Source organism: Escherichia sp. E.sYA108 (assembly GCF_011754335.1).
In the GTDB taxonomy this organism is placed as follows: Bacteria; Pseudomonadota; Gammaproteobacteria; order Enterobacterales; family Enterobacteriaceae; genus Escherichia; species Escherichia coli.
Window position 1 is genome coordinate 4,136,008 of the sequence record NZ_JAAQVZ010000001.1, and the last position, 115,343, is coordinate 4,251,350.

The following is a 115,343-nucleotide window of genomic DNA, read 5'->3' on the forward strand; positions in this document are numbered from 1 at the left end:
ACAGCGACTAACCGCGAAACCCTTGAGCAACGTTACCGTCACGGGATCTCCAACCTCAAGCTGAAGCACATCAATCACAAATAAATTCGCCATGCCGGATGCAACACATCCGGCAACTTCACACTTACTCGTCCAGCAGAATCACTTTGCCGATATACGGCAGATGACGGTAACGCTGTGCGTAATCAATGCCGTAACCCACCACAAACTCATCCGGGATCGAGAAACCGATAAATTCTACCGGGACGTTCACTTCACGACGGGACGGTTTATCCAGCAGCGTACAAATCGCCAACGACTTCGGTTCGCGCAGGCTTAAGATCTCACGCACTTTCGACAGTGTATTCCCCGAGTCGATGATATCTTCAACAATCAGCACGTCCTTGCCACGGATATCTTCATCCAGATCTTTGAGGATTTTCACATCACGGGTGGTGGACATGCCGCTACCGTAGCTGGAGGCGGTCATAAAGTCGACTTCATGAGATACCTGAACTTCACGGCACAGGTCCGCCATAAACATAAATGAGCCACGCAGCAGACCCACCAGCACCATATCGCTGCCGCTGTCTTTGTAACGCTCAGTAATCTGACGACCCAGTTCGGCGATACGCGCTTTAATCTCCGCTTCGGGGATCATTACTTCTACAGTATGTTTCATATCTATAACCATATGATTTAAAAACAAATCACTTCGCACGGGCAGGTTTCAGCACCGCAACAAAGCGCAAGACACGCAGTATACCAGTAAAACTATTCATTCGCGGAATCTGTTAATAAAGCTCGAATTGTGATGACGATCACACATGTTAAAACCTATAATTAATTGCTACTAAAATATTAATGAATTGAAATGGTGTCTCTTTATGGCAATTAACAATACCGGCTCGCGGCGATTACTCGTCACGCTAACAGCCCTTTTTGCAGCGCTTTGCGGGCTGTATCTACTCATTGGCGGAGGCTGGCTGGTCGCGATTGGCGGCTCCTGGTACTACCCTATCGCTGGCCTTGTGATGCTCGGCGTCGCCTGGATGCTGTGGCGCAGTAAACGCGCCGCGCTTTGGCTGTACGCAGCCCTGCTGCTCGGCACTATGATTTGGGGCGTCTGGGAAGTTGGTTTCGACTTCTGGGCGCTGACTCCGCGCAGCGACATTCTGGTCTTCTTCGGCATCTGGCTGATCCTGCCGTTTGTCTGGCGTCGCCTGGTCATTCCTGCCAGCGGCGCAGTTGCCGCACTGGTGGTCGCACTGCTGATTAGCGGTGGTATCCTGACCTGGGCCGGATTTAACGATCCGCAGGAAATCAGCGGCACCTTAAGCGCCGATACCACGCCAGCAGAAGCCATCTCCCCCGTTGCCGATCAGGACTGGCCTGCCTATGGTCGCAATCAGGAAGGTCAACGCTTTTCACCACTGAAGCAAATTAACGCTGATAACGTCCACAAGCTGAAAGAAGCCTGGGTGTTCCGTACTGGCGATGTGAAGCAGCCGAACGATCCGGGCGAAATCACCAATGAAGTGACGCCAATTAAAGTGGGCGACACCCTTTACCTGTGTACCGCGCATCAACGTCTGTTTGCGCTGGATGCCGCCAGCGGTAAAGAGAAATGGCATTACGATCCTGAGCTGAAAACCAACGAGTCCTTCCAGCATGTAACCTGCCGTGGCGTCTCTTATCATGAAGCCAAAGCAGAAACTGCTTCGCCGGAAGTGATGGCGGATTGCCCGCGTCGTATCATTCTTCCGGTCAATGATGGTCGTCTGATTGCAATTAACGCTGAAAACGGCAAGCTGTGCGAAACCTTCGCCAATAAAGGCGTGCTCAATCTGCAAAGCAATATGCCGGACACCAAACCGGGTCTGTATGAACCGACTTCGCCGCCGATTATCACCGATAAAACCATCGTGATGGCCGGTTCAGTCACCGACAACTTCTCAACCCGCGAAACGTCTGGCGTGATCCGTGGTTTTGATGTCAACACCGGGGAGCTGCTGTGGGCTTTTGATCCGGGCGCGAAAGATCCGAATGCGATCCCGTCTGACGAACACACCTTTACCTTTAACTCACCAAACTCGTGGGCACCAGCGGCCTATGACGCGAAGCTGGATCTGGTCTATCTGCCGATGGGCGTCACCACGCCAGATATCTGGGGTGGTAACCGCACACCGGAACAGGAACGTTATGCCAGCTCGATTCTGGCGCTGAATGCCACTACCGGGAAACTGGCGTGGAGCTATCAGACCGTTCACCACGACCTGTGGGATATGGATCTTCCGGCACAGCCGACGCTGGCGGACATCACCGTTAATGGTCAGAAAGTGCCGGTTATTTACGCTCCGGCGAAAACCGGCAACATTTTTGTGCTCGATCGTCGTAATGGTGAACTGGTGGTTCCTGCCCCGGAAAAACCGGTTCCCCAAGGTGCTGCTAAAGGCGATTACGTGACCCCTACTCAACCCTTCTCGGAACTGAGCTTCCGTCCGACGAAAGATTTGAGCGGTGCGGATATGTGGGGAGCCACCATGTTTGACCAGTTGGTGTGCCGCGTGATGTTCCACCAGATGCGCTATGAAGGCATTTTCACGCCGCCATCTGAACAGGGTACGCTGGTCTTCCCGGGTAACCTGGGGATGTTCGAATGGGGCGGGATTTCCGTTGATCCGAATCGTGAAGTGGCGATTGCCAACCCAATGGCACTGCCGTTTGTTTCGAAACTGATCCCACGCGGTCCTGGTAACCCGATGGAACAGCCGAAAGATGCCAAAGGCACGGGTACGGAATCCGGCATCCAGCCGCAGTACGGTGTACCGTATGGCGTCACGCTCAACCCGTTCCTCTCACCGTTTGGTCTGCCATGTAAACAGCCAGCATGGGGCTATATCTCGGCATTGGATCTGAAAACCAATGAAGTGGTGTGGAAGAAACGTATTGGTACGCCGCAGGACAGTATGCCATTCCCGATGCCTGTACCGGTGCCGTTCAATATGGGTATGCCGATGCTTGGCGGGCCAATCTCCACGGCGGGTAACGTGCTGTTTATCGCCGCTACGGCAGATAACTACCTGCGCGCTTACAACATGAGCAACGGTGAAAAACTGTGGCAGGGTCGTTTACCAGCGGGTGGTCAGGCTACGCCAATGACCTATGAAGTGAATGGCAAGCAGTATGTGGTGATCTCCGCAGGCGGTCACGGTTCATTTGGTACGAAGATGGGCGACTATATTGTGGCTTATGCGCTGCCGGATGATGTGAAGTAAGGCTTGCTCAGATTGCTGACAACGTGCGATTTGTTCATGCCCGGAGAGATCCGGGCATATTTCCGAATACGGTCTTTTTATACCGTAAACCCTAACATCATCCCCGTATCTTCATGCTCCAGCAGATGGCAGTGCGCCATATAAGCATGTTCTTTCGGTGCATCGTGATTAAACTTCACCAGCACTTCGCTGACATTACCTTCTACCTTAACGGTATCTTTCCAGCCTGCGCGATGCGTCGCTGGCGGTTTGCCATTTTCTGACAAGATACGGAACTGCGTACCGTGGATATGGAACGGATGCAGCATCATGTCGCCCACGCCAGAGATAACCCAACGTTCGTACTGCCCTTTCGCCGCCGCAAACATCGGCTTATTCATATCAAACGCCTGACCGTTGATTTTGTTGGCATGGTGGAAATCGAACTTCCCGCTGTGGTTCATATGATTCATATTGCCGTGCCCCATATGGCCCATCATCTGGCTGTGATCCATCCCGGCCATCGCCTGATCGCCATATTTCTCCATCAGCATCTGCATCCCCATCATATCGAGCATTGGGTCCATAGAAAGTTGCAGCTTGCGTACCGTCAGCCCTTCCAGCGAAGGTAACGCAGGCAGGCTACTTAATGTGTCTGGCAAAGCACCAGAGGCACTAATGGCAATCGGCTGAATCCGCATTACCGGATGCGGCTTGTCAAACGGCGCAATCGCCATCCCCATCTGGCTGACCGGCAGCGTCACCAGGTCAAAGGGTTTGTTGTCGTTAACCTCCACCAGCACTTCAAAACGCTCGCCCATCAGCACTGGCAGCTCGTTCACCTTCACCGGTTCAGGTAGCAGACCGCCGTCGCTGGCAATCACATAAAGCGGGCGATTGTCGCTGGTGGCGAAATTGAGCGAGCGGGCATTACAGCCATTGAGCAAACGCAGGCGCAGCCAGCCACGCGGGGCAGCGTGTTGCGGGTAGATTGCACCGTTGGTCAGCAACGTATCGCCAAACCAACCCACAGCGGCGGTCATCACATCCAGTTGATAATCAATCTGCCCGTCAGCGTTAAATTTTTTATCCTGAACAATCACCGGGACATCATCAATACCCCACTGTTTTGGCAGCATTAATTTCAGGATCTCGTCATCTTCAATCACAACCAAACCAGCCAGCCCCATCGCCACCTGTCGCCCGGTCTTGCCATGTTGATGTGGATGGAACCAGCAGGTAGCGGCAGGTTGATCAACGTTCAACGTCACCGAGCGCTTGCCACCTGACGGAATAATTCCCTGCGGGCCGCCGTCCACTTCACCCGGTACTTCCAGCCCGTGCCAGTGCAACGTCGTCTCTTCCGTCAGTTGGTTGTAGATATCAACCGTTACCGCTTTGCCACGCTGTAATTTCACCGCCGGCCCCAGCAGATTGCCGTTATAGCCCCAGGTAGTTGCGGTTTTCCCGCCAAAGGTGGACTGACCTGCGCCAATAGTTAACTGAATGCGATTACGGGCATCGGTCGTGAGCAAATCAGGGATCGGTAACGTTGGGCGTTCCGCCGCAAATACTGCGCGGCTCCACAGCGGCAAGGCTGAAGCCACACCCAGCGCGACGGAATATTTCAAGAAATCACGACGTTGCATAGTTATTTCCTTATTCTTAAGCAGGCGAAACAAAATCAAACGTTGAGCATAGTCCTTCCCCTTACGGGAAGGTCAAGCCGCAGACACAATTTAATCGACAATAATGGTCGTCGCCTCGCTCGCAGTGTGCTAACGTTTATCTTCTTTAAGCCCCTGGTAGAAGCAATGAAGACGTTTTTCAGAACAGTGTTATTCGGCAGCCTGATGGCCGTTTGCGCAAACAGTTACGCGCTCAGCGAGTCTGAAGCCGAAGATATGGCCGATTTAACGGCAGTTTTTGTTTTTCTGAAGAACGATTGTGGTTACCAGAACTTACCTAACGGGCAAATTCGTCGCGCGCTGGTCTTTTTCGCCCAGCAAAACCAGTGGGATCTCAGTAATTACGACACCTTCGACATGAAAGCCCTCGGTGAAGACAGCTACCGCGATCTCAGCGGCATTGGCATTCCCGTCGCTAAAAAGTGCAAAGCCCTGGCCCGCGATTCCTTAAGCCTGCTTGCCTACGTCAAATAATCCCTGATACCTTTTTGTAGAAATATTGACCGTGCATCCGCGGTCAATGTTAGCTATTATGTTGCGCCATTTTTTTACGGGTGTTAACAAAGGAGGTATCAACCCATGGCCGAAAAAAAACAGTGGCATGAAACGCTACACGACCAGTTTGGGCAGTACTTTGCGGTAGATAACGTTCTGTATCATGAAAAGACCGATCACCAGGATCTGATCATTTTTGAGAACGCCGCATTTGGTCGCGTAATGGCGCTGGATGGTGTAGTACAAACCACCGAGCGTGACGAGTTTATCTATCATGAGATGATGACCCATGTTCCGCTACTGGCCCACGGCCACGCGAAACATGTGCTGATTATCGGCGGCGGCGACGGTGCCATGCTGCGTGAAGTAACCCGACATAAAAACGTTGAGTCAATCACGATGGTGGAAATCGATGCGGGTGTCGTGTCGTTCTGCCGTCAGTATCTTCCCAACCATAACGCCGGTAGTTACGACGATCCGCGCTTTAAACTGGTGATCGACGATGGTGTCAATTTCGTTAATCAAACCAGCCAGACCTTTGATGTCATTATCTCCGACTGCACCGATCCTATCGGTCCCGGCGAAAGTCTGTTTACTTCTGCATTTTATGAAGGCTGCAAACGTTGCCTGAATCCTGGCGGTATCTTCGTCGCACAAAACGGCGTCTGCTTTTTACAGCAGGAAGAGGCCATCGACAGCCATCGCAAACTCAGCCATTACTTCAGCGATGTTGGCTTTTATCAGGCGGCGATCCCGACCTATTACGGCGGCATCATGACCTTTGCATGGGCGACAGATAACGACGCCTTACGCCATCTCTCAACCGAAATTATTCAGGCGCGTTTTCTCGCTTCTGGCCTGAAATGCCGTTATTACAATCCGGCAGTCCATACGGCAGCTTTTGCCTTACCCCAGTATCTGCAAGATGCACTGGCTTCACAGCCGTCCTAAGGAGAAGATAAGAAATTGAAAAAACTGAAACTGCATGGCTTTAATAATCTGACCAAAAGTCTGAGTTTTTGTATTTACGATATCTGCTACGCCAAAACTACCGAAGAGCGCGACGGTTATATTGCTTATATCGATGAACTCTATAATGCCAACCGTCTGACCGAAATCCTGTCAGAAACCTGTTCCATTATCGGGGCCAATATTCTTAACATCGCCCGCCAGGATTACGAGCCACAAGGTGCCAGCGTCACTATTCTGGTGAGTGAAGAACCGGTCGACCCGAAACTTATCGACAAAACAGAACACCCCGGCCCACTGCCAGAAACGGTCGTTGCCCATCTCGATAAAAGTCATATTTGCGTACATACCTACCCGGAAAGTCATCCTGAAGGCGGTTTATGTACCTTCCGCGCCGATATTGAAGTCTCTACCTGCGGCGTGATTTCTCCGCTGAAGGCGCTGAATTACCTGATCCACCAGCTTGAGTCCGATATTGTGACTATTGATTATCGCGTGCGCGGTTTTACCCGCGACATTAACGGTATGAAGCACTTTATCGACCATGAGATTAATTCGATTCAGAACTTTATGTCCGAAGATATGAAGGCGCTGTATGACATGGTGGATGTAAACGTCTATCAGGAGAATATCTTCCATACCAAGATGTTGCTTAAAGAGTTCGACCTTAAGCACTACATGTTCCACACCAAACCGGAAGATTTAACCGACAGCGAGCGCCAGGAAATTACCGCTGCGCTGTGGAAAGAAATGCGCGAGATTTATTACGGGCGCAATATGCCCGCTGTTTAACGTCTCAGGCGGAGCACGGAGGCTCCGCCTGATTTACTTACTTCTGCTGCACGAAATTACGGTAAGCCGCAACCACCTGAAGAAAATCCTCAACGCCGCACAGCGACAAGCTCTCTTCATCGTAGTAGTTCATCCCCTCTTCCATTTCATCGCCAGCGAATTCCAGTTGATTGGCGCGAACCATCACCTCTTCACCGTCCATCCACAGAGTGTATTCATGCCCTGCCCGCTGCCAGGATCGTTCGCTGCCTTTGAGCGTGCGCGCTGCGTCTTCCACTTCATCAAGCAAGGCCAGGTTTTCTTTCACCTCTTCATTAAACCAGTGCCCGACCACTTCATGCCCCATGGACATGCGCACCTTTACCACTCCGGTAATATCGCGCAGAAATTCGTAATCCATAGTGTGTTCCTCTGCTCCCGGCAATGCGCCGAAATCGCATTGCGCCATTGATGTAATTATCGCAGCCTTACCGGAGAAAAACAGCGGAACGGCGATGGTTTAGAAATAAAAAATGCCCGGGAATCTCATTCACCGGGCATTGTGTCGTTTATGCGCAGCGCGTGCGCTTACTTATTAAACCGCAGTCTGGAAAATCACCCCGTCCGCTTTTTCGGTGTACTGAGAAAGCTGGTCGAAGTTCAGATAACGGTAAGTATCAACGGCTGTTTTATCTACCTGCGCCACGTAGGTCTGGTACTCTTCCGGCGTCGGCAGTTTGCCAATCAGCGCCGCAACAGCAGCCAGTTCCGCAGAAGCCAGGAAGACATTCGCGCCAGTACCCAAACGGTTCGGGAAGTTACGGGTAGAGGTGGAAACCACCGTCGCACCGTCTGCTACACGCGCCTGGTTACCCATACACAGGGAACAGCCAGGGATCTCGATACGAGCACCACTCTTACCGAAGACGCTGTAGTAGCCTTCTTCGGTCAGCTGCGCAGCGTCCATACGCGTTGGCGGTGCCACCCACAGGCGGGTCGGCAACTGACCTTTGTGCGCATCCAGCAGTTTACCAGCGGCACGGAAGTGACCGATGTTAGTCATGCAAGAACCGATAAATACTTCGTCAATCTTCTCGCCCTGTACCGCAGACAGCGGACGTGCGTCGTCCGGGTCATTCGGTGCACAGAGGATTGGCTCTTTGATATCCGCCAGATCGATGTCGATCACTGCCGCGTATTCCGCATCTGCATCGGCTTCCAGCAGCTCAGGATTCGCCAGCCATTTTTCCATGCCCTGAATACGACGCTCCAGGGTACGACGATCGCCGTAACCTTCCGCGATCATCCACTTCAGCAGGACGATGTTAGAGTTCAGGTATTCAATGATCGGTTCTTTGTTCAGCTTGATGGTACAACCGGCAGCAGAACGCTCGGCAGACGCATCTGTCAGCTCAAATGCCTGCTCAACTTTCAGATCCGGCAGACCTTCAATTTCCAGAATGCGGCCAGAGAAGATGTTTTTCTTACCTTTCTTCTCAACGGTCAGCAGACCTTGTTTGATTGCATACAGCGGAATGGCGTGTACCAGATCGCGCAGGGTGATACCCGGCTGCATTTTGCCTTTGAAGCGTACCAGAACGGATTCCGGCATATCCAGCGGCATTACGCCTGTTGCGGCTGCAAATGCCACCAGACCAGAACCCGCCGGGAAAGAGATACCGATCGGGAAACGGGTATGGGAGTCACCACCGGTACCGACGGTATCCGGCAGCAGCATACGGTTCAGCCAGGAGTGAATGACGCCGTCCCCCGGACGCAGCGACACACCGCCACGGTTCATAATGAAGTCCGGCAGCGTGTGGTGCGTGTTCACGTCAACTGGCTTCGGATATGCCGCGGTGTGGCAGAAAGACTGCATCACCAGGTCAGCCGAGAAGCCCAGGCACGCCAGGTCTTTCAGTTCATCACGGGTCATCGGGCCGGTGGTGTCCTGGGAACCTACAGAAGTCATTTTCGGTTCACAGTACGCGCCCGGACGAATGCCTTTCACGCCACAGGCACGGCCTACCATTTTCTGCGCCAGCGAGAAGCCGCGATCGCTCTCAGCGACATCTTTCGCCTGACGGAACACATCGCTGTGCGGCAGGCCAAGTGCTTCACGCGCTTTGGTGGTCAGGCCACGCCCGATAATCAGCGGAATACGGCCGCCAGCACGCACTTCATCAATCAGCACGTCGGTTTTCAGTTCGAAGGTTGCCAGCAGTTCGCCGGTTTCGTGGTTACGCACTTCACCTTTGTACGGGTAAACGTCAATTACGTCGCCCATGTTCAGGTTAGAGACGTCGACTTCGATTGGCAGTGCACCCGCGTCTTCCATCGTGTTAAAAAAGATTGGTGCAATTTTACCGCCGAGGCACAAACCACCGCCGCGTTTGTTCGGCACATGTGGAATATCATCGCCCATAAACCACAGAACGGAGTTCGTGGCGGATTTACGCGATGAACCCGTACCCACAACGTCACCGACGTACGCCAGCGGGAAACCTTTCTGTTGCAGAGCTTCAATCTGTTTGATCGGGCCAACAACACCAGGCTGATCTGGCTCAATACCTTCACGGGCGTTTTTCAGCATCGCCAGCGCGTGCAGTGGGATATCCGGGCGTGACCACGCATCTGGTGCCGGAGAGAGGTCATCGGTGTTGGTTTCGCCAGTGACTTTGAAGACGGTAACGGTCAGTTTTTCAGCCAGCGCCGGGCGATTCAGGAACCATTCGGCATCCGCCCAGGACTGCATTACCTGCTTCGCATATTCGTTGCCTGCTTTGGCTTTCTCTTCTACGTCATAGAAGTTATCGAACATCAGCAGCGTGTGAGAAAGTGCTTTGGCAGCGATCGGTGCCAGTTTGGCATCATCCAGCGCGTCGATCAGCGGATGAATGTTGTAACCACCCTGCATAGTGCCCAGCAGTTCAATGGCTTTTTCCGGAGTCAGCAGCGGGGATTTAGCTTCGCCTTTGGCGACAGCAGCCAGGAAGCCTGCTTTGACATAGGCGGCTTCATCGACGCCAGGGGGAACACGGTTGGTTAACAGATCTAACAGGAATTCTTCTTCGCCCGCGGGCGGGTTTTTCAGCAGCTCTACAAGTGCGGCCATTTGGTTTGCATCCAGGGGTTTGGGCGCAATCCCCTCAGCGGCACGCTCAGCTACGTGCTTACGGTATTCTTCTAGCACGACGGTTCTCCTCGCTCTCATTGTCATAGTGCGGCAGGCGATTCTCTTCACGCTCCTGTGAGACAGCAGTTTGTAGGGTAAATGCCCAGTACCGCAACGGGCAGAATAGCAGGATTTTGACGATGTGTTAATCTGTTTACAAAAAAGCAACATAAAAAAGTGGCTGAATCGTTAAGGATGGTCTAGAGATTGTTTCCCTCCGTAAAAACTTCGTTAATTCGCATGGTGATAATCACCTTCCTCAACGAATCCCAAGATTAGTCAAAATTTAAACTACCGCCTCTTTATACTCGGATTCACAGCACCTGCGGGTGGCAGTTCGCCGACCATTGCGATTTCCTTGAGATCCGAATTATGAAAATGACTTTGCCGTTTAAACCCCATGTGCTGGCGCTAATTTGCAGTGCCGGGCTTTGTGCCGCCTCTGCCGGGCTATATATAAAAAGCCGCACAGTGGAAGCGCCTGTGGAAGCGCAATCGACACAACAGACTGCGCCTGACATCTCCGCAGTTACGCTTCCTGCAACGGTTTCCGTGCCTCCTGTAACACCTGCCGTCGTCAAATCCGCATTCAGCACTGCTCAAATAGATCAATGGGTTGCACCTGTCGCGCTATACCCCGACGCCCTACTTTCGCAGGTGCTGATGGCATCAACCTATCCGACAAACGTTGCGCAAGCAGTACAATGGTCGCACGATAACCCACTTAAACAAGGCGATGCTGCTATTCAGGCGGTATCTGACCAGCCGTGGGACGCCAGCGTTAAATCACTGGTGGCCTTTCCACAATTGATGGCATTGATGGGCGAAAACCCGCAATGGGTGCAAAACCTGGGCGATGCTTTTCTGGCGCAGCCGCAAGACGTGATGGACTCGGTACAGCGATTGCGGCAACTGGCGCAACAAACCGGCTCGCTGAAGTCATCAACGGAACAAAAGATCATCACGACAACGAAAAAAGTCGTACCGGTAAATCAGCCCGCCAACGCCCCTGCCACACAATCAAATACCGTTTCTACGTCCAGCCCCGTCGTCGCAGAACCTGCACCGACAGTAATAGCCATTGAGCCAGCCAATCCGGATGTGGTTTATATTCCGAACTACAACCCAAACGTGGTTTACGGCAGTTGGGCCAATACCGCTTATCCGCCAGTTTATCTGCCGCCGCCAGCCGGAGAACCGTTTGTTGACAGCTTTGTGCGCGGATTCGGCTATAGCATGGGCGTTGCTACCACATACGCACTATTCAGCAGCATCGACTGGGACGACGACGATCATGACCATCATCATCATGACGATCATGACCATCATCATCATGACGATGATGATTATCATCACCACGATGGCGGTCATCGTGACGGTAATGACTGGCAACACAACGGCGACAACATCAATATCGACGTCAACAATTTCAACCGTATCACCGGTGAGCATCTTACTGATAAGAATATGGCATGGCGGCACAATCCGAATTACCGCGATGGTATGCCTTATCATGATCAGGATATGGCAAAGCGGTTTCACCAAACCGATGTTAAAGGCGGAATGAGCGCCACGCCGCTACCTGCTCCAACACGCGACAGCCAGCGTCAGGCGGCAGCAAGCCAGTTTCAGCAACGAACACACGCCGCCCCCGTCATTACGCGAGATACCCAACGTCAGGCAGCGGCACAGCGGTTTAATGAAGCTGAACACTATGGGAGCTATGACGACTTCCGCGACTTCAGCCGTCGCCAGCCACTGACCCAGCAACAAAAGGACGCCGCTCGTCAGCGTTATCAGTCGGCTTCTCCTGAGCAGCGCCAGGCGGCTCGCGAGAAAATGCAGACTAACCCACAGAACCAGCAGCGAAGAGAGGCGGCACGTCAGCGTATTCAGTCCGCGTCGCCTGAGCAGCGCCAGGCGGTTCGCGAGAAAATGCAGACTAACCCGCAGAATCAACAGCAAAGAGATGCAGCACGTCAGCGTATCCAGTCTGCCTCGCCTGAGCAGCGTCAGGTTTTTCGAGAGAAAGTTCAGGAGAGCCGCCCGCAGCGTCTAAACGACAGTAACCATACTGCCCGATTGAATAATGAGCAACGGTCAGCGGTACGCGAACGGTTGTCTGAGCGTGGAGCAAGGAGACTGGAAAGGTAAATTGCAGGCGTAAAAAAGCGGCGTTGTTAGCCGCTTAAGACTGATGACAAACATCGAATCGCCCGATGCGCAAGCTTATCGGGCCTACACAAGCCATGCAATATATTGAATTTGCATGATTTTGTAGGTCGGATAAGGCGTTTACGCCGCATCCGGCATCAACCACGAGCACTTTATCAACAATCTGAAGCGGCCAGAATAGCCGCTTCTTAATTTGCCGGATGTTCCGGCAAACGAAAAATTACTTCTTCTTCGCTTTCGGGTTCGGCAGGTCGGTAATGCTACCTTCGAACACTTCTGCCGCCAGGCCCACAGACTCGTGCAGAGTCGGGTGCGCATGGATGGTCAGTGCGATGTCTTCAGCGTCACAACCCATTTCGATTGCCAGGCCGATTTCACCCAGCAGCTCACCACCGTTAGTACCGACAATTGCACCACCGATCACACGGTGAGATTCTTTGTCGAAAATCAGCTTGGTCATACCGTCTGCGCAGTCGGAAGCGATAGCACGACCAGAAGCAGCCCACGGGAAGGTGGCGGTTTCATAGCTGATGCCTTTCTCTTTCGCTTCTTTCTCAGTCAGACCTACCCATGCAACTTCTGGTTCGGTATAGGCGATGGACGGGATAACTTTCGGATCGAAGTAGTGTTTCTTACCGGCGATAACTTCAGCGGCAACGTGACCTTCGTGAACACCTTTGTGTGCCAGCATCGGCTGACCGACGATATCGCCGATAGCAAAGATGTGCGGTACGTTGGTACGCAGCTGTTTGTCAACGCGGATGAAACCACGGTCGTCAACTTCCACGCCAGCTTTGCCTGCGTCGAGGTTTTTACCGTTCGGCACACGACCAATCGCTACCAGCACGGCGTCGTAACGCTGCGGTTCAGCGGGTGCTTTTTTGCCTTCCATCGTCACATAAATGCCGTCTTCTTTCGCTTCAACGGCGGTAACTTTGGTTTCCAGCATCAGGTTGAATTTCTTGCTGATACGCTTGGTAAAGACTTTAACGATGTCTTTATCAGCTGCCGGGATGACCTGGTCGAACATTTCAACCACGTCAATCTGTGAACCCAGCGCGTGGTATACGGTGCCCATTTCCAGACCGATGATACCGCCACCCATTACCAGCAGGCGTTCTGGTACTTCTTTCAGTTCCAGCGCGTCAGTGGAGTCCCAGATACGCGGATCTTCATGCGGAATAAACGGCAGTTGAATCGGGCGAGAACCCGCTGCAATGATCGCGTTGTCGAAGTTGATCACGGTTTTACCGTTCTCACCTTCAACTTCCAGGGTGTTAGCCCCGGTAAATTTACCCAGACCGTTGACCACTTTGACTTTGCGGCCTTTCGCCATACCAGCCAGACCACCGGTCAGCTGATTGATTACTTTCTCTTTCCAGGTACGAATCTTGTCGATATCGGTTTTCGGTTCGCCGAAGACGATACCGTGTTCAGCCAGCGCTTTGGCTTCTTCGATAACTTTTGCTACGTGCAGCAGTGCTTTAGAAGGGATACAGCCGACGTTCAGGCAAACACCGCCAAGAGTGTTGTAACGTTCTACGATTACGGTTTCCAGACCTAAATCAGCGCAACGGAAGGCAGCGGAGTAACCTGCGGGGCCTGCCCCAAGTACCACGACCTGAGTTTTGATTTCAGTACTCATCATGACCTCTATATATTTATCTCCGGCGGGTCTGACGTTTTTTTTATGACGCCCATTATCCACCGGGTCGTTCTATCCGTCGGTATTTTACAAAATTGTTAACAACTTTTAAACAACAAACGGCAACCGATTTGTCTATTCGCTAATAATCTCAATACATTCATGAGATTACCAGAAAAAAGCCGGCCGTTGGGCCGGCTCTTTTATTTACATCACCAGACGGCGAATGTCAGACAGCGTGTTGTTAATGATGGTAATGAAACGGGCACCATCAGCACCGTCGATCACGCGGTGGTCGAAGGAGAGAGAAATCGGCAGCATCAGACGCGGCACGAACTCTTTACCATTCCACACCGGCTCCATCGCGGACTTGGAAACGCCGAGGATAGCCACTTCCGGCGCGTTCACAATCGGCGCGAAGTGGGTAGTACCCAGGCCGCCGATGCTGGAGATGGTGAAGCAACCGCCCTGCATTTCGCCCGCTGTCAGCTTACCGTCACGCGCTTTCTTAGAAATAGTCATCAGCTCGCGAGACAGCTCGATGATGCCTTTCTTGTTGACGTCTTTGAATACCGGGACAACCAGACCGTTCGGGGTATCCACCGCCACACCGATGTTGATGTATTTCTTCAGGGTCAGACGCTGACCGTCTTCCGACAGCGAACTGTTGAAGCGAGGCATCTGCTCAAGAGCTGCAGCAACGGCTTTCATGATGAAGACAACCGGGGTGATCTTCACATCCAGCTTACGTTTCGCCGCTTCTTCGTTCTGCTGTTTACGGAACGCTTCCAGCTCGGTGATATCGGTTTTGTCGAAGTGAGTAACATGCGGGATCATCACCCAGTTACGGCTCAGGTTCGCACCAGAGATTTTCTGGATGCGGCCCAGTTCCACTTCTTCGATTTCACCAAACTTGCTGAAGTCCACCTTCGGCCACGGCAGCATGCCAGGGATACCACCGCCAGTTGCCGCCGGAGCTGCTTCTGCACGTTTGATAGCTTCTTTCACGTAAGCCTGAACGTCTTCGCGCAGGATACGACCTTTACGGCCGGTGCCCTTCACTTTCGCCAGGTTAACGCCAAACTCGCGTGCCAGACGGCGGATCAGCGGAGTCGCGTGAACGTAAGCGTCATTTTCAGCAAATTCAGATTTGCCTTCGGCTTTTGCAGCCGGAGCTGCTGCCGGGGCTTCAGCTTTTGCTGCCGGAGCCGGCGCTGCCGCTTCCTGTTTCGCAGGAGCTGCCGCAGGCGCTGCGCCTTCAACTTCGAAGATCATAATCAGCGAACCAGTTTTCACTTTATCGCCAACGTTGACTTTCAGTTCCTTCACGACGCCTGCAAACGGAGCCGGAACTTCCATAGAAGCTTTATCGCCTTCTACGGTGATCAGTGACTGTTCAGCGGCAACTTTGTCGCCCACTTTCACCATCACTTCGGTCACTTCAACTTCGTCACCACCGATATCCGGAACGTTAACTTCTTTCACGCCAGCCGCTGATGCAGGGGCCGCTGCCGGAGCCGCTTCCTGTTTAGCCGCCGGAGCTGCCGCGCCAGCTTCACCCGCGACTTCGAAGATCATAATCAGCGAGCCGGTAGACACTTTGTCACCCACGTTCACTTTGATCTCTTTCACGGTGCCAGCAAACGGTGCCGGAACTTCCATAGAAGCCTTGTCGCCTTCTACGGTGATCAGCGACTGTTCAGCTTCAACTTTATCGCCAACTTTCACCAGGATTTCGGTCACTTCAACTTCGTCGCTGCCGATATCCGGAACGTTAACGTCTTTTGCCGCTGCAGCCGCGGGTGCTGCTGCCGGAGCGGCTTCTTTCTTCTCTTCTGCCTGAGCAGGTGCAGCGTCTGCTGCACCATCGGCGGAATCGAAAATCATAATCAGTGCGCCGGTCTGGGTTTTATCGCCAACAGAGACTTTGATCTCTTTAACGATACCCGCCTGCGGAGATGGTACTTCCATAGAGGCTTTGTCGCCTTCTACGGTGATCAGCGACTGTTCGGCTTCAACTTTGTCGCCCACTTTGACCAGGATCTCGGTGATTTCAACTTCATCAGCCCCGATGTCCGGTACTTTGATTTCGATAGCCATTATTCTTTTACCTCTTACGCCAGACGCGGGTTAACTTTATCTGCATCGATGTTGAATTTGGCGATTGCGTCAGCAACCACTTTCTTATCGATTTCGCCACGTTTAGCCAGTTCGCCCAGCGCCGCAACCACGACATAAGAAGCATCAACTTCAAAGTGGTGACGCAGGTTCTCACGGCTGTCGGAACGACCGAAGCCATCAGTACCCAGTACGCGGTAGTCGTCAGCCGGTACGTAAGTACGGACCTGCTCAGCGAACAGTTTCATATAGTCGGTAGATGCCACTGCCGGAGCGTCGTTCATCACCTGAGCGATATACGGAACGCGCGGAGTTTCCAGCGGGTGCAGCATGTTCCAGCGTTCACAATCCTGACCATCACGCGCCAGTTCGGTGAAGGAAGTCACGCTATAAACGTCAGAACCTACGCCGTAATCTTTCGCCAGGATCTCTGCCGCTTCACGGACGTGACGCAGGATAGAACCGGAGCCCAGCAGCTGAACTTTACCTTTGCTACCTTCAAGGGTTTCGAGTTTGTAGATACCTTTACGGATACCTTCCTCAGCACCTTCCGGCATTGCCGGCATATGGTAGTTTTCGTTCAGCGTAGTGATGTAGTAGTAAACGTTCTCTTGTTTTTCACCGTACATACGCTCCAGACCGTCATGCATGATGACAGCAACTTCGTAAGCGTAAGCCGGGTCGTAAGAGATACAGTTCGGGATAGTCAGCGACTGAATATGGCTGTGACCATCTTCGTGCTGCAGACCTTCGCCGTTCAGGGTGGTACGACCGGAAGTACCGCCGATCAGGAAGCCACGCGCTTGCTGGTCGCCAGCCGCCCAGCACAGATCGCCGATACGCTGGAAACCGAACATCGAGTAATAGATGTAGAACGGGATCATCGGCAGATTGTTGGTGCTGTAAGAGGTCGCCGCTGCCAGCCAGGAACAACCTGCGCCCAGCTCGTTGATCCCTTCCTGCAGAATCTGACCTTTCTCGTCTTCTTTATAGTAAGCAACCTGCTCGCGGTCCTGCGGGGTGTACTGCTGACCGTTCGGGCTGTAAATACCAATCTGACGGAACAGACCTTCCATACCGAAAGTACGCGCTTCGTCGGCGATGATCGGTACCAGCCTGTCTTTGATCGACTTGTTCTTCAGCATTACGTTCAGGGCACGAACGAAAGCGATAGTGGTAGAGATCTCTTTGCTCTGCTCTTCCAGCAGCGCGCCGAAGTCTTGCAGGCTCGGCAGCTCAAGCTTCTCGGTGAAGTTCGGCTGACGGCTTGGCAGATAACCGTGCAGTTTCTGACGCTGAGCGTGCAGATAGGTATGCTCTTCAGAACCTTCCGGGAAGGTGATGTACGGCAGTTTTTCGATATCTGCATCAGACACCGGCACATTGAAACGGTCGCGGATATGACGCACGCCGTCCATGTTCATTTTCTTAACCTGGTGCGCGATGTTTTTACCTTCAGCCGCGTCGCCCATGCCATAACCTTTAATGGTATGAGCAAGGATTACCGTCGCTTTGCCTTTGGTTTCCTGCGCTTTCTTGAATGCAGCGTAGATTTTCTTCGGATCGTGACCACCACGGTTCAGTGCCCAGATCTGCTCGTCAGTCCAGTCTGCAACCAGTGCTGCGGTTTCAGGATATTTACCGAAGAAGTGTTCGCGAACATACGCACCATCTTTCGATTTGAAGGTCTGGTAATCGCCGTCAACGGTTTCGTTCATCAGCTGGATCAGTTTACCGCTGGTATCTTTACGCAGCAGTTCGTCCCAACGGCTACCCCACATCACTTTGATCACGTTCCAGCCAGCACCTTCGAAGATGCCTTCCAGTTCGTTGATGATCTTGCCGTTACCGGTGACCGGGCCGTCAAGACGCTGCAGGTTACAGTTGATAACGAAGACCAGATTATCCAGTTTTTCACGGGTAGCGATGGTGATCGCACCTTTGGATTCCGGTTCGTCCATTTCACCGTCGCCGAGGAACGCGTAAACGGTTTGTTTAGAGGTATCTTTCAGGCCACGGTGTTCCAGATATTTCAGGAATTTAGCCTGGTAAATAGCACCAATCGGACCCAGACCCATAGATACGGTCGGGAACTGCCAGAATTCCGGCATCAGTTTCGGGTGCGGATAGGAAGAGAGGCCATTGCCGTGAACTTCCTGACGGAAGTTATCCAGCTGCTCCTGAGTCAGACGACCTTCCAGGAAAGCACGAGCGTACACGCCCGGGGAGATGTGGCCCTGGAAGTAAACCAGGTCGCCGCCATCCTGCTCGTTGCGTGCACGGAAGAAGTGGTTAAAGCACACATCATAAATGGTTGCGGAAGACTGGAAGGACGCCATGTGGCCGCCCAGTTCGAGGTCTTTTTTCGACGCACGCAGCACCGTCATGATGGCGTTCCAGCGGATAGCTGAACGAATACGGCGTTCCAGTTCCAGATTACCCGGATACTCCGGTTGTTCTTCAACGGGGATGGTGTTGATGTAGTTGCTGATACCGGTGCCTGCAGCTACGTTGACTCCGCCTTTGCGGGCTTCAGCAAGCAGTTGGTCGATCAGATACTGAGCACGCTCAACACCTTCTTCACGGATGACCGATTCGATCGCCTGGAGCCAGTCGCGAGTTTCGATCGGATCCACGTCATTTGGGAAACGTTCTGACATGGGTTATTCCTTATCTATCTAATAACGTTGAGTTTTCTGGAACCTGTCCCATTGAACTCTCGCCGGAAAGCTCAATAAGACAGGTTCTACGTTTAGTTGCCGCGCTTTTATATGCGCTTGATTTACAACATCTTCTGGATAATTTTTACCAGAAAAATCACTAATTCTTTCGTTGCTCCAGACGACGCAGAGAACGCTCACGGCGGCTCTCTTCACGGCTTCTGTCGAGCAAAATTTCTTCGATAAAGGCCAGATGGCGATGCGATGCTTCGCGCGCTTCTTCCGGCTTACCGGCCATAATCGCTTCAAATATGCGGGTGCGGTGACTACTCACCAGCGGCAGCATCTCGCGACGCGAATAGAGCAATTCGAAGTTCTGGCGGACATTCTGAGCCAACATCGGCTCCATACACCTTAGCAGATGAAGCAGAACCACATTGTGGGCCGCTTCGGTGACGGCAATCTGATACTGGAGTACGGCATTTGATTCCGCGTCCAGATCGCCAGACTGCTGCGCCAGCTCTATGGCGTGGTGGAGTTCACGGATGCGTTCCTTGTCTTCATCGGTACTACGCAGCGCGGCGTAATAAGCGGCGATACCTTCCAGGGCGTGTCGTGTTTCGAGCAAGTCATACTGTGATTCAGGATGGTCGGAGAGCAGCTCCACCAGCGGATCGCTGAAGCTTTGCCATAGGCTGCTCTGGACAAAAGTGCCGCCACCCTGGCGACGAAGCAACAAGCCCTTCGCTTCGAGACGTTGAATCGCCTCACGCAATGAGGGACGGGAGACGTCAAACTGTTTTGCCAGTTCGCGTTCCGGTGGGAGTTTTTCGCCCGGGCGGAGAGTGCCTTCGAGGATCAAAAACTCCAGTTGCTGCTCAATCACATCGGAGAGTTTTGGTTGGCGGATTTTGCTGTAGGCCATGAGTTCCTGTCTTAAGCCACTTGCCGAAGTCAATTGGTCTTACCAATTTCATGTCTGTGACGCTAAAGTAACAAAGTATTCACCTTATGTCCATACAGGTTTTGATTGAAATCATGAAACTGTGCACATTTTAACAACTTGACATATATAACGTTTCAAAGCTGTAACTATGCACAAATGTTAAATTTACCCACCAAGGGGTGACCTTAACAGAATTGAAACGAAAAAATATTTCCTCTGAACCGATTCACCAAGCAACAAAACGCATAACAATTCAATTATGTGAATTAATATGTAAAATGAATGTTCAGGGAAGGAGAGAAAGGTAGTATTTACCTATGTTTTCTTTTTACATTGCTTATTATCACTGCAATCGCCACCGTAACCTTCTCGTAGCGAAAATCATCACTTAACCAGAACGTGATGATTTTCAGGTGACAGATTCTGTTTAGAGTTCATTCTGAATCTTTGAACAAAGGCAATCCTTGCGAACGCCGCCATTCTTTGACGATTTTCAGGATGTTTTCAGGTTTATCATCTCCCTTCTTTGCAGGATAGTAGATAAGATCGCTCATCAACGGATGTTGTGTAATTCTGGTAAGATGTTCTTCTAGATCATCCCAATATTTGTCAAGCTCTTCCCCTTTTAATTGAGCGTTATCCCCGGTTGGATTTGTAAACTCGCCAAGCAACTCAATGAATTCCCGCTCTGTGTAATCTTCTATTTTATCTTTAAAATTATACATTTAACTATCTCCTGTAATAAATTTCATCATGCAAATGAGGTGTGCCCTCCTTAAATTATCAATATCGTAAATTTCGCCACTATATTCAATCGCAACACAATGATACATGTGGAATTTTTTAACGATTTCTTTAGGGCCATAATGCCAACCTTCAAGAGGTGCTTTTGCGATTAATCCTTGTTTTATACGTGTTTGATTACCACTTGAAAACTGCGCTATCAACTCCGGATACTGACTCACCTCCAGCCAAAGGGTATCGGTGAAAGCGGGAAATTGATAAAATAACCTAATGAGATTTCAGTATTTTACCTGTTTTTTAAGAGCACCCACATTATTATTTTATGTTATTAACATCATCGCATTAGCCAGACGCGATGATGTTCCATATAGTTTTATTATCTACTTTGTTTAGAGTCTTTAAACAAGGGTAGCCCCTGTGAACGCCGCCATTCTTTGACAATTTTCAGGATGTTTTCAGGCTTATCATCTCCTTGACTTTTAGGGTAGAAAATTAGATCGCTCCCTGACGGATGCTGTGTAATTTCAATAAAATGATCTACTAATGAATCCCAGTACATTTCTAGCTCCTTACCTTTTAAGGGCTTTCCATCTTTCATAGTTGATCTCAATCCGCCTAAAAAATTAAGAAATTCCTCCTCGGTATAATCTTCGAGCTTTTCTTTAAACATATTTATCTCCTGTAGTGAATCTCATCGTGTAGTCTGGGGGTAACAATTCGTAAATTATCAATATCGTATACGCTGCCGCCATATTCAATTGCAACACGATGATGTATCTGGAATTTTTTAACGATTTCTTTAGGGCCATAATGCCAACCTTCAAGAGGTGCTTTTGCGGTTAATCCTTGTTTTATACGTGTTTGGTTACCACTTGAAAACTGCGCTATCAACTCCGGATACTGACTCACCTCCAGCCAAAGGGTATCGGTGAACGCGAGAAATTGATAAAATGATTTCAGTATTTTTTACCTGTTTTTTAAGAGCAACCACATTATTATTTTATGTTATTAACATCATCGCATTAGCCAGACGCGATGATGTTTCATATATAGTTTTATTATCTACTTTATTTAGAGTCTTTAAACAAGGGTAGCCCCTGTGAACGCCGCCATTCTTTGACGATTTTCAGGATGTTTTCAGGTTCACCATCTTCTTGGGAATTAGGATAGAAAATGAGATCTCCCTTTTTAGGATGTTCAGTAATTTTAATGAAATGATCCACTAAGGTATCGAGATATTTTTCTAATTTTTTCCCTTTTAGGGATTTATCTTTGCTAGTTGCATTTACTATCTCCTCAAGCATTTCAAGAAATTCACCTTCTGTGTAAAAATATATTTTATCTTTTAAATCACGCATATACATTATCTCCTGTAGTGAATTTCATCATGTAGTCGGGGCGTAACAATCTTAAAATTATCAATATCATACACTCCACCACCATGTTCTATAGCAACTACATGATGTATCTGGAATTTCTTAACTATCTCATTTGGTCCGTAATAATACCCCTCCTCAGGGACATAGGGGGAATATCCTTGACTAACGTTATTCTGATTACTTTTTATAAACTGCGCCAATAACACTGAGTCTTTACTCACCTCCAGCCACAGCGCCTCGCGAAACTCATCAAAGGTTTTAAACTCCCGTCCGCGCAATTTATCAGCAATATGCGCCGGGATTGGTGCGCCGTTGCCGTTATTGGATACCGACATATCCAGCCAGCGAGTTCCTGGTGAAAGCAGGACGCCGCGCCCTGTTACAACACCAGGCAGCTTTCGCGGATCCTCCTTCAGGTAAACATAGATGGGCTTAATACCGGATCCCGCCGGAAAAACCAGAATATAATCGTTGAATTCTTTCGGATCAGGAACCGGGAATGGCGGCGTGGTATAGGTATCGGTGCCGTCCGGAATCGGCGTCACCAGAATGGTGGGCTGATCCAGCGGCGGCCTGTCGTTACCGGTATGGCCCGGAACATTCCCATGTTCCGGATTTTCCGGCGTCCAGGTAATCAGGGGGCCATCGACATCGTGAGCGGGGGTAAATTCATAACGCTGCCTCTCCTCGTTCCACAGCATGTTCGCCACGCGGACGTTTTCATACGGCGTACCTTCACCCGTATGAACACCATATACCTGGGGCTTGCTGTGAATGTCAGTTCCCCAGAAAAAACGCACCCGGGTAGTGGCGGTACTGCCTGCAAGCGCTTTCTGGCGCAGTTCTTCCTCATACCAGAACTCATCACGTCCAGGCACACGAGCACTGCCCTCGCCCGCAGAGGGAATATACAAAGCAGATGCCAACGCACCGATGTAAGAGCCGCGGGTTGCACTGAGTATGCCACTGAGCGACCATTTTCCCCATATTTGAGCCGCCAACACACTACCCGGAAACAGTAGCATGGTTTGAGCTTCTGCGGGTTGCCCAACATCGTTAGCCTCCGGATGGTGGTATCCACAGCAGTCATCAACCACTGGCAGAGCAAAAATCGCTACTTGCCCGAAGTTTTCAGCGGGTTCTTCTGCCGTTCCGGCATCTGTACATCCCTTCTCCTTCAGACAGGATTTGGCATAGACCGGTTTAACCGCTGGTGGAGAGAGTGGAAGGTTAACAACTGGTAGCGGCTCAGGGTTAAGATTACTGGCAGGTGGGTTTTTAGGTGGAATAAATAAGCTATTATAGCCAGCAGGAAAGGCCAACCAGTCAAATTCCGTATTGGCTATTAGATGTTTGCATAATATGTAGTCATAATTAACATTTACACATTCGGTAGGAAGATTATTGTCAGAAATGTTTACATGAATAGCAGTTAATGAAGCATTTCTTAGCTGAATATAATAATACCGTTCCCAGCGCCCGCTTTTATTTATACGATACAAATCGATTTCAATAAATAACCGCTCATTCTGATTGATGGCATTAGACAGTAGCGGTGAGCTTTTATCAATGAGTTTGCAAAATTGTAGCCCCTGTAGATTAACGCCTTTACCAGTACTGGTAATGGCGTTGGTGAGTGCAAAGGCAAAAATTTCATCTTCATGGCCAACCTGCCAGCGATTACCAACCGACGCATACGTCCCACAGCCTGAAGAAATATCGCCCTGCTTCTCACCGATTATTCTCAGGTAAACAATATCGCCCACTTTATTTCATTCCCGTTTATCCTTAACTTTTTTGCATTAAATAGAAAACTTATTTCTCGATCAATAAGAAACGCTTTTAATGAAAAATTATTTCAATTACTTAACGTTTTCACTTAGCTCGCAATATTATATTTAAATACTCGCGTTACAACCCCATTGTATTATTAACATCTATTTATTCTTATATGACCTTTTGTAAGATTATTGTGCTGGTGGCTAAGGCATGGTGTTCAGCAGGCAGACAAATCCGACATATAGCTAGTTAAAACAGTATGTTATCAGACTTAAAGTATCTATTAAATGTGATGAAAAACTTACAATTGCTTTTTTTTTATCCAGAAAATCAACACATCTACATAAAGCAGGTGCATTCTCGCGCATATACCATTATCTTGTGATAGTTGAAAGTACTATCATCATAATTCAGTTACATAAAATGTAAAGAAACCAATACAACAAACGGAATTACAAAATTACACACGCATTGCTGCGTAGTTCAAAAAAACAACACAACACGAGGTTTCATAATGGAAGGTCAACAGCACGGCGAGCAGCTAAAGCGCGGCCTTAAAAACCGCCATATTCAGCTTATCGCGCTGGGTGGCGCGATAGGGACAGGGCTATTCCTGGGTAGCGCCTCCGTAATACAATCCGCAGGGCCAGGGATTATCCTGGGTTACGCCATTGCTGGTTTTATCGCCTTTCTGATCATGCGTCAGCTAGGTGAAATGGTGGTCGAAGAACCTGTCGCAGGCTCCTTTAGCCACTTTGCTTATAAATACTGGGGCAGTTTTGCCGGTTTCGCCTCTGGCTGGAACTACTGGGTACTGTACGTTTTAGTTGCCATGGCAGAGCTGACTGCCGTGGGTAAATACATTCAGTTCTGGTATCCGGAAATCCCAACCTGGGTTTCTGCCGCCGTGTTCTTTGTGGTGATCAACGCCATCAACCTGACAAACGTAAAAGTGTTTGGCGAGATGGAGTTCTGGTTTGCCATTATCAAAGTTATCGCGGTGGTAGCGATGATCATCTTCGGCGCCTGGCTGCTATTCAGCGGCAACGGCGGCCCGCAGGCGAGCGTTAGCAACCTGTGGGATCAGGGTGGTTTCCTGCCACACGGCTTCACCGGTCTGGTGATGATGATGGCGATTATCATGTTCTCTTTCGGTGGTCTGGAACTGGTGGGGATCACCGCAGCAGAAGCTGATAACCCGGAGCAAAGTATCCCGAAAGCAACTAACCAGGTTATCTACCGCATCCTGATTTTCTATATTGGCTCGTTAGCCGTTCTGCTCTCACTAATGCCGTGGACCCGCGTTACCGCCGATACCAGTCCGTTTGTGCTGATCTTCCACGAGTTAGGCGATACCTTTGTAGCGAATGCGCTGAATATCGTGGTACTGACCGCTGCGCTCTCCGTGTACAACAGCTGCGTATATTGCAACAGCCGTATGCTGTTCGGTCTGGCACAACAAGGGAACGCGCCAAAAGCGCTGGCGTCTGTCGATAAACGCGGCGTACCGGTTAACACTATTCTGGTGTCTGCGCTGGTTACGGCATTGTGCGTACTGATTAACTACCTTGCCCCAGAGTCCGCTTTCGGACTGTTAATGGCGCTGGTGGTATCTGCACTGGTCATCAACTGGGCGATGATCAGTCTGGCGCATATGAAATTCCGTCGTGCCAAACAAGAACAAGGCGTGGTAACTCGCTTCCCTGCCCTGCTTTATCCGCTGGGTAACTGGATCTGCCTGCTGTTTATGGCGGCGGTACTGGTGATTATGCTGATGACCCCAGGAATGGCGATTTCGGTATACCTGATCCCGGTATGGCTGATCGTGTTAGGTATAGGCTATCTGTTTAAAGAGAAAACCGCCAAAGCCGTAAAAGCGCATTAATCTCTCTACGCCCTCACCCGTGCAGGGTGAGGGCAATAATCTTTACACCAACGCCCCGTAAATCGTCAGTAGCGCAATAACCACCACGACCACGAACGAGGTTTTCTTCGCCATTGAAACCGCTGCCTTTGGCGTCTCCACCTTATCGACATGCGGTTCACGCGCCAGAGAGAACTGTGCCAGACGCGTTAATACCTGATATTGCGAAGTATGGAAATCACCCAGCGAAGCAAACCAGGCCGGTAACGCTTTCTCACCATGACCGATCAAGGCATATACCACACCCGCAAGACGAACCGGCACCCAATCCAGTACATGAAGCACGGCATCAATGCCGGACTGTAAACGATGATGCGGCGTCTGGTATCGCGCCAGCCAGTATTGCCATGCACGCAAAAACGCATACCCCATCAGCGTAACGGGTCCCCAGGTTCCCCCCACAATCAGCCAGAACAGCGGAGCAAGATAAAAACGAAAGTTAATCCACAGCAATGCATTTTGCAGCTCACGCAAATACTCACGTTTATCGCAGCCTGCCGGGACGCCGTGAATCATGGTGAGTTCGCCAGCCATCGTGGCACGGGCATGGCTATCATTACGTGAAGCAGCTGTCAGATAAGCATGATAATGAAGACGAACTTTACCTGCGCCAATACACAGCAAACCAATCAGCAGCCACACCAGCAGCGTGGGAACGTTGAACAATACTCCCTGCAATGCGCGTAACAGTAAAAAAGTCACGCCCATCGCAATAATGGTCATGCCTAATGTGCGCCCGAGAGAAAAATGTTTCACCCGCCGAAAGAACGCTTCAAGACGATGATCAAGCTGCCAGTGCTCGCCCAACTTAAACAGGCGCTCGAAAATTAACACCAGTAAGGTTGTAAATAGCGTCATGTTGTCTCCTTGCTGACCAGTGCACGAAACCGTGCCCAATCAAATGCAGGGCCGGGATCGGTTTTCCGATCCGGCGCAATATCACAATGGCCCGTCATGTTATTAGCGATATCTGGATAGCGATCAATCAGTGCCCGCGTAACCGCCGCAAGCTGTTGATACTGCGCATCGGTATACGCCAGCGTATCGGTGCCTTCCAGCTCAATCCCAATAGAAAAATCATTGCAGCGTTCACGCCCCTGATACTGAGAGACTCCCGCATGCCAGGCACGTTTATCGAAAGGAACATACTGGACTATTTCACCATCACGGCGAATCAAACAGTGAGCGGAGACGCGCAAATGGGCGATCTCAGCAAAGAAAGGATGCGCCTGCGGATCAATAGTTCCAGTGAATAATGCGTCGATCCACGGACCGCCAAACTCGCCTGGCGGCAGGCTAATATTGTGCACCACCAGCAGGGTGGGTGTTTCGTCATCCGGGCGGCAATCGTAATGTGGTGAGGGAACGCGGCGCGCGCCAACCAGCCACCCCTGTTCTAACAACATGCAGGATCTCCTTATATGTGGTGCTAATACCCGGTTCAGAGTAGCATGTTTCTACCTTATGATTCGTTAGCTATCTGGAGTTTTAACATGCCGCCTCGCCGCTATAACCCTGACACCCGACGTGACGAGCTGCTGGAACGCATTAATCTCGATATCCCCGGCGCGGTGGCCCAGGCGCTACGGGAAGATTTAGGCGGAACAGTCGATGCCAACAATGACATTACGGCAAAACTTTTACCGGAAAACTCTCGCTCTCATGCCACAGTGATCACCCGCGAGAATGGCGTATTTTGCGGCAAACGCTGGGTTGAAGAGGTGTTTATTCAACTGGCAGGCGACGATGTCACCATTATCTGGCATGTGGATGACGGCGATGTCATCAACGCCAATCAACCCTTGTTCGAACTTGAAGGCCCATCTCGCGTGCTGTTAACGGGCGAACGCACTGCGCTTAATTTTGTGCAAACCCTTTCAGGAGTTGCCAGTAAGGTACGCCACTATGTCGAATTACTGGAAGGCACCAACACGCAGCTGTTGGATACGCGCAAAACCTTACCCGGCCTGCGTTCAGCTCTGAAATACGCGGTACTTTGCGGCGGCGGAGCGAATCACCGTCTGGGGCTTTCTGATGCCTTCCTGATCAAAGAAAACCATATTATTGCCTCCGGCTCAGTGCGCCAGGCGGTCGAAAAAGCGTCCTGGTTGCACCCGGATGCGCCAGTAGAAGTCGAAGTAGAGAATCTGGAAGAACTTGATGAAGCTCTGAAAGCAGGTGCCGATATCATCATGCTGGATAACTTCGAAACAGAACAGATGCGCGAAGCCGTCAAACGCACCAACGGCAAGGCGCTACTGGAAGTGTCTGGCAACGTCACTGACAAAACACTGCGCGAATTTGCCGAAACGGGCGTGGACTTTATCTCCGTTGGTGCGCTAACTAAACACGTACAGGCACTCGACCTTTCAATGCGTTTTCGCTAATTGCTGACAGATTTATCCGCTCCATCGCGGGCGGATAAATCTCCCCTTCCCCAACTTTCTTCGTAACGCCTCGCAAATTTCTTGTCTTTCGCTGCAACGAAATAAAAAACCTCGGAAGCTGCTTTCCCGTTTCGTTTTTTGCCCCTCGCTTGTGCTGATGGCGTTTGCCAAAGTAGCGCCAACCCAATCAAGGAGCGAAACAGATGGACAAGCAACGCGGTTTTACACTTATCGAACTGATGGTGGTTATTGGCATCATTGCCATTTTAAGCGCCATTGGTATTCCCGCTTATCAAAACTACCTGCGCAAAGCCGCACTCACCGACATGCTACAAACCTTTGTGCCTTACCGTACCGCCGTAGAGTTGTGCGCGCTGGAACATGGTGGATTAAATACCTGCGACGGTGGCAGCAATGGCATTCCTTCGCCTACCACCACCCGCTATGTTTCAGCCATGAGTGTGGCAAAGGGCGTGGTGTCGCTGACCGGGCAAGAAAGTCTCAATGGGCTAAGCGTCGTCATGACACCGGGTTGGGATAACGCAAACGGCGTCACCGGCTGGACGCGTAACTGCACTATTCAAAGTGACAGCGCATTGCAGCAAGCCTGCGAAGATGTCTTCCGCTTTGATGACGCCAACTAAGGAGCGGCAATGAATATTCCACAGCTCACCGCCCTGTGTCTGCGTTATCAGGGAGTCTTGCTGGATGCCAGCGAAGAGGTGGTTCATGTTGCGGTAGTCGATGCACCTTCGCATGAGCTACTGGACGCATTGCATTTCGCTACCACCAAACGTATTGAGATCACCTGCTGGACGCGCCAACAAATGGAAGGTCACGCCAGTCGCACACAACAGACATTGCCCGTAGCTGTTCAGGAGAAGCATCAGCCCAAAGCAGAGTTGCTGACTCGAACGTTACAATCTGCGCTAGAACAACGCGCGTCTGATATTCATATCGAACCAGCGGACAATGCCTACCGCATCCGCTTGCGTATCGACGGCGTATTGCATCCTTTACCGGACGTTTCACCGGATGCCGGAGTCGCATTAACCGCCAGATTAAAAGTGCTGGGAAACCTGGATATTGCGGAACATCGCCTGCCGCAGGACGGGCAATTCACTGTCGAACTGGCAGGAAACGCCGTCTCATTTCGTATTGCGACCTTAGCATGTCGGGGTGGTGAAAAGGTGGTATTAAGGTTGTTACAGCAGGTGAACCAGGCACTGGATGTTAACACGCTTGGAATGCAGCCGTCACAACTGGTGGACTTTGCTCATGCCTTGCAACAACCACAGGGACTGGTGCTGGTAACTGGCCCTACAGGCAGCGGCAAAACGGTCACGCTTTATAGTGCCCTGCAAACGCTGAATACCGCTGACATTAATATTTGTAGCGTCGAAGATCCGGTTGAGATCCCCATAGCCGGACTAAACCAGACGCAAATCCATTCGCGTGCCGGACTCACCTTTCAGGGCGTTTTGCGTGCGTTATTGCGCCAGGATCCTGACGTCATCATGATCGGAGAGATCCGCGATGGCGAAACGGCAGAAATTGCCATTAAAGCCGCGCAAACCGGTCACCTGGTGTTGTCTACCCTACACACTAATTCCACCTGCGAAACGCTGGTACGTTTACAGCAAATGGGAGTCGCCCGCTGGATGCTATCATCGGCGCTTACGCTGGTAATAGCCCAGCGTCTGGTACGCAAACTTTGCCCGCATTGTCGCCGGCAGCAAGGGGAGCCCATCCATATTCCAGACAATGTATGGCCATCGCCGCTGCCCCACTGGCAGGCACCCGGTTGTGTACATTGCTACCACGGTTTTTATGGTCGCACGGCCTTATTTGAAGTTCTGCCCATAACACCGGTCATACGTCAGCTTATTTCCGCTAATACCGACGTTGAATCGCTGGAAACGCACGCCCGACAGGCGGGTATGCGAACGCTTTTTGAAAACGGCTGCCTGGCCGTGGAGCAAGGCTTAACCACCTTTGAAGAGTTAATCCGCGTATTGGGGATGCCGCATGGCGAGTAAGCAACTCTGGCGCTGGCATGGCATAACCGGCGACGGCAATGCGCAAGATGGGATGCTATGGGCAGAGAGCCGTGCTTTGCTGCTCATGGCACTACAGCAACAGATGGTTACCCCACTAAGCCTGAAGCGAATCGCCATCAATTCTGCGCAGTGGCGAGGAGATAAAAGCGCGGAAGTCATTCATCAACTGGCGACGCTACTCAAAGCCGGGTTAACGCTTTCTGAAGGGCTGGCTCTGCTGGCGGAACAGCATCCCAGTAAGCAGTGGCAAGCGTTGCTGCAATCACTGGCGCACGATCTTGAACAGGGCGTTGCCTTTTCCAATGCCTTATTACCCTGGTCAGAGGTATTTCCGCCGCTCTATCAGGCGATGATCCGCACGGGTGAACTGACCGGTAAGCTGGATGAATGCTGCTTTGAACTGGCGCGTCAGCAAAAAGCCCAGCGTCAGTTGACCGACAAAGTGAAATCAGCGTTACGTTATCCCATTATCATTTTAGCGATGGCAATCATGGTGGTTGTGGCAATGCTGCATTTTGTACTGCCGGAGTTTGCCGCTATCTATAAGACCTTTAACACTCCGCTACCGGCGCTAACGCAGGGGATCATGACGCTGGCAAGTTTTAGTGGCGAATGGGGTTGGTTGCTGGTGCTATTCGGCTTTCTGCTGGCGATAGCCAATAAGCTGCTGATGCGCCACCCAACCAGGCTTATCGCACGGCAGAAATTGCTGTTACGCATCCCGATTATGGGTTCACTGATGCGGGGACAAAAACTCACGCAGATCTTTACGATTCTGACACTGACACAAAGTGCAGGCATTTCTTTTTTACAGGGCGTTGAGAGCGTCAGAGAAACAATGCGCTGCCCGTACTGGGTGCAACTTCTGACACAAATCCAGCACGATATCAGTAACGGTCACCCCATCTGGCTGGCGCTAAAAAATGCCGGTGAGTTTAGCCCGCTCTGTTTGCAATTAGTGAGAACAGGAGAGGCATCCGGCTCGCTGGATCTCATGTTAGACAACCTCGCCCATCATCATCGGGATAACACAATGGCACTGGCGGATAACCTCGCAGCCTTACTGGAACCGGCGTTGCTGATCATAACGGGAGGAATTATCGGTACGCTGGTGGTGGCAATGTATCTGCCAATTTTCCATTTAGGCGATGCGATGAGTGGAATGGGATAACGCTGGCGTGTTGCTCCACGCCAGCGTTGGTATATTACAGGTTGTTGAAGATGCGGTTTTCTTGTTCCTGCACACGGATAAACGTGGTGCGCTTGGTCAGTTCTTTCAGGCGTGAAGCCCCAACGTATGTACAAGCTGAACGCAGGCCGCCCAAAATATCACGCGCGGTATTTTCAACCGGGCCTCGCAGCGGCAGCTTAACGGTTTTACCTTCTGCTGCGCGATATTCCGCAACGCCGCCAACGTGACGTTTCATCGCAGACTCTGAGCTCATGCCGTAGAACAGCATAAATTTCTCGCCGTTCTCCTCAACGATGCGACCGCCGCTCTCTTCGTGGCCCGCCAGCATGCCGCCAAGCATTACGAAATCGGCACCGCCGCCAAAGGCTTTCGCGACATCGCCCGGCGTGGTGCAGCCGCCATCGCTGACGATCATTCCGCCCAGACCGTGCGCAGCATCGGCGCATTCGATCACCGCAGAAAGTTGCGGATAACCGACGCCTGTTTTGACGCGAGTTGTACAAACAGAACCTGGGCCAATGCCAACTTTAACGATATCGGCACCGGAGAGGATAAGCTCCTCACACATTTCACCAGTCACTACGTTGCCTGCACAAATGGTTTTGGTCGGCCACGCTTCACGCGCTTTCGCAACGAACTGCACAAAGTGTTCGGAATAACCATTCGCCACGTCAATACAAACAAAATTTAATGCCGGGTTCAGGTCGAGAATCTGTTTAGTTTTTTCGAAATCCGCATCAGACGTGCCGGTAGAAACCATCACATGTTTCAGCACATCAGCGGAAGAATTGTTGATAAACGCTTGCCACTCTTCGACAGAATAGTGTTTATGCACAGCAGTCAGAATATCAAAAGAAGCCAGCGCAGAGGCCATAGAAAATGTGCCTACGGTGTCCATATTGGCGGCGATAATCGGCACGCCGGACCAGCTCTGACCTGAATGTTTGAAGGTGAATTGACGTTCCAGTTCAACATCGGAACGGCTTTTAAGAGTGGAGCGTTTAGGGCGGATGAGAACGTCTTTAAAACCTAACTTCAGATCTTCTTCAATACGCATGTGCGGATTCCTGGGGTTAATGGCTATAAGGGTAAGAGCGCAACTCCAGTGACGTTATCATACGCACTAATCAATGCGGCGCAAGACTGCGAAATTGTCTTTTTTTACGCTACAATCCCATAAATTTACCTGGTAAATAGTGAGCGAACGTTTCATCAATTTCGCTTTCGTGCGCTCATTTTTAACGTTTTGATAATCATGATGAATTCCCGGGAATATAAATTATGAGGTATATAGTTGCCTTAACGGGAGGCATTGGCAGTGGCAAGAGTACCGTTGCCAATGCGTTTGCTGATCTCGGAATTAACGTCATTGATGCCGATATTATTGCGCGTCAGGTGGTTGAACCAGGTGCACCTGCGCTACATGCCATTGCTGATCACTTTGGCGCTAACATGATTGCTGCTGATGGAACATTGCAGCGCCGGGCCTTGCGCGAGCGGATCTTCGCCAACCCGGAAGAGAAAAACTGGCTTAACGCCCTGCTGCATCCGCTGATTCAGCAAGAGACGCAACACCAGATCCAGCGAGCTACTTCCCCCTATGTACTATGGGTTGTGCCATTGCTGGTAGAAAACTCACTGTATAAAAAAGCGAATCGAGTGCTGGTGGTGGATGTCAGCCCAGAAACGCAACTTAAGCGCACCATGCAGCGCGACGATGTAACTCGCGAGCATGTCGAACAAATCCTTGCTGCTCAGGCAACGCGCGAAGCTCGCCTTGCCGTGGCAGATGACGTCATTGATAATAACGGCGCACCGGATGCTATCGCATCGGATGTTGCCCGCCTGCACGCATACTATTTGCAGCTTGCGTCGCAGTTTGTCTCACAGGAAAAACCGTAATGCAGACCCAGGTCCTTTTTGAACATCCACTAAATGAAAAAATGCGTACATGGCTGCGCATTGAGTTTTTGATTCAGCAACTCACCGTTAATCTACCCATCGTTGACCACGCTGGCGCGCTGCATTTCTTCCGTAATGTCAGTGAATTACTGGATGTTTTCGAGCGCGGCGAAGTCCGCACTGAGCTGTTGAAAGAACTTGACCGGCAGCAACGTAAACTCCAGACCTGGATTGGCGTGCCCGGCGTGGACCAGAGCCGTATTGAAGCATTAATTCAGCAGTTAAAAGCGGCGGGGAGCGTATTAATCTCCGCGCCGCGTATCGGGCAATTTCTACGTGAAGATCGTTTGATTGCTCTGGTGCGTCAGCGACTGAGCATCCCGGGCGGCTGTTGCAGCTTTGATTTACCTACATTGCACATTTGGCTGCATCTACCCCAGGCGCAGCGCGACAGCCAGGTAGAAACCTGGATTGCCAGCCTGAACCCACTTACCCAGGCACTTACCATGGTGCTGGATTTAATTCGCCAGTCGGCCCCCTTCCGTAAACAAACCAGCCTGAATGGTTTTTATCAGGATAACGGTGGCGATGCCGACTTGCTGCGCCTGAATCTGTCGCTCGATTCACAGCTTTATCCGCAAATTTCCGGTCATAAGAGCCGTTTTGCCATTCGTTTTATGCCGCTGGACAGTGAAAACGGACAGGTACCAGAACGTCTGGATTTCGAACTGGCCTGTTGCTAAGGAGTAAAAATGTCAGAAACTATTACGGTGAATTGCCCAACCTGCGGGAAAACGGTGGTGTGGGGTGAAATCAGCCCGTTTCGGCCATTTTGCTCCAAACGTTGTCAGCTGATCGACCTCGGAGAATGGGCTGCTGAAGAAAAACGAATCCCCAGCAGTAGCGATCTTTCCGAAAGCGATGACTGGAGCGAAGAGCCAAAGCAGTGACATTCTATCTGATGCGACGCTGGCCTGATAAAACGCGCCATGAACTGAACCCCAAAACCTGGACAGTTTCAGTTAACCGGCTTTTTGATACTCAGTCCGGTATTCTACCGGGCTGAGTCCCCCAAGACTGAGTTTTATTCTTTTTTGATTCCAGTAAGTTATGTATTCGTTAACGGCATTTTCCAGCTCTTCTACATTTCTGTAGTCCCGGCGATAGTACATTTCTTCTTTCAGGTGACCAAAGAAGTTCTCCATTACCGCATTATCAAGGCTGTTGCCCTTGCGCGACATGCTCTGCACTAACCCTCTGTCCGCCAGGGCGGACTGATAACTTTTTATCCGGTAATGCCATCCTTGATCACTGTGGAGCAGCGGTTTCTCCCCTTCAGCAAGGCTTTCCAGACCCTTATTTAACATCCGCTTCACCAGCTCCTCTGTAGGCCTGCAGGCCGTTTCCCACGCCACGATTTCCCCGTAAAACAAATCAAGTATCGGGGACAGGTACAGTTTTTGTCCGCCAGCCCTGAATTCGGTGATATCTGTCACCCATTTCTCACAGGGAGCTTCCGCTTTGAACTGTCGCTGAAGGATATTTTCTGCAGCGAGTCCCATATTTCCCCGGTAAGACCGGTATTTCTTCAGGCGCACAGGAGACTTCAGGCCGAGCTGTTGCATCAGTTTTCTCACCGTTTTGCCACTGAACTTAAGACCTCTTTTCTGAAGCTCACAATGGATCCGCCGGTACCCATAACATCCCCGGTGTTCATGGAAGATGGAGGCTATGAGCTGTTTCACATCAGCATACTTGTCCTTAGCCTTCTGCAGTGACAGCTGGTAGTACAGCGTGCTTCTGCCCTGCGGCCTTTAACAGGTCAGACTGGCAGTGTCCGTACCTCAGGCTCTGGATGACTTTCGTTTTTTCTCCAGCTCCTGGCGCTTTTTTTCCAGAAGATGCTCCTGCATGGCTTTCAGATATGCATTTTCTGCGCGAAGATAACGCAGCTCATTCTTCATCTCTTCCGGCGTCATGTTTGCCTCGTTTTCATGGGTATCATCAGAACGGGTCATGCTTTTCTCCTTCCTGCGCCTGATAAAGGCCTCATTACCAGATTTGCGGTAGCCTTTTATCCAGTTTTTAACCGTGTTGTGGCTGGGAATGTTAAACCGGGCTGCTACCCGGGGTAGAGACTCAGAATGCCCGAGAGCATAAAGAACCACGCAAAGTTTATCTTCAGGAGAATAGCTACGCTTGTGTCTGCAATCCAGTGCCCGAGGACCGTGAAGAAGAAAAAGATTAATCCAGTGTGAGAGGCTGGTGTGAGAAAGTTGAAAGAGTTTTGCCGTAGAAATGATGCCTGCATGACCAGCCAGGTAATGATTTACAGCGGCAAGTTTTACTTCAAATGAATGTTTCATAAACTGCACCTTCAGATGTCAGATTATGTCCAACATTTGGGGTGCAGTTCAGCCAGCGTCGCATCAGGCATCATATGCAAATGTCGGATGCAGCGTGACGCCTTATCCGGCATACACACGCTTAAGTTTCGCAATTACCGGTTCATTGGCTGGCGGAAAATCATCGGCATTAAGACCGACCAGCGACATCCACTCACCGGGTTGCCCTTCTTTACCCCACGGCTCCCCTTCCCAGCTTTCGACCAGCCAGAACCACAGAGTTATATGCCTGTCCGGGAATTCATATTCCAGTTTTTCAAATAGCGAAAAATGTTGTGGGGTAATCCCGACTTCTTCCTGAAGTTCACGCACCACCGCCTGTTCCGGCGTTTCGCCCATTTCAACTTTACCGCCGGGAAACTCCAGTTTATTCGCCATGTGCGCATCTGCTGCGCGACGCGTTATAAAGATTTCATTGTTCTCGTTGCGAATAATACCTACCGCAATTTGCAGCTTTTTCATTGTCTTAAACCTATAAAAAAGGCGCAGAATCCTGCGCCTTTTACTTCAACTGTTAGCTTTTATTGCAGGCGGCCATGGCACTGCTTGTATTTTTTACCAGAACCACACGGGCAAGGATCGTTACGTCCTACTTTGCGTTCACCGGTTTGCGCCGCCAGTGCAGCTGCGGCTGCAGAGTCGTCATCCTGATGGCTAAGCTGCTGCATTTGCGCTAAACGCTCGGCTTCCATACGACGCTGTTGTTCCAGCTCCTCAACCTCTTCAGGCATACGTACCTGAACTTTGCTCAGCGTACTGATAACTTCATATTTCAACGACTCCAGCATCGCTGCAAACATGGAGAACGATTCACGTTTGTATTCCTGCTTCGGATCTTTCTGTGCATAGCCACGCAGGTGGATACCCTGACGCAGATAGTCCATCGCTGCCAGGTGCTCTTTCCACAGAGAGTCGAGAGTTTGCAGCATGACGCCTTTCTCGAAGTGACGCATCATCTCAGCACCAACCACTTCTTCTTTACGCTGATACACTTCGATGGACTGCGCCAGAATGCGCTCACGCAGCGTCTCTTCATGCAGTTCTGGTTCTTTATCCAGCCACTCGGCAATTGGCAAATCGAGGTCGAAATCGTTCTTCAGACGTTCCTGCAGCCCCGGAATATCCCACATTTCTTCCAGCGACTGTGGCGGAATGTAGGCATCAATGGTCGCTTTGAACACATCTTCACGAATGCTGTTGATGGTTTCGCTCACATCGCTGACATCCAGCAGTTCGTTACGCTGGGAGTAAATGGCGCGACGCTGATCGTTAGCCACGTCATCATATTCCAGCAGTTGCTTACGAATGTCGAAGTTACGGCTTTCAACTTTACGCTGGGCGTTGGCAATCGCTTTGGTCACCCACGGGTGCTCAATGGCTTCGCCTGGCTTCATACCCAGTTTACGCATCATGCCGGATACTCGGTCGGAAGCAAAAATACGCATCAGCGCATCTTCCATCGACAGGTAGAAACGAGAAGAACCAGCATCCCCCTGACGACCAGAACGACCGCGCAGCTGGTTATCGATACGACGGGATTCGTGACGTTCAGTACCGATGATATGCAGGCCACCTGCTGCCAGTACCGCATCGTGACGTACCTGCCAGTCGGCTTTAATTTTTTCAATTTGCTCTGCAGTCGGATTTTCCAGCGCGGCAACTTCTGCCTGCCAGCTACCACCGAGCACAATATCGGTACCACGACCCGCCATGTTGGTCGCGATAGTCACCGCAGCCGGATAACCTGCCTGAGCAACAATCGCCGCTTCGTTGGCATGGAATTTGGCGTTCAGGACGTTGTGCTTAATACCGGCTTTGGTCAGTTCATTTGACACCAGCTCCGATTTTTCGATGGAGATTGTACCCACCAGCACCGGCTGGCCTTTCGCAGTACGTTCTTTGATATCTTCAATGATCGCCTGAATTTTTTCCGCTTCAGTCATGTAGACCAGGTCCGGCAGATCTTTACGAATCATTGGACGGTTGGTCGGAACAACGACAGTATCCAGCTTATAGATGGAGCTGAATTCGAAAGCTTCGGTATCAGCAGTACCAGTCATCCCCGCCAGTTTTTCATACAGACGGAAGTAGTTCTGGAAGGTGATCGAAGCCAGCGTCTGGTTTTCGTTCTGGATCTGCACACCTTCTTTCGCTTCCACAGCCTGGTGCAGACCATCGGACCAGCGACGGCCCTGCATGGTACGACCGGTGTGTTCGTCAACGATGATAACTTCACCATCTTTAACGATGTAGTCGACGTCGCGGGTAAACAGCGCATGAGCGCGCAGCGCCGCCGTTACGTGGTGCATCAGCATGATGTTGGCCGGAGAGTACAGAGACTCACCTTCATCCATGATGCCTTCTTTAACCAGCAGTTCTTCAATCAGAACCAGACCACGTTCGGTCAGGTTCACCTGGCGAGATTTTTCATCCACCGAGAAGTGGCCTTCGCCCTGGAAGGTTTCGGAGTCTTCTTTTTCCTGACGGATCAGGTGCGGAATAATTTTATTCACGCGTTTATACATTTCCGAGCTGTCTTCTGCTGGGCCGGAAATGATCAGCGGTGTACGCGCTTCATCGATGAGGATGGAGTCCACTTCGTCCACCAGCGCATAGTGCAGTTTACGTTGTACACGTTCTTCAGGGCTGAATGCCATGTTGTCGCGCAGGTAGTCAAAGCCGTATTCGTTGTTCGTACCGTAAGTGATGTCAGCAGCGTAGGCTTCACGCTTTGCCGGTGCTGGCATGCCCGGCAGGTTGATACCGACAGTCAGGCCAAGGAATTCAAACAGCGGACGGTTGTTTTCGGCGTCACGTTGCGCCAGGTAGTCGTTGACGGTAACTACGTGTACGCCTTTACCGGTTAGTGCGTTCAGGTAAGCAGGCAGCGTTGCGGTCAGGGTTTTACCTTCACCGGTACGCATTTCGGCGATGCAGCGTTCGTTAAGAACCATACCGCCGAGTAACTGAACGTCGAAGTGACGCATACCAAAGACGCGCTTACTTGCCTCACGCACCACGGCGAAAGCTTCCGGGATCAGATTTTCCAGCACTTCGCCTTTTTCCAGACGCGCACGAAACTCTGCGGTTTTCCCTTTCAGTTCTTCGTCGGAGAGTTTTTCCATCTCCGGTTCCATGGCATTGATGATGTTGACCACTTTGCGCATCCGGCGCAGGGTGCGATCGTTACGACTACCGAAAACTTTAGTTAATAATTTGATTAGCATAATAAAATCTCAAACGCCCCGCGTTGCGGAGTTAATAAAATGAAGTAAAGGTTTATTGTTGTTAGCTGAGGCGTTGAGGGCCAGCACGGATGCCTTGCGCCTGGCTTATCCAGACGGGCGTGCTGAATTTTGCTTGTGGGGTAAAATGCGCATAATCAATGCGATAACCCTTTTCAGACGGCGTGCCTTCCTGGGTCAGAAGCGCGCTAAGCGTATCCAGTAATGCAAGATGTTGCGCCTGAAGAGGCAAAGATTCTTCAGCAACGGGCAGCGTTTGCGGTGCCATTGCGAAGGAAAGATGGCGGATTACCGTGCGAATGGCATGTTGATGCCAGTAATCAACGGAATAGTTCGAATTCGGGCGGCGCGTGTTGGCTTCCAGCAAGGCCAATTGACCAAAGTTAACTTTGGCTGAAGGCTCGTGGTTGCGGGTTGTCGCTTTTGCGGGCGCGTTTGGTTCGGCGGCATTGCTGAGTGCAGGCAAACCTAAACTCGCCGCGACCATCCCTAATAAGAGATGCGGCCAGAAGTAGCGTTTACCAAACTGTCGCCAGCGCGTCAGTATTCCACTCACGTTATTGCCATCCCGATCGTATTCAAACGTATTTAGCGCACAAATCTTATCATTAAAGCCTGAAGTCCACAGCACGAATGAAGATAAGTTGTGCGTAAAAGTGCTTAAGAAAACAGCGTTCGCACCGTTTTTTATAGCTCTTATAAAATTCAAAAAAAAACGACTGGTTCACCTGGCCGGAGAGAGTGCCAGATTTGCCAGTCGAATTTTATACGACAGTATAAATGTCGTTATGCCAGTACGGCTGAAGGCGCTTTGAAGGCCAACGGCAGTTCTGCGTCGTCCTGGAAGGTCACATATTCCCAGGCTTCCTGTTTTGCAAGGACAGCCTGCAGCAGTTTGTTATTCAGTGCATGACCGGATTTATAAGCGGTAAATGCACCAATAATATTGTGACCACACATGAACAAGTCACCGATCGCATCGAGCATTTTGTGACGCACAAATTCGTCTTCAAAACGCAGGCCGTCTTCGTTCAGTACGCGATAATCGTCAACAACGATGGCACAATCGAAGCTGCCGCCCAGGCACAAACCACGGGACTGCAGATATTCGATATCACGCATGAAACCGAACGTACGCGCACGGCTGATCTGGCGCATAAACGCATCAGCGGAGAAGTTCATCGCATAGCGCTGGTTGCTGGAATCAATAGCCGGATGGTTAAAATCGATGGTGAAATCCAGAGAAAAACCATTGTACGGCTTAAATTCAGCCCACTTATCGCCATCTTCGACACGAACAGTTTCTTTAATGCGAACAAATTTCTTAGCGCAGTTCAACTCGTCGATACCGGCGTCAAGCAGCAGGTATACAAACGGAGCGGCGCTGCCGTCCATGATCGGGATTTCCGGCGCGTTAACTTCGATAACAATGTTATCGATGCCCAGGCCCGCGAGAGCAGCATTGAGGTGCTCTACGGTTGAAATCCGCACATCATGCTCGTTGACCAGACACGTACAGAGCATGGTATCACGCACAGATTTGGCATCGGCCGGGAAATCTACCGGTGGATTCAAGTCGGTGCGACGATAGATGACCCCGGTGTTGGCCGGCGCAGGGCGTAACGTCAGGGTGACTTTCTTGCCGGTATGTAAACCGACACCCGTCGCCTGAACGATACGTTTAAGTGTCCTTTGTTTGATCATCGTATTATCTCGCCAAATTACCTATCCAACCGAAGTGTACTATACATTCGGCGGGCCAGTTTAGCACAAAGAGCCTCGAAACCCAAATTCCAGTCAATTCTTAATCAGCTTGCTTACGCAGGAATGCTGGGATATCCAGATAATCCGGCTCTTTCGCAGTTTGCGGCGCATTGTCATTCACGACTTTAGCAACCGGCTTCTGCTCCTGGGTCAGCGGAGCCATCCCGTGCTGCTGGTAGCGATCCATCACTGGCTGCTGAACCTGCTTATTAGTCACCAGAGTGATTTCAGGACGTTTGTCCATGCCGATACCTGTCGCAACAACAGTTACGCGCAGCTCGTCATTCATATCCGGGTCAAGAGAAGTACCGATAACCACGGTCGCGTTGTCGGAAGCAAATGCACGGATGGTGTTACCTACCGTTTCGAACTCATCCAGACGCAGGTCGAAGCCCGCTGTGATGTTTACCAGTACGCCGCGTGCGCCAGACAGGTCGATATCTTCCAGCAGCGGAGAAGAGATAGCCATTTCAGCAGCTTCTTCCGCACGATCTTCACCGCTCGCCACACCAGAACCCATCATTGCGTAGCCCATTTCAGACATTACGGTGCGTACGTCTGCAAAGTCCACGTTCATCAAACCCGGACGAGTAATCAGTTCGGCGATACCTTGCACAGCGCCTTTTAGTACATCGTTCGCTGCGCCAAACGCATCCAGCAGGGAGATACCACGGCCCAGAACTTTCAGCAGTTTGTCGTTCGGGATAGTGATCAGAGAGTCCACATGCTTGGACAGTTCAGTGATCCCCTGCTCCGCGAATGCCATACGCTTCTTGCCTTCAAAGTTGAAAGGCTTAGTGACGACAGCAACGGTCAGGATACCCAAATCTTTTGCCACTTCAGCGACGACTGGTGCTGCACCTGTACCGGTACCACCACCCATACCCGCAGCAATAAAGACCATGTCTGCACCTTCCAGCGCCGCACGCAGTGCATCGCGATCCTCATCAGCCGCATTGCGGCCAACTTCTGGATTAGCGCCAGCGCCCAGTCCTTTGGTGATACCGCTACCGATTTGAATCGTCTGTCCAACCGCTGTTTTACGCAGCGCTTGTGCATCGGTATTTACCGCGAAGAATTCAACACCTTCAATGCGCTCACGCACCATGTGTTCAACAGCATTACCGCCGCCGCCGCCGACGCCGATGACTTTAATCACCGCGTCATTGGTAAGTTCCATTGGTTCAAACATAGTTTCTCTCCGATTTGTGCCTGTCGCCTGAGGCCGTAATCATCGTCGGCCTCATAAAAATTAAAACTCTTTTCGCAGCCAACTATTGAGTCGCTTGATCCACGAGCCAACTGATGCTGTAACACGTTTTTCTACTTCAGCTTCACCGTTAAGATGTGACTCTTTCCCATAGTGAAGCAATCCCACCGCCGTCGAATAATACGGCTCCTGAGCATAATCCGTTAAACCGGTAATGTTCAGCGGCGCGCCGATACGCACTTGCGTATGAAACACGCGCTGAGCACAGGCTGCAAGACCTTCGATCTGCGCTGCGCCACCGGTTAATACAATGCCTGCCGCCAGGTGATGTTTAACCCCTTGTTGGCGAAGCTTTTCCTGCAACTGCAATATCTCTTCGTTGACCAGATTGAGCAGCTCGGTATAGCGCGGCTCGATCACCTCTGCCAGGGTCTGACGTTGCAGACTCCGCGGCGGACGACCGCCTACGCTCGGCACTTCCACGCTCTCATCTTTTCCAACGATGGAGCCCAGCGCACAACCGTGGCGAACTTTAATCGCTTCGGCGTCGCTTGGCGGTGTGCCAAAGGCGTAAGCGATATCACTGGTCACGACATTGCCAGCATAAGGAATTACCTTAGTGTGGCGCAATGCCCCACCGGTATAAACGGCGATATCCATTGTACCACCACCGATATCGACGACGCAGACACCCAGTTCACGTTCATCTTCCGTCAATACCGAATAACTTGATGCCAGTCCGGCAAATATCAGTTGGTCAACTTTCAGCCCACAACGTTCAACCGCTTTGACGATGTTTTTCGCCATATCGTTGTGACATGTGATCAGGTGCACTTTTGCCTGCATCCGCACGCCCGAAAGCCCTACCGGATTCTTGATCCCTTCCTGATAGTCAATCGCATACTCTTGCGGGATCACATGCAGCACACGATGCTCATCGCGCACACGCACCGATTTCGCGGTATGGACGACGTTTTCCACATCTTCTTGCGTCACTTCTTCTTCAGAAATAGGCACCATACCAATTTCATTCTGGCAGCTGATGTGCTTACCAGAAAGCGCCAGATATACCGAAGAGATCTGACAATCTGCCATCAATTCTGCCTGGTCAATGGCGCGTTGTACGCACTTGACCACGGATTCGAGGTCGTTCACCCCGCCTTTATCCATACCACGCGACGGGCAACTACCCACGCCAATGATATTGACCATACCGTCGGGCAGAACTTCCCCTACTAAAGCGGCAACCTTCGCGGTACCAATCTCCAGTCCTACTACCAGTTTTCTGTCCGTCGCCTTGATCATTGTTGTTCTGCCTGTGCCTGATTTTGTTGCTGAGTAGATTCCTCTGGCGGCAAGGGCGCCCAGCCTACTGCCGCTCCAGAGTCATAACGCAAATCAACGTAGCTAATCCGTTTGCCATCGGTTTGCGCCTGCTGCTGTAAAACCGGATAAAGTTCTACAAAGCGAGCCAAACGTTTCATCGTATCGCCCCGGCCAAGATTGAGCTTAATATCGTTATTCAGCGTCAACTGCCAGGAACGTCGCGCGGTCATCGCCGCTTCCTTCAGAGTAAATCTGTCCTTTGCCAGCATCTGCCCCATTTCGCGATAGCCCTGCAACACTTCATTGGCGCTGCCTTCCGGGCCATACAGCATTGGAAGCACCTGCTTGCTGGTGCGATCTGGCGGCACGCTGAAGGTGTTTCCTTCCGCGTCTACCATATGTTGATCATTCCACCGCGCAATCGGCACATATTCAACCAGATGAATCTTCAATTCATCAGGCCACTGCTTTCTGACGCTCACCTGCTTAATCCACGGCAGGCGTTGTTCTATTTGCGTCTGGATGATGTTGACATCCTGGGTCATAAAGGTACCTGGCTCACCCAATGCCAGGATCGACTGCCGGATATCGTCATTACGCGTGTAATGGCGTTCACCGGTCAACACCAGCTTTGAGAGCGGCAGGCGTTGCGCATCTTCCATCCAGCCCAACACGACCCAGCCGCTCACCAACACTGTCGTTAAAACGGTCAGCAGGAAAAGGATCCCCGCCAGACGCGTTCCATTATTGCGGCGAGAAGAAACCTCTTCTTCGCTATTTCGCGTGTTCAGAGCAGCCTGCGACATATTAGTCCGCCAGTTCCAGAATTCGTACTACCAACTGCGAGAAGCTCATACCTGCCTGACGTGCCGCCATCGGTACCAGACTGTGGCTGGTCATACCCGGTGAGGTATTGGCTTCCAGCAGATAAAACTGTCCATCGCTGTCCAGCATAACGTCAATACGTCCCCATCCTTTGCAACCTAACGTCGTCCATGCTTTTAGCACTAATGCCTGCAAATTGGCCTCTTGTAACGCTTCCAGACCTGCGGGGCAGAAATACTGTGTCTCATCAGAGAGATACTTCGCCTCATAATCATAGAAGGTTCCGGCCGGTTGAATACGTATTGACGGTAAAATTTCTTCACCGAGTATCGCAACCGTGAACTCCGGCCCACTTAGCCATTTTTCAATCAATACTTCTTCATCGTGCTGAAATGCCAATCTTAATGCATCTTGTAGAGCATTTTCTGCTACTACTTTTGACATTCCCACACTGGAACCTTCGCGGCTCGGCTTAACGATAACCGGCAAACCCAGAGAAGAAATTTCTGCTAACTGCTTATCGTTAAGGCCTTTTTCAAACTCTGCGCGGGTTAACGCTACCCACGGCGCGACCGGTAAACCGGCACCCTGCCACAGAAGTTTGCTGCGTAGTTTATCCATTGAAAGCGCAGATGCCATCACTCCGCTGCCGGTATAAGGCAAGCCCATCAGCTCGAGCATGCCCTGCAGCGTACCATCTTCACCGCCGCGACCGTGTAGCGCGATAAACACTTTCTGAAAACCCATCGACTTCAGTTGCGTCACGTCGACTTCTTTCGGGTCGACAGGATACGCGTCAATACCGCCTTCACGCAGCCCGGCTAACACCGCTGCGCCAGAATTCAGAGAAACTTCCCGCTCAGCGGAGGTCCCGCCCAACAGGACCGCGATTTTATCAGTCATGTTGTTCTTCCTCCGGAGTTTGCGGCTTCAGTTTGATTTCAGCTAAAGAACGAGCAATTTTTCCGATATTACCAGCCCCCTGAACGAGAATCAGGTCGTTACCGGTTAATACCGGTGCCAGCATCTCGGCTACCTGCGCCGGGTCCGGCACCAGAATGGGATCAATTTTCCCACGTCCACGAATTGTGCGACACAGCGAACGGCTGTCCGCTCCCGGAATTGGCGCCTCGCCAGCCGGATACACTTCCAGCATCAACAGGGTATCAACCTGCGTCAGCACATTGGCGAAATCATCATACAGGTCGCGCGTACGGGTAAAACGGTGCGGCTGAAACAGCATTACCAGGTTTTTATCCGGCCAGCCTGCACGCGCCGCTTTAATAGTGGCGTCCACTTCCGTCGGGTGGTGGCCGTAGTCATCGACCAGCATTGCCGTACCGCTTTTACCATTCACTGGCTCCAGCGGGAATTCACCGAGGAAATCGAAACGGCGCCCTGTCCCCTGGAAGCTCTCCAGCGCACGCAAAATAGCCTCGTCGTCAATTCCCTCTTCCGTAGCAACCGCAACCGCAGCTGCGGCGTTCAGCGCGTTATGACGACCTGGCGCATTCAGGGTGACGCGCATCGGCTCTTTGTCCTGGCGCAGCAGCGTAAAGTGCCCCTGCGGGCCAATCTGCTGATAATCTTCTACACGCACGTCGGCATCTTCGCTGAAGCCGTAAGTCGTGGTCTGACGCCCCACACGCGGTAACAATTCGCGGATCACCGGATCATCAACACACATCACCGCACGACCGTAAAACGGCAGGTTATGCAGAAAATTAATAAAAGTCTGTTTTAAATTCTCAAAGTCGCCCTGGTAGGTATCCATGTGGTCGGCTTCGATATTGGTGACAATCGCCACCATCGGTTGCAGATGCAGGAACGATGCATCACTCTCATCTGCTTCGGCAATCAGGTACCGACCATGCCCCAAACGCGCATGAACCCCCGCCGCTTTTACCAGCCCGCCGTTAACGAAGGTTGGGTCGAGCCCCGCTTCTGCGTAGATGCTGGAAACCATCGCGGTGGTTGTCGTTTTGCCGTGTGTTCCGGCAATGGCGATGCCATGACGAAAACGCATTAACTCAGCCAGCATTTCAGCACGACGGATCACCGGAATACGCGCTTCATGAGCTGCGACAATTTCCGGGTTATCGGCAGAAATCGCGCTGGAAACAACGACCACGCTGGCATCACGTACGTTTTCCGGGCGATGGTTGAAATAAATCGTCGCTCCCAGATTCATTAACTGCTGCGTGACCGGATTTGGCGCTAAATCGGAACCACTGATCTGATAACCTTCATTGGCCAGAACTTCGGCAATACCGCCCATACCGGCACCACCGATGCCGACAAAATGTATGTGCCGAACGCGACGCATTTCGGGCACGATGGAACGCAGTTTTGCCAATTGTTGTGTATTCATTCTTTACGCCATTAACTTCTTAAATTCATACGATGCAAAAGGCATCGCTACAATTACGCCCGGGCAGCCCGGCTCACTTCATTTGCCACTCGCTCGGTGGCATCCGGAATGGATGCAGCGCGGGCGCGTTCTGCCATGGTTAATAAGGTTTCTCGCGACCACCCGGCCAGGGTGTTGGCGACAGCATCCACGCTAAGCTGTGACTGCTCGATAATTTTGGCTGCGCCCGCTTTTTCCAGCGGTAGCGCATTCCAGTATTGCTGACGGTCTTTATGTTGAAACGGCACAAACAACGCCGGTAGTCCTGCCGCGGCGATTTCACTCACCGTTAACGCACCGGAGCGGCAAACGACGACATCCGCCCACGCATACGCCGCCGCCATATCATCAATAAATTCCGTCACTTTATGCTGCGGTTGTCCCGCTTCGGCATACGCCTGTTCAACGGATTGTTGCGAACCTTTGCCGCTCTGATGCCAGATAGTGACTGAATCACCCAGTTTCGCAGCAACCTGCGGCATTGTCTGGTTAAGAATGCGTGCGCCCTGGGAACCACCCACTACCAACACACGAACCGGACCTTCACGTCCAGCCAAACGTTGCTGCGGCAACGGCAGCGCCAGCACATCGGTACGCACCGGGTTACCCACCACTTCCGCATTAGGGAAAGCACCTGGAAACGCCTGCATCACTTTGGTAGCAATCTTCGCCAGCCATTTATTGGTTAAGCCCGCAATACCGTTTTGTTCATGAAGTACAACCGGAATGCCTAACGACCACGCGGCCAGACCACCTGGACCTGATACATAGCCGCCCATACCGAGCACCACGTCAGGTTTGTACGCTTTCATAATCGCCCGCGCCTGACGCCAGGCGTTGAAGATACGCAGCGGCGCAGCTATCAGTGCTTTTATACCTTTTCCACGCAGACCAGAGATACGAATGAAATCAATTTCGATGCCATGTTTTGGCACTAAGTCCGCTTCCATACGGTCGGCAGTCCCCAGCCAGCGAACTTGCCAACCCTGAGCCATTAGATGGTGCGCAACCGCCAGCCCCGGGAATACATGTCCACCGGTTCCGCCTGCCATCACCATTAATCGCTTCCCTTGACCACTCATCGTGAACCTCGTACAAACGCCTGCGCTTTCTCCAGACGCGTTTCATAATCAATACGCAACAGCATCATGATGGCTGTCGACATAATCAGTAAGCTCGAACCACCGTAACTGATCAGCGGCAATGTCAGACCTTTGGTCGGTAACATCCCCGCCGCCGCGCCTACGTTAACCAGCGCCTGGAAACTAAACCAGATACCAATAGAACAGGCGAGAAAACCGGAAAAACGGTGGTCAATTTCTAATGCTTTGCGGCCAATCGACATCGCGCGAAAAGCGACGAAGAATACCATTAAAAGTGCCAGCACCACACCGACATACCCCAGTTCTTCGCCGATAATGGCGAAAATAAAGTCAGTGTGCGCTTCCGGCAGATACTCCAGTTTTTGTACCGAGTTACCTAAACCTTGTCCCCACAGTTCACCGCGACCAAACGCCATCAACGATTGCGTTAACTGATAGCCGCTGCCAAAGGGATCTTCCCACGGGTTCCAGAATGCGGTAACACGGCGGATACGGTACGGTTCGGCGAGGATCAGCAACACAACCGCTGAAATGCCCATACCGATAATGGCAATGAACTGCCACAATTTCGCTCCCGCCAGGAACAACATCGCCAGCGTAGTCACAAACAACACCACCACCGTACCAAGGTCTGGCTGTGCCAGCAGTAACACTGCCAACACCAGAATTACGCCCATCGGTTTCAGGAAGCCGCGCAGGTTATTACGTACTTCGTCGCCTTTACGCACCAGATAGTTGGCGATATAGCAAAACAGCGACAGTTTTGTCAGCTCCGCAGGCTGAATACGCAGCAAACCGAGATCGATCCAACGCGATGCCCCTTTAACCGAGCTACCCACTACCAGAACGATCATCAGCAGGATGATAGATCCGAGCAGCATCGTGGCACTGTAGCGTTGCCAGAACTCCATCGGCAGACGCAGCGTAATGATCGCCAGAATGAATGCCAGGATCAGATAGACGCCATCACGCTTCGCGAAGAAGAACGGATCGTTGGTTAAGCGTTGCCCTATGGGCATTGACGCCGAGGTCACCATGATAAAGCCAATCGCCGCGAGGCCGAAGGTCAGCCACAGTAAGGTGCGATCGTACATGATCAGGCTGTCGGTATCTTTTTCCCGCGAGCCCATCACCCAGCCCTTTAGCGCCGTGGAGATCCAGACCAGAATACTGAATCCTGGCAGGCGCGGCATTTTCAGGCGAGGGAGAGATAAACGCATCAACCTAACTCCTTCGCCAGACGGGCAAACTCATTGCCTCGTTGTTCAAAGTTCTTGAATTGATCAAGGCTGGCACAGGCCGGGGAGAGCAGAACCATATCGCCCGGCTGAACACGCGTAGCAAGCAAGCGCATCGCCTGTTCCATAGTTTCGGTTTGTTCTGCCACTTCCGGGCGTAGCGCCGCCAGCTGCGCGCCGTCACGACCGAAACAATACAGACGTACGTTATCGCCATTCAGGTAACGCGCCAGTGGGCTAAAGTCCGCCGATTTACCATCGCCACCCAGCAACAAATGCAGCGTGCCGTCTACATGCAGGCCATTCAGCGCCGCTTCCGTACTGCCGACGTTGGTCGCTTTTGAATCGTTAACCCAGCGCACACCGTTATGCTCCAGCACAACTTCAAAGCGATGCGGCAGACCAGTGAATGTGGTTAACGCTTTCAGGCTGCTGGCACGCGGTAACCCTGCGGCATCTGCCAGCGCCAGCGCCGCCAGCGCATTGGTGTAGTTATGCTGCCCGGAAAGTTTCATTTCTTTCACGTTCAGCACTTTCTCGCCTTTCACCCGCAGCCAGGTTTCGCCCTGCTGATGATTCAGGTGATAGTCGCCCATGTTGACGCCAAAGCTGACGCAGCGTTCATCCGCACCGCGAATCGGCATTGTTAAGGCATCATCAGCATTAACCACGCAAACTTTTGCGTTTTCGTAAATGCGCAGTTTTGCTGCACGATACTGTTGTAAACCAAACGGATAGCGATCCATATGATCTTCAGTCACGTTCAGAATGGTCGCTGCTACCGCCTGTAAGCTGGAGGTGGTTTCCAGCTGGAAGCTCGACAGTTCCAGCACGTACAGTTCGCACTCATCATCCAACAGCATCAACGCAGGCAGGCCAATATTGCCACCCACACCAACGTTAACCCCCGCCGCTTTCGCCATTTCACCCACTAGCGTGGTGACCGTGCTTTTGCCGTTAGAACCGGTAATCGCCACAATCGGTGCTTGTGCTTCACGACAGAACAGCTCGATATCGCCAACGATTTCGATTCCGGCATCAGCGGCAGCGCTTAAGGATGGATGCGCCAGTGCAATACCGGGACTGGCGACAATCAGATCTGCCGCCATCAGCCATTCATCATTCAGACCGCCCGTGTGGCGTTCTACGGCTTCGGGTAATTTATCCAGGCCAGGCGGTGTCATACGCGTATCCATAACGCGCGGCGTCACACCGCGAGCGAGGAAAAAGTCCACGCAAGAAAGCCCGGTGAGGCCCAGGCCGATAATGACGACATTTTTACCCTGGTAATCAGCCATGATTAACGTACCTTCAGCGTTGCCAGACCAATCAGGACCAGCATCAGCGAAATAATCCAGAAACGCACAATGACGCGCGGTTCCGGCCAGCCTTTCAGTTCATAGTGGTGATGAATCGGTGCCATGCGGAAAATACGCTGTCCGCGCAGTTTAAAGGAGCCGACCTGCAGGATGACGGAAAGCGTTTCTACCACGAACACGCCCCCCATAATCACCAGCAGGAATTCCTGACGCAGCAGTACGGCGATAATACCTAACGCACCACCTAACGCCAGCGAACCTACATCGCCCATAAAAACCTGCGCCGGATAGGTGTTAAACCACAGGAAGCCCAGCCCTGCCCCGACTATCGCGGTACAGACAATGACCAGTTCCCCGGCGTGTCGTAGATACGGTATGTGTAAATAGCTGGCAAAGTTCATGTTGCCGGTCGCCCACGCCACCAGCGCAAAACCACCGGCGACAAATACGGTCGGCATAATTGCCAGACCGTCGAGACCATCGGTCAGGTTTACCGCGTTGCCAGTACCCACAATGACGAAGTAAGCCAGCAGAATGTAGAACAACCCCAGTTGCGGCATCACATCTTTAAAGAATGGGACCACCAGCTGCGTTGCGGGCGTGTCTTTGCCGACAAGGTACAGCGCGAAGGCGACACCCAGCGCAATCACCGACATCCAGAAATACTTCCAACGGGCAATCAGGCCCTTGGTGTCTTTACGCACCACTTTGCGATAATCATCAACAAAGCCAATAACACCGTAACCTACCAGCACCACCAGTACGCACCAGACGTACGGATTGGACGGGTAAGCCCACAGCAGCACGGAGATCACAATCGCCGTCAGGATCATAATCCCGCCCATGGTCGGCGTACCGCGCTTGCTGAAGTGTGATTCAGGACCGTCGTTACGCACTACCTGACCAAAGGAAAGTTTTTGCAAATGAGCAATCATGCGCGGGCCCATCCACAATGAGATGAACAGCGCAGTCAGCAGGCTGACGATGGCGCGAAACGTCAGATAGGAAAAGACGTTAAAGCCGGAATAATATTTGACCAAATGTTCGGCCAGCCAAACTAACATGTCCCATTCTCCTGTAAAGCGCGTACTACCTCTTCCATGGCAGCACTACGTGAACCCTTAACTAAAATCGTAATTACCTGTTGCTCAGCAATCAGTGATTTAAGACGCGCGATAAGCGCAGTTTTATCGGAAAAATGTTCGCCAACGCCGCTGGCAGTGCTGATAGCATGGCTTTGTTTACCCACACTTAACACGCGGTCAATACCAGCAGCTTTTGCCGCTTCGCCCACCTGTACATGGCAGGCTTCGCTTTCAGCGCCCAGTTCCGCCATATCGCCCACCACCAGCACGCGGTAGCCCGGCATTTCAGCCAGAACCTGAACAGCGGCGGTCATTGAACCGACATTGGCGTTGTAGGAGTCGTCGAGCAGCAACTGGTTTTCTGCCAGTTTTATGGGGAACAGACGGCCTGGAACAGCTTTCAGATTTGCCAGCCCCGCTTTGATAGCATCAAGCGTTGCGCCCACGGACATGGAGAGCGCAGCGGCTGCCAGCGCATTCGCAATATTGTGACACCCCGGCAACGGCAGCAGAACATCGACGCTACCTGTAGGGGTTTGCAGGGTAAATTCCGTACCGTGTGAGGTTACATGGATATTGGTGGCGGTGAAATCGCTGTTGGCGGCATTAGGTGAGAAACGCCACACTTTGCGTGAGCCAATTACGCTCTGCCAGTTCAACCAGTCGTTGTTGTCGGCGTTCATAATGGCGATACCGTTTTCCGGCAGGCCGCTAAAGATTTCACCTTTCGCTTTCGCGACACCCGCAAGCGAGCCAAAACCTTCCAGATGCGCCGCTGCCAGGTTGTTGACCAGCGCCGCTTCCGGGCGAGTCAGACTCACAGTCCAGGCAATTTCACCCTGATGGTTCGCGCCAAGTTCAATAACTGCGTAATCGTATTCCGGCGTTAAGCGCAACAGCGTCATCGGTACACCGATGTCGTTATTGAGATTGCCTGCCGTATAAAGTGTGTTGCCGCACTGGCTTAAAATTGCCGCCGTCATCTCTTTAACGGAGGTTTTGCCGGAGGAACCTGTCAGAGCAACCACGCGCGCCGGAACTTGCTGGCGAACCCATGCAGCCAGTTCACCAAACGCCAGACGCGTATCCTTGACGATTAACTGCGGCAGATCAATATCCAGCGGACGGCTAACCAGTAGTGCGCCTGCGCCGCCAGCTTTCGCCTGGTCGGCAAAATCATGAGCATCGAAACGTTCGCCTTTCAGGGCAACAAACAGGCAGCCCGGCGTCAGTTTTCGCGTGTCAGTGGTTACAGCATCAAGGGTAATATCTGCACCTTGCAGTTCACCGTTGAGAATATCGGTAAGTTGGCTAAGGGTTACGCTAATCATGCAATCACCCCCAGCAGACGCGCCACCGTGACGCGATCGGAGTAGTCCAGACGCTGATTGCCAACAATCTGGTAGTCCTCATGGCCTTTGCCCGCGACCAGTACCACATCATTCTCTTTAGCCTGCATAACGGCGCAAGTCACCGCTTCAGCACGGCCTTCCATCACTTTGGCATATCCGGCATCTAACATTCCCGCCAGAATATCGTTGATGATGGCACGAGGCTCTTCGGTACGCGGGTTATCGTCCGTCACCACCGCCACGTCAGCAAACTCTTCAGCAATTGCGCCCATCAGTGGACGTTTGCCTTTATCACGATCGCCACCGCAGCCAAAGACGCACCACAGCTTGCCCGCACAGTGCAGGCGCGCCGCCTGTAAGGCTTTTTCCAGTGCATCCGGCGTATGCGCGTAATCCACCACCACCGTCGGTTTGCCTGGTGCAGTGAACACTTCCATACGTCCGCAAACCGGTTGCAGACGCGCGGCGGTTTTCAGCAAATCAGCCAGCGGATAGCCGAGTGCCAGCAGTGTCGCCAGCGCCAGCAGCAGGTTGCTGACGTTGAATGCGCCCATCAGGCGACTTTCAATTTCCCCATCGCCCCAACTCGAGCTAAAGCGAATGGTCGCACCGCTGTCGTGATAGTTCACGTCGGTCGCTTTCAACCAGCGTCCGTGACAGTTCGGATTGATATGATCTTCCATTGATACCGCAACCGCGTCCGGCAGTTTTGCCAGCCAGCGGCGGCCCACTTCATCGTCGGCGTTAATAATCGCCTGACCGCAATGATGTGCAGAATAAAGCAGCCATTTCGCGGCTTCGTAGTGTTCCATATCACCATGATAATCAAGGTGATCGCGGCTTAAGTTGGTAAAGACCGACGCCGCAAATTTCAATGCCGCCACACGGTGTTGTACCAGCCCGTGGGATGAAACTTCCATTGCGCAAAAAGTCGCGCCCTGATCCACCAGCCCCGCCAGCTCATGCTGAACATCGACTGCCGAACCGGTTGTATTTTCTGTCGGGATCACTTTCCCCAGCAGGCCGTTACCAACGGTGCCCATTACCGCGCTGGGTTCGCCAAGCAGTTGGCTCCACTGCGCCAACAGCTGGGTAGTCGTGGTTTTGCCGTTGGTGCCCGTTACGCCCACGAGACGTAAATTGTCAGAGGGTTCATGGTAAAAGCGGCCCGCCAGTGCAGATAAACGCTCGTTGAGCTGGCTGAGATAGATGACCGGTACGCCGTGCATTTCACGGATTTCACCGTCGGTCGCCTCATCTTTCGCCTCTGCAATAATGGCAGCCACACCTTGCGCTATCGCCTGCGGGATATATCGACGCCCGTCCGCCTGATGACCTACTACAGCTACAAAGAGATCGCCCGCCGCAGCCACACGGCTGTCGAGTGTCATCTCTCGCAGTGCTCGCGAAGGTGCGTCTGGCACCCACGGAGCAAGAAGGTCGCGCAAATTACGATCTGCCACCTGTACCCTCGCCTTGATTAATCACAAATTCATTTTTATCGCCCGTTGTCAGCGCATCCGGCTCGATGTTCATGGTACGCAATACGCCGCCCATGATGGCACCAAAGACCGGCGCGGAAACGGCGCCGCCGTAGTATTTACCCGCCTGCGGATCGTTGATAACAACAACCAGCGCGAAGCGCGGCTGACTCGCAGGCGCAACGCCTGCGGTATAAGCAATATATTTATTGATGTAGCGACCGTCCGGCCCGACCTTTTTCGCGGTACCGGTTTTAATGGCGATACGATAGCCTTTAATCGCCGCCTTCACGCCGCCGCCGCCCGGTAGCGCCACGCTTTCCATCATATGCACCACGGTGCGAACAATGGATTCCGGGAAGACACGTTCACCGGGAACCGGGGGGTCAACTTTGGTAATCGACAGTGGGCGATAAATGCCGTAGCTGCCGATAGTTGCGTAGACTCGCGCTAACTGTAACGGTGTTACCATTAGCCCGTAGCCGAAAGAGAAGGTGGCCCTCTCTATGTCAGACCACCGTTGTTTTTGAGGATATAAGCCACTGCGTTCTCCGACCAACCCCAAATTGGTCGCTTTTCCCAGTCCAAAACGTGAGTAAGTATCTACTAACGCTGAGGACGGCATCGCTAACGCCAGTTTGGAAACACCGACGTTACTCGACTTCTGTAATACCCCGGTCAGGGTTAATTCGCTGTAGCGCGCCACGTCTTTGATTTCGTGACCGTTAATTCGATAAGGAACGGTATTGAGTACCGAGTTTTCCCGCACCACGCCACGTTGCAACGCGGTCATCACCACCATCGGTTTAACCGTTGAGCCCGGTTCAAACACGTCGGTGATGGTACGGTTACGCATCGCTTCTTTCGGCGTGCCGCTCAGATTATTTGGGTTGTATGACGGGCTGTTAGCCATCGCCAGCACTTCACCGGTGTTGACATCCACCAGCACGGCGCTACCAGATTCAGCCTTGTTAAAGGCTACCGCGTTGTTCAGTTCGCGATAAACCAGCGCCTGCAGGCGTTCATCAATACTCAGCGTCAGGTTGTGCGCTGCCTGGCTGTCAGTAGAAGAAATATCTTCAATTACGCGACCATAGCGGTCTTTACGCACAATGCGCTCACCCGGCTGCCCGGTAAGCCATTTATCGAAACTCTTCTCGACGCCCTCAATCCCTTGGCTATCGACGTTAGTAAAGCCGATGAGGTGAGCGGTCACTTCGCCGGATGGATAATAACGGCGAGATTCTTCACGCAGATGAATCCCCGGCAGTTTCAGTTTTTTGATGTACTCTGCCATGTCAGGGTTTACCTGACGCGCCAGATAAATAAAGCGCCCTTTCGGGTTGGCGTTAATGCGGGCTGAAAGCTGATCCAGCGGAATGTTGAGTGCGTTAGCCAGCGCCTTCCAGCGATCACCGACGCTGATACCGCCAGCGTCATGCACTTCTTTCGGGTCAGCCCAAATCGCTTTAACCGGCACGCTCACCGCTAACGGGCGACCAGAACGGTCAGTAATCATGCCGCGGGAGGTGGAAACTTGCTGAACGCGAAGAGAACGCATGTCGCCCTCTTTCACCAGCATATCCGGGGAGATAACTTGTAACCACGCTACGCGTCCGAGCAGAAAAGCCAGCGCCAGGAGAATACAGCCGCATAACAACGCAAAACGCCAACTGATAAAGTTGGCATGTTCTTCCTGACGTTTTGGTTTCTGCGTTTTCGCCGCTGCTTTCATGCGTCGCGTTTATCCTTATTTTTGCACTACGATATTTTCTTGTGACGGATCAACATGCTGCATTTGCAGCTTTTCCGTGGCTATTCTTTCCACCCGGCTATGGTCGCCGAGCGCATTCTCTTCAAGGATCAGGTTGCGCCATTCAATGTCTAAAGCATCTCGCTCCAGCACCAGTTGTTCGCGCTGAGCGGTCAGTAAACGGGTATGGTGCGCCGTGGTTACCACGGTCACCGCCGTCAAAATAATGCAAATGAACAGGCAGAGTGGCAGCTTCCCAAATCGCAAAAGATCGTCACCGATAACGCCAGGCAAGGCATGGCGCTCGTGGCTTCCCATCGATCCTTTAACTTTGCTTAGAGCTTCTGTCACTCTGCTGATCATGCGTTCGTCCTCTCTGCAATACGCAGAACTGAACTACGGGCACGAGGGTTCTCAGCCACCTCTTCTTCGCCCGGCATCAACTTACCTAGTGCTCGCAACTGACGCCCCCCCAGTTTTTTGAGCTGCTCTTCTGTCATCGGTAACCCTGCCGGAACTTGCGGACCGCGGCTGTTTTCACGCATAAAACGTTTCACAATGCGGTCTTCAAGTGAGTGGAAGCTGATGATCGAAAGCCGCCCACCCGGGGCCAGCACATGGAGCGAGCTTTTTAGCGCCTGCTCTATCTCCTCCAGTTCACTGTTTACCCAAATGCGCACCGCCTGGAAGGTACGGGTCGCGGGATGTTTAAACTTATCTTTCACCGGCGTTGCGGCAGCCACGACTTCCGCCAGTTCTTTGGTGCGGGTCATCGGCTGTTCGCGGTTATGCTCGACAATGGCGCGGGCAATGCGTTTGGCAAAACGCTCTTCACCATAGGTTTTCAATACCCAGGCGATATCGGCTTCTTCTGCGGTTTGTAGCCATTCAGCGGCTGACTGCCCACGGGTTGGGTCCATACGCATGTCCAGCGGACCATCGCGCATAAAGGAAAAGCCGCGCTCAGCATCATCAAGTTGCGGTGAAGAGACGCCAAGATCGAGGAGAATGCCGTCGATCTTGCCGATAAGATCGCGGTCGGCAACGTATTCGCCCAGCGCGGAGAAAGGTCCGTGGATGATGGAGAAGCGCGGATCATCAATAGTCTTCGCAACGGCGATAGCCTGCGGGTCGCGATCGATCGCCAGCAAACGCCCCTCTTCGCCAAGCTGCGAGAGGATCAGACGTGAGTGACCACCGCGACCAAAAGTCCCATCAATGTAGATGCCATCAGGACGGATATTGAGGCCATTAACGGCTTCATCCAGCAGCACCGTAAAATGTTTATAGTTTTCCATCATTTTATAGAGACAAGTCCTGCAGTCGCTCCGATAAGTCTCCGGTAGCCAACTGCTCTGCGTCGATATCTTCCTTGACCTGTTGATGCCAGGTTGTTTCATCCCACAGCTCAAACTTGTTGAACTGTCCAACCAGCATCACTTCTTTTGTCAGCCCGGCATGTTGCCGCAGTACTGGCGCGATTAACAATCGACCTGCGCCATCCATCTGACATTCGCTGGCATGACCTAACAGTAGGCGCTGCACACGGCGCTCAACCGGGTTCATGCTCGACAGACGCGATAATTTTTGCTCGATAATTTCCCATTCAGGCAGGGGGTAAAGCAGCAGGCACGGGTGATGAATGTCAATGGTGCAAACCATTTGACCGGCAGCGTTCTCAAGCAGCTGTTCCCGATAACGGGTAGGCACTGATAAGCGCCCTTTGCTGTCGAGATTGACTAACGTTGCTCCCCGGAACATGCCAGCCTCACCCCTTATTCCCACTTTGCCCCACAATTTCCCACTGAAAGGAGTTTACGGAGCGGAGGAAAAGCTTGTCAAGCCAGTCACAAGGCATACCGAGGTAAAAAACCCGATGTTTACGGCTAATATCAGCGTTGTTTATTTTACGTCCAACGTGCGAAGCAAATTAACGTTATGAATAGCTGTAAGAAAAAATCCCTCATCGTCATCACCGTTTTAAAATGACTCACTATTTTCCACAGCAAATATAAAGTGTCAGTTTGCGACGCGAGCGGCATTTTAGGACATATCTTCTCTGGTTAACAGTCCCTGTTGCGTCTGTGTGGCGCTTGATGCCAGCAGGTTTGCGCAAAAACAAAGAAAAGTGTTTGTTAAATCGGCAATTCATCTCTGCATGTAACAAAATAATGCAAAAACGCGCTGTCAATATCATTTAATTATTGTGAATTTCAGCAGGTGAGTTAATTAACGGGCGGGTTTAAAAGCATTTATCAATAATAGCCAGGAATAGTCTTATTTACTTTAAGGATATTGATGTCCATTCCCGTACTCAACGCGCCAGAGAGAAATTCACCTGGCGCGTACTTTTGTTCGCGGCTTAGCTACGGCTGAGCACGCCGCGGCGATAGAGATTACGTTTAATGCGCGTTAAACCAGGTTTTGGCTTACGCGGTTCGTCCAGGCTCGCCAGGACAATCTCCAGCACACGTTCTGCGACATCGCGGTGACGTTGAGCCACTGCCAGCACCGGGCACTGTAAGAAGTCGAGCAGTTCGTTATCGCCAAAGGTGGCAATTGCCAGGTCAGAAGGCAGTTTGCCGTCGCGACGTAGCGTGACATCCATCACCCCTTGCAACAACGCAAACGACGTTGTGAACAGCGCCTGCGGCATCGGATGCGTTTCCAGCCATTTTTCGAATAACTGGGCAGCTGCCTCCCGCTCATAGCTGTTGGCATAAAGGAAATGCACTTCGCGCGGATCATCTTTCCAGGCAGTACGGAAGCCTTGTTCACGCAGGAAGCTGACAGAAAGCTCCGGCAGCGCGCCAAGATAAAGCACCGTCTCGGCGGGAAACTTACGTAACTCTTCCGCCAGCATTTCGGCATCATCCTGATCGGCACCAACCACGCTGGTGAAGTGTTCACGATCGAGGGCGCGGTCCAGCGCGACAATCGGGAACGGGTCGTTAGCCCAGCGTTGATAAAAAGGATGCTCAGGTGGCAACGACGTCGAAACAATAATGGCATCAACCTGACGCTGTAAAAGGTGCTCAATGCAGCGCATTTCGTTGTCGGGCTGATCTTCCGAGCAGGCAATCAGCAGTTGATAACCCCGTTGCCGCGCCTGGCGTTCAAGATAGTTAGCGATGCGGGTATAGCTGGTGTTCTCCAGATCGGGGATCACAAGACCAATAGAACGTGTGCGTCCAGCACGAAGCCCAGCTGCCACGGCGTTCGGGTGATAATTGTGCTCACGCACTACTGCCATGACTTTTTCAACGGTTTTGTCGCTCACACGGTATTGCTTCGCTTTGCCGTTAATAACATAGCTTGCAGTGGTCCGCGACACTCCCGCCAGCCGAGCGATTTCATCCAGTTTCACAATTGCCCCTTGCGTAAAATGTAAAAACCATAGCCATTGTACTGGTATGGGTTAAATTCATTAACATCTAAGCGCAGAAAATTAACTGCGGCAACTGCTTTTATTCCAGGTTCCCACTGATTTCGCAAAAAAAGCCCAACGTGACATGTTGGGCTGCAAATTGCGCATTGAGATCATTCTCAACGCATTATTTTATCGCCGCGTGAAAGTCCGACCACACCAGAGCGAGCAACTTCCACAATTTTCGCCACATCGCGAATCGATGCTAAAAATGCATCAAGCTTATCGCTGGTGCCTGCTAATTGAACGGTATAAAGCGAGGGTGTGACATCGATAATTTGCCCACGGAATATTTCCGTATTACGTTTCACTTCGTCACGCCCGTAACCGCTGGCCTGAATTTTCACCAGCATGATTTCCCGCTCAACGTGCGCGCCCTGCCCCAACTCGCTCACGCGCAAGACATCGACCAGCTTGTGTAATTGCTTTTCGATTTGCTCAAGCACTTTTTCATCGCCCACGGTCTGAATGGTCATACGCGATAATGTCGGATCGTCGGTTGGCGCAACGGTCAGGCTTTCAATGTTGTAGCCACGCTGGGAAAAAAGGCCAATCACGCGGGATAACGCGCCTGATTCATTTTCGAGTAAGACTGATAATATCCGGCGCATAATCAGGTTCTCTCCGTTTTGCTTAACCACATTTCATCCATTCCGCCCCCGCGAATCTGCATCGGGTAGACGTGCTCACTGCCATCGACGGTAACATCAACAAACACCAGACGATTATTGCGCACCTGTTCCAGCGCCTCGCTAAGTTTGCTTTCCAGTTCTTGCGGATGAGAGATCTGGATCCCGACGTGACCATAGGCTTCCGCCAGACGGACGAAGTCTGGTAAGGACTGCATATAAGATTGTGAATGACGGCCGGAATAGATCATGTCCTGCCACTGCTTCACCATCCCCAGATAGCGGTTATTGAGATTCACCACCAGTACGGGCAACTCATATTGCAACGCGGTAGACAGTTCCTGGATGTTCATCTGAATACTGCCGTCACCAGTGACGCAAACCACGGTTTCTTCTGGCAACGCCATTTTGACGCCCAGTGCCGCAGGTAAACCAAAACCCATCGTGCCGAGGCCGCCAGAGTTGATCCAGCGACGCGGTTTGTCGAATGGATAATAAAGCGCAGCAAACATCTGGTGCTGCCCGACATCGGACGTCACGTAAGCGTCCCCATTAGTCAACCGCCAAAGAGTCTCGATCACCGCCTGCGGTTTAATCTTTTCACTGTGAGTGTCATATTTCAGGCACTGACGAGCGCGCCACTGTTCAATCTGCTGCCACCAGTCGCGGATCTCATCCAGCGGTTGATGGGCGGATTCTTGCGACAGGAGTTCAAGCATTTGTTCGAGGACCTGGCGAGCATCCCCCACAATCGGGATATCAGCAGTCACGGTTTTAGAAATTGAGGTTGGATCAATATCGATATGCAGAACAGTGGCATTTGGGCAGTACTTTGCCAGATTGTTCGTCGTTCGGTCATCAAAACGTACCCCGACGGCGAAAATCACATCCGCGTTATGCATCGTCATATTGGCTTCGTAGGTACCGTGCATTCCCAACATGCCCAGTGCCTGGCGATGCGTTGCCGGAAACGCCCCCAGCCCCATCAAAGAGGAAACAACGGGCAGATTCAACACCTCCACCGCTTCTTTCAACTGCAGATGGCAGCCCGCCGTGATTGCCCCACCGCCTACGTAGACAACCGGTTTTTTTGCCGCCACCAGCGTTTGCAGAGCGCGCTTAATTTGCCCTTTATGCCCGGAGGTCGTGGGATTGTAAGAACGCATACTGACCGACTCCGGCCAGACATAGGGTAATTTGTTCGCCGGATTTAGGATATCTTTCGGTAAATCAACGACCACGGGTCCAGGACGACCACTTGCCGCTAGCCAGAAAGCCTTTTTCAGCACCTGCGGAATGTCTTCCGTTTGCTTAACCAGAAAACTGTGTTTAACCACCGGGCGAGAAATCCCCACCATGTCGCACTCCTGAAAGGCATCATAACCTATCAACGAGGTCGCTACCTGCCCGGAAAGGACAACTAATGGAATGGAATCCATATAAGCGGTGGCAATGCCAGTAATTGCATTGGTCGCCCCTGGACCCGACGTTACCAGCACGACGCCGACTTCCCCGGTCGCGCGCGCCAGACCATCGGCCATATGCACCGCCGCCTGCTCATGGCGAACTAAAACATGATCGATACCACCCACGGTATGCAATGCATCGTAAATATCAAGGACCGCGCCTCCAGGATAACCGAATACTTGTTTAACGCCCTGATCGATAAGCGATCGGACGACCATCTCGGCTCCAGACAACATCTCCATGGCCTGCCTCACTGTTTGACGGAAAAAATGTGTAAAACACATTAACCGTCCGATCTTGCTTAAGCAATTGGCAGACAGAGACATAAACACGGGGTAATAAGAATAAACAGGAGGAAAGGTGAAAAGAAACGATAAAATCCTCCATTACAGAGGATGAAATTGATAATAAATCGGCTGAATCCTACAACTTACAGCAATTTCTCTATTTTTTTAATTAATCCTAAAATAGAGAGCACAAACATTCAGAATAAAATTCTACATTCAATAAAAAATGCAGAATAAACCAGACATTGATGTCTGACCTATTCTGCATTCAGTTAGCGTTTGCAAATTGAGACTAATTGCTCTTCCATCCACTGATGGCCTTTATCGCGCCCGGCAGCTTCATGCCAGGAGAGATAACAGGTTCTGCTGTTTTGTTTTAACGGCAGCGGTAATACCTGTAACTCTAAGGATTCAGCGAACTCTTCAGCCAACCAACGCGGCGCAATAGCGACCAGATGCGTTTGCGACACCACGCTAAGTACGCTCATCATTGCCATGCCCTGATACGCGATACTGGCTTGCTTATCTACCGTGTCATACCAGGTTTGACTAAATGATGCGAAACGATCGAGCGAAACCGCAGCGTGTTGTTCGTTATAAACATCATGCTTCAGTAACGGGCCTTTAATTGTTGGATGATTTTTGCTGGCTACCAACACCATTTCATCTTTAAATAATGGCACACTGGTAAATTCAGGGCGATGGAAGTCTTCATAACTAATCACAAACTCCGTTTCCTGATAACGCAGCTGATGTTCAGTGTTCTGATTTAATGAAGACTTGAACATAACATGTATATTTGGCGCAATCTGCTCAATGTGATTATAAATCTGCGAGGTCAGAATGCTGTCTAACGGGCTGCAAACACAAAGATGAAATACACGTTCACTGCTCGCGGGTTCAAAACCTGAACCAGGCAATTCATTTTGTACTAGTTGCAATGCCTGACGAACTGAGCCAAAAAGTTGAAATGCGCGAGCAGTCGGTTGAATACCACGGCCATAACGAACAAAAAGCTCGTCATTAAACATCACCTTCAGGCGTGCAACAGCGTTACTGACCGCAGGTTGCGACATTCCCAGAGCATGAGCGGCACGGGTGATGTTTTGCTCCTGCATCACGGCATCGAAAACGGTTAATAAGTTGAGATCGACCATGCGTAGCTGTGGCTTGCTTAACTCCGCCGTCTCTGGATGATCTGTTTGTACCTCTGGCATACTTAACTCCACTGTCACACTTAACTCCCTTTCCCTTATTGGAATGCAGAGAAATAATCCTCGAGAATATGATTTATCATGCATATAAAATAAGAAAAAGCAAAATGAGTAAAATTAGGAAAACATAAAGATACAGGTTCTGATAAAAACAGAATCCACTGCCGAGCAAAGAGTCATTTACTACAGCATAATAATCCATAATGTTTTTGTTGCGAAAACAATCTAATCATAACTACCACGAATACTCAATCATCCACAAAATGGATTAAATGTGTTTTTTAATAATTAATTTATATGTTTAATGCATTAATTCTTAACATTAATTGATCAATAATATTCAGCAAATGAATATCAAAAAATTCGCAAAACATATAATTCAATACAAATCATCAGGATAGGTTTTGTAACGCGTGCATTTTATCCCCCTTTCCCTCGTTGATTAGATGCAAAAAATTATTCTGAAATATGTCAACCGATGAAAAGCATCGGCGGTTAAGCAGAAATTAATATCGCTTGTTTTAACCACCGCAGCACAATTAGCTAATTTTACGGATGCCGAACTCACAATGGCGTGACGTTTTTATTGCTTCAGGGTTGACATCCGTTTTTGTATCCAGTAACTCTAAAAGCATATCGCATTCATCTGGAGCTGATTTAATGACTCACATCGTTCGCTTTATCGGTCTACTACTACTAAACGCATCTTCTTTGCGCGGTAGACGAGTGAGCGGCATCCAGCATTAAGCCAGCACGCAGTCAAACAAAAACCCGCGCCATTGCGCGGGTTTTTTTATGCCCGAAGCGAGGCGCTCAAAAGAGACAAGGACCCAAACCATGAGCCAGCAAGTCATTATTTTCGATACCACATTGCGCGACGGTGAACAGGCGTTACAGGCAAGCTTGAGTGTGAAAGAAAAACTGCAAATTGCGCTGGCCCTTGAGCGTATGGGTGTTGACGTTATGGAAGTCGGTTTCCCCGTCTCTTCGCCGGGTGATTTTGAATCAGTGCAGACCATCGCTCGCCAGGTTAAAAACAGCCGTGTATGCGCGTTAGCTCGCTGCGTGGAAAAAGATATTGACGTGGCAGCCGAATCCCTGAAAGTCGCCGAAGCCTTCCGTATTCATACCTTTATTGCCACTTCGCCAATGCACATCGCCACCAAGCTGCGCAGCACGCTGGACGAAGTGATCGAACGCGCTATCTATATGGTGAAACGCGCCCGTAATTACACCGATGATGTTGAATTTTCTTGCGAAGATGCCGGACGCACCCCAATTGCCGATCTGGCGCGAGTGGTCGAAGCGGCGATTAATGCCGGTGCCACCACCATCAACATTCCGGACACCGTGGGCTACACCATGCCATTTGAGTTCGCCGGAATCATCAGCGGCCTGTATGAACGCGTACCCAACATCGACAAAGCCATTATTTCCGTACATACCCACGACGATTTGGGCCTGGCGGTCGGCAACTCACTGGCGGCGGTACATGCCGGAGCACGGCAGGTAGAAGGCGCAATGAACGGGATCGGCGAGCGTGCCGGTAACTGTTCCCTTGAAGAAGTCATCATGGCGATCAAAGTTCGTAAGGATATTCTCAACGTCCACACCGCCATCAATCACCAGGAGATATGGCGCACCAGCCAGTTAGTTAGCCAGATTTGTAATATGCCGATCCCGGCAAACAAAGCCATTGTTGGCAGCGGCGCATTCGCACACTCCTCCGGTATCCACCAGGATGGTGTACTGAAAAACCGCGAAAACTACGAAATCATGACACCAGAATCTATTGGTCTGAACCAAATCCAGCTGAATCTGACCTCTCGTTCGGGGCGTGCGGCGGTGAAACATCGCATGGATGAGATGGGATATAAAGAAAGTGAATATAATTTAGACAACCTGTACGACGCTTTCCTGAAGCTGGCGGACAAAAAAGGCCAGGTGTTTGATTACGATCTGGAGGCGCTGGCCTTCATCGGTAAGCAGCAAGAAGAGCCGGAGCATTTCCGTCTGGATTACTTCAGCGTGCAGTCAGGTTCTAACGATATTGCCACTGCCGCCGTCAAACTGGCCTGTGGCGAAGAAGTCAAAGCAGAAGCCGCCAACGGTAACGGTCCGGTCGATGCCGTCTACCAGGCGATAAACCGCATCACTGACTATAACGTCGAACTGGTGAAATACAGCCTGACCGCCAAAGGCCACGGTAAAGATGCGCTGGGTCAGGTGGATATTGTCGCCAACTACAACGGTCGCCGCTTCCACGGCGTCGGCCTGGCCACCGATATTGTCGAGTCCTCCGCCAAAGCCATGGTGCACGTACTGAACAATATCTGGCGTGCCGCAGAAGTCGAAAAAGAGTTGCAACGCAAAGCTCAACACAACGAAAACAACAAGGAAACCGTGTGATGTCGAAGAATTACCATATTGCCGTATTGCCGGGGGACGGTATTGGTCCGGAAGTGATGACCCAGGCGCTGAAAGTGCTGGATGCCGTGCGCAACCGATTTGCGATGCGTATCACCACCAGCCATTACGATGTAGGCGGCGCAGCCATTGATAACCACGGACAGCCGCTGCCGCCTGCGACGGTTGAAGGTTGTGAGCAAGCCGATGCCGTGCTGTTTGGCTCGGTAGGTGGTCCGAAGTGGGAACATTTGCCGCCAGACCAGCAACCAGAACGCGGCGCACTGCTGCCTTTGCGTAAACACTTCAAATTATTCAGCAATCTGCGTCCGGCAAAACTGTATCAGGGGCTGGAAGCGTTCTGCCCACTGCGTGCTGACATTGCCGCAAACGGCTTTGACATCCTGTGTGTGCGCGAACTGACCGGCGGCATCTATTTCGGTCAGCCAAAAGGCCGCGAAGGTAGCGGACAATATGAAAAAGCGTTTGATACCGAGGTGTACCACCGTTTTGAGATCGAGCGTATTGCCCGCATCGCATTTGAATCTGCCCGCAAGCGTCGCCACAAAGTCACCTCAATCGACAAAGCCAACGTGCTGCAATCCTCTATTTTATGGCGGGAGATCGTTAACGAGATCGCCACGGAATACCCGGACGTCGAACTGACGCATATGTACATCGACAACGCCACCATGCAGCTGATTAAAGATCCATCACAGTTTGACGTCTTGCTGTGCTCCAACCTGTTTGGCGACATTCTGTCTGATGAGTGCGCAATGATCACTGGCTCAATGGGGATGTTGCCTTCCGCCAGCCTGAACGAGCAAGGTTTTGGTCTGTATGAACCGGCGGGCGGCTCGGCACCCGATATCGCAGGTAAAAATATCGCCAACCCGATTGCACAAATTCTGTCGCTGGCGCTGCTGCTGCGTTACAGCCTGGATGCCGATGATGCGGCTTCCGCCATTGAACGCGCCATTAACCGCGCATTAGAAGAAGGCATTCGCACTGGGGATTTAGCCCGTGGCGCTGCCGCCGTTAGTACCGATGAAATGGGCGATATCATTGCCCGCTATGTGGCAGAAGGGGTGTAATCATGGCTAAGACGTTATACGAAAAATTATTCGACGCTCACGTAGTGTACGAAGCCGAAAACGAAACCCCGCTGTTATATATCGACCGCCACCTGGTGCATGAAGTGACCTCACCGCAGGCGTTCGATGGTCTGCGCGCCCACGGTCGCCCGGTACGTCAGCCGGGCAAAACCTTCGCCACCATGGATCACAACGTCTCTACCCAGACGAAAGACATTAATGCCTGCGGTGAAATGGCGCGCATCCAGATGCAGGAGCTGATCAAAAACTGCAAAGAATTTGGCGTCGAGCTGTATGACCTGAATCACCCGTATCAGGGGATCGTCCACGTAATGGGGCCGGAACAGGGCGTGACCTTGCCGGGGATGACCATTGTCTGCGGCGACTCACATACCGCCACCCACGGCGCGTTTGGCGCACTGGCCTTTGGTATCGGCACTTCCGAAGTTGAACACGTACTGGCAACGCAAACCCTGAAACAGGGCCGGGCGAAGACCATGAAAATTGAAGTCCAGGGCAAAGCCGCGCCGGGCATTACCGCAAAAGATATCGTGCTGGCAATTATTGGTAAAACCGGCAGCGCAGGCGGTACCGGGCATGTGGTGGAATTTTGCGGCGAAGCAATCCGTGATTTAAGCATGGAAGGTCGTATGACCCTGTGCAATATGGCAATCGAAATGGGCGCAAAAGCCGGTCTGGTTGCACCGGACGAAACCACCTTTAACTATGTTAAAGGCCGTCTGCATGCGCCGAAAGGCAAAGATTTCGACGACGCCGTTGCCTACTGGAAAACCCTGCAAACCGACGAAGGAGCAACTTTCGATACCGTTGTCACTCTGCAAGCAGAAGAGATTTCGCCGCAGGTCACCTGGGGCACCAATCCAGGCCAGGTGATTTCTGTGAACGACAATATTCCCGATCCGGCTTCGTTTGCCGATCCGGTTGAACGCGCGTCGGCAGAAAAAGCGCTGGCCTATATGGGGCTGAAACCGGGTATTCCGCTGACAGAAGTGGCTATCGACAAAGTGTTTATTGGTTCCTGTACTAACTCGCGTATTGAAGATTTACGCGCGGCAGCGGAAATCGCCAAAGGCCGGAAAGTCGCGCCAGGCGTACAAGCGCTGGTGGTTCCCGGCTCCGGTCCGGTTAAAGCCCAGGCGGAAGCGGAAGGTCTGGACAAAATTTTTATCGAAGCTGGTTTTGAATGGCGCTTGCCAGGTTGTTCAATGTGCCTGGCGATGAACAACGACCGCCTGAATCCGGGCGAACGTTGCGCCTCCACCAGCAACCGTAACTTTGAAGGCCGCCAGGGGCGCGGCGGGCGCACGCATCTGGTCAGTCCGGCAATGGCTGCCGCCGCGGCTGTGACCGGACATTTCGCCGACATTCGCAACATTAAATAAGGAGCACACCATGGCAGAGAAATTTATCAAACACACAGGCCTGGTGGTTCCGTTGGATGCCGCCAATGTCGATACCGATGCAATCATCCCGAAACAGTTTTTGCAGAAAGTGACCCGTACGGGTTTTGGCGCGCATCTGTTTAACGACTGGCGTTTTCTGGATGAAAAAGGCCAACAGCCAAACCCGGACTTCGTGCTGAACTTCCCGCAGTATCAGGGCGCTTCCATTTTGCTGGCACGAGAAAACTTCGGCTGCGGTTCCTCGCGTGAGCACGCGCCGTGGGCATTGACCGATTACGGTTTTAAGGTGGTGATTGCGCCGAGTTTTGCTGACATCTTCTACGGCAATAGCTTTAACAACCAGCTGCTGCCGGTGAAATTAAGCGATGCAGAAGTGGATGAGCTGTTTGCGCTGGTGAAAGCCAATCCGGGGATTCATTTTGATGTAGACCTGGAAGCGCAAGAGGTGAAAGCGGGAGAGAAAACTTATCGCTTTACCATCGATGCCTTCCGCCGCCACTGCATGATGAACGGTCTGGACAGCATCGGCCTGACTCTGCAGCACGACGATGCTATTGCGTCTTATGAAGAGAAGCAACCGGCGTTTATGCGTTAGTTTGTACACCGTCCGGCACTCAATCGCCAAAAAGAAAAAAGCCAGCAGATAATCACTGCTGGCGTGGCGATTAACACCAATACTCAGTCACACATGATGTCCGCAAATCAGTAGTCAGAATGACTCCCCTCCCACTGCATCAGCTCTTCAAGCATGGTTAATCGTTGTGGGACGCTTAACCAACGCAACCAGCACAACTTCGCTGTCGCGGTAAAATAGTGCTGATAAAACTGACGCATGGGGCACCTCCTTGCTTCATCGTTAGGAATTATTGACTTAATATAGGGAAAATAAAATTGCTGTCTTTTGCGCAGGAGTTCCCCTTTTATGCCATCTGCTCGTCTGCAACAACAGTTCATCCGCCTGTGGCAATGCTGCGAGGGTAAATCTCAGGAGACCACGCTCAACGAACTGGCAGCGTTACTGAGTTGCTCGCGTCGTCATATGCGCACCCTGCTCAACACCATGCAGGATCGCGGCTGGCTGACGTGGGAAGCGGAAGTCGGGCGCGGTAAACGTTCACGCCTGACATTCCTCTATACCGGGCTGGCGCTTCAGCAACAGCGGGCGGAAGACCTGCTGGAGCAGGATCGTATCGACCAACTAGTGCAGTTGGTTGGCGACAAAGCGACTGTGCGGCAAATGCTGGTTTCTCATCTGGGCCGCAGCTTCCGCCAGGGGCGGCACATCCTGCGCGTGCTCTACTATCGTCCGTTGCGTAATCTGCTACCTGGCAGCGCATTGCGCCGTTCTGAAACCCATATCGCCCGGCAAATCTTCAGTTCGCTAACGCGCATAAATGAGGAAAATGGGGAACTGGAAGCAGACATCGCACACCACTGGCAGCAAATATCACCGCTTCACTGGCGTTTCTTTTTGCGTCCAGGAGTCCATTTTCACCATGGTCGTGAACTGGAAATGGACGATGTGATCGCCTCTTTAAAACGAATCAATACGCTTCCGCTCTATTCGCATATTGCTAACATTGTGTCGCCGACGCCCTGGACGCTGGATATCCATCTCACGCAACCGGACCGCTGGTTGCCGTTACTGCTGGGGCAAGTTCCGGCAATGATCCTGCCGCGCGAATGGGAAACCCTCAGTAACTTTGCCAGCCATCCCATCGGCACCGGTCCGTATGCGGTGATCCGCAACAGCACCAATCAACTGAAAATTCAGGCATTCGATGACTTCTTCGGTTACCGGGCATTAATCGACGAAGTTAACGTCTGGGTTCTGCCGGAAATTGCCGACGAGCCAGCCGGAGGGCTGATGCTAAAAGGTCCACAGGGCGAGGAAAAAGAGATTGAAAGCCGCCTGGAGGAAGGTTGCTACTATTTACTGTTCGACAGCCGCACCCATCGAGGGGCGAATCAGCAAGTCAGAGACTGGGTAAGCTATGTGCTTTCTCCGACGAATCTGGTCTATTTCGCTGAGGAACAGTACCAGCAACTGTGGTTCCCGGCTTATGGACTGCTCCCCCGTTGGCACCATGCCCGCACCATAAAGAGCGAAAAACCGGCTGGTCTGGAAAGCCTCACCCTGACCTTTTATCAGGATCACAGCGAGCATCGGGTGATTGCCGGGATCATGCAGCAGATTCTGGCAAGTCACCAGGTCACGCTGGAAATCAAAGAGATCAGCTACGATCAGTGGCATGAAGGAGAGATCGAGAGCGATATCTGGCTTAACAGCGCCAACTTTACGCTGCCGCTGGATTTTTCGCTGTTCGCGCACTTGTGCGAGGTGCCGCTGCTCCAACACTGTATTCCGATCGACTGGCAAGCCGACGCCGCCCGCTGGCGCAATGGCGAAATGAACCTGGCGAACTGGTGCCAGCAACTGGTCGCCAGCAAAGCAATGGTGCCACTTATCCACCACTGGCTGATCATTCAGGGGCAACGTAGTATGCGCGGCCTGCGCATGAACACCCTCGGCTGGTTCGATTTTAAATCAGCGTGGTTTGCACCACCGGATCCATGATTGCTGGTTGATAACAAAATCACTACACTAACGCCGTTCTCAACGGGGTGCCACGCAGCCGCGTGCGCTGAGAAAATACCCGTCGAACCTGATCCGGATAACGCCGGCGAAGGGATTTGAGGCTCCTTCTCAAGTCCTTTGCCACTCTTTTGTGAGGTGCAAAGTGTTAAAAAAATGTCTTCCCCTGCTGTTGCTGTGCACAGCGCCTGTTTTCGCTAAACCTGTTCTGACTGTTTATACCTACGATTCCTTTGCCGCTGACTGGGGACCTGGTCCGGTAGTCAAAAAAGCCTTTGAAGCAGACTGTAATTGCGAACTGAAACTGGTGGCGCTGGAAGATGGCGTTTCGCTGCTCAACCGTCTACGGATGGAAGGCAAAAACAGCAAAGCCGATGTGGTGCTGGGGCTGGATAACAATCTGTTAGACGCCGCCAGCAAAACAGGGCTGTTTGCTAAAAGCGGTGTGGCAGCGGAAGCCGTTAACGTTCCTGGCGGCTGGAATAATGACACTTTCGTACCGTTTGATTACGGCTATTTCGCCTTCGTCTATGACAAGAACAAACTGAAAAATCCGCCGCAAAGCCTGAAAGAACTGGTTGAGAGCGATCAGAACTGGCGGGTGATTTATGAAGATCCACGTACCAGTACGCCGGGGCTGGGTCTGTTGCTATGGATGCAAAAAGTCTATGGCGATAACGCCCCGCAAGCCTGGCAGAAACTGGCGAAGAAAACTGTCACGGTCACCAAAGGCTGGAGCGAAGCCTACGGCCTGTTTTTAAAAGGCGAAAGCGATCTGGTACTGAGTTACACCACCTCTCCGGCTTATCACATTCTCGAAGAGAAGAAAGATAACTACGCCGCCACAAACTTTAGCGAAGGTCACTATCTGCAGGTGGAAGTTGCCGCCCGCACCGCTGCCAGCAAGCAGCCAGAGCTGGCGCAAAAATTCCTCCAGTTTATGGTTTCTCCGGCTTTTCAGAATGCGATCCCAACCGGCAACTGGATGTATCCGGTAGCAAACGTCACTCTGCCTGCAGGATTTGAACAATTGACCAAACCAGCCACCACGCTAGAGTTCACACCCGCCGAAGTGGCGGCACAACGTCAGGCATGGATTAGCGAATGGCAACGCGCCGTCAGCCGTTAATTCCCGGCTGGTTAATTCCAGGCGTAAGCGCCGCCACGCTGGTGGTAGCGGTTGCACTGGCGGCGTTTCTCGCCCTGTGGTGGAACGCGCCGCAGGGTGACTGGGTGGCAGTCTGGCAGGACAGCTACCTGTGGCATGTGGTGCGCTTCTCCTTCTGGCAGGCGTTTCTCTCGGCGCAGCTCTCTGTCGTACCCGCAATATTCCTCGCCCGCGCCCTCTATCGCAGGCGCTTTCCTGGGCGACAGATGCTGTTGCGTCTGTGCGCAATGACCTTGATCCTCCCGGTGCTGGTTGCTGTTTTCGGCATTCTTAGCGTCTATGGTCGCCAGGGCTGGCTGGCCTCGCTCTGGCAATCACTTGGTCTGGAGTGGACCTTTTCGCCCTACGGCCTGCAAGGCATTTTGCTGGCCCATGTGTTTTTTAATCTGCCGATGGCTAGCCGTTTATTACTCCAGGCACTGGAAAACATTCCCGGCGAACAACGTCAGCTTGCCGCCCAACTTGGGATGCGCGGCTGGCATTTTTTCCGTTTCGTCGAATGGCCGTGGTTACGGCGACAAATCCCGCCGGTTGCCGCACTAATCTTTATGCTCTGTTTCGCCAGCTTCGCCACCGTGCTATCGCTGGGCGGCGGTCCGCAGGCGACCACTATCGAGCTGGCAATCTATCAGGCACTGAGTTACGACTACGATCCTGCCCGCGCGGCAATGCTGGCGCTGATCCAGATGGTGTGCTGCCTCGGGCTGGTGCTGTTGAGTCAGCGATTGAGTAAGGCCATTGCGCCTGGTACCACACTGCTGCAAGGCTGGCGCGACCCGGACGATCGTCTGCATAGTCGCATTTGCGACACGGCGTTAATTGTGCTGGCGCTGCTGCTGTTGCTGCCACCGTTACTGGCGGTGATCGTCGATGGGGTAAATCGCCAGTTGCCGGAAGTGCTGGCACAACCGGTGCTGTGGCAGGCGCTGTGGACCTCGTTGCGTATTGCGCTGGCGGCAGGCGTATTGTGCGTAGTGCTGACCATGATGCTGCTATGGAGCAGTCGCGAACTTCGGGCGCGGCAGAAAATGCTGGCGGGTCAGGCGCTGGAGATGAGCGGCATGTTGATCCTCGCCATGCCGGGGATTGTGCTGGCTACGGGCTTCTTTTTACTGCTCAACAACACTATCGGCCTGCCGCAATCTGCTGACGGCATTGTGATTTTCACCAATGCGTTAATGGCAATCCCTTATGCGCTGAAAGTACTGGAAAACCCGATGCGCGATATCACCGCCCGCTACAGCATGTTGTGTCAGTCGCTGGGCATTGAAGGCTGGTCACGCTTAAAAGTGGTGGAGCTGCGCGCCCTGAAACGTCCACTGGCGCAGGCGCTGGCCTTTGCTTGTGTGCTGTCGATTGGTGATTTTGGCGTGGTGGCATTGTTCGGTAACGATGATTTCCGTACCCTGCCGTTTTATCTCTACCAGCAAATTGGCTCCTATCGCAGCCAGGACGGCGCGGTCACCGCGTTAATTCTGCTGCTGCTCTGTTTTCTGCTGTTTACCGTGATTGAAAAAATACCGGGGCGAAATGTTAAAACTGACTGATATCACCTGGCTTTACCAGCATTTGCCGATGCGTTTTAGCTTAACGGTGGAACGCGGCGAGCAGGTGGCGATCCTCGGGCCAAGCGGCGCGGGTAAAAGTACCCTGCTTAATTTGATCGCCGGTTTTCTGACGCCAGCCAGCGGTTTGCTGACTATCGACGACGTAGATCACACCACGACGCCGCCGTCACGCCGTCCGGTGTCGATGCTGTTTCAGGAGAACAACCTGTTCAGCCACCTGACGGTCGCGCAGAACATCGGGCTGGGGCTAAATCCGGGGTTGAAACTAAATGCGGCGCAGCAGAAGAAAATGCACGCGATTGCCCACCAGATGGGGATTGATAATTTAATGGCGCGGTTACCTGGCGAGCTTTCCGGCGGTCAACGACAGCGCGTGGCGTTAGCGCGTTGTCTGGTACGCGAACAGCCCATTTTATTGCTCGATGAACCGTTTTCCGCGCTCGATCCGGCGCTACGTCAGGAGATGCTGACGCTGGTGAGCACGAGCTGCCAACAGCAAAAAATGACGCTATTGATGGTGTCGCACAGTGTGGAAGATGCGGCGCGGATCGCCACGCGCTCGGTGGTGGTCGCCGACGGGCGTATCGCCTGGCAGGGTAAGACCGATGAGTTGTTGAGCGGTAAGGCGAGTGCTTCGGCGCTGTTGGGAATTAAAGGTTAATATGCACTGTCGGATGCGGCGTGAACGCCTTATCCGACCTACAGGTAGTGCGTTTTGTAGGCCTGATAAGACGCGGCAAGCGTCGCATCAGGCAACCCGCACAAGGCTATCCTCTAAACCCCAACCACTTTACGCAAAATATCGATATACACCGGCATCAACGGGTGGCGAATTAACACCACCAGCGCCACCACGCCGATGGCAGAAATCAACGGCGTCAGCCACAACAAACGACCGCGGGACAAATAATGACTCAAACGGTCAGTCGCTTTACCGCTGCGCCATAACCGCCAGCACAGCCAGCCTCCAACCCACAAAAACACCGCTGTTGCCAGCAGCAACCATTTAAACTCACCGCTCTGCATCCCGGCAGGAATATCGATCGCCGCACCCGCCAGAATCCCCGGCAGGAAGTAAAACGGTGGCCACAGCAAGCAGCCGATAATATTCGGCGTAATAAATTTTGCCACCGGGAGATCCAGCATTCCCGCCACCATTGGCACCAGCGGACGCGTCGGGCCGACAAAACGACCGACCAGAATGGTGAACATGCTGTGCTGATGCAGCGCATGTTCGGTTTTATCGAGTAATGCTTTGTTCTTCTTCAGAAATGACCAGCGATGCAACGGCTTTTTAAAACGCCAGCCCAGCCAGAAGGAGATCCAGTCGCCCAGCAGGCAACCGACGATCCCTGCCAGCCAGGCGTGCCAGAAACTTAACTCGCCGCTGCCAATCAGTGCTCCCAGCCCCGCCATCAGCACCGTACCGGGTAGAATCAAACCGACCAGCGCCAGCGACTCCAGAAAGGCCACCAATAACACCGCCATCAATGAATACACGGTAGATTGGGTAATAAAGTGTTCCAGCAATGCTTGCATAATGTGCCTGTCAAATGGACGAAGCAGGGATTCTGCAAACCCTATGCTACTCCGTCAAGCCGTCAATTATCTGATTCGTTACCAATTATGACAACTTGACGGCTACATCATTCACTTTTTCTTCACAACCGGCACAAAAGACACCCTCTGCCTATCATTCGATAGTCTCAAAATATTCCACCTGCAGAGAATCACGGTGCTCAATGACGCAATAACGCTGGAAATTATTTGCATAATCACTTTTATCATGAAAAAACCATATACAATCGTTTTGTAGACTCGGTCCCATTCTTTTCAAAAAATCTATTAGCTTTGCTTTCTGAAGAAAAATGTTATCTATATTTCGCCATGTAACAATCACTCTTGTTTGCATATCATCAACATTATAGTAATAGCTATACTCGGCTACGTTTGATATGTTTGGCAAATTTCGCAAACTCTCTGGCGTATAAAGGAAAAATGGGGAAAGTTCATGCTGTGTATAGTGATGTTCCTTTGACATCAATGAGATATAAGCATAGAAAAATATAAAGAATAAAACTAAAAATGATAATAAAATATAAATATATTTTGACATCTCTACTCACGACCTGTGCGGATAATGAGGGTTTAAGAAAAGAAAAAGCGGTCTTTCAAAGGGAGATTCTGAAAACTTTATAGCTCCCGAACTTGATAATGAACTATACAACTCATGATTTATTCTGTTTTTATCTTTATAATAATTAGTAACAGGTCTATTATTATATTGATTATATAACAATGTTGAAAAAGACTCATCTAATGGCTTTATATAATTTAACCATTCTGGAAGCTTCTTTTTTATTAGTTGATTTTTTTTAAAAGGAGGATGGGTTGTAAATAAGAATGGCGTAAACTCAGTATTTTTAAAATTCCCTGGCGCTCCATATGTATCCCATATTTGTAAGGCTTTTGTGTAAGATAAAGGTTTTGCCAATAAAAGTGGATCGGGGCCTGTTCCAAATACACGATAAAAACCAATCAAGTCTGAGACTAAATCTTCTGCACTAAATCCGCTATCAGTATACCAGTTAAAAATAAATGAGTTTTGCCATGCTTCAAACCTCTTCGCAGTTCCATACATTAACGTTAAGGCAACTCTTGCTTTAAGAGTGGGTGAAAGACATGAACGAACCATAACCTTCGTATAAACACCGGTATGAAATGTAAGATCTACTCCTAATATTTTTTCCGAATTCCCATTTCCTGATGATAATCAACAGGAAAATACCAATCATGAAATTCATCGTAATATGTTGAAAAATGTTCTTGCTCCAATTTTCTTTTTAATATTCTGGCATCTTGTCCCTGAGCATGCCCCAAATCGATCCAACCTAACTCTTCGGTATAAACTAATCCATACTTTTTCGTTGTTGCAAATATTCCATCAGTAATATCGTTACGTTTGCTCATCACAATCTCCCCTCAAAAAAAACGTATAGCAAATAATATCAATAAGGAAAAATATTATTTTTCAATATTTTTTTGTATACAATTCATTTTATGAATGAATTTACAAAGATAGCTGCGCCTGATGCCGCTACACTTTTGCCAGACCATGTTCTCCTCTGAGGGAGTAACTGGCGTTTTTCATAGAATGCCGTACTTTTTTCAACAACTGCCACATCGAACGGCATTTATGGTGGCGTGAAGTGCCTGCCATAACCGCTCAATGTGGTGTTCCTACGATGAACAAACCGCTTGATATATTCTCCTGATGCAACCGGACAATATGTTCATGATGGGTATCCCGATACATAAGCCTTCGTTTTATTTTTACAAAAAGAAATCGTTGTCGATATTTTATCAAGAAAAAAAATAATTCAGGTAAAACGATTCAACTAAAAATAACTAAAATTAATCCCCCGTGAAATATATAAATAACGTCAGATGAAGAAAGCAAGGGGGTTCCCCCCCTTCTTTCTTATTATTCACAACCTGCCCTAAACTCGCTCGGACTCGCCCCGGTGCATTTTTTAAATACTCGCGAGAAATAGAGTTGATCGTCAAAACCGACATTGCGACCGACGGTGGCGATAGGCATCCGGGTGGTGCTCAAAAGCAGCTTCGCCTGACTGATGCGCTGGTCCTCGCGCCAGCTTAATACGCTAATCCCTAACTGCTGGCGGAACAAATGCGACAGACGCGACGGCGACAGGCAGACATGCTGTGCGACGCTGGCGATATCAAAATTACTGTCTGCCAGGTGATCGCTGATGTACTGACAAGCCTCGCGTACCCGATTATCCATCGGTGGATGGAGCGACTCGTTAATCGCTTCCATGCGCCGCAGTAACAATTGCTCAAGCAGATTTATCGCCAGCAATTCCGAATAGCGCCCTTCCCCTTGTCCGGCATTAATGATTTGCCCAAACAGGTCGCTGAAATGCGGCTGGTGCGCTTCATCCGGGCGAAAGAAACCGGTATTGGCAAATATCGACGGCCAGTTAAGCCATTCATGCCAGTAGGCGCGCGGACGAAAGTAAACCCACTGGTGATACCATTCGTGAGCCTCCGGATGACGACCGTAGTGATGAATCTCTCCAGGCGGGAACAGCAAAATATCACCCGGTCGGCAGACAAATTCTCGTCCCTGATTTTTCACCACCCCCTGACCGCGAATGGTGAGATTGAGAATATAACCTTTCATTCCCAGCGGTCGGTCGATAAAAAAATCGAGATAACCGTTGGCCTCAATCGGCGTTAAACCCGCCACCAGATGGGCGTTAAACGAGTATCCCGGCAGCAGGGGATCATTTTGCGCTTCAGCCATACTTTTCATACTCCCGCCATTCAGAGAAGAAACCAATTGTCCATATTGCATCAGACATTGCCGTCACTGCGTCTTTTACTGGCTCTTCTCGCTAACCCAACCGGTAACCCCGCTTATTAAAAGCATTCTGTAACAAAGCGGGACCAAAGCCATGACAAAAACGCGTAACAAAAGTGTCTATAATCACGGCAGAAAAGTCCACATTGATTATTTGCACGGCGTCACACTTTGCTATGCCATAGCATTTTTATCCATAAGATTAGCGGATCCAGCCTGACGCTTTTTTTCGCAACTCTCTACTGTTTCTCCATACCCGTTTTTTTGGATGGAGTGAAACGATGGCGATTGCAATTGGCCTCGATTTTGGCAGTGATTCTGTGCGAGCTTTGGCGGTGGACTGCGCCACCGGTGAAGAGATCGCCACCAGCGTAGAGTGGTATCCCCGTTGGCAGAACGGGCAATTTTGTGATGCCCCGAATAACCAGTTCCGTCATCATCCGCGTGACTACATTGAGTCAATGGAAGCGGCGCTGAAAACTGTGCTTGCAGAGCTTAGCGTCGAACAGCGCGCAGCTGTGGTCGGGATTGGCGTTGACACAACCGGCTCGACGCCCGCACCGATTGACGCCGACGGTAACGTCCTGGCGCTGCGCCCGGAGTTTGCCGAAAACCCGAACGCGATGTTCGTATTGTGGAAAGACCACACCGCGGTTGAAGAAGCGGAAGAGATTACCCGTTTGTGCCACGCGCCGGGCAACGTTGACTACTCCCGCTATATTGGCGGTATTTATTCCAGCGAATGGTTCTGGGCAAAAATCCTGCATATAACTCGCCAGGACAACGCCGTGGCACAATCTGCCGCATCGTGGATTGAGCTGTGCGACTGGGTGCCAGCTCTGCTTTCCGGTACCACCCGCCCGCAGGATATTCGTCGCGGACGTTGCAGCGCCGGGCATAAATCTCTATGGCACGAAAGCTGGGGTGGCCTGCCGCCAGCCAGTTTCTTTGATGAGCTGGACCCGATCCTCAACCGTCATTTACCTTCCCCGCTGTTCACTGAAACCTGGACTGCCGATATTCCGGTGGGCACCTTATGCCCGGAATGGGCGCAGCGTCTCGGCCTGCCTGAAAGCGTGGTGATTTCCGGCGGCGCGTTTGACTGCCATATGGGCGCAGTTGGCGCAGGCGCACAGCCTAACGCACTGGTAAAAGTTATCGGTACTTCCACCTGCGACATTCTGATTGCCGACAAACAGAGCGTTGGCGAGCGGGCAGTGAAAGGTATTTGCGGTCAGGTTGATGGCAGCGTGGTGCCTGGATTTATCGGTCTGGAAGCAGGCCAATCGGCGTTTGGGGATATCTACGCCTGGTTCGGTCGCGTACTCGGCTGGCCGCTGGAACAGCTTGCCGCCCAGCATCCGGAACTGAAAGAGCAAATCAACGCCAGCCAGAAACAACTGCTTCCGGCGCTGACCGAAGCATGGGCCAAAAATCCGTCTCTGGATCACCTGCCGGTGGTGCTCGACTGGTTTAACGGCCGCCGCACACCGAACGCTAACCAACGCCTGAAAGGGGTGATTACCGATCTGAACCTCGCTACCGACGCTCCGCTGCTGTTCGGCGGTTTGATTGCCGCCACCGCCTTTGGCGCACGCGCAATTATGGAGTGCTTCACCGCTCAGGGGATCGCCGTCAATAACGTGATGGCACTGGGCGGCATCGCGCGCAAAAACCAGGTCATTATGCAGGCCTGCTGCGACGTGCTGAATCGCCCGCTGCAAATTGTTGCTTCTGACCAATGTTGCGCGCTCGGTGCGGCGATTTTCGCTGCCGTCGCCGCGAAAGTGCACGCAGACATCCCATCAGCCCAGCAAAAAATGGCCAGTGCGGTAGAGAAAACCCTGCAACCGCGCAACGAACAGGCACAACGCTTTGAACAGCTTTATCGCCGCTATCAGCAATGGGCGATGAGCGCCGAACAACACTATCTTCCAACTTCCGCCCCGGCACAGGCTGACCAGGCCGTTCCGACTCTATAAGGACACGATAATGACGATTTTTGATAATTATGAAGTGTGGTTTGTCATTGGCAGCCAGCATCTTTACGGCCCGGAGACTCTGCGCCAGGTGACGCAACATGCGGAACACGTTGTTAATGCACTGAATACAGAAGCGAAGTTGCCCTGCAAACTGGTGCTGAAACCGCTGGGCACCACGCCGGATGAAATCACCGCTATTTGCCGCGACGCGAATTACGACGATCGTTGCGCTGGTCTGGTGGTGTGGCTGCACACCTTCTCCCCGGCCAAAATGTGGATCAACGGCCTGACCATGCTCAACAAACCGTTGCTGCAATTCCACACCCAGTTCAACGCGGCGCTGCCGTGGGACAGCATCGACATGGACTTTATGAACCTGAACCAGACCGCGCATGGCGGTCGCGAGTTCGGCTTCATCGGCGCGCGTATGCGTCAGCAACATGCCGTTGTTACCGGTCACTGGCAGGATAAACAAGCACATGAGCGTATTGGCTCCTGGATGCGTCAGGCGGTCTCTAAACAGGATACCCGTCATCTGAAAGTCTGCCGTTTTGGCGATAACATGCGTGAAGTAGCGGTCACCGATGGCGATAAAGTTGCCGCACAGATCAAGTTTGGTTTCTCCGTCAATACCTGGGCGGTTGGCGATCTGGTGCAGGTGGTGAACTCCATAAGCGACGGCGATGTTAACGCGCTGGTCGATGAGTACGAAAGCTGCTACACCATGACACCTGCCACACAAATCCACGGCGAAAAACGACAGAACGTGCTGGAAGCGGCGCGTATTGAGCTGGGGATGAAGCGTTTCCTGGAACAAGGTGGCTTCCACGCTTTCACTACTACCTTTGAAGATTTGCACGGCCTGAAACAGCTTCCGGGTCTGGCCGTACAGCGTCTGATGCAGCAGGGCTACGGCTTTGCGGGCGAAGGCGACTGGAAAACTGCCGCCCTGCTTCGCATCATGAAGGTGATGTCAACCGGTCTGCAGGGCGGCACCTCCTTTATGGAGGACTACACCTATCACTTCGAGAAAGGTAATGACCTGGTACTCGGCTCCCATATGCTGGAAGTCTGTCCGTCGATCGCTGTGGAAGAGAAACCGATCCTCGACGTTCAGCATCTCGGTATTGGCGGTAAAGACGATCCTGCCCGCCTGATCTTCAACACTCAAACCGGTCCAGCCATTGTCGCCAGCCTGATTGATCTCGGCGATCGTTACCGTCTGCTGGTTAACTGCATCGACACGGTGAAAACACCGCACTCCCTGCCGAAACTGCCGGTGGCGAATGCGCTGTGGAAAGCGCAACCGGATCTGCCGAGCGCTTCCGAAGCGTGGATCCTTGCCGGTGGCGCGCACCATACCGTCTTCAGCCATGCGCTGAACCTCAACGATATGCGCCAGTTCGCCGAGATGCACGACATTGAAATCACAGTGATTGATAACGATACCCGCCTTCCAGCGTTTAAAGACGCGCTGCGCTGGAACGAAGTGTATTACGGATTTCGTCGCTAAGTAGCCGCATCAGGTATGTAACGCCTGATGCGACGCTGACGCGTCTTATCAGGCCTACGCGTTCCGGATTTGTAGGCCGGATAAGCAAAGCGCATCCGGCATTCACCGCCTGATGCGGCGCTGGCGCGTCTTATCAGGCCTACGCGTTCCGGATTTGTAGGCCGGATAAGCAAAGCGCATCCGGCATTCACCGCCTGATGCGACGCCGACGCGTCTTATCAGGCCTACACGCTGCGATTTTGTAGGCCGGATAAGCAAAGCGCATCCGGCACGAAGGAGTCAACATGTTAGAAGATCTCAAACGCCAGGTATTAGAAGCCAACCTGGCGCTGCCAAAACACAACCTGGTCACGCTCACCTGGGGCAATGTCAGCGCCGTTGATCGCGGGCGCGGCGTCCTGGTGATCAAACCTTCCGGCGTCGACTACAGCATCATGACCGCTGACGATATGGTCGTGGTCAGCATCGAAACCGGTGAAGTGGTTGAAGGTACGAAAAAGCCCTCCTCCGACACGCCAACTCACCGGCTGCTCTATCAGGCATTCCCGTCTATTGGCGGCATTGTGCACACACACTCGCGCCACGCCACCATCTGGGCGCAGGCGGGCCAGTCGATTCCAGCAGCCGGCACCACCCACGCCGACTATTTCTACGGCACCATTCCCTGCACCCGCAAAATGACCGACGCAGAAATCAACGGTGAATATGAGTGGGAAACCGGTAACGTCATCGTAGAAACCTTCGAAAAACAGGGTATCAATGCAGCGCAAATGCCCGGCGTGCTGGTCCATTCTCACGGCCCATTTGCATGGGGAAAAAACGCCGAAGATGCGGTGCATAACGCCATCGTGCTGGAAGAAGTCGCTTATATGGGGATATTCTGCCGTCAGTTAGCGCCGCAGTTACCGGATATGCAGCAAACGCTGCTGGATAAACACTATCTGCGTAAGCATGGCGCGAAGGCATATTACGGGCAGTAATGACTGTATAAAACCACAGCCAATCAAACGAAACCAGGCTATAATCAAGCCTGGTTTTTTATTGGATTTTCAGCGTGGCGCAGGCAGGTTTTATCTTAACCCGACACTGGCGGGACACCCCGCAAGGAACCGAAGTTTCCTTTTGGTTAGCGACGGACAACGGGCCGTTGCAGGTTACGCTTGCGCCGCAAGAGTCCGTGGCGTTTATTCCCGCCGATCAGGTTCCCCGCGCCCAGCATATTTTGCAGGGTGAGCAAGGCTTTCGCCTGACGCCGCTGGCGTTAAAGGATTTTCATCGCCAGCCGGTGTATGGCCTTTACTGTCGCGCCCATCGCCAGTTGATGAATTACGAAAAGCGCCTGCGTGAAGCTGGCGTTACCGTCTACGAGGCCGATGTGCGCCCGCCAGAACGCTATCTGATGGAGCGGTTTATCACCTCGCCAGTGTGGGTCGAGGGTGATATGCGCAACGGCGCTATCGTTAATGCCCGTCTGAAACAGCATCCCGACTATCGTCCGCCGCTCAAGTGGGTTTCTATTGATATTGAAACCACCCGCCACGGTGAGCTGTACTGCATCGGCCTGGAAGGTTGCGGGCAGCGTATCGTTTATATGCTGGGGCCAGAGAATGGCGACGCCTCCGCGCTCGATTTTGAACTGGAATACGTCGCCAGCCGCCCGCTGCTACTGGAAAAACTTAACGCCTGGTTTGCGACTCATGATCCTGATGTGATCATCGGTTGGAACGTGGTGCAGTTCGATCTGCGAATGCTGCAAAAACATGCCGAGCGTTACCGTATTCCGCTGCGTCTGGGGCGTGATAACAGCGAGTTGGAGTGGCGCGAGCACGGCTTTAAAAACGGCGTCTTTTTTGCTCAGGCCAAAGGGCGACTGATTATCGACGGTATCGAGGCGCTGAAATCCGCGTTCTGGAATTTCTCTTCATTCTCGCTGGAAACCGTCGCTCAGGAGTTATTAGGCGAAGGAAAATCTATCGATAACCCGTGGGATCGAATGGACGAAATTGACCGCCGTTTCGCCGAAGATAAGCCTGCGCTGGCAACTTATAACCTGAAAGATTGCGAGCTGGTGACGCAGATCTTCCACAAAACTGAAATCATGCCGTTTTTGCTCGAACGGGCGACGGTGAACGGCCTGCCGGTAGATCGACACGGCGGTTCGGTGGCAGCGTTTGGTCATCTCTATTTTCCCCGTATGCATCGCGCTGGTTATGTCGCGCCTAATCTCGGCGAAGTGCCGCCGCACGCCAGCCCTGGCGGCTACGTGATGGATTCGCGACCTGGGCTTTATGATTCGGTGCTGGTGCTGGACTACAAAAGCCTGTACCCGTCGATCATCCGCACCTTTCTGATTGATCCCGTCGGACTGGTGGAAGGCATGGCGCAGCCTGATCCAGAGCACAGTACCGAAGGTTTTCTCGATGCCTGGTTCTCACGGGAGAAACATTGCCTGCCGGAGATTGTGACTAACATCTGGCACGGGCGCGATGAAGCCAAACGTCAGAGTAATAAGCCGCTTTCGCAGGCGCTGAAGATCATTATGAATGCCTTTTATGGTGTGCTCGGCACCACCGCCTGCCGTTTCTTCGATCCACGCCTGGCATCGTCGATCACCATGCGTGGTCATCAGATCATGCGGCAAACCAAAACGTTGATTGAAGCGCAGGGCTATGATGTTATCTACGGCGATACCGACTCAACGTTTGTCTGGCTGAAAGGTGCACATTCGGAAGAAGAAGCAGCGAAAATCGGTCGTGCACTGGTGCAGCACGTTAACGCCTGGTGGGCGGAAACGCTGCAAAAACAACGGCTGACCAGCGCACTGGAACTGGAGTATGAAACCCATTTCTGCCGTTTTCTGATGCCAACCATTCGCGGGGCCGATACCGGCAGCAAAAAGCGCTACGCCGGACTGATTCAGGAGGGCGACAAACAGCGGATGGTGTTTAAAGGGCTGGAAACCGTGCGCACCGACTGGACGCCGCTGGCCCAGCAGTTTCAGCAGGAGCTGTACCTGCGTATCTTCCGCAACGAGCCATATCAGGAATACGTGCGCGAAACCATCGACAAGCTGATGGCGGGCGAACTGGACACGCAGCTGGTTTACCGTAAACGCCTTCGCCGTCCTCTGAGCGAATATCAGCGTAATGTTCCGCCTCATGTACGCGCCGCTCGCCTTGCCGATGAAGAAAACCATAAGCGCGGTCGCCCCTTGCAATATCAGAACCGCGGCACCATTAAGTACGTATGGACCACCAACGGCCCGGAGCCGCTGGACTACCAACGTTCACCACTGGATTACGAACACTATCTGACCCGCCAGCTACAACCCGTGGCGGAGGGAATACTCCCTTTTATTGAGGATAATTTTGCTACACTTATGACCGGGCAACTTGGGCTATTTTGAGCAAAAAAAAGAGTTCGCCAGATACCATTTTGATGCGTGACGAATGCTTTGCCATCCAGTACCATAGCGCCCTTTCCATTCCTGGACCTGAATAACACCACTACCTCATAAGCACGGTAGCGGGTGGTTATTGCCTGCAATTAAAGATATAGAGCCGAACACATATGCCTTTTACACTTGGTCAACGCTGGATCAGCGATACAGAAAGCGAATTGGGACTTGGAACCGTTGTCGCGGTGGATGCGCGAACTGTCACTTTACTTTTCCCATCTACTGGTGAAAACCGTCTGTACGCACGCAGTGATTCCCCCGTGACCCGCGTGATGTTCAACCCTGGTGATACCATTACCAGCCATGACGGCTGGCAGATGCAAGTCGAAGAAGTAAAAGAAGAAAATGGCTTGCTGACCTATATCGGTACTCGCCTTGATACTGAAGAGTCCGGCGTAGCCCTGCGTGAAGTTTTCCTTGATAGCAAACTGGTGTTCAGCAAACCGCAGGACCGTCTGTTTGCCGGGCAGATTGACCGTATGGACCGCTTTGCGCTGCGTTATCGCGCGCGTAAGTATTCCAGCGAACAGTTCCGTATGCCGTACAGCGGCCTGCGCGGTCAGCGTACCAGCCTGATCCCCCATCAGCTCAACATCGCTCATGATGTTGGTCGCCGCCACGCGCCGCGCGTCCTGTTGGCTGACGAAGTGGGTTTAGGGAAAACCATTGAAGCCGGGATGATCCTGCATCAGCAACTGCTCTCTGGCGCTGCTGAACGTGTGCTGATTATCGTCCCGGAAACCTTACAGCATCAGTGGCTGGTAGAAATGCTGCGCCGTTTCAACCTGCGCTTTGCGCTATTTGATGATGAGCGTTATGCCGAAGCTCAGCACGATGCTTACAACCCGTTCGACACCGAACAGCTGGTTATTTGCTCGCTGGATTTTGCCCGTCGTAGCAAACAGCGTCTGGAACATCTCTGTGAAGCCGAATGGGATCTACTGGTGGTCGATGAAGCGCATCACCTGGTGTGGAGCGAAGATGCGCCGAGCCGTGAATATCAGGCCATTGAACAACTGGCAGAGCACGTGCCCGGCGTTCTGCTGCTGACCGCAACCCCGGAACAACTGGGGATGGAAAGCCACTTCGCCCGTCTGCGTCTGCTGGACCCGAACCGTTTCCACGATTTTGCGCAATTCGTTGAAGAGCAGAAAAATTATCGTCCGGTTGCGGACGCCGTTGCCATGCTGCTGGCTGGTAACAAACTCAGCAATGACGAACTGAACATGCTCGGTGAGATGATCGGCGAGCAGGATATCGAGCCGCTGTTGCAAGCAGCAAACAGCGACAGCGAAGATGCCCAGAGCGCCCGTCAGGAACTGGTTTCGATGCTGATGGATCGCCACGGTACCAGCCGCGTGCTGTTCCGTAACACCCGTAACGGTGTGAAAGGCTTCCCGAAACGCGAGCTGCATACTATTAAGCTGCCACTGCCGACGCAGTATCAGACCGCTATTAAAGTCTCCGGCATTATGGGCGCACGTAAAAGTGCGGAAGATCGCGCTCGCGATATGCTCTACCCGGAGCGTATTTATCAGGAATTTGAAGGCGATAACGCCACCTGGTGGAACTTCGATCCGCGCGTTGAGTGGCTGATGGGCTACCTGACCAGCCATCGCTCTCAGAAAGTGCTGGTGATCTGCGCCAAAGCGGCCACTGCGCTGCAACTGGAGCAGGTACTGCGCGAACGTGAAGGTATTCGCGCCGCAGTGTTCCACGAAGGCATGTCGATTATCGAACGTGACCGCGCTGCCGCCTGGTTTGCCGAAGAAGACACCGGCGCACAGGTACTGCTGTGCTCGGAAATCGGTTCTGAAGGACGTAACTTCCAGTTCGCCAGCCACATGGTGATGTTTGACCTGCCATTCAACCCGGATCTGCTGGAGCAGCGTATTGGTCGTCTGGATCGTATCGGTCAGGCGCACGATATTCAGATCCATGTGCCTTATCTGGAAAAAACGGCTCAGTCGGTGCTGGTGCGCTGGTATCACGAAGGTCTGGATGCATTCGAGCACACCTGCCCGACCGGACGCACTATCTACGATAGCGTGTACAACGATTTGATTAACTATCTGGCCTCGCCGGATGAGACCGAAGGCTTTGACGATCTGATCAAAAACTGCCGCGAGCAACATGAAGCGCTGAAAGCACAGCTGGAACAAGGTCGTGACCGCCTGCTGGAAATCCATTCCAACGGTGGCGAAAAAGCCCAGGCACTGGCAGAAAGCATTGAAGAGCAGGATGACGATACCAACCTGATCGCCTTCGCCATGAACCTGTTCGATATTATCGGTATCAATCAGGACGATCGCGGCGACAACATGATCGTGCTGACGCCGTCCGATCATATGCTGGTGCCGGACTTCCCTGGCCTGTCGGAAGATGGCATCACCATCACCTTCGACCGTGAAGTGGCGCTGGCGCGTGAAGATGCACAGTTTATTACCTGGGAGCATCCGCTGATCCGCAACGGTCTGGATCTGATCCTTTCTGGCGATACCGGTAGCAGCACGATTTCACTGTTGAAAAACAAAGCGTTGCCGGTAGGTACGCTGTTGGTGGAACTGATTTATGTGGTTGAAGCCCAGGCTCCGAAGCAGTTGCAGCTCAACCGCTTCCTGCCACCGACGCCGGTACGTATGCTGCTGGATAAAAACGGCAACAACCTGGCGGCGCAGGTAGAGTTTGAAACCTTTAACCGCCAGCTTAACGCGGTTAACCGTCACACCGGCAGCAAGCTGGTTAACGCCGTGCAGCAGGATGTTCACGCTATCCTTCAGCTGGGGGAAGCGCAGATCGAGAAATCTGCCCGTGCATTGATTGATGCAGCGCGTAACGAAGCCGACGAAAAACTGTCTGCCGAGCTGTCTCGTCTGGAAGCGCTGCGTGCAGTTAACCCGAACATTCGTGACGACGAACTGACCGCCATTGAGAGCAACCGTCAGCAGGTAATGGAAAGCCTGGATCAGGCAGGCTGGCGTCTGGATGCCCTGCGTTTGATCGTTGTGACGCATCAGTAACGGAGCCGAAGATGGGGATGGAAAACTACAATCCGCCGCAGGAACCCTGGCTGGTTGTCCTGTATCAGGATGACCATATTATGGTGGTCAACAAGCCGAGCGGTTTGTTGTCTGTGCCGGGGCGTCTGGAAGAGCACAAAGACAGCGTGATGACGCGCATTCAGCGTGATTATCCGCAGGCAGAATCGGTGCATCGTCTGGATATGGCTACCAGCGGCGTGATTGTAGTGGCGCTGACCAAAGCCGCGGAGCGGGAGTTAAAACGCCAGTTCCGCGAGCGCGAGCCGAAAAAACAGTATGTGGCCCGCGTCTGGGGGCATCCATCCCCTGCGGAAGGTCTGGTGGATCTGCCGCTGATTTGCGACTGGCCAAACCGCCCGAAACAGAAAGTCTGTTACGAAACAGGTAAACCTGCGCAGACGGAGTATGAAGTGGTGGAATATGCGGCGGATAACACGGCAAGAGTGGTGTTAAAACCGATTACCGGGCGTTCGCATCAGCTGCGTGTGCATATGCTGGCGCTGGGTCATCCGATTCTCGGCGATCGTTTTTATGCATCACCAGAAGCGAGAGCAATGGCACCACGTTTGTTGCTACATGCAGAGATGCTGACGATTACCCATCCGGCGTATGGCAATAGTATGACATTTAAAGCACCAGCGGATTTTTAATAGTCACGCTGGCGAAGTTCGGTAGGCCGGAGAAGGCGTTCACGCCGCATCCGGCAATTTTGCGCCGATTGCCTGATGCGACGCGGGCCGCGTCTTATCAGGCCTACACGTTGAAACTTATTTAAACCCTTTCTGCTGCTTTATCAGCTCATAGGCCTGCTGAATTTCCTGCGCTTTCTGCTTCGCCATCTCCATCATCTCTGGCGGCAAACCTTTCGCCACCAACTTATCGGGATGGTGTTCACTCATCAGCTTACGGTAGGCACGTTTGATGGTGGTCGCATCATCCGTCGGCTTCACGCCCAGCACATTACAGGCATCTTCCAGCGTCGGGCCACGCTGCGCTTGCTGCCAGTTACCACCGCCAGATTGCTGCTGATAACCGCCGCCAAACTGTGCACCGCCCTGCATCATGCGCAAAAACTGGTCAAACTGAGCGCGGGAGATCCCTAATTCTTCAGCAATGACATACAGCACCGCCCGTTCATTCGGGTGCAGTGAACCATCAGCAAACGCCGCCTGAATCTGGATCTCCAGAAACATACGAATTAAGTCAAAACGACCAAAGCAGACACTGCGAAACTGGCGCATCTTTTCGCGCAGCGGGTAATTGTCTGATTTTCCCACCCGGAACGCATTTTGCGCCGCAGTACGGGAAGCGCCATGAAGGTTCATTCGGTCCATCAACTGGCTGGCGATATGAATATCAGCTTCCGTGACGCGACCTTTGGATTTGGTTAAATGCCCCATCACTTCAAAAGTGGTGGCAAAAAACAGCGCCTGACGCTCACGCTGGTTGGCGAACCACGCCATTTTACGGCTACGGGCTTTATCAAACATATGGCCAATTAACAGGCCCAATACTACGCCCCAAAAGCCGCCGCCCATTATTAAGGCCACGGCCACGCCAATGATTTTTCCCCAATACTGCATATATTCCCCAAATCGACACACGGATATCAGGGCTATCTCCCACAATATAAAGGCGCTTTTACCCATTTCTGGCTGCGGTCTATTGTGAGACATCGCCTATAATTTGCATTATCATACCTGTCATTCAATGCCGTGCCTAACACCACAGACGCTATTCGGACAGGATTAACACTAGCGTAGAGATGACGAGTACGTTAGTCTCTGACCGTTTGTCACGCGCAACGTTACCGATGATGGAACAATAAAATCAACGTATGAAAAAACGTATCCCCACTCTCCTGGCCACCATGATTGCCACCGCCCTTTATAGTCAACAGGGACTGGCAGCCGACCTCGCCTCACAGTGCATGTTGGGCGTGCCAAGCTATGACCGTCCTCTGGTACAGGGCGATACCAATGACTTACCCGTGACTATCAATGCTGACCACGCGAAAGGGGACTACCCGGATGACGCCGTGTTTACTGGCAGCGTGGATATCATGCAGGGTAACAGCCGTCTGCAGGCCGACGAAGTGCAGCTCCATCAAAAAGAGGCACCAGGACAACCGGAGCCGGTACGTACCGTTGATGCGCTCGGTAATGTCCATTACGACGATAACCAGGTGATCCTCAAAGGGCCGAAAGGCTGGGCGAATCTGAACACCAAAGATACCAACGTCTGGGAGGGTGATTACCAGATGGTGGGTCGCCAGGGTCGCGGTAAAGCGGACCTGATGAAACAACGTGGCGAAAACCGCTATACCATTCTGGATAACGGTAGCTTTACCTCCTGTCTGCCGGGTTCTGACACCTGGAGCGTGGTAGGTAGCGAAATTATTCATGACCGCGAAGAACAAGTTGCGGAGATCTGGAACGCCCGCTTTAAGGTGGGTCCGGTACCGATCTTTTATAGCCCGTATTTGCAGTTGCCGGTGGGTGACAAACGTCGCTCTGGTTTCTTGATCCCGAACGCCAAATACACCACCACCAACTACTTTGAGTTCTACCTGCCATATTACTGGAACATCGCGCCAAATATGGATGCCACCATCACGCCGCATTATATGCATCGTCGTGGCAACATCATGTGGGAGAACGAATTCCGCTACCTCTCCCAGGCGGGCGCTGGCTTGATGGAACTGGACTATCTGCCTTCAGATAAAGTCTATAAAGATGAACACCCGAACGATGACAGTTCACGTCGTTGGTTGTTCTACTGGAACCACTCCGGGGTCATGGATCAGGTGTGGCGTTTCAACGTCGACTACACCAAAGTCAGCGATCCTAGCTACTTCAATGACTTCGATAACAAATACGGTTCCAGTACCGACGGCTACGCAACGCAAAAATTCAGCGTTGGCTATGCGGTGCAAAACTTCAATGCCACCGTTTCAACCAAGCAGTTCCAGGTCTTCAGCGAGCAGAACACCAGTAGCTACTCGGCAGAGCCGCAGTTAGACGTTAACTACTACCAGAATGATGTTGGTCCGTTTGATACGCGTATTTACGGCCAGGCAGTGCACTTTGTTAACACCAGAGATGACATGCCAGAGGCGACTCGTGTTCACCTGGAACCGACCATCAATCTGCCGCTCTCTAATAACTGGGGCAGCATCAATACTGAAGCGAAGTTGCTGGCAACCCATTATCAGCAAACCAATCTTGACTGGTATAACTCCAGAAACACGACCAAGCTGGCAGAGTCCGCTAACCGTGTAATGCCGCAGTTCAAGGTAGACGGTAGAATGGTCTTCGAGCGTGATATGGAAATGCTGGCGCCGGGCTATACCCAGACACTGGAACCACGCGCGCAGTATCTGTATGTGCCATATCGCGATCAGAGCAAAATCTATAACTACGACTCGTCTCTGCTGCAATCTGACTACTCCGGCCTGTTCCGGGACCGGACTTACGGCGGTCTTGACCGTATTGCCTCCGCTAACCAGGTGACGACCGGTGTCACATCTCGCATATATGATGATGCTGCCGTTGAACGTTTTAATATTTCCGTTGGTCAAATCTACTATTTCACGGAGTCTCGCACTGGCGATGACAACATAACATGGGAGAATGACGACAAAACGGGCTCACTGGTATGGGCAGGCGATACTTACTGGCGCATCTCTGATCGTTGGGGATTGCGTGGCGGGATTCAGTACGATACACGTCTGGATAACGTAGCGACCAGTAACTCCAGCATTGAATACCGTCGGGATGAAGACCGTCTGGTACAGCTGAATTACCGTTACGCCAGCCCGGAATATATTCAGGCAACGCTGCCTAAGTACTATTCCACTGCTGAGCAATATAAGAATGGTATTTCGCAGGTAGGAGCCGTCGCCAGCTGGCCAATTGCCGATCGTTGGTCCATTGTTGGGGCCTACTACTACGACACCAATGCGAACAAGCAAGCCGACTCTATGTTAGGTGTGCAATACAGCTCCTGCTGCTATGCGATTCGCGTCGGTTACGAGCGGAAGCTGAACGGTTGGGATAACGATAAACAACATGCGGTATATGACAACGCAATCGGCTTTAACATCGAACTTCGCGGCCTGAGCTCCAACTACGGTCTGGGTACGCAAGAGATGCTGCGTTCGAACATTCTGCCGTATCAAAACACTTTGTGATTTGTTGATTTACCACGTAATCCGCAGTGCGGTTAATTGAAATGGAAAAAGTATGAAGAACTGGAAAACGCTGCTTCTCGGTATCGCCATGATCGCGAATACCAGTTTCGCTGCCCCCCAGGTAGTCGATAAAGTCGCAGCCGTCGTCAATAACGGCGTCGTGCTGGAAAGCGACGTTGATGGATTAATGCAGTCGGTAAAACTGAACGCTGCTCAGGCAAGGCAACAACTTCCTGATGACGCGACGCTGCGCCACCAAATCATGGAGCGTTTGATCATGGATCAAATCATCCTGCAGATGGGGCAGAAAATGGGAGTGAAAATCTCCGATGAGCAGCTGGATCAGGCGATTGCTAACATCGCGAAACAGAACAACATGACGCTGGATCAGATGCGCAGCCGTCTGGCTTACGATGGTCTGAACTACAACACCTATCGTAACCAGATCCGCAAAGAGATGATTATCTCTGAAGTGCGTAACAACGAGGTGCGTCGTCGCATCACCATCCTGCCGCAGGAAGTCGAATCCCTGGCGCAGCAAGTGGGTAACCAAAACGACGCCAGCACTGAGCTGAACCTGAGCCACATCCTGATCCCACTGCCGGAAAACCCGACCTCTGATCAGGTGAACGAAGCGGAAAGCCAGGCGCGCGCGATTGTCGATCAGGCGCGTAACGGCGCTGATTTCGGTAAGCTGGCGATTGCTCATTCTGCCGACCAGCAGGCGCTGAACGGCGGACAGATGGGCTGGGGCCGTATTCAGGAGTTGCCGGGGATCTTCGCCCAGGCATTAAGCACCGCGAAGAAAGGCGACATTGTTGGCCCGATTCGTTCCGGCGTTGGCTTCCATATTCTGAAAGTTAACGACCTGCGCGGCGAAAGCAAAAATATCTCGGTGACCGAAGTTCATGCTCGCCATATTCTGCTGAAACCGTCGCCGATCATGACTGACGAACAGGCCCGCGTGAAACTGGAACAGATTGCTGCCGATATCAAGAGTGGTAAAACGACTTTTGCTGCCGCAGCGAAAGAGTTCTCTCAGGATCCAGGCTCTGCTAACCAGGGCGGTGATCTCGGCTGGGCTACACCAGATATTTTCGATCCGGCCTTCCGTGACGCCCTGACCCGCCTGAACAAAGGTCAAATGAGTGCACCGGTTCACTCTTCATTCGGCTGGCATTTAATCGAACTGCTGGATACCCGTAATGTCGATAAAACCGACGCGGCACAGAAAGATCGTGCATACCGCATGCTGATGAACCGTAAGTTCTCGGAAGAAGCAGCAAGCTGGATGCAGGAACAACGTGCCAGCGCCTACGTTAAAATCCTGAGCAACTAATGGTTAAAACCCAACGTGTTGTGATCACTCCCGGCGAGCCCGCCGGGATTGGCCCGGACTTAATTGTCCAGCTTGCACAGCGTGAGTGGCCAGTCGAACTGGTTGTTTGTGCCGATGCCACTCTCCTTACCGACCGGGCAGCGATGCTCGGTTTGCCGCTCACCCTCCGCCCTTATTCCCCCAACTCCCCTGCACAACCGCAAACTGCGGGCACATTAACGCTACTTCCTGTCGCGCTACGTGAATCTGTCACTGTGGGGCAGTTAGCAGTTGAAAATGGGCACTATGTGGTGGAAACGCTGGCGCGAGCGTGTGATGGCTGTCTGAACGGTGAATTTGCTGCGCTGATCACAGGCCCCGTGCATAAAGGCGTCATTAACGACGCAGGCATTCCGTTTACCGGTCATACCGAGTTTTTCGAAGAGCGTTCGCAGGCGAAAAAAGTGGTGATGATGCTGGCGACCGAAGAACTTCGCGTGGCGCTGGCAACGACGCATTTACCGCTGCGCGATATCGCAGATGCTATCACCCCTGCCCTTTTGCACGAAGTGATTGCTATTTTGCATCACGATTTGCGCACCAAATTTGGTATTGCCGAACCGCGCATTCTGGTCTGCGGGCTGAATCCGCACGCGGGCGAAGGCGGTCATATGGGTACGGAAGAGATAGACACCATTATTCCGGTACTCAACGAGCTGCGGGAACAGGGGATGAAACTCAACGGGCCGCTGCCTGCCGATACCCTGTTTCAGCCGAAATATCTCGATAACGCCGACGCCGTGCTGGCGATGTACCACGATCAGGGTCTTCCCGTGCTAAAATACCAGGGCTTCGGGCGCGGTGTGAACATTACGCTGGGCCTGCCCTTTATTCGCACATCAGTGGACCACGGCACCGCGCTTGAACTGGCGGGACGTGGTAAAGCCGATGTCGGCAGTTTTATTACGGCGCTTAATCTCGCCATCAAAATGATTGTTAACACCCAATGAATAATCGAGTCCACCAGGGCCACTTAGCCCGTAAACGCTTCGGGCAAAACTTTCTCAACGATCAGTTCGTGATCGACAGCATTGTTTCTGCCATTAACCCGCAGAAGGGCCAGGCGATGGTCGAAATCGGCCCCGGTCTGGCGGCATTGACCGAACCGGTCGGCGAACGTCTGGACCAGCTGACGGTCATCGAACTTGACCGCGATCTGGCGGCACGTCTGCAAACGCATCCATTCTTAGGCCCGAAACTGACGATTTATCAGCAGGATGCGATGACCTTTAACTTTGGCGAACTGGCCGCGAAAATGGGCCAGCCGCTGCGTGTTTTCGGCAACCTGCCTTATAACATCTCCACGCCGTTGATGTTCCATCTGTTTAGCTATACTGATGCCATTGCCGACATGCACTTTATGTTGCAAAAAGAAGTGGTGAATCGTCTGGTTGCAGGACCGAACAGCAAGGCGTATGGTCGATTAAGCGTCATGGCGCAATACTATTGCAACGTGATCCCGGTGCTGGAAGTACCGCCGTCAGCCTTTACACCACCACCCAAAGTGGATTCCGCCGTCGTGCGCCTGGTTCCTCATGCAACGATGCCTCACCCGGTTAAAGATGTTCGCGTGTTGAGCCGCATCACCACTGAAGCCTTTAACCAGCGTCGTAAAACCATTCGTAACAGCCTCGGCAACCTGTTTAGCGTCGAGGTGTTAACGGGAATGGGGATCGACCCGGCGATGCGAGCGGAAAATATCTCTGTCGCGCAATATTGCCAGATGGCGAACTATCTGGCGGAGAACGCGCCTTTGCAGGAGAGTTAACGATGATCAATTCGCCCCGAGTGTGTATTCAGGTTCAAAGCGTCTACATTGAGGCCCAATCTTCACCTGATAATGAACGTTACGTTTTTGCTTATACCGTAACCATACGCAATCTGGGGCGAGCGCCAGTGCAGTTGTTGGGGCGTTACTGGTTGATCACCAATGGCAATGGCCGTGAAACCGAAGTCCAGGGCGAAGGAGTGGTTGGCGTCCAGCCACTTATCGCGCCTGGCGAAGAGTACCAGTACACCAGCGGTGCAATCATTGAAACCCCGCTGGGCACCATGCAGGGTCACTACGAAATGATCGATGAAAATGGCGTCCCTTTCAGCATCGACATTCCCGTATTCCGACTCGCCGTTCCCACACTCATTCATTAAAAGAATATGGCGACATACCTTATTGGCGACGTTCATGGTTGTTACGATGAACTGATCGCATTGCTGCATAAAGTAGAATTTACCCCTGGGAAAGATACCCTCTGGCTGACGGGCGATCTGGTCGCGCGCGGCCCGGGTTCGCTGGATGTTCTGCGCTATGTGAAATCCTTAGGCGACAGCGTACGTCTGGTGCTGGGTAATCACGATCTGCATCTGCTGGCGGTATTTGCCGGGATCAGCCGCAATAAACCGAAAGATCGCCTGACACCGCTGCTGGAAGCGCCGGATGCCGACGAGCTGCTTAACTGGCTGCGTCGCCAGCCTTTGCTGCAAATCGACGAAGAGAAAAAGTTGGTGATGGCCCACGCCGGGATCACGCCGCAGTGGGATCTGCAGACCGCCAAAGAGTGCGCGCGCGATGTAGAAGCGGTGCTGTCGAGTGACTCCTATCCCTTCTTCCTTGATGCCATGTACGGCGATATGCCAAATAACTGGTCACCGGAATTGCGGGGGCTGGGAAGACTGCGTTTTATCACCAACGCCTTTACCCGTATGCGCTTTTGCTTTCCAAACGGTCAACTGGATATGTACAGCAAAGAATCGCCGGAAGAGGCCCCTGCCCCACTGAAACCGTGGTTTGCGATTCCTGGCCCCGTCGCTGAAGAGTACAACATCGCCTTTGGTCACTGGGCATCGCTGGAAGGCAAAGGTACGCCGGAAGGTATTTACGCGCTGGATACCGGCTGCTGCTGGGGTGGTACATTAACCTGCCTGCGCTGGGAAGATAAACAGTATTTTGTCCAGCCGTCGAACCGGCATAAAGATATGGGTGAGGGAGAGGCGGTAGCGTCTTAAATCCCGTCGAGCATAAAATCTAATGCTCCTTTAATCAACGTTCGGTGCGCGCTGGCATCGCAAAATTTCGTTCCCAGCGCGTTAACTGGAACAGTTGCAGTCTCATGCGTCATGAGCACATATTCTTTGCCGTCTACCAGTAAAAGGATTGGGTTAAGCCGTTCTGGTGGGCGAATACGGCTAAATCGTTCAATAGGTGTTAATGGAATAACGATACGGCGATTAATCTCACCAATAATGTCGCTGGTAACATCAATAACAAAGGGAAACGCGGCGTTCCTGCCGCGACTGCGGTATACCGTAAATTGCATCGCTAGAAGCTCCGGTACTCATCAGAGAAACATCCGGTTTCATCAGCCAATTGATTTAACGCAGCGATAGCTTCTGCGTTCTCTTCACGCCAACGTGTTGCTGCATGTTTTTTAAGTTCAGCATTGAGCGCAACCGTAAGGGTGGCGCTCATATTTAAGCCTGCATCACGAGCGCGATTGACTAACTCACGGTCGACGGTGACGGTCACACTTTGTGTGGTACGTTTTGCAGTCATGATCTCGTGCTCCTGTACAATTTATACGTCTAGTATACACGGATATCTGCACGTATCAGTGATGCCGGAATTCTAATATACAAAATTACCGCCGCTCCAGAATCTCAAAGCAATAGCTGTGAGAGTTCTGCGCATCGGCATCGTGGAATTCGCTGAATACCGATTCCCAGTCATCCGGCTCGTAATCCGGGAAATGGGTGTCGCCTTCCACTTCCGCGTCGATATGCGTCAGATACAGTTTTTGCGCTTTCGGCAGGAACTGCTCATAAACGCGACCGCCGCCAATCACCATGATTTCTGGTACGTCACCACACGCCGCAATGGCTTCATCCACCGACTTCACCCACGTTACGCGATCGTCCGTACCCGGTTGACTGCTGAGGATAATATTTTTGCGTCCTGGCAACGGACGACCGATGGATTCCCAGGTATGGCGGCCCATAATCACGGGTTTATTTAAAGTGTTGCGTTTAAACCAGGCGAGATCGGCAGGCAGGTTCCACGGCATGGCGTTTTCCATGCCGATAACGCGATCTACCGCTAACGCCGCAATCAGACTGATCATTGAGATTTCCCGATAAAAAAAATTGTCGCCACTATACGTAAAGCGTAAACCGTCGTCGACTGGTGCGAGGATGATGTTGAGGAAAATTTTATATTCTGCTGGCGAGTCCACGCTCTCTCCCTGGACTCGCCGCATTACAATGAAACAAAAACAAACAGTTAGCTGTAAAGCGTGATTTACGTCACTCTTTATTAGGATGAGGGCTTCGTTTCCGGTTCATCCGCCATATTGCCAGTATGTTTCCCTTCTTCGGTTCCCTGCCAGCCATGTCGTTGAATTAATGACAGATGTTCACGGTCTTCGGTAATGATCTCACTTAACATCGCGCTGGTGCGTTTATAGACCGCCGCACGGGCTTTGGTGTCGTTCTCAACCATTGCCATCTCTTCCACCATCTGAATATTAAAGCGGCGGAACACATCGGCACGTTCTCGCGCTTCATACGGCCCCAGACCTAAACTTTCCAGTGCCAGACGCCCGGTTTTCAGCGCACCTTCGAAGGTTTCACGCTCCGGCTTTTCAACGCCTGCCTGACGCAAACGAATGTAGTGGTCGACATCGCGGGCGCGGGCAATAATCTGCAAATGTGGGAAATGTTCTTTCACCATCTCTGTCAGTTGCAGGTTGGTTTGCGGATCGTCGATGGCGTTAATCAGCACTTCCGCTTTCGCCGCTCCGGCAGATTCCAGTAAATCCATCCGCGTGGCATCACCATAAAACACTTTCATACCGAATTTACGCAGCGTTTCGATATGGTCCGGGTCGTGATCGAGCACCACCATTTTCACCCCGCTGGAGAGCAGTAAACGTCCGGTTATCTGCCCAAAACGCCCGAATCCGGCAATGATTACCCGCGGCTGTTCTTCGTCGATCTCATCGGCTTCACGCGCCTCTTCAGTAGAAGATTGCTCAAGGCGATTGAGGATCACCAGCAGAATCGGCGTTGCCGCCATCGACAGTGCCACCGCCAGAGTCAGCGATTTCGCCCACTCTGGCTCCAGCACATTCGCCATCTGCGCCGCACCAAATACTACAAAGGCAAACTCACTGCCCTGTCCTAACAGCACCGCAAACCAGCGACGCTGTTTATTTGGCACCTGCAACGGTCGGGCAATCAGCCACAGCATGGCGATTTTGATGATGAGGAAGCCGAGCAGCAAAATAACAATGCGCAACGGATTTTCAAGCAGCGTGCCAAAGTCTATCGACATGCCAACGCCGATGAAAAACAGCCCCAGCAGCAAACCTTTAAATGGTTCGATATCGCTTTCCAGCGCATGACGGTATTCCGAGCTTGCCAGCAGTACGCCCGCCAGAAACGCGCCCATCGCCATCGACAAGCCGACCTCTTCCAGCAGCAAACCAAAGCCAAACACGAGGAATAACGCCACGGCACTAAACACTTCCCGCAAGCCAGAGCGGGCAACAAAACGCAGTGCCGGACGCGTGACATAGCGCCCCAGCAATACCACCAGCGCCAGCGCGCCCGCCACTTTTAACGCCGAGAGAACAAATGCGCCCATCGTCGTCGAGGCACTGCTCGCTGCCAGTAGCGGGATCATCGCCACCAGCGGGATCGCCGCGATATCCTGGAACAGCAGCACCGCAAAGGCACTGCGGCCCATTTGCGTCACCATCAGATTGCGTTCATTCATCGCCTGCATGGCAATCGCCGTAGAGGAGAGCGCCAGCGTCATGCCGATCAATTCTGCGACCTGCCAGCGCAGCCCAAGTAACATACAAAACAGCCCCAGCAGGCCGCCGCAAATCACCATCTGCAATGCGCCACCGCCGAACACTGCCGCACGCAGCTTCCACAGCCTTTGTGGATCGAGTTCGAGGCCGATAATAAACAGCATCAGCACCACGCCAATCTCTGCAAAGTGCAGAATAGATTCGGCATCGGTCACCAGTCGCAGCCCCCACGGGCCAATAATGCAGCCGGCGATCAGGTAGCCAAGAACCGATCCCAGACCGAGACGTACCGCAATGGGAACAATCAGCGCCGCCGAACCGAGATAAATCAGCGCCTGAATAAGCGTATGGCTATCCATGATGTGCCTCCTGCCATTCCAGCAGACGTTGCTTATAGTGCCGCGCCTGCCCTTCGAGGGTTTCGTCGTCACAAATAAAGGTGCAGTGCATGGCAAACGGTGGCAGCCAGTTCAGCCCGCAGTAGATTGCCGTCGCCTGTAGCGGCTGCGACAGCACATCAAACCCCGGATGCGCACCAATCTCAAAATGGCTTTCCCCGCCGCCGGTCGTCACCGCCCACAGCAAATGTTTGCCGTGCAGCGCCGTGCCGCCGTGACCGTAAGCCCAGCCGTGCGAGAAAACTTTATCGATCCAAAGTTTAAGAAGCGGAGGAATGCTGTACCACTGCATTGGGTGCTGCCAGACGATCAGATCGGCACGAGACAGCGCCTCCTGTTCGGCGGCAATGTCGATATTGAAGTCAGGATAGAGTTGATAAAGAGAGCGAATTTCGACGCCTTCCAGCGTCCTTGCCTGTTCAAGCATCCGTTTATTCGCATGGGAATGATGCGGATATGGATGCGCATAAATTATAAGAATCATAGGTAGCCCGCGTGATTACGCCTTTGTTTTCCCACAAAGTGTAGTCATATATTCACGCAGCTTATAGTCAATAATATTGATTCAGAAAAGAGAGAAATCTGAACAAATTACCCCATTCTCTGCCCGCGGATCGTCATATTGCTGGTCTGCGCCAGTGACATCCCTCGAGTCTCCGGGGCAAACGCTACGGAAATCAACAAGCCAAACAGCGAGATACCCGCCCCCATTAGCATCGTGTTACTGATACCGTAATTATTGATAAAGATCGGCAGTGCCCAGGTCGATACAATAGTGCCAATACGGCTTAAGGACATAATCACGCCCACGGCAGAGGCGCGGATATCCGTCGGGAAGAGTTCATTAGGATAGAGCCACTGCAAATTACCCGGCCCGCCAGAGAAAAAGGCATACACCGCAAAGGCCATCACTACCAGCCAGATCCCCATATCCGGGATCAGCCCCAAAACCGCCAGCGCCAGCGTCATCATGGCAAAGCTGCCAATCAACAATGGACGCCGTCCGGCAGTGTTTAGCCACAGCATCGGCGGAATACAGCCGAGCATAAAGAACAGGCTAATCACCACGTTCCCCAGCGCCGCGTTTTTGCCAACCCCCAATCCTAACAAACCAACGATTTGCGGGCCAAAGGTGTAAATGGCGAACATTGGGATCACCTGGCAGGTCCAGATGGCGGCAACAAACAGAACAAAAGGAAAATGGCGGCGATTAAACAGATCGCGAAAACGGGTTTGCTGCGGCTGCTCTTCCTCGAAAGCCACCGGTTCGCCAAACAGTTTTATCATCATCTCTTCGCACTCTTTTACTCGCCCTTTGCGTAACAACCAGCGGGGAGATTCAGGCAGTTCGAATCGACCAATCAAAATCAATAAACAGGGAATCGCTGCGCTACCCAGCATCCAGCGCCAGCCGCCTTCCACATCATAAAGCCAATAGCCGACCAAATCGGCGCAGGTCGCGCCGACATACCACATCGCGGCGATAAAGCTGATGGAAAACGCCCGCTGACGGGTACTGGAGAACTCGGTGATCATTGAGGTGGCGATGGGATAATCCGCACCGATAACAATGCCGATAAGTACCCGCATCACCAACAGTTCGACGGGGGATGAGACAAACATCGTCGCCACCGATATCACGCCGATGGCGATGATATCAATGAGGAACATTTTGCGCCGTCCGACTTTATCGGAGATATAGCCAAACAGCGATGTGCCAACGAACAGCCCGGCGAGCGTTCCCGCGCCCAGCAAGCCAATCCAGTCAGCGTCCAGTTTCAGCGCCGGAGTCAGTTGCTCCAGCGCCACGCCAATCATTACCAGTACATAACCATCCAGAAACGGACCACCGCTTCCCCACAGCAAAATGCGGCGGTGAATAGAGGAGAATTTAAGATCATCAAAGTTTCTGGACGGTTGCATGGGTTATTCCTGTTTTTTTGCAATGAGAGTCAGTACGGCATTACGTATCAAACCAACATCAGCCGTAACGGAACTCCACACCAAAGGTGCCGCGCGGGTATTCCCACTGTTCCAGCGCCGACCCCAGCCCCAGAATGCGACAGGTGCCGCACTCCAGACATCCGGCGTAATCGAAGCGCACACTGCCGTCATCCTGCTTCTTGTACAGACCTGCGGGGCACGCTTTCACCAGCAGCTCCAGGGCCTGTTTATCAGCATCGGCCTTCACAACGATGTGCGGATGCTCTTCATCGACATTGAATTTATTGACGCCCAGTTTGACGTCCACATTGACGGGAGAAGTCATAAAACGGTCACTCCTTTCATGCCATCCTTGATCAGATTGATGAAGCCCACTTTCTTGCCGTGGCGGAGGATTTTCTTGCGCATCAGTTCCGGCGCACTGCCGTCAATGGTGAACAGGTCACGCGCCACGCCCACCGCCAGTTCCGGGTAGCCGCTAAACATGCGTGGGTTATCAAGGAACGCCGGTAGTTTCTGGTACATGCGCATATCGCGCAGCGGGCCACTCTCAAGATGCTGACGATATTCCGCGAGTTTTTGCTTACTGAAATCGTCGCTTTTCATCGCTGAAAGCACAGTTTTTGCTGCTGCTTCCCCGGCGGCAATCGCCAGATCCATACCGCGAATGGTAAAACCGAGGTTCATACACATTCCGGCAGCATCACCGGCAATCAATACGCCGTCACCAACCAACTCCGGCAGCATGTTGATACCTGCTTCCGGCACTACGTGAGCGGAATATTCCACCAGCTTGCCGCCCGCGATCAGCGGTGCAACGGCCGGATGTTGTTTGAAATCTTCCAGCATTTGCGGCACCGATTTTTTTGCGTCATGCAGATGATGCAAACCACAAACCAGCCCAAGCGACAGGGTATTTTCATTGGTATAAAGGAAGCCACCGCCCATCAGGCCATCGGTGGGTGATCCCGCAAACAGGCAAGCCGCGCCCTGATTACCCTGCAACTGAAAACGGTCTTCGATAACCGACTTCGGTAACTCGATCAGTTCCTTTACGCCAACCGCCACATCCGTCGGTTTAACGCGTTTTGCCATCCCCAGCTTTTCGGCAAGGATGGAATTCACCCCATCAGCAAGGATCACCGTTTTCGCTTCAATCACATCGCCATCGGCTTCTACACCGACGACTTTGCCATCGCGCTGTACGAGGTTATCGACGCGGATCCCGGTAATTAACTGCGCGCCCGCTTCTTCAGCCTGCTCCATCAGCCAGGCATCAAATTTACTGCGCAAAACGGAGTAAGAACGCTGGGATGGCGAGGTTTCGTCGCCATTGCAGTAGTCCATAGTCATCGCTGACTTTTCCGTCATAAACGCGAGTTTTTCATGGGTGATCAGGCGTTCTACGGGGGCGGAGTCAGCGAAACCAGGAATAATGTGTTCCAGACTGTGGGCATAGAGACGCCCGCCGGTGACGTTCTTGGCACCTGCGGAATTGCCTCGCTCGATAACTAACACTTGCGCACCTTCGCGGGCGAGCACTAGTGCGGCAACCGAACCGGCAAGCCCTGCACCGACGATGATGGCGTCAAAGATATCTTCGGACATAAGAGCTCCCTGCCAGAGTGGATCAACGCGCTAAAGCTGCGGTCAGTGCCGGAAGGATCTTCACGGCGTCGCCAACAATGCCGTAATCCGCGAACTGGAAGATCGGCGCATTTTTATCTTTGTTGATGGCGAAAATGGTTTGCGACGCATTAGCGCCAACCATGTGCTGGATCTGCCCGGAGATCCCCACCGCCAGGTACAGTTCAGGTTTCAGCATCAGGTTGGAGATACCGACATAGCGTTCGTGCTCCATCCATTTTTCGTTTTCCGCCACCGGACGAGAACAGGCCAACTCCGCACCTATCGCCTTGCAAAGCTGTTCTGCCAGCGCAATGTTCTCTTTGCTGCCAATACCGCGACCAACGCTGACCACCAGGCGGGCTTTGTCGAGATCGACGCTGTTGCTCTGACGCGCCTGGGTTGCCGTGCGGGTAATCGCCACAGCCGGAGCCTGCCACTCCACGGTGTGCGTTTCGCCAGTGCGTGACGCGTCTGGCTGAGCCACATCGAACGTGCCGCTGCTGATGGTCAGTACCGCATACGGCGTGGCAATGCGTTCTTCGCCAATCGCCAGACCGCCGTAAACCATGTGTTTCACTGTCGCTTTACCGTCCTGCACGCTAACAGCGCTGGCATCGTTAGACACCGCCGCGTTAAGGCGGTAACCCAGTTTCGCCGCCAGTAATTTGCCGCGACGGGTGTTTGGCAACAGCACCAGACCGTCTGCGCCGTGCTGGCGAATAGTGTCAGCCATGACATCGGCGTAATCTTCGATCATCCGATCGTCCGGTTTGCCGCTTAATTTCCAGACATGATTAGCGCCGAGCTGGATTGCCTGTGCGCCGTCGGCATCATTGAGGACGAACGTGTTGATTTGATTAGCTAAAGCCTGCGCACCGTTCATCAGTTCCGGCAGACGAGAAGGGGTATCGCTGAATACCCAGACTTGAGAAAACGTGTTCATAGCATCCCCTGTAATTAAATGACTTTGCGAAGATTTTCAGCAAATGCGGCGATCTGTTCTTCGCCGTCGCCTTCAATCACGATGCGCTGACGCTCGCGCTGTTTCGGCGCGGCAACCTGTTGTTCTGACCAGGCTGCCTCTGCGTTAAAACCGATATCCGCCGCCGACCATACCTGGACTGGCTTTTTCGCCGCGCCGAGAATGGCTTTCATCGAAGGAATTTGTGGGGAGTTGATATCAGTGGAAACAGCAACAACCGCAGGCAGCGGAATGCTTAAGGTTTCTGTTTCATCTTCCAGTTCGCGCTCAACGGTGAGGGTATCTGCAGTCAGGGAGATAATTTTGCTGACGCCGTTAACTGCCGGAATATTAAGGATTTCGCCTACCAGCAAACCAACCTGCTGGGCATAAAGGTCGGAAGAACCATCGCCACAGAGGATCAAATCAAAGCCTGCTTTCTGAGCGGCTGCAGCCAGTACGCTCGCCGTTTGTTGCGGCAGTGCCTGCTCGAACTGGTCATCAATCACCACAATCAGTTCATCCGGACCGCGCGATAGCACATCTTTACGCCCTTTGGCGTTGGTCAGGGCTTTACCGCCCACACTTAAGGCCGTCACCTGCGCCTCTGCTGCCTGTTGCTTTAGCTGGCAAGCCGCTTCAATAGCGTTGAGATCGTATTGGCTTATTTTGGCATCGGCTTTGCTGAAGTCTAACGAACCATCAGCATTATTGACCGCAATATCCTGTTCATCAGGCACGCACTTATAGCAAGTAATAATCTTCATTGCATCTCCAGAAATCATGAAGGAAACGTCGTTCATATCGGTGGTGTTAATTACAGATATCACGCCCTTTAATTTGGAAATAAAACTTTAATCACCAATATTGAAAATGTCACACGCAGATAAATCCAACTTTCAATATTGTTAAGCTCCTCACCAATATTGAAAACATGGCGTAGAAAAAAGAAATTTTCAATATTGTTTTATGGATCACCAATATTGAAAGTCAGATGCTATTTTTTTACTCACAACAGAACATAACAAACTGATTAATAATCAAAATTAACGAAAAAATGCCCTCTATTCACCCGAAACAAAAATGTGATAACAATCACAGAATGCAGCTTATTGAATACCCATTATGAGTTAGCCATTAACGCGTCCACGAGGTTAATAATAATTATATTAAATGTTAACAAAAATAAAACAAACGGGAACGCAAAATAAATGTTCGTTTTCACAGTGGAATTAACTCATGAAGAATGAAAAGAGAAAAACGGGAATAGAACCGAAGGTTTTCTTTCCGCCGTTAATAATCGTCGGCATACTTTGTTGGCTTACAGTCAGAGATCTGGATGCGGCGAATGTCGTTATTAATGCTGTATTCAGTTACGTCACCAATGTATGGGGATGGGCATTTGAATGGTATATGGTGGTGATGCTTTTCGGCTGGTTCTGGCTGGTGTTTGGCCCGTATGCCAAAAAGCGTTTAGGTAACGAACCACCAGAATTTAGTACCGCCAGTTGGATCTTTATGATGTTCGCCTCCTGTACGTCTGCTGCCGTACTGTTCTGGGGATCGATTGAGATCTACTACTACATCTCCACCCCGCCGTTTGGCTTAGAACCGAACTCAACAGGCGCGAAAGAGTTGGGGCTGGCTTACAGCTTGTTCCACTGGGGACCTCTGCCGTGGGCCACTTACAGCTTCCTTTCAGTCGCCTTCGCTTACTTCTTCTTTGTCCGCAAAATGGAAGTGATTCGCCCCAGCTCCACCCTGGTGCCGCTGGTAGGTGAAAAACACGCCAAAGGGTTGTTCGGCACTATCGTCGACAACTTCTATCTCGTCGCCTTGATCTTCGCGATGGGTACCAGTCTGGGCCTTGCCACGCCGCTGGTGACCGAGTGTATGCAATGGTTGTTTGGCATTCCGCATACCCTGCAACTGGACGCTATCATCATTACCTGCTGGATTATCCTCAACGCCATTTGCGTCGCTTGCGGTCTGCAAAAAGGGGTACGTATCGCCAGTGACGTGCGTAGTTACCTGAGCTTCCTGATGCTGGGTTGGGTGTTCATCGTCAGCGGTGCCAGCTTCATCATGAACTACTTCACCGATTCGGTGGGGATGTTGCTGATGTATCTGCCGCGCATGTTGTTCTATACCGATCCCATCGCTAAAGGCGGCTTCCCGCAGGGCTGGACCGTGTTCTACTGGGCATGGTGGGTGATTTACGCTATCCAGATGAGTATCTTCCTCGCCCGCATCTCCCGTGGTCGTACCGTGCGTGAACTGTGCTTCGGCATGGTGCTGGGGCTGACAGCGTCAACATGGATCCTGTGGACTGTACTCGGTAGTAACACTCTGCTGTTGATAGATAAAAACATCATCAACATTCCAAATCTGATCGAACAGTACGGTGTGGCGCGCGCCATCATCGAAACCTGGGCCGCTCTGCCACTCAGCACCGCCACCATGTGGGGCTTCTTCATCCTCTGCTTTATTGCCACCGTTACGCTGGTTAACGCCTGCTCTTATACCCTGGCGATGTCCACTTGCCGCGAAGTGCGTGACGGCGAAGAACCCCCGCTGCTGGTGCGCATTGGTTGGTCAGTTCTGGTTGGCATTATCGGTATTGTTCTGCTGGCGCTCGGCGGCCTGAAACCGATTCAAACCGCCATTATCGCCGGAGGATGCCCGCTGTTCTTCGTCAACATCATGGTGACGCTCTCCTTTATTAAAGACGCGAAACAGAACTGGAAAGATTAATTAACCCCCAAAATATCAAGAGGTTGAAAGATGGATTTTAATTTAAATGATGAGCAGGAACTGTTTGTCGCCGGTATCCGCGAACTGATGGCCAGCGAAAACTGGGAAGCCTATTTTGCCGAGTGCGACCGTGACAGCGTCTACCCGGAACGTTTTGTCAAAGCCCTGGCGGATATGGGTATCGACAGTCTGCTGATCCCTGAAGAGCACGGTGGTCTGGACGCGGGGTTTGTTACTCTCGCCGCCGTGTGGATGGAACTGGGTCGTCTGGGAGCGCCAACTTACGTGCTGTATCAGTTACCGGGCGGGTTTAACACCTTCCTGCGTGAAGGTACGCAAGAGCAGATCGACAAGATCATGGCTTTCCGCGGCACCGGTAAGCAGATGTGGAACTCAGCGATTACCGAACCGGGCGCAGGCTCCGACGTGGGTAGCCTGAAAACGACTTATACCCGTAGAAATGGTAAGATTTATCTTAATGGTAGTAAGTGTTTTATTACCAGTAGCGCCTACACCCCGTACATCGTGGTGATGGCGCGCGACGGGGCTTCTCCGGACAAACCTGTCTACACCGAATGGTTTGTTGATATGAGCAAACCGGGCATCAAAGTGACCAAACTTGAAAAGCTCGGTCTGCGTATGGATAGCTGCTGTGAAATCACTTTTGACGACGTGGAACTGGACGAGAAAGACATGTTCGGTCGGGAAGGTAACGGCTTTAACCGCGTCAAAGAAGAGTTCGACCATGAACGTTTCCTGGTAGCCCTGACCAACTACGGTACGGCGATGTGCGCCTTTGAAGATGCGGCGCGCTACGCCAACCAGCGCGTGCAGTTTGGCGAGGCTATTGGTCGTTTCCAGTTGATTCAGGAAAAATTCGCCCACATGGCGATCAAATTAAACTCCATGAAAAACATGCTGTATGAAGCAGCGTGGAAAGCAGACAACGGCACCATCACCTCTGGCGATGCAGCGATGTGCAAATACTTCTGCGCCAATGCGGCATTTGAAGTGGTGGATAGCGCAATGCAGGTGCTGGGCGGTGTCGGGATTGCGGGCAACCACCGCATCAGCCGCTTCTGGCGTGACCTGCGTGTAGACCGCGTTTCCGGAGGATCTGACGAAATGCAGATCCTGACGCTGGGTCGCGCGGTGCTGAAGCAATACCGTTAAGTCCGTGCGCTGCCTGATGCGACGCTGACGCGTCTTATCAGGCCTACGGGAGCACGAAGATGGCCGGATAAGGCGTTTACGCCGCATCCGGCAGTCATGCGCTACATAAATTTTTCAGGAGCTAATAATGGATCATCTACCCATGCCGAAATTCGGGCCGCTGGCCGGATTACGCGTTGTCTTCTCCGGTATCGAAATCGCCGGGCCGTTCGCCGGACAAATGTTCGCAGAATGGGGGGCGGAAGTTATCTGGATCGAGAACGTCGCCTGGGCCGACACCATTCGCGTTCAACCGAACTACCCGCAGCTCTCCCGCCGCAATTTGCATGCGCTGTCGTTAAATATTTTCAAAGATGAAGGGCGCGAAGCGTTTCTGAAATTAATGGAAACCACCGATATCTTCATCGAAGCCAGTAAAGGTCCGGCCTTTGCCCGTCGTGGCATTACCGATGAAGTCCTGTGGCAGCACAACCCAAAACTGGTTATCGCTCACCTTTCCGGTTTTGGTCAGTATGGCACCGAGGAGTACACCAATCTTCCGGCCTATAACACTATCGCCCAGGCCTTCAGTGGTTACCTGATTCAGAACGGTGATGTTGACCAGCCAATGCCTGCCTTCCCGTATACCGCCGATTACTTTTCTGGCCTGACCGCCACCACGGCGGCGCTTGCAGCACTGCATAAAGTGCGTGAAACCGGCAAAGGCGAAAGCATCGACATCGCCATGTATGAAGTGATGTTGCGCATGGGCCAGTACTTCATGATGGATTACTTCAACGGCGGCGAAATGTGCCCGCGCATGACCAAAGGTAAAGATCCCTACTACGCCGGTTGCGGTCTGTATAAATGCGCCGACGGCTACATCGTGATGGAACTGGTGGGCATTACTCAAATTGCAGAGTGCTTTAAAGATATTGGCCTCGCGCATCTGCTCGGCACGCCAGAAATTCCGGAAGGCACTCAACTTATACACCGTATCGAATGCCCTTACGGCCCACTGGTAGAAGAGAAACTCGATGCCTGGCTGGCGGCACATACCATCGCAGAAGTTAAAGAACGCTTTGCCGAACTGAATATCGCCTGTGCCAAAGTACTTACCGTACCGGAACTGGAAAGCAATCCACAGTATGTGGCTCGCGAATCAATCACTCAGTGGCAAACGATGGATGGTCGCACCTGCAAAGGGCCGAATATCATGCCGAAATTCAAAAATAACCCCGGACAAATCTGGCGCGGAATGCCCTCACATGGCATGGACACGGCTGCCATTTTGAAAAATATCGGCTACAGCGAAAACGACATTCAGGAGTTGGTCAGCAAAGGTCTGGCCAAAGTTGAGGACTAAACGCGTGGCGTCAGTCAACTTGCCTGACTAGCGCCCGCCCAATAACAAACGAACAAAATGGATAGAGGTGCAATGGATATCATTGGCGGACAACATCTACGTCAAATGTGGGACGATCTGGCGGACGTTTACGGTCATAAAACGGTGCTGATTTGTGAATCCAGCAGCGGAGTCGTTAACCGGTATAGTTATCTTGAGTTAAATCAGGAGATTAACCGCACGGCAAACCTGTTTTATACGCTGGGGATTCGCAAAGGCGACAAGGTTGCTCTACATCTCGACAACTGCCCGGAATTTATCTTTTGCTGGTTCGGGTTGGCAAAAATTGGCGCGATTATGGTGCCGATTAACGCCCGCCTGTTGCGCGAAGAAAGCACGTGGATCCTGCAAAATAGCCAGGCGTGCCTGCTGGTGACCAGTGCGCAATTTTATCCTATGTATCAACAGATTCAGCAGGAAGATGCCTCTCAGTTGCGGCACATTTGCCTGACAGATATGGTACTTCCCGCTGATGATGGCGTGAGTTCGTTTACTCAACTGAAAAATCAACAACCTGCCACCTTGTGCTATGCACCGCCGCTATCGACTGACGATACGGCGGAAATTCTCTTCACCTCCGGCACCACCTCCCGACCGAAAGGGGTGGTGATAACTCATTACAACCTGCGCTTCGCTGGATATTACTCCGCCTGGCAGTGTGCACTGCGTGACGATGACGTCTACCTGACGGTAATGCCTGCGTTTCATATCGATTGCCAGTGTACTGCGGCGATGGCGGCGTTTTCTGCCGGGGCCACCTTTGTGCTGGTCGAGAAATACAGCGCCCGCGCCTTCTGGGGACAGGTGCAGAAGTACCGCGCCACCATTACCGAATGTATTCCGATGATGATTCGTACGTTGATGGTGCAGCCGCTTTCAGCGAACGATCAGCAACACCGCCTGCGGGAAGTGATGTTTTATCTCAACCTGTCGGAGCAGGAAAAAGACGCGTTTTGTGAACGCTTCAGCGTTCGCTTGCTGACGTCTTATGGGATGACGGAAACCATTGTGGGCATTATCGGCGATCGCCCTGGCGATAAACGGCGCTGGCCGTCGATTGGTCGGGCGGGCTTTTGCTACGAAGCGGAGATCCGCGACGATCACAATCGTCCCCTCCCGGCTGGTGAGCTCGGTGAAATCTGTATTAAAGGCGTACCAGGGAAAACCATCTTCAAAGAGTATTTTCTCAACCCGAAAGCCACTGCGAAAGTGCTGGAAGCCGATGGCTGGCTACATACCGGCGATACCGGATACCGCGACGAAGAGGGCTTTTTTTATTTCGTCGATCGCCGCTGCAATATGATCAAACGCGGTGGCGAGAATGTCTCCTGCGTGGAGCTCGAAAATATCATCGCCACCCATCCCAAAATTCAGGATATCGTGGTTGTGGGTATTAAAGATTCGATTCGCGATGAAGCCATCAAAGCATTTGTGGTGCTGAATGAAGGTGAAACATTGAGCGAAGAGGAATTCTTCTGCTTCTGTGAACAGAATATGGCGAAATTTAAAGTGCCCTCTTATCTGGAGATCAGAAAAGATCTGCCACGTAATTGCTCGGGGAAAATAATTAGAAAGAATCTGAAATAAATGAAACGGCAGGGAACTACCCTGTCAGCTAATAATCACGCTCTAAAACAATATGCATTTTTTGCAGGGATGTTGTCGTCCCTGAAAAAGCAAAAATGGAGAAAAGGAATGAGTGAATCATTACATCTGACCCGCAATGGATCAATTCTGGAAATTACCCTTGATCGTCCAAAAGCGAATGCTATTGATGCAAAAACCAGCTTTGAAATGGGCGAAGTATTTCTAAATTTCCGTGACGATCCGCAATTACGTGTCGCCATTATTACCGGTGCCGGAGAGAAATTCTTTTCCGCGGGCTGGGATTTAAAAGCGGCAGCAGAAGGCGAAGCACCGGATGCTGACTTTGGCCCGGGAGGTTTTGCGGGATTAACCGAAATTTTCAATCTCGACAAACCGGTCATCGCCGCTGTGAACGGCTATGCCTTTGGCGGCGGCTTTGAACTGGCGCTGGCGGCAGATTTTATTGTTTGTGCCGATAACGCCAGCTTCGCCCTACCGGAAGCCAAACTGGGCATCGTTCCTGACAGCGGCGGCGTGCTGCGTCTGCCGAAGATCCTGCCGCCTGCCATCGTCAATGAAATGGTGATGACCGGCAGACGAATGGGCGCAGAAGAGGCGCTGCGTTGGGGGGTAGTCAACCGCGTGGTTAGCCAGGCGGAACTGATGGATAACGCCCGCGAACTGGCGCAGCAGCTGGTTAACAGCGCTCCGCTGGCGATTGCGGCGCTGAAAGAGATCTACCGCACCACCAGTGAAATGCCGGTAGAAGAAGCGTATCGCTATATTCGCAGCGGCGTGTTGAAACACTATCCGTCGGTTCTGCATTCGGAGGATGCCATTGAAGGGCCGCTGGCGTTTGCCGAGAAGCGCGATCCAGTGTGGAAAGGACGTTAACAACCGTGAGCTATTACGCCTTTGAGGGGTTAATTCCGGTTGTTCACCCGACGGCGTTTGTCCATCCCAGTGCAGTATTGATTGGCGATGTGATTGTGGGAGCCGGTGTCTACATCGGCCCACTCGCCTCACTGCGTGGTGACTACGGGCGGTTGATCGTGCAAGCGGGAGCCAATATTCAGGATGGCTGCATTATGCATGGCTACTGCGACACTGACACCATCGTTGGGGAAAACGGTCATATCGGGCACGGAGCGATCCTGCATGGTTGTGTGATTGGTCGCGATGCACTGGTCGGGATGAACAGCGTGATTATGGATGGCGCGGTCATTGGCGAAGAGAGCATTGTTGCCGCTATGAGCTTTGTCAAAGCGGGCTTTCGCGGCGAGAAACGCCAGTTGTTGATGGGTACGCCAGCCCGCGCTGTACGCAGCGTGAGTGACGACGAGTTACACTGGAAACGGTTGAATACCAAAGAGTATCAGGATCTTGTCGGGCGCTGTCATGCAGCGTTACATGAAACGCAGCCACTGAGGCAAATGGAGGAAAATCGCCCCCGTTTGCAGGGGACGACGGATGTGACGCCGAAACGGTAACATCGTCGGATGCGGCATAAACGCCTTATCCGACCTGGCTGTAAAGCAACCGTAGGCCGGATAAGATGCGCCAGCATCGCATCCAGCGACCAGGTCGCACGGTATCAACGAAATGACATTAACGACGCATACTCTTTGACAACATCATCTGCCACTTCTGCTCGCGGTTAAGTTCCGTGAGCGGAACGGCAGGAATACGCGGCGTCTTTCTTACGCCGACTAATTTATCCCGGCTGTTATTGCGCAGGCGCGCGTAAATTTGCTCATCGATATCAACCACTTTTACCAGTCGCTGGCACTGGCATCCCCGCCCTTCCAGCTTATTAGGGATCATCTTAACTTCGCAGCTTATTTCTGTGACTTCCGACAGAATATAAGTCAGGGTATTAACCGCCTTGCTGTGTTCAATATCGAAATGAATAGAGATCTCTCTTGCTATCACCCACCGGTTTTCAGCCATCATCCATTCGGCGATTAACAAATAGAGTGGTTTTTCAACACATCCTTCACACATACGAACTCCAGTTTCACAAATTAAAAGACTGGCTATGACTCGTTTTGCAGCAATTAAACAAGGCCATATTAAAATTGTGGATATATCGATAGTATGCAACTTCACCGTCGATAAGTGTGAGCTAAATCCTGCTTATGTCATCAAAAATATCGATTCCCCAAAAGATTTACTTAATGGGCAAAAAAAACGGTCCTCATCAGAGAACCGTATTAGTTATTCGATCAAATTAGCGGATGAAAAATATCCGCCATGACACGCTATTATTTGATCTGCGCGTGCATTTCCTGCACCGAAATTACTTTTTCGGTCGCATCGGCATTCAGCGCCATCGCGGTGGCAAAGCCGCCGTTCAGGGTGGTGTCGTAATGCACTTTATATTGCAGCGCACTGCGACGGATCACGCGGGAGTCTTCAATCGCACGACGACCTGAGGTGGTGTTGATGATGTAGGTATATTCGCCATTCTTAATACGGTCCTGAATGTGCGGACGGCCTTCATGCACCTTGTTCACCAGACGCGGATTGATACCCGCTTCGCCCAGCACAATCGCCGTGCCGTGAGTCGCATCCAGCTCGAAGCCCTGTTTCAGCAGTTTTGCCGCCAGGTCCACCACGCGTTCTTTATCGCCTTCGCGCACGGAAAGCAGCGCACGACCGTGTTTCTTCATGGTGGAGTTGCTGCCCAGCTGCGCTTTGGCAAACGCTTCAGCGAAGGTGCGGCCCACGCCCATTACTTCCCCGGTAGAGCGCATTTCTGGCCCTAACAGCGGGTCAACGCCCGGGAATTTATTGAACGGCAGCACCACTTCTTTCACCGAGTAGTACGGCGGGATAACTTCTTTGGTTACGCCCTGCTCAGCCAGCGATTTGCCAGCCATCACACGCGCCGCCACTTTTGCCAGCGGTACGCCGGTGGCTTTGGAGACGAACGGAACGGTACGCGCCGCACGCGGGTTAACTTCAATCAGGTAGACTTCGTTGTTTTTCACCGCAAACTGCACGTTCATCAGGCCGCGCACCTGCAATTCGAAGGCCAGTTTCTGCACCTGCTGGCGCATCACATCCTGAATTTCCTGACTTAAGGTGTAGGCTGGCAGCGAACATGCGGAGTCACCGGAGTGCACGCCCGCCTGCTCAATATGCTCCATGATGCCGCCAATCAGCACCACTTCGCCGTCGCAGATGGCATCCACGTCAACTTCTACTGCGTCATCAAGGAAGTGGTCCAGCAACACTGGCGCATCGTTAGATACGCTGACCGCTGTCTGGAAGTAGCGACGCAGGTCAGCTTCGTCATAGACGATTTCCATCGCCCGACCGCCGAGAACGTAAGACGGACGCACCACCAGCGGGTAGCCAATCTCTTTCGCTTTCTCAACCGCCATTTCGATGGTGGTAACGGTGGCGTTCGCCGGTTGTTTCAGTTTCAGACGCTCAACCGCATGCTGGAAGCGTTCACGGTCTTCCGCACGGTCGATGGCATCCGGGCTGGTACCGATAACCGGTACGCCAGCAGCTTCCAGCGCGCGCGCCAGTTTCAGCGGGGTCTGACCGCCGTACTGAACGATAACGCCTTTCGGCTTCTCAATACGCACAATTTCCAGCACGTCTTCCAGCGTTACCGGTTCGAAGTAGAGGCGGTCGGAGGTGTCGTAGTCGGTGGAGACGGTTTCCGGGTTACAGTTAACCATAATGGTTTCATAACCATCTTCGCGCAGCGCCAGCGAGGCGTGTACACAGCAGTAGTCGAATTCGATACCCTGACCGATACGGTTCGGGCCGCCGCCGAGCACCATGATTTTTTCACGATCGGTGGACGGATTCGCTTCGCACTCTTCTTCATAAGTGGAGTACATGTAAGCGGTGTCGGTGGCGAACTCTGCCGCACAAGTATCCACGCGCTTGTAAACCGGGTGCAGATCATACTGGTCGCGCAACTTGCGGATTTCCGCTTCGCGCACGCCCGCCAGTTTAGCCAGACGCGCATCGGCAAAGCCTTTGCGTTTCAACTGGCGCAGGAATTCAGCGTGCAGGCCAGTGATGCCCACTTCTGCGACTTTCTCTTCCAGACGCACCAGCTCTTCAATCTGTACCAGGAACCAGCGGTCAATGTTGGTCAAATTAAATACACCGTCTACAGACAGGCCCGCGCGGAAGGCATCAGCGATATACCAGATACGCTCTGCGCCAGCATCTTTCAGTTCGCGGCGGATTTTAGTCAGCGCTTCCGGGTCGTCGAGGCTCACTTTCGGGTCGAAGCCAGTCGCGCCCACTTCGAGGCCGCGCAGGGCTTTTTGCAGAGATTCCTGCTGCGTGCGTCCAATCGCCATCACTTCGCCAACCGATTTCATCTGGGTGGTCAGACGGTCGTTCGCACCGGCGAATTTCTCGAAGTTAAAGCGAGGAATTTTGGTGACCACATAGTCGATGGACGGTTCGAAGGAGGCCGGAGTACGCCCGCCGGTGATGTCGTTCATCAGCTCGTCGAGGGTGTAACCCACCGCCAGTTTCGCCGCCACTTTGGCAATCGGGAAGCCGGTGGCTTTCGACGCCAGCGCCGAAGAACGCGACACACGCGGGTTCATTTCGATAACAATCAGGCGACCGTTCTTCGGGTTCACCGCAAACTGGACGTTAGAACCACCGGTTTCAACGCCGATTTCACGCAGTACCGCCATCGAGGCGTTACGCATGATTTGGTATTCTTT

The 115,343-nt window shown here is 52.1% G+C and carries 102 protein-coding genes, 3 pseudogenes and 1 riboswitch (2 of these 106 only partly in view); of the genes and pseudogenes, 42 read left to right on the top strand and 63 right to left on the bottom strand.

The window, feature by feature from the left end; genetic code table 11:
• Nucleotides 1-84, top strand: partial view of a carbonate dehydratase gene (gene can, locus HBM92_RS19850; protein WP_000651600.1) — the 3' portion only. Its footprint begins 579 nt before the window's first position; the window shows 84 of its 663 coding nt (coding positions 580-663); its start codon lies beyond the left edge, outside the window; it ends in the stop codon at nt 82-84.
• Nucleotides 85-124: 40 nt separating this feature from the next.
• Here can and hpt read toward each other — a convergent pair whose 3' ends face one another.
• On the bottom strand, nt 125-661 hold the full coding sequence (gene hpt, locus HBM92_RS19855; protein WP_000683335.1) for a hypoxanthine phosphoribosyltransferase: 537 nt from the start codon (nt 659-661) through the stop codon (nt 125-127).
• 205 nt (nt 662-866) lie between these two features.
• On the opposite strand from hpt, the gene gcd reads away from it, so the two are divergent.
• Nucleotides 867-3,257 (top strand): quinoprotein glucose dehydrogenase, encoded by a 2,391-nt coding sequence (gene gcd, locus HBM92_RS19860; RefSeq protein WP_001298426.1) that lies wholly within the window; start codon nt 867-869, stop codon nt 3,255-3,257.
• Between the two features lie 77 nt (nt 3,258-3,334).
• Here the strand turns inward: gcd and cueO are convergent, their stop codons facing one another.
• Nucleotides 3,335-4,885, bottom strand: a complete 1,551-nt coding sequence (gene cueO / locus HBM92_RS19865) for a multicopper oxidase CueO (protein ID WP_001189652.1) — start codon at nt 4,883-4,885, stop codon at nt 3,335-3,337.
• A 165-nt stretch (nt 4,886-5,050) separates the two neighbouring features.
• On the opposite strand from cueO, the gene HBM92_RS19870 reads away from it, so the two are divergent.
• From HBM92_RS19870 to speD, 3 genes are all read left to right on the top strand, one after another.
• Entirely contained in the window at nt 5,051-5,398 is a 348-nt protein-coding gene (locus HBM92_RS19870) for a YacC family pilotin-like protein (protein WP_001295568.1), read from the top strand.
• Nucleotides 5,399-5,503: 105 nt separating this feature from the next.
• On the top strand, nt 5,504-6,370 hold the full coding sequence (gene speE, locus HBM92_RS19875; RefSeq protein ID WP_000818414.1) for a polyamine aminopropyltransferase: 867 nt from the start codon (nt 5,504-5,506) through the stop codon (nt 6,368-6,370).
• Nucleotides 6,371-6,385: 15 nt separating this feature from the next.
• Nucleotides 6,386-7,180 carry an adenosylmethionine decarboxylase gene (gene speD, locus HBM92_RS19880; protein WP_000734302.1) on the top strand — a complete coding sequence of 265 codons (795 nt, stop codon included), beginning with the start codon at nt 6,386-6,388 and terminating at the stop codon, nt 7,178-7,180.
• A gap of 37 nt (nt 7,181-7,217) precedes the next feature.
• Here speD and yacL read toward each other — a convergent pair whose 3' ends face one another.
• Together yacL and acnB are read right to left on the bottom strand one after the other, a co-directional pair.
• Nucleotides 7,218-7,580 carry a protein YacL gene (yacL, locus tag HBM92_RS19885; RefSeq protein ID WP_000384304.1) on the bottom strand — a complete coding sequence of 121 codons (363 nt, stop codon included), beginning with the start codon at nt 7,578-7,580 and terminating at the stop codon, nt 7,218-7,220.
• A 174-nt stretch (nt 7,581-7,754) separates the two neighbouring features.
• Nucleotides 7,755-10,352 carry a bifunctional aconitate hydratase 2/2-methylisocitrate dehydratase gene (acnB, locus tag HBM92_RS19890; protein WP_001295775.1) on the bottom strand — a complete coding sequence of 866 codons (2,598 nt, stop codon included), beginning with the start codon at nt 10,350-10,352 and terminating at the stop codon, nt 7,755-7,757.
• Nucleotides 10,353-10,706: 354 nt separating this feature from the next.
• On the opposite strand from acnB, the gene HBM92_RS19895 reads away from it, so the two are divergent.
• The gene (locus HBM92_RS19895) at nt 10,707-12,488 is read left to right on the top strand and encodes a DUF3300 domain-containing protein (protein WP_000784416.1); all 1,782 of its coding nucleotides are present in this window, start codon (nt 10,707-10,709) and stop codon (nt 12,486-12,488) included.
• Between the two features lie 241 nt (nt 12,489-12,729).
• On the opposite strand, the gene lpdA is transcribed toward HBM92_RS19895, so the two are convergent.
• The 10 genes from lpdA to tssD all read right to left on the bottom strand — a co-directional run bounded on the left by lpdA (nt 12,730) and on the right by tssD (nt 23,767).
• On the bottom strand, nt 12,730-14,154 hold the full coding sequence (lpdA, locus tag HBM92_RS19900) for a dihydrolipoyl dehydrogenase (protein WP_000102485.1): 1,425 nt from the start codon (nt 14,152-14,154) through the stop codon (nt 12,730-12,732).
• 207 nt (nt 14,155-14,361) lie between these two features.
• The gene (gene aceF, locus HBM92_RS19905; RefSeq protein WP_000963501.1) at nt 14,362-16,254 is read right to left on the bottom strand and encodes a pyruvate dehydrogenase complex dihydrolipoyllysine-residue acetyltransferase; all 1,893 of its coding nucleotides are present in this window, start codon (nt 16,252-16,254) and stop codon (nt 14,362-14,364) included.
• Nucleotides 16,255-16,268: 14 nt separating this feature from the next.
• Nucleotides 16,269-18,932, bottom strand: coding sequence for a pyruvate dehydrogenase (acetyl-transferring), homodimeric type (aceE, locus tag HBM92_RS19910; RefSeq protein ID WP_000003823.1), 2,664 nt, complete (start codon nt 18,930-18,932; stop codon nt 16,269-16,271).
• A gap of 160 nt (nt 18,933-19,092) precedes the next feature.
• Entirely contained in the window at nt 19,093-19,857 is a 765-nt protein-coding gene (gene pdhR / locus HBM92_RS19915; RefSeq protein WP_000331776.1) for a pyruvate dehydrogenase complex transcriptional repressor PdhR, read from the bottom strand.
• 455 nt (nt 19,858-20,312) lie between these two features.
• On the bottom strand, nt 20,313-20,603 hold the full coding sequence (locus tag HBM92_RS19920) for a bacteriocin immunity protein (RefSeq protein WP_000282228.1): 291 nt from the start codon (nt 20,601-20,603) through the stop codon (nt 20,313-20,315).
• Nucleotides 20,604-20,843: a hypothetical protein gene (locus tag HBM92_RS19925; protein ID WP_001304491.1), complete on the bottom strand. Its 240-nt coding sequence runs from the start codon at nt 20,841-20,843 to the stop codon at nt 20,604-20,606.
• A gap of 155 nt (nt 20,844-20,998) precedes the next feature.
• On the bottom strand, nt 20,999-21,292 hold the full coding sequence (locus HBM92_RS19930; RefSeq protein WP_000471926.1) for a bacteriocin immunity protein: 294 nt from the start codon (nt 21,290-21,292) through the stop codon (nt 20,999-21,001).
• Nucleotides 21,293-21,294: 2 nt separating this feature from the next.
• Nucleotides 21,295-21,531 (bottom strand): HNH endonuclease signature motif containing protein, encoded by a 237-nt coding sequence (locus HBM92_RS25915; protein ID WP_001304492.1) that lies wholly within the window; start codon nt 21,529-21,531, stop codon nt 21,295-21,297.
• Between the two features lie 158 nt (nt 21,532-21,689).
• On the bottom strand, nt 21,690-21,980 hold the full coding sequence (locus HBM92_RS19935; protein ID WP_001519352.1) for a bacteriocin immunity protein: 291 nt from the start codon (nt 21,978-21,980) through the stop codon (nt 21,690-21,692).
• Nucleotides 21,981-21,985: 5 nt separating this feature from the next.
• Entirely contained in the window at nt 21,986-23,767 is a 1,782-nt protein-coding gene (gene tssD, locus HBM92_RS19940) for a type VI secretion system tube protein TssD (protein ID WP_000502506.1), read from the bottom strand.
• A 527-nt stretch (nt 23,768-24,294) separates the two neighbouring features.
• Here tssD and aroP point away from each other — a divergent pair.
• On the top strand, nt 24,295-25,665 hold the full coding sequence (gene aroP / locus HBM92_RS19945) for an aromatic amino acid transporter AroP (protein ID WP_000399017.1): 1,371 nt from the start codon (nt 24,295-24,297) through the stop codon (nt 25,663-25,665).
• 42 nt (nt 25,666-25,707) lie between these two features.
• Here aroP and ampE read toward each other — a convergent pair whose 3' ends face one another.
• Nucleotides 25,708-26,562: a beta-lactamase regulator AmpE gene (gene ampE, locus HBM92_RS19950; RefSeq protein WP_000172013.1), complete on the bottom strand. Its 855-nt coding sequence runs from the start codon at nt 26,560-26,562 to the stop codon at nt 25,708-25,710.
• Nucleotides 26,559-27,110: a 1,6-anhydro-N-acetylmuramyl-L-alanine amidase AmpD gene (gene ampD, locus HBM92_RS19955; RefSeq protein ID WP_000923726.1), complete on the bottom strand. Its 552-nt coding sequence runs from the start codon at nt 27,108-27,110 to the stop codon at nt 26,559-26,561. The genes ampE and ampD overlap by 4 nt, the downstream gene beginning before the upstream one ends.
• 87 nt (nt 27,111-27,197) lie before the next feature.
• Between ampD and nadC the strand changes: the two genes are divergently transcribed.
• The 4 genes from nadC to hofC all read left to right on the top strand — a co-directional run bounded on the left by nadC (nt 27,198) and on the right by hofC (nt 31,322).
• The gene (gene nadC, locus HBM92_RS19960) at nt 27,198-28,091 is read left to right on the top strand and encodes a carboxylating nicotinate-nucleotide diphosphorylase (protein WP_001135168.1); all 894 of its coding nucleotides are present in this window, start codon (nt 27,198-27,200) and stop codon (nt 28,089-28,091) included.
• A 203-nt stretch (nt 28,092-28,294) separates the two neighbouring features.
• Complete coding sequence (ppdD, locus tag HBM92_RS19965; protein ID WP_000360915.1) at nt 28,295-28,735, top strand: prepilin peptidase-dependent pilin; 441 nt, start codon at nt 28,295-28,297, stop codon at nt 28,733-28,735.
• 9 nt (nt 28,736-28,744) lie between these two features.
• Nucleotides 28,745-30,130 (top strand): type II secretion system protein GspE, encoded by a 1,386-nt coding sequence (gene gspE / locus HBM92_RS19970; protein ID WP_001025180.1) that lies wholly within the window; start codon nt 28,745-28,747, stop codon nt 30,128-30,130.
• On the top strand, nt 30,120-31,322 hold the full coding sequence (gene hofC / locus HBM92_RS19975; protein WP_000157242.1) for a protein transport protein HofC: 1,203 nt from the start codon (nt 30,120-30,122) through the stop codon (nt 31,320-31,322). Before gspE ends, hofC begins: the two co-directional genes overlap by 11 nt.
• A 34-nt stretch (nt 31,323-31,356) precedes the next feature.
• On the opposite strand, the gene guaC is transcribed toward hofC, so the two are convergent.
• Together guaC and HBM92_RS25135 are read right to left on the bottom strand one after the other, a co-directional pair.
• On the bottom strand, nt 31,357-32,400 hold the full coding sequence (gene guaC, locus HBM92_RS19980) for a GMP reductase (protein ID WP_001217338.1): 1,044 nt from the start codon (nt 32,398-32,400) through the stop codon (nt 31,357-31,359).
• A gap of 155 nt (nt 32,401-32,555) precedes the next feature.
• Nucleotides 32,556-32,600: a protein YacM gene (locus HBM92_RS25135; RefSeq protein WP_120795372.1), complete on the bottom strand. Its 45-nt coding sequence runs from the start codon at nt 32,598-32,600 to the stop codon at nt 32,556-32,558.
• 24 nt (nt 32,601-32,624) lie between these two features.
• Between HBM92_RS25135 and coaE the strand changes: the two genes are divergently transcribed.
• Genes coaE through yacG form a run of 3 tightly spaced genes read left to right on the top strand, consistent with a single transcriptional unit; the run spans nt 32,625 to nt 34,195 of the window.
• Entirely contained in the window at nt 32,625-33,245 is a 621-nt protein-coding gene (coaE, locus tag HBM92_RS19985; RefSeq protein ID WP_001269525.1) for a dephospho-CoA kinase, read from the top strand.
• Complete coding sequence (gene zapD, locus HBM92_RS19990; protein ID WP_001194731.1) at nt 33,245-33,988, top strand: cell division protein ZapD; 744 nt, start codon at nt 33,245-33,247, stop codon at nt 33,986-33,988. Before coaE ends, zapD begins: the two co-directional genes overlap by 1 nt.
• Before the next feature lie 9 nt (nt 33,989-33,997).
• On the top strand, nt 33,998-34,195 hold the full coding sequence (gene yacG, locus HBM92_RS19995; protein WP_000005044.1) for a DNA gyrase inhibitor YacG: 198 nt from the start codon (nt 33,998-34,000) through the stop codon (nt 34,193-34,195).
• A 72-nt stretch (nt 34,196-34,267) separates the two neighbouring features.
• On the opposite strand, the pseudogene HBM92_RS20000 reads toward yacG, so the two are convergent.
• From HBM92_RS20000 to ilvI, 24 genes and pseudogenes are all read right to left on the bottom strand, one after another.
• Nucleotides 34,268-35,611 (bottom strand): annotated as a pseudogene (locus HBM92_RS20000) (IS3-like element IS1397 family transposase).
• A 102-nt stretch (nt 35,612-35,713) separates the two neighbouring features.
• Entirely contained in the window at nt 35,714-36,112 is a 399-nt protein-coding gene (gene mutT, locus HBM92_RS20005; protein ID WP_000736044.1) for an 8-oxo-dGTP diphosphatase MutT, read from the bottom strand.
• A gap of 59 nt (nt 36,113-36,171) precedes the next feature.
• Nucleotides 36,172-38,877 (bottom strand): preprotein translocase subunit SecA, encoded by a 2,706-nt coding sequence (gene secA, locus HBM92_RS20010; protein WP_000905780.1) that lies wholly within the window; start codon nt 38,875-38,877, stop codon nt 36,172-36,174.
• 61 nt (nt 38,878-38,938) lie between these two features.
• Nucleotides 38,939-39,451 (bottom strand): secA translation cis-regulator SecM, encoded by a 513-nt coding sequence (gene secM / locus HBM92_RS20015; protein ID WP_000014320.1) that lies wholly within the window; start codon nt 39,449-39,451, stop codon nt 38,939-38,941.
• 230 nt (nt 39,452-39,681) lie between these two features.
• Nucleotides 39,682-40,599 carry a UDP-3-O-acyl-N-acetylglucosamine deacetylase gene (gene lpxC, locus HBM92_RS20020; protein ID WP_000595482.1) on the bottom strand — a complete coding sequence of 306 codons (918 nt, stop codon included), beginning with the start codon at nt 40,597-40,599 and terminating at the stop codon, nt 39,682-39,684.
• A gap of 100 nt (nt 40,600-40,699) precedes the next feature.
• Nucleotides 40,700-41,851, bottom strand: coding sequence for a cell division protein FtsZ (gene ftsZ, locus HBM92_RS20025; RefSeq protein ID WP_000462776.1), 1,152 nt, complete (start codon nt 41,849-41,851; stop codon nt 40,700-40,702).
• A gap of 60 nt (nt 41,852-41,911) precedes the next feature.
• Nucleotides 41,912-43,174 carry a cell division protein FtsA gene (gene ftsA, locus HBM92_RS20030; RefSeq protein ID WP_000588474.1) on the bottom strand — a complete coding sequence of 421 codons (1,263 nt, stop codon included), beginning with the start codon at nt 43,172-43,174 and terminating at the stop codon, nt 41,912-41,914.
• Entirely contained in the window at nt 43,171-44,001 is an 831-nt protein-coding gene (ftsQ, locus tag HBM92_RS20035) for a cell division protein FtsQ (protein WP_000075744.1), read from the bottom strand. The genes ftsA and ftsQ overlap by 4 nt, the downstream gene beginning before the upstream one ends.
• Before the next feature lies 1 nt (nt 44,002).
• Nucleotides 44,003-44,923 (bottom strand): D-alanine--D-alanine ligase, encoded by a 921-nt coding sequence (ddlB, locus tag HBM92_RS20040; protein WP_000130041.1) that lies wholly within the window; start codon nt 44,921-44,923, stop codon nt 44,003-44,005.
• Nucleotides 44,916-46,391, bottom strand: coding sequence for a UDP-N-acetylmuramate--L-alanine ligase (gene murC / locus HBM92_RS20045; protein ID WP_001096048.1), 1,476 nt, complete (start codon nt 46,389-46,391; stop codon nt 44,916-44,918). Before murC ends, ddlB begins: the two co-directional genes overlap by 8 nt.
• A gap of 53 nt (nt 46,392-46,444) precedes the next feature.
• Entirely contained in the window at nt 46,445-47,512 is a 1,068-nt protein-coding gene (gene murG / locus HBM92_RS20050) for an undecaprenyldiphospho-muramoylpentapeptide beta-N-acetylglucosaminyltransferase (RefSeq protein ID WP_000016564.1), read from the bottom strand.
• A complete protein-coding gene (ftsW, locus tag HBM92_RS20055) occupies nt 47,509-48,753 on the bottom strand; it encodes a cell division protein FtsW (protein ID WP_001295532.1) in 1,245 nt (414 codons plus the stop codon). The genes murG and ftsW overlap by 4 nt, the downstream gene beginning before the upstream one ends.
• Complete coding sequence (murD, locus tag HBM92_RS20060; RefSeq protein ID WP_000796461.1) at nt 48,753-50,069, bottom strand: UDP-N-acetylmuramoyl-L-alanine--D-glutamate ligase; 1,317 nt, start codon at nt 50,067-50,069, stop codon at nt 48,753-48,755. The genes ftsW and murD overlap by 1 nt, the downstream gene beginning before the upstream one ends.
• A 2-nt stretch (nt 50,070-50,071) precedes the next feature.
• Nucleotides 50,072-51,154, bottom strand: coding sequence for a phospho-N-acetylmuramoyl-pentapeptide-transferase (gene mraY, locus HBM92_RS20065; RefSeq protein WP_000964134.1), 1,083 nt, complete (start codon nt 51,152-51,154; stop codon nt 50,072-50,074).
• Nucleotides 51,148-52,506, bottom strand: coding sequence for a UDP-N-acetylmuramoyl-tripeptide--D-alanyl-D-alanine ligase (murF, locus tag HBM92_RS20070; RefSeq protein ID WP_000626676.1), 1,359 nt, complete (start codon nt 52,504-52,506; stop codon nt 51,148-51,150). The genes mraY and murF overlap by 7 nt, the downstream gene beginning before the upstream one ends.
• Nucleotides 52,503-53,990 (bottom strand): UDP-N-acetylmuramoyl-L-alanyl-D-glutamate--2,6-diaminopimelate ligase, encoded by a 1,488-nt coding sequence (gene murE, locus HBM92_RS20075; protein ID WP_000775094.1) that lies wholly within the window; start codon nt 53,988-53,990, stop codon nt 52,503-52,505. The genes murF and murE overlap by 4 nt, the downstream gene beginning before the upstream one ends.
• Entirely contained in the window at nt 53,977-55,743 is a 1,767-nt protein-coding gene (gene ftsI, locus HBM92_RS20080) for a peptidoglycan glycosyltransferase FtsI (RefSeq protein ID WP_000642213.1), read from the bottom strand. The genes murE and ftsI overlap by 14 nt, the downstream gene beginning before the upstream one ends.
• Nucleotides 55,744-55,758: 15 nt before the next feature.
• Nucleotides 55,759-56,124: a cell division protein FtsL gene (gene ftsL / locus HBM92_RS20085; protein ID WP_000625658.1), complete on the bottom strand. Its 366-nt coding sequence runs from the start codon at nt 56,122-56,124 to the stop codon at nt 55,759-55,761.
• Nucleotides 56,121-57,062, bottom strand: coding sequence for a 16S rRNA (cytosine(1402)-N(4))-methyltransferase RsmH (gene rsmH / locus HBM92_RS20090; protein ID WP_000970461.1), 942 nt, complete (start codon nt 57,060-57,062; stop codon nt 56,121-56,123). The genes ftsL and rsmH overlap by 4 nt, the downstream gene beginning before the upstream one ends.
• A 1-nt stretch (nt 57,063) precedes the next feature.
• Nucleotides 57,064-57,522 (bottom strand): division/cell wall cluster transcriptional repressor MraZ, encoded by a 459-nt coding sequence (gene mraZ / locus HBM92_RS20095; protein WP_001295770.1) that lies wholly within the window; start codon nt 57,520-57,522, stop codon nt 57,064-57,066.
• Between the two features lie 601 nt (nt 57,523-58,123).
• Complete coding sequence (cra, locus tag HBM92_RS20100; protein ID WP_000762401.1) at nt 58,124-59,128, bottom strand: catabolite repressor/activator; 1,005 nt, start codon at nt 59,126-59,128, stop codon at nt 58,124-58,126.
• An 81-nt stretch (nt 59,129-59,209) separates the two neighbouring features.
• A complete protein-coding gene (locus tag HBM92_RS20105) occupies nt 59,210-59,296 on the bottom strand; it encodes a fruR/shl operon leader peptide (RefSeq protein WP_001303787.1) in 87 nt (28 codons plus the stop codon).
• A gap of 11 nt (nt 59,297-59,307) precedes the next feature.
• Nucleotides 59,308-59,799: an acetolactate synthase small subunit gene (gene ilvN, locus HBM92_RS20110; RefSeq protein ID WP_001252744.1), complete on the bottom strand. Its 492-nt coding sequence runs from the start codon at nt 59,797-59,799 to the stop codon at nt 59,308-59,310.
• A gap of 2 nt (nt 59,800-59,801) precedes the next feature.
• Nucleotides 59,802-61,526: an acetolactate synthase 3 large subunit gene (gene ilvI / locus HBM92_RS20115; RefSeq protein ID WP_000425646.1), complete on the bottom strand. Its 1,725-nt coding sequence runs from the start codon at nt 61,524-61,526 to the stop codon at nt 59,802-59,804.
• A 118-nt stretch (nt 61,527-61,644) separates the two neighbouring features.
• On the opposite strand from ilvI, the pseudogene HBM92_RS25725 reads away from it, so the two are divergent.
• A pseudogene (locus HBM92_RS25725) lies at nt 61,645-61,683 on the top strand (hypothetical protein).
• 160 nt (nt 61,684-61,843) lie between these two features.
• On the opposite strand, the gene leuO reads toward HBM92_RS25725, so the two are convergent.
• Nucleotides 61,844-62,788 carry a transcriptional regulator LeuO gene (gene leuO, locus HBM92_RS20120; RefSeq protein WP_001295767.1) on the bottom strand — a complete coding sequence of 315 codons (945 nt, stop codon included), beginning with the start codon at nt 62,786-62,788 and terminating at the stop codon, nt 61,844-61,846.
• Between the two features lie 657 nt (nt 62,789-63,445).
• Between leuO and leuL the strand changes: the two genes are divergently transcribed.
• From leuL to leuD, 5 genes are all read left to right on the top strand, one after another.
• Nucleotides 63,446-63,532 carry a leu operon leader peptide gene (gene leuL / locus HBM92_RS20125; RefSeq protein WP_001300467.1) on the top strand — a complete coding sequence of 29 codons (87 nt, stop codon included), beginning with the start codon at nt 63,446-63,448 and terminating at the stop codon, nt 63,530-63,532.
• 90 nt (nt 63,533-63,622) lie between these two features.
• The gene (gene leuA, locus HBM92_RS20130; RefSeq protein ID WP_000082846.1) at nt 63,623-65,194 is read left to right on the top strand and encodes a 2-isopropylmalate synthase; all 1,572 of its coding nucleotides are present in this window, start codon (nt 63,623-63,625) and stop codon (nt 65,192-65,194) included.
• Nucleotides 65,194-66,285: a 3-isopropylmalate dehydrogenase gene (leuB, locus tag HBM92_RS20135; protein ID WP_000042365.1), complete on the top strand. Its 1,092-nt coding sequence runs from the start codon at nt 65,194-65,196 to the stop codon at nt 66,283-66,285. Before leuA ends, leuB begins: the two co-directional genes overlap by 1 nt.
• 2 nt (nt 66,286-66,287) lie before the next feature.
• Nucleotides 66,288-67,688: a 3-isopropylmalate dehydratase large subunit gene (gene leuC / locus HBM92_RS20140; protein ID WP_001140652.1), complete on the top strand. Its 1,401-nt coding sequence runs from the start codon at nt 66,288-66,290 to the stop codon at nt 67,686-67,688.
• Between the two features lie 10 nt (nt 67,689-67,698).
• Nucleotides 67,699-68,304 carry a 3-isopropylmalate dehydratase small subunit gene (leuD, locus tag HBM92_RS20145; protein WP_000818231.1) on the top strand — a complete coding sequence of 202 codons (606 nt, stop codon included), beginning with the start codon at nt 67,699-67,701 and terminating at the stop codon, nt 68,302-68,304.
• A 107-nt stretch (nt 68,305-68,411) separates the two neighbouring features.
• Here the strand turns inward: leuD and sgrT are convergent, their stop codons facing one another.
• Nucleotides 68,412-68,543 carry a glucose uptake inhibitor SgrT gene (gene sgrT, locus HBM92_RS20150; RefSeq protein WP_001248768.1) on the bottom strand — a complete coding sequence of 44 codons (132 nt, stop codon included), beginning with the start codon at nt 68,541-68,543 and terminating at the stop codon, nt 68,412-68,414.
• 88 nt (nt 68,544-68,631) lie between these two features.
• On the opposite strand from sgrT, the gene sgrR reads away from it, so the two are divergent.
• From sgrR to thiQ, 4 genes are all read left to right on the top strand, one after another.
• Nucleotides 68,632-70,287: a DNA-binding transcriptional regulator SgrR gene (sgrR, locus tag HBM92_RS20155; RefSeq protein ID WP_001314420.1), complete on the top strand. Its 1,656-nt coding sequence runs from the start codon at nt 68,632-68,634 to the stop codon at nt 70,285-70,287.
• A gap of 33 nt (nt 70,288-70,320) precedes the next feature.
• A riboswitch (TPP riboswitch) is annotated at nt 70,321-70,420 on the top strand.
• Nucleotides 70,421-70,450: 30 nt separating this feature from the next.
• Complete coding sequence (gene thiB, locus HBM92_RS20160) at nt 70,451-71,434, top strand: thiamine ABC transporter substrate binding subunit (RefSeq protein WP_000913263.1); 984 nt, start codon at nt 70,451-70,453, stop codon at nt 71,432-71,434.
• Nucleotides 71,410-73,020, top strand: a complete 1,611-nt coding sequence (thiP, locus tag HBM92_RS20165) for a thiamine/thiamine pyrophosphate ABC transporter permease ThiP (RefSeq protein WP_000235679.1) — start codon at nt 71,410-71,412, stop codon at nt 73,018-73,020. Before thiB ends, thiP begins: the two co-directional genes overlap by 25 nt.
• Complete coding sequence (gene thiQ, locus HBM92_RS20170; RefSeq protein WP_000916321.1) at nt 73,004-73,702, top strand: thiamine ABC transporter ATP-binding protein ThiQ; 699 nt, start codon at nt 73,004-73,006, stop codon at nt 73,700-73,702. The genes thiP and thiQ overlap by 17 nt, the downstream gene beginning before the upstream one ends.
• 113 nt (nt 73,703-73,815) lie before the next feature.
• Here thiQ and HBM92_RS20175 read toward each other — a convergent pair whose 3' ends face one another.
• The 6 genes and pseudogenes from HBM92_RS20175 to araC all read right to left on the bottom strand — a co-directional run bounded on the left by HBM92_RS20175 (nt 73,816) and on the right by araC (nt 77,371).
• Nucleotides 73,816-74,580 carry a DedA family protein gene (locus tag HBM92_RS20175; protein ID WP_001148381.1) on the bottom strand — a complete coding sequence of 255 codons (765 nt, stop codon included), beginning with the start codon at nt 74,578-74,580 and terminating at the stop codon, nt 73,816-73,818.
• Nucleotides 74,581-74,734: 154 nt separating this feature from the next.
• Nucleotides 74,735-75,157, bottom strand: coding sequence for a hypothetical protein (locus tag HBM92_RS20180; RefSeq protein WP_000049682.1), 423 nt, complete (start codon nt 75,155-75,157; stop codon nt 74,735-74,737).
• Between the two features lie 6 nt (nt 75,158-75,163).
• Complete coding sequence (locus tag HBM92_RS20185) at nt 75,164-75,736, bottom strand: hypothetical protein (protein WP_001537412.1); 573 nt, start codon at nt 75,734-75,736, stop codon at nt 75,164-75,166.
• Nucleotides 75,737-75,777: 41 nt separating this feature from the next.
• Nucleotides 75,778-76,011: a hypothetical protein gene (locus HBM92_RS25920; protein ID WP_001327442.1), complete on the bottom strand. Its 234-nt coding sequence runs from the start codon at nt 76,009-76,011 to the stop codon at nt 75,778-75,780.
• 127 nt (nt 76,012-76,138) lie between these two features.
• A pseudogene (locus tag HBM92_RS25490) lies at nt 76,139-76,278 on the bottom strand (IS630 family transposase); the annotation flags it as partial.
• Between the two features lie 247 nt (nt 76,279-76,525).
• Complete coding sequence (gene araC, locus HBM92_RS20195; protein WP_001350361.1) at nt 76,526-77,371, bottom strand: arabinose operon transcriptional regulator AraC; 846 nt, start codon at nt 77,369-77,371, stop codon at nt 76,526-76,528.
• Between the two features lie 338 nt (nt 77,372-77,709).
• Here araC and araB point away from each other — a divergent pair, with 338 nt between their 5' ends.
• From araB to rluA, 6 genes are all read left to right on the top strand, one after another.
• Entirely contained in the window at nt 77,710-79,410 is a 1,701-nt protein-coding gene (gene araB / locus HBM92_RS20200; protein ID WP_000951859.1) for a ribulokinase, read from the top strand.
• Between the two features lie 10 nt (nt 79,411-79,420).
• Nucleotides 79,421-80,923, top strand: a complete 1,503-nt coding sequence (gene araA / locus HBM92_RS20205) for an L-arabinose isomerase (protein WP_000151731.1) — start codon at nt 79,421-79,423, stop codon at nt 80,921-80,923.
• Nucleotides 80,924-81,207: 284 nt separating this feature from the next.
• A complete protein-coding gene (araD, locus tag HBM92_RS20210) occupies nt 81,208-81,903 on the top strand; it encodes an L-ribulose-5-phosphate 4-epimerase (RefSeq protein WP_000888695.1) in 696 nt (231 codons plus the stop codon).
• A 74-nt stretch (nt 81,904-81,977) separates the two neighbouring features.
• Nucleotides 81,978-84,329 carry a DNA polymerase II gene (gene polB / locus HBM92_RS20215; protein WP_000035632.1) on the top strand — a complete coding sequence of 784 codons (2,352 nt, stop codon included), beginning with the start codon at nt 81,978-81,980 and terminating at the stop codon, nt 84,327-84,329.
• A 164-nt stretch (nt 84,330-84,493) separates the two neighbouring features.
• Nucleotides 84,494-87,400 carry an RNA polymerase-associated protein RapA gene (rapA, locus tag HBM92_RS20220; protein WP_001117001.1) on the top strand — a complete coding sequence of 969 codons (2,907 nt, stop codon included), beginning with the start codon at nt 84,494-84,496 and terminating at the stop codon, nt 87,398-87,400.
• Nucleotides 87,401-87,411: 11 nt separating this feature from the next.
• Nucleotides 87,412-88,071, top strand: a complete 660-nt coding sequence (rluA, locus tag HBM92_RS20225) for a bifunctional tRNA pseudouridine(32) synthase/23S rRNA pseudouridine(746) synthase RluA (protein ID WP_000525208.1) — start codon at nt 87,412-87,414, stop codon at nt 88,069-88,071.
• Nucleotides 88,072-88,188: 117 nt separating this feature from the next.
• Here the strand turns inward: rluA and djlA are convergent, their stop codons facing one another.
• Entirely contained in the window at nt 88,189-89,004 is an 816-nt protein-coding gene (gene djlA, locus HBM92_RS20230; RefSeq protein ID WP_001200560.1) for a co-chaperone DjlA, read from the bottom strand.
• Between the two features lie 254 nt (nt 89,005-89,258).
• Between djlA and lptD the strand changes: the two genes are divergently transcribed.
• Genes lptD through apaH form a run of 6 tightly spaced genes read left to right on the top strand, consistent with a single transcriptional unit; the run spans nt 89,259 to nt 95,994 of the window.
• Nucleotides 89,259-91,613, top strand: a complete 2,355-nt coding sequence (lptD, locus tag HBM92_RS20235) for an LPS assembly protein LptD (RefSeq protein ID WP_000746170.1) — start codon at nt 89,259-89,261, stop codon at nt 91,611-91,613.
• 52 nt (nt 91,614-91,665) lie between these two features.
• A complete protein-coding gene (gene surA, locus HBM92_RS20240; RefSeq protein WP_000800457.1) occupies nt 91,666-92,952 on the top strand; it encodes a peptidylprolyl isomerase SurA in 1,287 nt (428 codons plus the stop codon).
• A complete protein-coding gene (pdxA, locus tag HBM92_RS20245) occupies nt 92,952-93,941 on the top strand; it encodes a 4-hydroxythreonine-4-phosphate dehydrogenase PdxA (protein WP_000241229.1) in 990 nt (329 codons plus the stop codon). Before surA ends, pdxA begins: the two co-directional genes overlap by 1 nt.
• Nucleotides 93,938-94,759 (top strand): 16S rRNA (adenine(1518)-N(6)/adenine(1519)-N(6))-dimethyltransferase RsmA, encoded by an 822-nt coding sequence (gene rsmA, locus HBM92_RS20250; RefSeq protein WP_001065363.1) that lies wholly within the window; start codon nt 93,938-93,940, stop codon nt 94,757-94,759. Before pdxA ends, rsmA begins: the two co-directional genes overlap by 4 nt.
• A 2-nt stretch (nt 94,760-94,761) precedes the next feature.
• Nucleotides 94,762-95,139 (top strand): Co2+/Mg2+ efflux protein ApaG, encoded by a 378-nt coding sequence (gene apaG, locus HBM92_RS20255; RefSeq protein WP_000610901.1) that lies wholly within the window; start codon nt 94,762-94,764, stop codon nt 95,137-95,139.
• Between the two features lie 6 nt (nt 95,140-95,145).
• Entirely contained in the window at nt 95,146-95,994 is an 849-nt protein-coding gene (gene apaH, locus HBM92_RS20260; protein WP_000257182.1) for a bis(5'-nucleosyl)-tetraphosphatase (symmetrical) ApaH, read from the top strand.
• On the opposite strand, the gene HBM92_RS20265 is transcribed toward apaH, so the two are convergent.
• From HBM92_RS20265 to HBM92_RS20310, 10 genes are all read right to left on the bottom strand, one after another.
• Nucleotides 95,991-96,305 (bottom strand): CcdB family protein, encoded by a 315-nt coding sequence (locus HBM92_RS20265; protein ID WP_001160966.1) that lies wholly within the window; start codon nt 96,303-96,305, stop codon nt 95,991-95,993. The genes apaH and HBM92_RS20265 overlap by 4 nt on opposite strands.
• A gap of 2 nt (nt 96,306-96,307) precedes the next feature.
• Entirely contained in the window at nt 96,308-96,541 is a 234-nt protein-coding gene (locus HBM92_RS20270) for a type II toxin-antitoxin system CcdA family antitoxin (protein ID WP_000125566.1), read from the bottom strand.
• Between the two features lie 85 nt (nt 96,542-96,626).
• The gene (folA, locus tag HBM92_RS20275) at nt 96,627-97,106 is read right to left on the bottom strand and encodes a type 3 dihydrofolate reductase (protein WP_000624375.1); all 480 of its coding nucleotides are present in this window, start codon (nt 97,104-97,106) and stop codon (nt 96,627-96,629) included.
• Nucleotides 97,107-97,297: 191 nt separating this feature from the next.
• The gene (gene kefC, locus HBM92_RS20280) at nt 97,298-99,160 is read right to left on the bottom strand and encodes a glutathione-regulated potassium-efflux system protein KefC (protein ID WP_000377123.1); all 1,863 of its coding nucleotides are present in this window, start codon (nt 99,158-99,160) and stop codon (nt 97,298-97,300) included.
• On the bottom strand, nt 99,153-99,683 hold the full coding sequence (gene kefF / locus HBM92_RS20285; protein ID WP_000600725.1) for a glutathione-regulated potassium-efflux system oxidoreductase KefF: 531 nt from the start codon (nt 99,681-99,683) through the stop codon (nt 99,153-99,155). Before kefF ends, kefC begins: the two co-directional genes overlap by 8 nt.
• Before the next feature lie 107 nt (nt 99,684-99,790).
• Complete coding sequence (locus HBM92_RS20290; protein ID WP_001183207.1) at nt 99,791-101,122, bottom strand: MFS transporter; 1,332 nt, start codon at nt 101,120-101,122, stop codon at nt 99,791-99,793.
• Nucleotides 101,123-101,180: 58 nt separating this feature from the next.
• Nucleotides 101,181-101,468 carry a ferredoxin-like protein FixX gene (gene fixX / locus HBM92_RS20295; RefSeq protein WP_000203741.1) on the bottom strand — a complete coding sequence of 96 codons (288 nt, stop codon included), beginning with the start codon at nt 101,466-101,468 and terminating at the stop codon, nt 101,181-101,183.
• On the bottom strand, nt 101,465-102,751 hold the full coding sequence (locus HBM92_RS20300; RefSeq protein ID WP_001287715.1) for an FAD-dependent oxidoreductase: 1,287 nt from the start codon (nt 102,749-102,751) through the stop codon (nt 101,465-101,467). The genes fixX and HBM92_RS20300 overlap by 4 nt, the downstream gene beginning before the upstream one ends.
• Nucleotides 102,752-102,773: 22 nt before the next feature.
• Nucleotides 102,774-103,715: an electron transfer flavoprotein subunit alpha/FixB family protein gene (locus HBM92_RS20305; RefSeq protein WP_001091509.1), complete on the bottom strand. Its 942-nt coding sequence runs from the start codon at nt 103,713-103,715 to the stop codon at nt 102,774-102,776.
• Between the two features lie 14 nt (nt 103,716-103,729).
• A complete protein-coding gene (locus HBM92_RS20310; protein ID WP_000692217.1) occupies nt 103,730-104,500 on the bottom strand; it encodes an electron transfer flavoprotein FixA in 771 nt (256 codons plus the stop codon).
• 472 nt (nt 104,501-104,972) lie between these two features.
• Between HBM92_RS20310 and caiT the strand changes: the two genes are divergently transcribed.
• From caiT to caiE, 6 genes are all read left to right on the top strand, one after another.
• A complete protein-coding gene (gene caiT / locus HBM92_RS20315) occupies nt 104,973-106,487 on the top strand; it encodes an L-carnitine/gamma-butyrobetaine antiporter (protein WP_000787104.1) in 1,515 nt (504 codons plus the stop codon).
• A 30-nt stretch (nt 106,488-106,517) separates the two neighbouring features.
• Nucleotides 106,518-107,660 carry a crotonobetainyl-CoA dehydrogenase gene (caiA, locus tag HBM92_RS20320; protein WP_000347117.1) on the top strand — a complete coding sequence of 381 codons (1,143 nt, stop codon included), beginning with the start codon at nt 106,518-106,520 and terminating at the stop codon, nt 107,658-107,660.
• A 127-nt stretch (nt 107,661-107,787) separates the two neighbouring features.
• Nucleotides 107,788-109,005, top strand: coding sequence for an L-carnitine CoA-transferase (caiB, locus tag HBM92_RS20325; RefSeq protein WP_000349942.1), 1,218 nt, complete (start codon nt 107,788-107,790; stop codon nt 109,003-109,005).
• Between the two features lie 72 nt (nt 109,006-109,077).
• A complete protein-coding gene (caiC, locus tag HBM92_RS20330; RefSeq protein WP_001443163.1) occupies nt 109,078-110,631 on the top strand; it encodes a crotonobetaine/carnitine-CoA ligase in 1,554 nt (517 codons plus the stop codon).
• Nucleotides 110,632-110,739: 108 nt separating this feature from the next.
• Entirely contained in the window at nt 110,740-111,525 is a 786-nt protein-coding gene (gene caiD / locus HBM92_RS20335; protein ID WP_000004399.1) for a crotonobetainyl-CoA hydratase, read from the top strand.
• A 5-nt stretch (nt 111,526-111,530) separates the two neighbouring features.
• The gene (gene caiE, locus HBM92_RS20340; protein WP_000122880.1) at nt 111,531-112,121 is read left to right on the top strand and encodes a carnitine operon protein CaiE; all 591 of its coding nucleotides are present in this window, start codon (nt 111,531-111,533) and stop codon (nt 112,119-112,121) included.
• A gap of 118 nt (nt 112,122-112,239) precedes the next feature.
• Here caiE and caiF read toward each other — a convergent pair whose 3' ends face one another.
• Together caiF and carB are read right to left on the bottom strand one after the other, a co-directional pair.
• Complete coding sequence (gene caiF, locus HBM92_RS20345; protein ID WP_000333104.1) at nt 112,240-112,635, bottom strand: carnitine metabolism transcriptional regulator CaiF; 396 nt, start codon at nt 112,633-112,635, stop codon at nt 112,240-112,242.
• A 260-nt stretch (nt 112,636-112,895) separates the two neighbouring features.
• Nucleotides 112,896-115,343, bottom strand: partial view of a carbamoyl-phosphate synthase large subunit gene (carB, locus tag HBM92_RS20350; protein WP_001126335.1) — the 3' portion only. Its footprint extends 774 nt past the window's final position; only the last 2,448 of its 3,222 coding nucleotides appear in the window; its start codon lies beyond the right edge, outside the window — the gene reads right to left on this strand; it ends in the stop codon at nt 112,896-112,898.

What these genes read in the sequence shown, in the direction of transcription:
- ftsA (WP_000588474.1), bottom strand. Translation starts at nt 43,174, where the DNA reads ATGATCAAGGCGACGGACAGAAAACTGGTAGTAGGACTGGAGATTGGT.
- rsmH (WP_000970461.1), bottom strand. Translation starts at nt 57,062, where the DNA reads ATGATGGAAAACTATAAACATTTTACGGTGCTGCTGGATGAAGCCGTT.
- leuO (WP_001295767.1), bottom strand. Translation starts at nt 62,788, where the DNA reads ATGCCAGAGGTACAAACAGATCATCCAGAGACGGCGGAGTTAAGCAAG.
- zapD (WP_001194731.1), top strand. Translation starts at nt 33,245, where the DNA reads ATGCAGACCCAGGTCCTTTTTGAACATCCACTAAATGAAAAAATGCGT.
- aroP (WP_000399017.1), top strand. Translation starts at nt 24,295, where the DNA reads ATGGAAGGTCAACAGCACGGCGAGCAGCTAAAGCGCGGCCTTAAAAAC.
- guaC (WP_001217338.1), bottom strand. Translation starts at nt 32,400, where the DNA reads ATGCGTATTGAAGAAGATCTGAAGTTAGGTTTTAAAGACGTTCTCATC.
- murC (WP_001096048.1), bottom strand. Translation starts at nt 46,391, where the DNA reads ATGAATACACAACAATTGGCAAAACTGCGTTCCATCGTGCCCGAAATG.
- leuL (WP_001300467.1), top strand. Translation starts at nt 63,446, where the DNA reads ATGACTCACATCGTTCGCTTTATCGGTCTACTACTACTAAACGCATCT.
- caiD (WP_000004399.1), top strand. Translation starts at nt 110,740, where the DNA reads ATGAGTGAATCATTACATCTGACCCGCAATGGATCAATTCTGGAAATT.
- mraZ (WP_001295770.1), bottom strand. Translation starts at nt 57,522, where the DNA reads ATGTTCCGGGGAGCAACGTTAGTCAATCTCGACAGCAAAGGGCGCTTA.
- HBM92_RS20175 (WP_001148381.1), bottom strand. Translation starts at nt 74,580, where the DNA reads ATGCAAGCATTGCTGGAACACTTTATTACCCAATCTACCGTGTATTCA.
- HBM92_RS19920 (WP_000282228.1), bottom strand. Translation starts at nt 20,603, where the DNA reads ATGTATAATTTTAAAGATAAAATAGAAGATTACACAGAGCGGGAATTC.
- aceE (WP_000003823.1), bottom strand. Translation starts at nt 18,932, where the DNA reads ATGTCAGAACGTTTCCCAAATGACGTGGATCCGATCGAAACTCGCGAC.
- HBM92_RS20185 (WP_001537412.1), bottom strand. Translation starts at nt 75,736, where the DNA reads ATGGTTCGTTCATGTCTTTCACCCACTCTTAAAGCAAGAGTTGCCTTA.
- pdxA (WP_000241229.1), top strand. Translation starts at nt 92,952, where the DNA reads ATGGTTAAAACCCAACGTGTTGTGATCACTCCCGGCGAGCCCGCCGGG.
- hofC (WP_000157242.1), top strand. Translation starts at nt 30,120, where the DNA reads ATGGCGAGTAAGCAACTCTGGCGCTGGCATGGCATAACCGGCGACGGC.
- folA (WP_000624375.1), bottom strand. Translation starts at nt 97,106, where the DNA reads ATGATCAGTCTGATTGCGGCGTTAGCGGTAGATCGCGTTATCGGCATG.
- mutT (WP_000736044.1), bottom strand. Translation starts at nt 36,112, where the DNA reads ATGAAAAAGCTGCAAATTGCGGTAGGTATTATTCGCAACGAGAACAAT.
- araB (WP_000951859.1), top strand. Translation starts at nt 77,710, where the DNA reads ATGGCGATTGCAATTGGCCTCGATTTTGGCAGTGATTCTGTGCGAGCT.
- ddlB (WP_000130041.1), bottom strand. Translation starts at nt 44,923, where the DNA reads ATGACTGATAAAATCGCGGTCCTGTTGGGCGGGACCTCCGCTGAGCGG.
- ftsQ (WP_000075744.1), bottom strand. Translation starts at nt 44,001, where the DNA reads ATGTCGCAGGCTGCTCTGAACACGCGAAATAGCGAAGAAGAGGTTTCT.
- thiQ (WP_000916321.1), top strand. Translation starts at nt 73,004, where the DNA reads ATGTTAAAACTGACTGATATCACCTGGCTTTACCAGCATTTGCCGATG.
- kefC (WP_000377123.1), bottom strand. Translation starts at nt 99,160, where the DNA reads ATGGATAGCCATACGCTTATTCAGGCGCTGATTTATCTCGGTTCGGCG.
- hpt (WP_000683335.1), bottom strand. Translation starts at nt 661, where the DNA reads ATGAAACATACTGTAGAAGTAATGATCCCCGAAGCGGAGATTAAAGCG.
- araA (WP_000151731.1), top strand. Translation starts at nt 79,421, where the DNA reads ATGACGATTTTTGATAATTATGAAGTGTGGTTTGTCATTGGCAGCCAG.
- murD (WP_000796461.1), bottom strand. Translation starts at nt 50,069, where the DNA reads ATGGCTGATTACCAGGGTAAAAATGTCGTCATTATCGGCCTGGGCCTC.
- araD (WP_000888695.1), top strand. Translation starts at nt 81,208, where the DNA reads ATGTTAGAAGATCTCAAACGCCAGGTATTAGAAGCCAACCTGGCGCTG.
- leuA (WP_000082846.1), top strand. Translation starts at nt 63,623, where the DNA reads ATGAGCCAGCAAGTCATTATTTTCGATACCACATTGCGCGACGGTGAA.
- lptD (WP_000746170.1), top strand. Translation starts at nt 89,259, where the DNA reads ATGAAAAAACGTATCCCCACTCTCCTGGCCACCATGATTGCCACCGCC.
- ampD (WP_000923726.1), bottom strand. Translation starts at nt 27,110, where the DNA reads ATGTTGTTAGAACAGGGGTGGCTGGTTGGCGCGCGCCGCGTTCCCTCA.
- yacL (WP_000384304.1), bottom strand. Translation starts at nt 7,580, where the DNA reads ATGGATTACGAATTTCTGCGCGATATTACCGGAGTGGTAAAGGTGCGC.
- HBM92_RS20270 (WP_000125566.1), bottom strand. Translation starts at nt 96,541, where the DNA reads ATGACTGCAAAACGTACCACACAAAGTGTGACCGTCACCGTCGACCGT.
- ilvN (WP_001252744.1), bottom strand. Translation starts at nt 59,799, where the DNA reads ATGCGCCGGATATTATCAGTCTTACTCGAAAATGAATCAGGCGCGTTA.
- gspE (WP_001025180.1), top strand. Translation starts at nt 28,745, where the DNA reads ATGAATATTCCACAGCTCACCGCCCTGTGTCTGCGTTATCAGGGAGTC.
- ftsZ (WP_000462776.1), bottom strand. Translation starts at nt 41,851, where the DNA reads ATGTTTGAACCAATGGAACTTACCAATGACGCGGTGATTAAAGTCATC.
- ftsL (WP_000625658.1), bottom strand. Translation starts at nt 56,124, where the DNA reads ATGATCAGCAGAGTGACAGAAGCTCTAAGCAAAGTTAAAGGATCGATG.
- ftsI (WP_000642213.1), bottom strand. Translation starts at nt 55,743, where the DNA reads ATGAAAGCAGCGGCGAAAACGCAGAAACCAAAACGTCAGGAAGAACAT.
- ftsW (WP_001295532.1), bottom strand. Translation starts at nt 48,753, where the DNA reads ATGCGTTTATCTCTCCCTCGCCTGAAAATGCCGCGCCTGCCAGGATTC.
- nadC (WP_001135168.1), top strand. Translation starts at nt 27,198, where the DNA reads ATGCCGCCTCGCCGCTATAACCCTGACACCCGACGTGACGAGCTGCTG.
- HBM92_RS20290 (WP_001183207.1), bottom strand. Translation starts at nt 101,122, where the DNA reads ATGCAACCGTCCAGAAACTTTGATGATCTTAAATTCTCCTCTATTCAC.
- HBM92_RS20305 (WP_001091509.1), bottom strand. Translation starts at nt 103,715, where the DNA reads ATGAACACGTTTTCTCAAGTCTGGGTATTCAGCGATACCCCTTCTCGT.
- leuC (WP_001140652.1), top strand. Translation starts at nt 66,288, where the DNA reads ATGGCTAAGACGTTATACGAAAAATTATTCGACGCTCACGTAGTGTAC.
- HBM92_RS19895 (WP_000784416.1), top strand. Translation starts at nt 10,707, where the DNA reads ATGAAAATGACTTTGCCGTTTAAACCCCATGTGCTGGCGCTAATTTGC.
- cueO (WP_001189652.1), bottom strand. Translation starts at nt 4,885, where the DNA reads ATGCAACGTCGTGATTTCTTGAAATATTCCGTCGCGCTGGGTGTGGCT.
- yacG (WP_000005044.1), top strand. Translation starts at nt 33,998, where the DNA reads ATGTCAGAAACTATTACGGTGAATTGCCCAACCTGCGGGAAAACGGTG.
- HBM92_RS19935 (WP_001519352.1), bottom strand. Translation starts at nt 21,980, where the DNA reads ATGCGTGATTTAAAAGATAAAATATATTTTTACACAGAAGGTGAATTT.
- lpdA (WP_000102485.1), bottom strand. Translation starts at nt 14,154, where the DNA reads ATGAGTACTGAAATCAAAACTCAGGTCGTGGTACTTGGGGCAGGCCCC.
- apaH (WP_000257182.1), top strand. Translation starts at nt 95,146, where the DNA reads ATGGCGACATACCTTATTGGCGACGTTCATGGTTGTTACGATGAACTG.
- kefF (WP_000600725.1), bottom strand. Translation starts at nt 99,683, where the DNA reads ATGATTCTTATAATTTATGCGCATCCATATCCGCATCATTCCCATGCG.
- leuB (WP_000042365.1), top strand. Translation starts at nt 65,194, where the DNA reads ATGTCGAAGAATTACCATATTGCCGTATTGCCGGGGGACGGTATTGGT.
- mraY (WP_000964134.1), bottom strand. Translation starts at nt 51,154, where the DNA reads ATGTTAGTTTGGCTGGCCGAACATTTGGTCAAATATTATTCCGGCTTT.
- thiP (WP_000235679.1), top strand. Translation starts at nt 71,410, where the DNA reads ATGGCAACGCGCCGTCAGCCGTTAATTCCCGGCTGGTTAATTCCAGGC.
- ampE (WP_000172013.1), bottom strand. Translation starts at nt 26,562, where the DNA reads ATGACGCTATTTACAACCTTACTGGTGTTAATTTTCGAGCGCCTGTTT.
- HBM92_RS20265 (WP_001160966.1), bottom strand. Translation starts at nt 96,305, where the DNA reads ATGCAATTTACGGTATACCGCAGTCGCGGCAGGAACGCCGCGTTTCCC.
- caiB (WP_000349942.1), top strand. Translation starts at nt 107,788, where the DNA reads ATGGATCATCTACCCATGCCGAAATTCGGGCCGCTGGCCGGATTACGC.
- apaG (WP_000610901.1), top strand. Translation starts at nt 94,762, where the DNA reads ATGATCAATTCGCCCCGAGTGTGTATTCAGGTTCAAAGCGTCTACATT.
- sgrR (WP_001314420.1), top strand. Translation starts at nt 68,632, where the DNA reads ATGCCATCTGCTCGTCTGCAACAACAGTTCATCCGCCTGTGGCAATGC.
- aceF (WP_000963501.1), bottom strand. Translation starts at nt 16,254, where the DNA reads ATGGCTATCGAAATCAAAGTACCGGACATCGGGGCTGATGAAGTTGAA.
- HBM92_RS20300 (WP_001287715.1), bottom strand. Translation starts at nt 102,751, where the DNA reads ATGTCCGAAGATATCTTTGACGCCATCATCGTCGGTGCAGGGCTTGCC.
- fixX (WP_000203741.1), bottom strand. Translation starts at nt 101,468, where the DNA reads ATGACTTCTCCCGTCAATGTGGACGTCAAACTGGGCGTCAATAAATTC.
- HBM92_RS20310 (WP_000692217.1), bottom strand. Translation starts at nt 104,500, where the DNA reads ATGAAGATTATTACTTGCTATAAGTGCGTGCCTGATGAACAGGATATT.
- HBM92_RS25920 (WP_001327442.1), bottom strand. Translation starts at nt 76,011, where the DNA reads ATGAGCAAACGTAACGATATTACTGATGGAATATTTGCAACAACGAAA.
- gcd (WP_001298426.1), top strand. Translation starts at nt 867, where the DNA reads ATGGCAATTAACAATACCGGCTCGCGGCGATTACTCGTCACGCTAACA.
- ilvI (WP_000425646.1), bottom strand. Translation starts at nt 61,526, where the DNA reads ATGGAGATGTTGTCTGGAGCCGAGATGGTCGTCCGATCGCTTATCGAT.
- coaE (WP_001269525.1), top strand. Translation starts at nt 32,625, where the DNA reads ATGAGGTATATAGTTGCCTTAACGGGAGGCATTGGCAGTGGCAAGAGT.
- HBM92_RS20105 (WP_001303787.1), bottom strand. Translation starts at nt 59,296, where the DNA reads ATGCGCAATTTGCAGCCCAACATGTCACGTTGGGCTTTTTTTGCGAAA.
- leuD (WP_000818231.1), top strand. Translation starts at nt 67,699, where the DNA reads ATGGCAGAGAAATTTATCAAACACACAGGCCTGGTGGTTCCGTTGGAT.
- caiA (WP_000347117.1), top strand. Translation starts at nt 106,518, where the DNA reads ATGGATTTTAATTTAAATGATGAGCAGGAACTGTTTGTCGCCGGTATC.
- ppdD (WP_000360915.1), top strand. Translation starts at nt 28,295, where the DNA reads ATGGACAAGCAACGCGGTTTTACACTTATCGAACTGATGGTGGTTATT.
- sgrT (WP_001248768.1), bottom strand. Translation starts at nt 68,543, where the DNA reads ATGCGTCAGTTTTATCAGCACTATTTTACCGCGACAGCGAAGTTGTGC.
- lpxC (WP_000595482.1), bottom strand. Translation starts at nt 40,599, where the DNA reads ATGATCAAACAAAGGACACTTAAACGTATCGTTCAGGCGACGGGTGTC.
- HBM92_RS20180 (WP_000049682.1), bottom strand. Translation starts at nt 75,157, where the DNA reads ATGTCAAAATATATTTATATTTTATTATCATTTTTAGTTTTATTCTTT.
- caiF (WP_000333104.1), bottom strand. Translation starts at nt 112,635, where the DNA reads ATGTGTGAAGGATGTGTTGAAAAACCACTCTATTTGTTAATCGCCGAA.
- secA (WP_000905780.1), bottom strand. Translation starts at nt 38,877, where the DNA reads ATGCTAATCAAATTATTAACTAAAGTTTTCGGTAGTCGTAACGATCGC.
- pdhR (WP_000331776.1), bottom strand. Translation starts at nt 19,857, where the DNA reads ATGGCCTACAGCAAAATCCGCCAACCAAAACTCTCCGATGTGATTGAG.
- HBM92_RS19930 (WP_000471926.1), bottom strand. Translation starts at nt 21,292, where the DNA reads ATGTTTAAAGAAAAGCTCGAAGATTATACCGAGGAGGAATTTCTTAAT.
- rsmA (WP_001065363.1), top strand. Translation starts at nt 93,938, where the DNA reads ATGAATAATCGAGTCCACCAGGGCCACTTAGCCCGTAAACGCTTCGGG.
- rluA (WP_000525208.1), top strand. Translation starts at nt 87,412, where the DNA reads ATGGGGATGGAAAACTACAATCCGCCGCAGGAACCCTGGCTGGTTGTC.
- murF (WP_000626676.1), bottom strand. Translation starts at nt 52,506, where the DNA reads ATGATTAGCGTAACCCTTAGCCAACTTACCGATATTCTCAACGGTGAA.
- murG (WP_000016564.1), bottom strand. Translation starts at nt 47,512, where the DNA reads ATGAGTGGTCAAGGGAAGCGATTAATGGTGATGGCAGGCGGAACCGGT.
- araC (WP_001350361.1), bottom strand. Translation starts at nt 77,371, where the DNA reads ATGGCTGAAGCGCAAAATGATCCCCTGCTGCCGGGATACTCGTTTAAC.
- caiC (WP_001443163.1), top strand. Translation starts at nt 109,078, where the DNA reads ATGGATATCATTGGCGGACAACATCTACGTCAAATGTGGGACGATCTG.
- djlA (WP_001200560.1), bottom strand. Translation starts at nt 89,004, where the DNA reads ATGCAGTATTGGGGAAAAATCATTGGCGTGGCCGTGGCCTTAATAATG.
- speE (WP_000818414.1), top strand. Translation starts at nt 5,504, where the DNA reads ATGGCCGAAAAAAAACAGTGGCATGAAACGCTACACGACCAGTTTGGG.
- caiT (WP_000787104.1), top strand. Translation starts at nt 104,973, where the DNA reads ATGAAGAATGAAAAGAGAAAAACGGGAATAGAACCGAAGGTTTTCTTT.
- surA (WP_000800457.1), top strand. Translation starts at nt 91,666, where the DNA reads ATGAAGAACTGGAAAACGCTGCTTCTCGGTATCGCCATGATCGCGAAT.
- HBM92_RS19870 (WP_001295568.1), top strand. Translation starts at nt 5,051, where the DNA reads ATGAAGACGTTTTTCAGAACAGTGTTATTCGGCAGCCTGATGGCCGTT.
- rapA (WP_001117001.1), top strand. Translation starts at nt 84,494, where the DNA reads ATGCCTTTTACACTTGGTCAACGCTGGATCAGCGATACAGAAAGCGAA.